This window comes from Microbulbifer maximicatervae (SeqCode) (assembly GCF_052467505.1).
In genome coordinates this window covers 2912920-3028262 of the sequence record NZ_CP174313.1, presented here as the reverse complement: position 1 = coordinate 3028262, position 115343 = coordinate 2912920, and the positions used below count along the sequence as shown (strand labels likewise).

Sequence of the window (115343 nt, the reverse complement as noted above, 5' to 3'; positions counted from 1 at the left end):
CTGCTGTCTCAGTGATAAATTATTGAGCGGTCGACCGCTTTTTCATGCTCTTTTAGGTTTCGCTCATTCAGAAATTTGTTTAATACTAGTGTTTGTATACTGGTGGTCGATTAGTTCCTTTGTGGTGAAGTCAAGCTTAGTGCTCTTAAGAGTCCCGCGCGGTTTCTGTAAGGAAGAGCGATGAATGCTCGTAGCAGAGTAGGGGGGGTGATTAGGCATATTCCTGACATTTTTTTTAAGCGATAGGGTGGTTGGGTGATAAGTTGAATTGCATTGTTTTACTAATTGATGAATTCGATCTGGTAATATTCTTTAGGAGGTGGCTAGATAGTATGGGGGCTTCTAGAGTTTCAGACTTGCTTTGTGGAGGCCAACCAGCCTATAGCTAGTTGGCCTCGCTTGAAATTGTTATGTGGATTGGCTTCAAAATTTAAGTTTTTATATGTGGCTTTGGAGCCCATCAACTGCTTCGGGAATGAAGGGTTTTGATTTCTTAACGTGTTCCTCGATCATTTTGGAATCTAATGTTCTATAAAACCTAAATAGACATGAAATTATATCATTCTGGTGGATGCGGTCGTGATTTTGGGATCTGTAATGATGGAAGTCCTCAGAAAATTCAAGTTTTAAATTGTTGTAGGTGCTTTGATATATTGGGGTAATAATTCCGTCGAGAGTCGTTGCCCCAGTTTCAGGAATAAAGGTATCTTGTATCTTAATTTTCTTTAAAATATTCTCGGCGATATATCTGAACACAGGTCTTCGAGGGTGATTGAATTGATTGAATAGCTTTTGCTTTCTATAGTTTTTCTCTATATATCTTGAGATTCTTATGTCGAGGTCCTCGGATGTTTCTCGAGCAGTGAGGTTGTTAAGGGAATTTGAAACTGGTTGTTTGGAGGTATTTGGCGTGTACAAATTGCTATCATTGATTACTTCAAAAGTATGTTTTTCACTATAGCCCTTCGCAAATAGATAGGCTATAAAATAATCATGAACTAAATTCAATTCAGCTATCATGCCTTTAAAGGTCTGAAGGTGTGGGAAATATCCATCAAAGTAAATCGAGGGAAAGGAAACTCTCAATGCGTTTGGCTTTAATTTTTTAAGCAAGTGATCGCTAGACAGCTCTTTGGGTCTATTATTGGTAGTTGCGACAGGTTGATGTATAAACAGGTCAATACTTTCTATTTTTGACAGTATAGATTTATAGTCATCCTTGCCGAGAGTCTGTGCTGGCTTTATAGGGATATACCTATAAATCTCAGAAAATGATTTATTTTCTTGTAATATGTTTGCTAGGGGTTGGGTTTGGCAGTTTCCGTATACAGTAAAGCTTTTCAAGCTTGCATCCTGTAAAATGAATTAAATTGGTACTTTTATTCTGCTAAAGGCAGGTGGTCCGCAAGGTGACTATAGAGTATAGGCTTAGTTTTTTCATTCAAGCTTTATCAGTGATTTGTGGCGCAGGTGTAACTAGTTGTGCATCATAATATTTTCTCAAGTTGTATAGAGAGGGTGATGTCGATATACAGAATGTTAATTTGGGAAGCGAGAATGGTAGCTTACTGATCTTCAATAAGTGAAGTAAGAACCTTTACCATTTGTTCGGTTTTTGTAAAGGTTAAAGGTTCTATTGTGTTAACTGCTATCTAAATTTACTTAGTTGGATTTACATCTAGGCCCTTTCCGTGCAGCATTAAAGCGATCGCGCAAGCGCTCAATCATCGCTGAGCGCGCAGCATCGTGGTTAATACCCATAACTACATTTACTGCCAAGCCCTCACCGGTCTCAGCAAAAGTAGTCTTTCCTACTGTTGGGTCAAAGGTAATCGGATCATAAGGTGTTGTGCTGTCGGTTAGGCCCGCATCTAGTTGATCGACGGTGATATAGCCGGGCACTAATTCCATTTCCAAGGTTTCAGGCTCCAGTAGTACCAAGGCAGCAATAATGTCCCACAGGCGAATAACGGCATCCAAGGCGAAGTCACCATTACCCTGGAAATCCCCACCCTCAAATTCACGAATGGAACTGAGGAGTTGGGAGGTGTAGCAGGCTTCCGGAGTTGCGCGGCGCTCTGCGAGGGCTTCGATGGTGCTGCCTTGTACTTTGGCCATATCGGTTGAGTTGGTCGGAACCAGATAGGTTTCAATACGATTTTTACTCAGGGCGTCGAAGGCCCATTGTGCGCTCAGTGGGTCGAGCAGAATATTGAATTCCTGATGGGTACTGAAGTCGCTGTCACAGCCAAAGCTGGGGTGGGAGAAAATATTACCGCCCAGATTTCTAGATTTATCGCCAAAGCAGGCTGCTTCGTGATTCTGGGTAAACGGCTCATAATTCTCAAAGCCACCACCCATCATAATAACGCGGTCAATTTTAGCCAGCTGCTCTTCGTTGGCTTTGCCAAGTGCCCGGGCCAGGGTGGTGAGTTTACCGGTGTTGAAAACTACTGGGCGTTGCTCCAGGTTATCCATCGTTTCCAGGATAATGTCTTCGGCCAGCTCAAAATTGAAGGAGACACCATTGTTACCTTGGTAGCGGTAGTGCTCCTGTTTTGCGCGCGGGATTAGGTGGTCAGTTCCATACAAGGTGGAGCCGTTGTCACGCCAGGGGCCGGGTACATACTGGCCGTAGAGATTAATACCCATGGCGTTGCGGCGCTCCAGGTTCCAGGTACCGGTGGAGAAATCGGAGGAGTTGGGTAGTTGATAGTCTTCTCTGCCGAGAACGGCCTTATCGTCATTTACCGGAGATACTGAAGCTTTGCCGTTTGCGCCGTAGGCGACTTCCTCTGTGGCAAAATAGGCTCCGCGAATAACCTGGGTATCATTATTTCCCAGCCATTCGAGGATGTTGTAAACAGTGTTGGCCCCGTGCGCTACAGTATTGAAAGAGTCCTCAACGACAGCCAGTTCCAGGGTATAGCGTGGGTCTTTGGCGATTAGCATCAGTGCTACGGCATCGTCAAAGTTATTGAAGTCGCCAATCCAGATAATGGGTTGGGCGTTTTCGGTCTTGATGGCCTGGTGTGGTTTCTTGCTGTGAGGTCCGCTATCCGCATTGCAAGAAGCCAATGTGGTTAGGCTGCCCAGTACCAGAGCTCCTGCAGAGAACCAGTGTTTTAATTTCATTTATCCTTCCCTAAATATTCGAGTGGTTTTACTCGGCAATCCAATAGCTCCTCCCTGATCTACTCGATTGCCACCTCGTAGCACCGTTTGTTGTATGAGTTAACGGTATTACACAGGTGTGAGCCGGAACATGGCCGGCAGCGATACTTCCCTGTAGCGCTTTGTCTGAAAGCTATTTAAATCAGCCTTCAATAAATGGCTTTAAATTTCGTAATAGCTGTTGCTCCAGGGGCTCGCTACTGTTAATCCCCATATCTGTCAGTTTTGATTTATCCAACTGGCAATTGTAAGGGCGTGGCACTGTGAAATTGGGTTCACTATCAGCGCTCAGGTGTGCAGTATTCAGGTTACAAGCCTTGGCGATAATGTGTGCGAGCTCGTAGCGTGTGCAGGCCGTATCGCCACTCCACTGGTAAATGCCTTCAAAATTGATGCCATTACGGATTTTTAGTAGGCATTGCTCCAATACTTCGGCCACTTCCTCAACACTGGTGGGAAAACGAATAGCCCAGTGATCCAGCGTGACTGGCTTTTGCTTGCGCAAAGTATCCAGTAGGGCGGTGATACCGGATTCCTCCAGATAGGCAACAGGCCCGAATAACCAGGGCAACCTCAATACCCAGTGATTGCCGTTATTCAGTACCGCCTCTTCCCCTGCCAATTTACTGCGGCCATAGAAGTTAACCGGGTTGGGATTGTCATCAGCTTTGTAGGGCGGGGTGCTGCCATCAAAAACATAGTCGGTGCTGATATACACTAATTGTGTATCGTTTTCGTTACAGTATTTCGCCAGGAATTCCGTGCTGCTGACATTGAGCTGCCAGGCGGTGTTGGGGCTGTCGGCGCAGCGATCAGGCCAGCGCTCGGCGGCGCAGTGAATCACAATATCGGGATTAACCTGTTGCAGGCAGGCCTTCACCGCTTCGCTATCGGACAAGTCCAGGCGAATTAAATTTTCTCCCGCGCGGGAAAAGGCGGTACCGGTAACAGAAAAAACCGGATTGCTGGAAAGCTGTTTAAATACACTGCGCCCCAATAGGCCGGAGGCGCCGGTAATCAGTATTTTCACGGGTGATTTCCTTTTGTCAGGCTGGCGGGAAACGTGTGGCCTGAGTGGGATAAAAGATGGCGCAGGATGGTTGGGTAGGCCACAACTGAAGGCCGCCTACCCGGGTGCTGCCCGGTTTGCCTATCTGAAAAGTTACAGAAGGTGATACCGGGCTGGAGCAATTTACATCTGCTCCATCACTTCAATGCCAAGCAGGTCGAGGCCAGTAGCGATAGTGCTGGCCACTAGATTACATAATTGCAGGCGGCTGTGCTTCTGCTGTTCACTTACGCCTTCTTTCAATACTGGGCAGGCTTCGTAGAAGCTCATATAGGCGCTGGCCAGTTCGTACAAGTAGGTGCAGAGTACGTGCGGGAAGGTATCTTTGGCTACCTGGTCCAGTACTTCGCCAAATTGGCTTAGTTTAATTGCCAGGGCGCGTTCCTGCGGGCTTTCCAGTTGGATATCGCCCTTGAGTTCGCTCGGCTCAATACCGGCTTTACGGAAAATACTGCGTACGCGGGTGTAAGCATACTGTAGGTAGGGGGCGGTATTGCCCTCAAAGCTCAGCATGGATTCCCAGCTGAAGATGTAATCGTTAGTGCGGGTCTTGCTTAGGTCCGCATATTTCACCGCGCCGATGCCCACCTTGCGCGCGATTTCTGCACAGGTTTTTTCATCCAGCTCCGGGTTTTTCTCAGCCACCAGTTTCTCTGCACGCTCTACTGCTTCATCCAGGAGGGCTGCCAGTTTTACGGTGCCGCCGGTGCGGGTTTTAAATGGTTTGCCATCGTCGCCCATCATGGTGCCAAAAGCGCAATGCTCTAGAGAAACCGACTCCGGCAGGAAGCTCGCTTTGCGCGAGGCGACAAAGGCCTGTTGTAGGTGCAGGGATTGGCGAGCATCAACAACATATAGGATACGGTCGGCACTGAGTTGGTTGGCACGGTAGCGGATAGCGGCCAGGTCGGTGGTGGCATACAGGTAGCCGCCGCCTTTCTTCTGGATAATCATCGGGCTGGGGTTGCCTTCCTTATCGGCCATCTCTTCCAGGAAAACAACGATCGCGCCCTGGTCTTCAACAGCGATTCCATTATCCAACAGCTCTTTTACCAGCACCGGCAGATCATCGTTGTACTGGCTTTCAGCGTAAACGTCTTCCTGTTTGAGGGTGACATTCAGCTTGGAGTAGATTTCTTCGCAGTGGCTGATAGAGATATCAATAAACTGCTTCCACAGTTTCAGGCACTGCTCATCTCCGCCTTGCAGTTTTACAACGTATTCACGGGCGCGATCGGCAAAGCCTTCTTCGTCATCAAAGCGAACCTTGGCTTCGCGGTAGAAGACTTCCAGATCGGCCAGTGCCACTTCTGCATCACTGTCTGCCAGCTTGTCGGAAAGGTGTGCCAGCAACATGCCGAATTGGGTGCCCCAGTCGCCCATATGATTTTGGCGAACTACTTTGTGACCTTGGAACTCCAACAGGCGTGCCAGGGCATCACCGATAATGGTGGTGCGCAGGTGGCCTACGTGCATTTCTTTGGCCAGGTTGGGATGGGAATAGTCGATGACTACGGTCTTGGGCTCTTCAACCGAGGCGATATTCAGGCGCTTGTCGCCTTGGGCGGCCAATAGCTGCTGGCTCAGCCACTGTTCGCTCAAGTGAATATTCAAGAAACCGGGGCCTGCGATCTCGACCTTTTCGATCATATCGCCCTTATCCAGCTGCTCAAGGATCTTGCCAGCCAGCTCACGCGGGTTGGTGCCCATACGCTTGGCAGCGCCCATAGCGCCATTGGCCTGGTAGTCGCCAAATCCGGCTTTCTTCGCAGGTGCCACAATCGGGCCGCATTCTTCGGGGATACCGGCGGCGAGCATGGCGGCCTGGAATTTGTCGGTGAGGAGCTGGCGAATATTCATAGAGTGAAGTGCTGTCTTAAATTCGTGGAAACGCCGAATTTTAATGGGCGGTGGCGGCTTTGCAACCAGCGTTGGCAAAGGAGTTGGTCCGGAGTGCTCGAAATCTCGACTTGGGTGTCCAGACGAGGAGGTTCTCGGTGGTATGATGCCGCCAAATTATGGAGGTACCGTGAGTTCTACCACACTTTATTGGCACGATTATGAAACCTGGGGTACAGACCCGGGTGCCGACAAGCCGGCGCAGTTTGCCGGTATCAGGACCGACGAAGAACTGAATATCGTCGGCGAGCCATTGATGATTTACTGTCGCCCTTCAGTGGATTGCCTGCCACAGCCGATGGCGAGCCTGGTGACTGGCATTAGCCCGCAGAAAGCCCTGGCCAATGGAGTGCCGGAAATAGAGTTTATCCAGCGCATCCTCGCCGAACTGGGTGCGCCGGGCACCTGTGGGGTGGGCTACAACAGTTTGCGTTTTGATGACGAGGTAACTCGCTACACCCTTTATCGCAATCTGCTCGATCCCTATGAGCGGGAATGGCGCTCCGGCAACGGCCGTTGGGACATTATTGACATGGTGCGCCTCACCTACGCCCTGCGCCCAGAGGGAATCCAGTGGCCCACCCGTGAGGACGGTGCGCCGTCCTTCCGCCTGGAAGAATTGACCGCTGCCAATGGGATCTCCCACGAGGGCGCCCACGATGCGCTGTCGGATGTGCACGCCACCATTGATATGGCGAGGCTGATCCGCAAACAGCAACCAAAGCTGTACGATTATGTGTTCCGCCTGCGTCGCAAGCAGGAAGCCGCCAAGATGATCGATATGCGCGAGCGCCGTCCGCTATTGCATATTTCCGGCAAGGTCTCTGCTAATCATGGTCACTTGACCTATGTGATGCCCTTGGCCAGTCACCCGGTCAACCGCAATGCGGTTATTGTTGCCAACCTGGCGATGGACCCCGAGCCATTACTCAGCCTGGATGCAGACACTCTGCGAGAGCGCCTATACACCTCTCGCGACAAGCTGGGTGAGGGCGAGTTGCCGGTAGGGCTGAAACTGGTGCATTTGAACAAGTGCCCGGTATTGGCGCCGGCAAATATGCTGGATGACAAGCGCGCCGCAGAGCTGGGTATCGATCGCACAACCTGTGAGGCGAACTGGCAGAAGCTCAAAGATATCGATTTGACGGAAAAGCTGCACAACGTATTCCTGGATCGGGAATTCCCTGAGAGAGATGTGGAAGCGGACCTTTACGGTGGATTCCTCAGCGACTCTGACCGCGATATCTGCCGTGAACTGCACCGTGGACTGGCGGCCCGAGGTCCGGAAGCTTTGGCGGGTGAAGTGCCTTTCACCGATAAGCGCCTACCCGAGCTGCTATTCCGTATGCGGGCGCGCAATTTCCCCGAGACCCTGTCTGAGGAAGAGCACCAGCGCTGGCAGATCTGGTGTTTCCAGCGCTTAACTGACGCTACTGCCGGGGCCTCAATCACCCTGGAAGATTACTTCCGCCAGCTGTCTGAGCTGCGGGTGCAGCACCCGGAGCGCATTTCCCTGATTACAGAGCTGGAGAACTGGGGCGATAGCTTACTCGCCTAATGTGTCGAATCACGTCAGCGGCTGTTCTTCCACTGGGCTCTTTCCTGGTGCCCGAGTAGAATGCCGCTCGCGAATACCCGGCGCCCACAAGGCGCAACCACTGGAGTAACCATGGACTTTATCGGAGCCAATATTCTGTCGGTCAGCCAATTTGAGCGCGCCGACATAGAGCGCGTATTTGATGTAGCTGACGCCATGACCCCCTATGCACAGCGTGAAAAGGTAACGCGTGTATTGGAAGGGGCGATTCTCGGCAATATGTTTATGGAGCCGAGCACTCGTACTCGCCTGAGTTTTGGAGCCGCCTTTAATCTGTTGGGCGGTACTGTACGTGAAACGGTAGGAATTACTGCCAGCGCTATGGCAAAGGGCGAATCCCTTTACGACACCGCCCGAGTGCTATCGGGCTATAGCGACGTGATTTGTATGCGCCACCCAAAAGAAGGGTCGGTGGCTGAGTTTGCTGAAGCGAGTCGTGTGCCGGTGGTCAATGGCGGCGACGGCGCCAATGAACACCCCACCCAGGCACTGTTGGACCTCTACACCATTCGCAAGGAACTGGCTGCGCACGGTCGCACCCTGGATGATTTTCGTATCGCCATGATCGGCGACCTCAAGCACGGCCGCACGGTGCATTCCCTGTGCAAACTGCTGTGTTTGTTTGGCAAGGTGCAGATTACCCTGGTTTCTCCACCGGAACTGGCCATGCCGGAAATGATTGTGGAGATGCTGCGCGGGGCGGGGCACGAGGTGACAGTTACCGATCAGTTGGAATCCTCCATCTCCCATGTGGATATTGTTTACTCCACCCGTATCCAGGAAGAGCGTTTCGCCTCTCAGGAAGAGGCCAACCGCTACCGTGGGCGCTTCCGCCTGAATAAGGCTATTTTTACCCGCCACGCAGAGCCTAACACGGTAATTATGCACCCCCTGCCACGGGATTCACGGGCAGAGGCGAATGAACTGGATACCGACCTGAATGAACATCCGAGCCTGGCGATTTTCCGCCAGACCGACAATGGCTTACTGGTGCGTATGGCTCTGTTTGCCATGTTGCTGGGTGTTGAGAATCAGGTAGATAAATATTCCCGCGATGTGAACTGGTATAGCCGACGCAATCGGGTATAAAACTACTCAACTGGGCGTAAATCCCGGTGGAAATAAACAAGGCCCCGGCTAATTCTGTTAATCTGATGGAATTAGCCGGGGTTTTTGTTTCCGGTTTAGGGTGTCGTGAATGCTAAAGTGATTTTGCTTGTTCGCTGTGGCACTCAATATCCAAATATTGGCGTTGAGCCAGATGTCGCATCAGGGATGGATGCATGTCGAAGCAGAATTCGCCCGTTTTGTTCTTTCGCAGCCTGGTTTTCCTGGCGCTGCTGCTCAGCTTTTTTGTGTGCAAAAGTGCCGCCCAGGAAGAGCCCTTTCCCCATGTAGCCATACTCAAAATTGATGGCGCCATAGGTCCCGCGACGACTGATTATTTCAAGCGGGCTACGCAGGAGGCTGCGGACCAGGGCGCAGAGTTGGTGATTCTGCACCTGGATACTCCTGGGGGGTTGGATGCGGCCTCGCGGGATATCATCCAGCATATCCTTGCGTCTCCAATTCCTATTGCCACCTACGTTTACCCCTCCGGCGCACGCGCTGCCAGTGCGGGAACTTATATTCTCTATGCCAGCCAGATCGCCGCTATGGCTCCTGCTACCACCTTGGGAGCGGCTACGCCAGTGCAGATTGGCGGACCTCAGGGCACACCTATGCCGGGGGGAAAGCAGGAGGAAGAGAAAAAAGAAAAGGCGGAAGACAGTGAGGATGGAGAAAAAGAAAAACCGCTTGCTGGAACAGCCATGGAGCGCAAAGTCGTTAATGACTCTGTCGCGTTTATCCGAGGGTTGGCACAGCGCCATGGGCGCAATGCAGACTGGGCGGAAAAAGCTGTACGCGAAGCAGCGACCCTGACGGCTCCAGAAGCATTAAAAATGAATGTTATCGATATTGTTGCGGATAATGATGATGATTTATTACGCCAGGTTGCCGGTCGAAAAGTATTACTCGATACCGGCGATTATACGATTCCGGAGAATATTGCCGAGCTGCAAAGTGAAAGTTACGAGCCGGATTGGCGCAATGAATTGCTGGCACTGATTACCAATCCTCAAGTGGCCTATATTTTGTTATTGGTGGGTATTTACGGGCTTATTTTTGAGGGCTATAGCCCCGGTGCTTTTGTTCCCGGGATTGTTGGTGTTATCTGCCTGTTGCTGGCATTTTATGCCTTGCAAGTTTTACCGATTAATTACGCTGGTCTTGCATTAATTATTGTTGGCGCATTGCTGATTGTGGCAGAGGTTTTTATGCCGAGTTTCGGCGCCTTGGGGATCGGCGGAATTATTGCATTGGTGATTGGCTCTGTAATGCTTATTGATAGTGATGTGCCGGGAATGCAGGTTTCCAAACAGCTGATTGGGGCTATTGCCGGTGTAAGTGGTGTCTTTTTATTGATGCTACTGACCGCTGTTGGACGTAGTTTACGCCAGCCGAAAGTCTCGGCAGACCAGGCTTTTGTGGGACGCTCTGCAGTGGTAAGCGAAGTTAAAGGCGCAGAGATCTTGGTGCATCTCGATGGAGAGATTTGGCAGGCGACCTGTAACCAGCCTCTGAAGGTGGGGCAGAAAGTTAGAGTAGTGGCCCAACATGGTATGGTTTTACGGGTAGAGGTGGAGTAGGTAGGGTAATTAATTGAGCTAATGACAGCGCTCAACAGTTAAGGTGGGATTAAGGAGAGTCCAATGATGCTCAGTTATTTTTTTGGGATACTGGTAGTCGCACTCATACTGCTACTGATGTATGCCATTCGTATTTTGCGGGAGTATGAGCGCGCGGTGGTATTTTTCCTGGGACGTTTTCAAACAGTGAAAGGGCCAGGACTGATTATAATCATTCCCATTGTTCAAACTATGGAGCGTGTGGATCTGCGCACTGTAGTGATGGACGTACCCACCCAGGATGTTATCAGCAGGGATAATGTCTCAGTTAAAGTCAACGCAGTGGTTTATTACCGGGTAATTAATCCACAGTCTGCAATTATTAATGTGGAATTCTATCACGAGGCTGTAAGCCAGTTAGCGCAAACTACATTGCGTTCGGTACTGGGTAAGCACGAGCTGGATGAGATGTTATGTGAGCGAGATAAGCTAAATGTAGATATCCAAAAAATACTCGATGAGCAAACAGATGCCTGGGGTGTAAAAGTTACTAATGTAGAGATTAAGCATATCGATCTTGATGAAAGTATGGTGCGGGCTATCGCACAGCAGGCAGAGGCGGAGCGCGCGCGGCGGGCTAAAGTTATACACGCAGAGGGGGAGGCGCAGGCGGCTTTAAAGCTGACTGAGGCAGCGAATCAATTATCGAAAAATGCCAACGCGATTACTTTGCGCTATATGCAAACCATGATTGATATTGCCGGCGCAAATAACAGCTCTACAATTGTATTTCCGTTGCCACTGGATCTAATTGAGCCAATGCTGAAGCGGGGCTCTGCATCCAGTTAACGATGTCCTTAAACAAAGATCAAAAAAGGCCGCACTAATTAGTGCGGCCTTTTTTGTAGAGTTTAGAGCAGCTTTTTCATCAGGCTGCGGGTTGAACTATCCCAGTCATCCTGAGGAATTTCACCCTTGGCAGCCTTATGGATTTTTGAACTCAACTGCTTACCAAGTTCGACGCCCCACTGATCAAAAGGGTTGGTTCCCAGCAGGCAGCCGCCAACGTAGACCTTGTGCTCGTACAGTGCCAGGAGCGAGCCCAGGTGGAAAGGATCTAGCTTTTCCAGAATCAGGGTGTTGCTGGAGCGATTACCAGGGATCACTTTATGTGGGGCCAGGGCGTGGGCCTCACGATGAGTGTGACCAGCTTCTTCCAGCTCCTGGCGGGCCTCATGCAGGCTTTTGCCTCGCAGTAGCGCCTGGCTCTGGCTAATACAGCAGGCCTGCAGCCAGCGGTGCTGTTCAAGGAGTTCAGACGTCGGCTCCTTGACCGCGATAAAGTCTGCTGGAATAAGGTCGGTTCCCTGATGCAATAATTGGTGGAAAGAGTGTTGGCCGTTTGTACCTTCACTGCCCCAGATAACGCTGCCGCTGGAGTAGCCCAGCGCCTGCCCGTCCTTGTCGACACTTTTACCCAGGCTCTCCATATCCAGCTGCTGTAACCAGGCGGGGAATCGGGCCAGGCGCTGCGCGTAGGGCAGCACGACGTGGCTGGTCGTATGCCAGCACTGGCGGTACCAGAATTGGGTCAACGCCATCAGTACGGGTAGATTGGATTCCAATGGAGTAGTGGCGAAGTGCTGGTCCATTGCATTGGCGCCTTGCAGAAGCTCTTCAAAAATTTCATAGCCACAAGCGAGAACAATAGGCAGACCGATAGCAGACCAGAGTGAGTAGCGACCACCCACCCAATCCCACATTGGGAAAATATTTTCAGGAGCAATTCCGAAATCCTGAGCAGCAGTAATATTACTGCTCACCGCAACAAAGTGTTTGGCCAACTGCGACTTATTGCAACCGGCAGACAACATCCAGCGGCGCGCGGATAGCGCGTTTTCACGGGTTTCCAGGGTGGAAAAGGATTTGGAAGCAATCACAAAAAGGGTTTCTTCCGCATCGATACCTGCCAGGGTATCACTAAGGTCTGCGCCATCGATATTTGCTACAAAGTGCACATCGATAGAGTCTTTGTGCCAAGGACTGAGGGCCTCTACCGCCATGCGCGGACCCAGGTCGGAACCACCGATACCGATATTCACGATATGGCGGATCGGTTTATCTGAGAAGCTGCGCCAGCTATGGTTGTGCACCGACTCGGCAAACTGTTTCATTTGCTCGCGGCAATCTTTTACCGCCCGCTCTTGTTCAGTTATCGGTTGCCCCTGAAATCGCAGCGCGGTGTGCAAGGCAGGGCGGTGTTCGGTATTGTTGACAATGGCCCCATTTACTAGCGCAGTAATTTGGTTGTTCAGACCCTGCTCTTCGGCATATTCCAACAGCAACTTAAGGGTGTCTTCATGCAAGTGGTTTTTACTGTAATCCAGATAGATTCCGGCTGCGTCTGAGCTGAATTTTTCTGTCCTTTGGGAATCCGTTGCAAACAGTTCTCTTAGGGACCACTTGTGTTGGTCGAAATGGGACTTTAACCGTGATATTGCCGCTACACGGCTTAAAGCTAGGGTTTCGCTAGTCATGGTATTCGGGTTGTTCTCTTCTGAGCCTTTTAATGCCAATTGGCTAAAACGTACACAAATCAAATTTTATTCGTTATAACTGGGCGGCAATGCTAACGGTATTTCCTTTACCGGACTAGCACCGCAGACATCACAGTCTATTACAGGGAGTGTTTCGAGATAAGGAACTGTGTGGGGAAAGACAAATGCCGCTCGTTAGAGCGGCATTTTGTGGTGATCCATACTAAATAAGGCTTTGTAAATCGGGTGTCTGTCAGCGGTGATTTGGTCAAAACTTCATTTAGTATGAATCACCACGCTGTCGGGCAAGAAAAAGATTTTACTTGACCACCTTCATGCAGCGCACTCTGTCGGAAGCCATCCAGCAGTCGGCATCTGCAGGACAAGCCATGGATAGAGGAATTTGTTCAGCGCCGGGTGGGCAGTAAGCTGGAGGTGCCGGAGGGCTACAGCAACCTGCAAGAACCAGTGCACTGATAATTCCAATTAAGTACTTGGCTGGAGTGAAATTCATCCCCTAACTCCTTTCCGTTGATGTTAGCCATTAGCATAGCCAATAAAACGTCACCTGTTGGTCAGCTTTGTAAAATCTGTTCTACAAAGGTACCGCCTATTTGAGTGTAATAGGCGTTGGGTTTAAATGTCTGTCAATGATCAAGTTATGAAAAGAGGTGCGCCAATTTATTTTAAAAAACTACTTAAATAATGGGTTTTTTAAAAAATGTGGTTTGTGCTGACCGTTTTTTATGGTGAATTTCGGCTGTTTAATCTACGCGCTGAAACTGATCGCGCCAGTTTTGAGGCAGACTCTAAGAATTATTATTGTGGCTGACAATGCCGCTTGATGGATTGGGGAGTTTTTTTTGCGATGCAAAGAAAATGGTTTCACGAGTAAGAGTTTTTTCTGTTAAAAATTCTCACTCGTGAAAGTAGCTTTATTGGGGGAGGGAGCACCAGCTGAGGCGTTATCTTTAGGCCTTCAGTGTGTCGGTTTGGGTCCGTGCAAAAAATTGCCAAAGGCTACTGCGAGACTTTCTTTTCTTGCCGGGTCACGGAGAGCACTCAATAGGGCGATTCGCACTTTCGGAATGAACATTAAATCGGAAAGCAGTAAGTTAAAAGTCTGCTGGTCAGCGGCATCGGCCAGCTTGCCAACCCACTGTGCGGCCAATTCTTGTCCTTCCAAATCTTGGACGCAGCGACTGCCTATTGCGGCCAGGACTTCTTTATTCCGGTTGCTGGCATCTTCAGCCAAAAGTGACTGTATAAATGCCTGTCGCAATCCTGTGGCTGGTGAGTGAGAGATACTCCTGATAGCAGCAGCGGCCACCGAGATATCCGGCGTGTTTGCGGTCAGTTCTTGCTCTGCTCGCTCAATAATGGCTGCTGCAAGACGGTGGTCGACCGGCTGGTTTTCCAGGCAATGGCAAATGTTAATAAAAACCGGAGCCGCGACTTTTCCAATCTGGCGCATTAGCAAAGTGCTTTCTTTTTCCCAGCGCGCGGCCAAGTCGGCAATCCCTTGCAGCGCAAGGTTGTCCCAGCGGTGATTTTCCGGGTCGCCAAAATAGCGCAGGACAGGCTCGTAATGTTCGCTGGGCTGGCGGCCCAGCAGAAGCGCTGTTTGGGAGTGAAATGCTGCCTGCCGCTCAGTTGACGGGGTAAACAGCAAGCCACTTTGCTGCAGCAGCTGGTCCAGCTGCGCAGCAGATTCAGAAGCGGGTCCCTGCTTGAGTTCCTGTGCCAGAGCGCGAAGTAATCCATCTCGGGCTTGAAGTTGCAGTTTGCCCTGCTCGTCCAGCGGAAAGCGCAGGAACCAAACGATGGGTTCACCGCCTTCGGCTGGTTGCAGCAGCAGGCCCGTCCAGGCCTGGCGCAAGTATGGGTGTGGCCAGGGAGCCAGACCTGCTTCGAAGGATGCCGCAGTGGATTTCGAAACCGACTGCAAGCGCCGGCCCAGATCGAACCAGCGCAATTTGAAGTCAGCCTGCTCGATCAGGGCGCTTAGGGTACCGCTTTTACTCATAGGGGTTTTGTCTATTTCCTTAAGATGCCGTAGCCGCTACAGAAATGGGCTTCTGTTTAAAGTGCAGCCAGCCATAGGCGATCGCCAACAGTGGACAGATAATATTGAACAGGGCAAAGGGTAAATACTCCCAGGTAGCAATACCCAGCGTTGCCGCCATAAAGGCACCACAAGTATTCCAGGGAATCAGCACAGAGGTGATGGTGCCGGAATCCTCTAGGGTGCGGGACAAGTTAAGCCCGTGAAGGCCCTTTTCCTTGAAGGCTTCGCGGAACATACGGCCCGGAATAATAATCGCCATATATTGATCGCCAGCGGCCAGGTTCATACCGAAGCAGGTGAATACGGTGGCAGTTACCAGGCCGCCCACTGTTTTAACCAGTGACAAAACCCCCTGGACGATGACCTGTAGGAATCCGGCCCGCTCCATAGCGCCGCCGAAGGCCATGGCGGAGGTGATCAGCCATACGGTGTTAAGCATGCTGCTCATGCCGCCTTTGGACAGCAATGCAGCCACGTTCTCGTTGGTGGAAGTGGACTTATAGCCATCGAATAGGCTGTACCAGGCGCCCTTCAGGGGGGCGAGTGCACCTTCACCGCCACCGAGGCGACGGGCGGCTTCCGGTTCGAAAATCAGTGCGATGGCACAGCCAACCAGGGAGCCGATGATCAATGTTGGGAAAGCGGGGACTTTGCGCCAGGCCATTGCCAGCAACAAGATCAAAGGCAGCAGGCTAACCAGGGAAATTTTGAACTCACTGCTAAGGGCGGTGAGCAATGATTCGATATCAGTTGCGGAGGCAGAACTGGCTTCAGAGGTAAAACCCAGGAACGCGAAAACCGCCAGGGCGATCGCGAAGGCCGGGATCGCTGTGGACATCATATGGCGAATATGCTGGAACAGATCATTGGATGTTACCGCTGCGGCCACGTTGGTGGTGTCAGATAGCGGGGACATCTTATCGCCGAAGTAGGCGCCAGAGATTACCGCTCCGGCAGTGACCTCAAGGGATAGGCCCAGGGCGCCGGCGATACCCATCAGTGCCACACCCAAGGTGCCCGCTGTGGTCCAGCTGGAGCCAATACTCAGTCCTACTACGGCACAAATAACACAGCTGGCGGCGTAGAACCACTGTGGCGACAGAATCTGCACGCCGTAATAGATCATGGAAGGCACTGTGCCGGCCAGAATCCAGCTACCGATAAGTGCACCTACAGACAGCAGGATCAGGATAGCGCCAAATACCAGGCCAATGCCGTGGAGCATCCCGCCTTCCATGTCGTTCCAGCTGTGTCCGTTCTTCATCCCCATTAGGGCCACAACGCAGGCACAGAGCAGTAACGCTATTTGATTGGGACCGTAGGAGGAGTCTGCACCGTAGAAATATACGGATAGTGACAACAGGGCGACGAGAATCCCGAGAGGGATCAGGGCGTCCGTTAAGCTGGGAGCGCGCGGCTCTGAGCTGGGGTTGGATTGAGACAAGGTGAACTCCTGCTTGACTGCGTGGCTAGCGCCGTATTCGTTATCGTTGTTTTGCCGTCGGCGGCGGTTAATAGCCTTATTCTCATAGCTTGGGGCGGTGAAGTCCACTTTGTATCATCGCACCATCGCTGTATTTTGGCGTTGACTTGGTCGTCGAAACCGGATTTATCACTGCGGTCAACTATCTGGTCGGGTCCAGTGCTGGCAGTTCGTCGACGCTTCCGGTATGTTCTGCGCCCAGTAGTCCCGGCTGATCCAGCCGCAAAATAAATAAGTGCGGGCCGTCTGAGGCAGGTCCGACAGGTAGTATTTCATGAGAGCAAGTGAGTTAGACCCCTCTCAATTCGAGGATATGCGCCCCTATCGCGATGATGAAGTGCGCGAGGTTATCAAAAGGCTAATTGCCGACCCGGAAATGTCCCATGCAGCGGCGCATTTCCTTGTCCCTAAACTGGCTCAGCTGGAGGGCGCCGTCGCCTGGTTGGTACGTCAGTTTCTGCGCTTTGAACTGCGCAATGTTCGCAATGTGCGGGATCTTCAAGAGATTGTCGGCAAATATATGGAGAAGGTGATCAAGCGCACCACCTCCGGCCTGAGCATTTCTGGTCTGGACACCCTGCCCAGGGATCGCGCCTGCCTGTTTGTCAGCAATCACCGCGACATCGCTATGGACCCGGCGCTGATGATTCAGGCGATGTTCCGCGAAGGGCATGAGACCTCCCGCATTGCGATTGGAGACAACCTGCTAAGCAAGCAGTTTGCCAGCGACCTGATGAAGTTGAACAAGTGCTTCACCGTGGTGCGCAGTTCTGGCAGTCGTCGGGAAAAGCTGCAGGCAGCAACCCAGTTGTCCAATTACATCTATCACTCCATCGTCAACGATAACGAGCATGTGTGGATCGCACAGCGTTCCGGGCGCGCCAAAGATGGCCTGGATCGCACCAATCCAGCACTCTGCGCCATGTTCGCCATGACTAAGGACCGGGAAACGCCCTTTGCCGATTTTTGGCGCAAGTTGCACATTGTTCCGGTGTCTATTTCCTACGAATGGGACCCCTGTGATGCACAGAAGGCCAAGGAAATTTACGTTACCGAGCACAAGGACGAGTACAAGAAGGGTAAAAACGAGGACTTGGCCTCGATTGGTAAGGGCATTGTCGGTCACAAAGGCCGTGTACATGCCGCCTTCGGCACGCCGATTGAAGGTGATTTTAACGATGTAAACAGCCTGGCTGAAGAAATAGATCGCCAAGTTATCGGCAACTACACATTGCACCCATCCAATATGATTGCCTACGAGATGGTTTACGGTGAGGTTCCTCAATTACCGGTGGGATATCCGGCTAAAGCCTGGGACCCCGCTGCACATAAAGAAGAGCGGGAGAAGTTTGAAGCGCGCATGGCTCGGGTCGATGAGCGCTGGCGCGACAAGGCTATTCAGGCCTACGCCAATCCTGTGGTATCTCGCCTCGCCTATGAGTAAGGCCCGCTGAGTTCAGAAGCTGGTGGGGAGAGGGCGCTTAGTGGATAATAGTGCCCCCTGCGCCAGCCACTTAGCGAATAGACCTCACCCCCGTGCTCAACGAAAAACACAAAAGCGCCATTCAGGGCGCCTATAGCCAATTCCTGTCCGGTCGAGGGCTGAAAGCCCGCTATGGGCAGAAGCTGATGGTAGCTGCCATTGCCCGCTCACTGGGTTCCATCACCCAGAATGCCAGTGGTGAGCGCGATAGCGACAAGACTGATGGCGAGCATATCTGTGTAGTTGAAGCGGGTACGGGTACCGGTAAAACCGTTGCTTACCTTCTCGCCTCTATTCCCCTGGCCCAGGCCCAGGACAAGACCCTGGTGATATCCACCGCCACGGTGGCCCTGCAGGAACAGATTATCCACAAAGACCTGCCAGAAGTTGCTCGTCACAGTGGGCTCAAATTTGAGTTTGCCCTGGCGAAGGGCCGTGGCCGCTATCTCTGCCTATCCAAGTTGGATCAACTCTTGTCCAGCTTTTCTGCCTCCGGCACCGGCCTTTCCCTTGGTCTCTATGAAGATGAACTCCCGCAGGTGGAAGCGGAGAGTGTCGCTCTCTACCAGAAGATGACGGATAGCCTGACATCGGGTACCTGGGATGGCGATCGGGATAACTGGCCGGATACGATTGAGACGGATGATTGGAGTCGGGTTACCACTGACCATCGCCAGTGCAGTGGCCGCCGCTGCCCCCATGTCACCAATTGCAGCTTCTTCCGAGCGCGAGAAAGCCTGGGCAAGACCCAGGTGATAGTTGCCAACCACGACCTGTTGCTGGCGGACCTGGCCCTGGGTGGTGGCGCGATTCTTCCGCCCCCGGAAGAGACTATCTATGTACTTGATGAAGCTCACCATCTACCGGAAAAGGCCCTCAATCATTTCTCTCACCACAGCCGCGTAGGGGCTTCCACCGGTTGGTTGGATCAAACCAATAAGGCCCTGGGGCAGATGCTGGGTGAGATTGGTGACGGCGCCCAGATCGACCGCTGCGGCGAGCAGCTGCCGGCGGTTCTCACCTCTGCCAAGCAGGGGTTGGAGCAGATGTGGCCGCTGATTGAAGAGCTGTGTGAATTTGAAGATGAGCGGGGCAATACCATCCGCCATCGCTTTGAAGGTGGGGTAATCCCCGATTCCATGTCGCAGCTGGCGGAAAAGCTGCGGGAAGACTTTGATGAGTTGGAAAGCCTGCTCAGCAAGATGTTGCAGACCGCCCAACGCATGATGGAGGACGGCCACTCGCCGGTACCCCTGGCAGATCTGGAGCGCTGGTACCCCCAGTTGGGCAGTTGGCATGGGCGCGCTGAGGCCAATCTTCTGTTGTGGGCGAATTACGCCCGTGCCGATGCTGATGGCGCATTGCCCCAGGCGCGCTGGGTCACCCTGGTGGACTGGGGCGGCTCCACAGATTTTGAGGTTTGCAGCTCACCGATACTTGCAGGCAAAACCCTGGAGTACAGCTTGTGGCGCCGCTGTTACGGCGCGGTACTGACTTCGGCCACACTCACAGCTTTGGGGAAATTTGATCGTTTGCAAATGCGTGCCGGCACTCCGGACAATGCCAGCTATCAAGTAGTGCCGAGTCCTTTCGATTTTTCCCGTGCAACACTGCAAGTGCCCCCGGAAGCTGTAGATGCGGGCAATGCAGAGCAACACACAGACGCCATTATCGATGCGTTGCCAGACCTGCTGAAAGGGGAGGGTGGCGCTCTGGTACTGTTTTCCTCCCGGCGCCAGATGGAGACGGTTTACGAGGCGCTCCCTGGTACCTGGCGCAACCGAATCCTGATGCAGGGGCAGCAATCCCGCCAGCAGTTGCTGGATAGCCACCGTGAGATTATCGATGGCGGCGGCAGCAGTATCCTGTTCGGGCTTGCGAGTTTTGCCGAGGGGTTGGACCTGCCAGGGGATTACTGCCGCCACGTGGTTATTGCGAAACTGCCTTTCGCGGTGCCCGATGACCCGATTGAGGCAGCGCTGGCGGAGTGGATTGAAGCTAAGGGCGGCAATCCATTTATGCAAATCACAGTGCCGGATGCAGCCCTAAAATTGGTGCAGGCCTGCGGGCGCTTACTGCGGGCAGAAGGGGACAGCGGCACAGTCACTTTGCTGGATCGCCGGGTGGTTACCCGTCGCTATGGTCAGGCAATACTCAATTCACTTCCGCCCTTTAATCGAAAAATTTAGAAAATCTTTGGTCGTATTTGCGCTGTTACTCAGATTGGGCAGGTGGCTATTGCGTATTATCACGGCTGTAAATGTGAAGGTTCTATGAGTTATGCAACCTATTTATTCTGAAATCGCTGATCAGCTCCTGTTCCTTGAATCTGAACTGCGCAGCCTACAGGTTTGGCAGGATAATGCGCCACCCGCAGAAGCCCTGGCCAGCACCGAGCCATTTTGTGTGGATACTTTGACCTTGCCCCAGTGGCTTCAATTTATTTTTTTGCCGCGTATGCAGGTCCTGATTGAAGGGGAGATGCCCCTACCGGGCCAGTGTGGTATTGCTCCGGTTGCCGAAGAGTTCTTCAAGGGGCGGGATGATGCTGCGGCACTGCTGGCTATTTTGGAAACTATCGACCAGCGCCTGCAGCAGGGCTAACCAGCTTCTGATTCCCTGAGCCCAGTGATCTTAATCACACTGGGTGGCATGTCACATTGTTAGCGTTGAGTCCTGCGACTCGGCGGACAGCGCTGTGCAGTGGCGGCGCTCATGAGCTAATATCGACCTTTTGCCTGAGGCGGGGAGCAATTTCTCCGTCAGATAAGCGAACACCGCGCGTTTGTCGCGGTCCGAATGGCATTGCTAATGGGGCTTGAGGTAATTGGTCGGTATGCAGAGATTTTCCCTTCTGTGGTTAATGTTGACGCTTTCGGTGCTCGCCGGTTGTGAGTCACTGATGTATCCGGGGCGGGACAGGGCCGCTCAACCAGCGGAAGTTGCACCACCGGTAGAATCACCTGATTCTGCAATGCAGTGCCCAGAGCCTGCGGAAGTGATTTGTGCGGAACCGGAAGTGAAGGTTGTTGAGCGGGTAATCGAACGAACTGTAGAAAAAGTAGTCGAAGTGCCCGTTGCCAAAGATAAGCTGGTTTTGGGGTCGGTAGAAGAAGTGGCCATAGAGCCTCCCGGCCTGATCCTGGAATCCGTTGTCGATACAGGTTCACCAACCTCCACACTGCGGGTCAGGAAGCTGACTCCGTTCGAGCGGGATGGCAGGGACTGGATCAGGTTCCAGATTGTTCAGTCGAGCAAAATGGACCCGGTTTCGGTAGAGCTGCCGATAAAACGCCATGTTCGAGTGGAGCGCCTGGGCTTTGATAATCAGCGCAGGCCGGTAGTGGAGCTTAACCTGACCGTTGGGCGTATAACCCACCAAGTCGAAGTTAACCTGACCGATGAGGGCGGCTCTGATCTATTGATGCTGCTGGGACGCAACTTCCTCAAAGATGCCGCTGTTGTCGATGTGAGCCGGCGCAATGTCCAGGGCCAACCCCAAATAGACGGGGTTAAATAGGCCAGTTATCCAATTGGGTTCCTAATTGGGACCTCAGAGTTACGGGGAATGGCGAATGTCGCCGCGTGTCCAAGTTTATGTAATTGCGGCGTTACTCGCATTGGTAGGAGCAGGCCTGACCGCCTATAAAAACCTCGAGTTGGGTTTTCCGCTGTTGCCGGGTGAGTACCGCACCGTGTGGACCATCGAAGCAAAAGTGGGCTTCGATGCCGATGGCGGTCCGGTGAAGGCCGCACTGACCCTCCCGCGCGAGCAGCGCAATATGGAAATACTGGGGGAGACCTTCAGCTCCTCCGGTTTTGGTTTCTATATCGCGAGAGAAGATGATGCCTATCGGGCCATTTGGTCTCGCCGGGCCGCAAGAGGCCCCCAATCTCTCTTCTATCAGCTGGATGTCTACCAGCGTCCCGGTGCCGCGCTGGCGCAGCCTCTGGATCTGAGCACTGAGATACAAAAACCCTTCCTGGGGGCCCGTGAGCAAGAAGCGGTGCGCTTGGCGATTTACTCCCTGGTTGAGCAGGCCCGCGAGCGCTCTTCTGATGTGGAATCTCTCACTACCCAGTTACTATTCGAATTGAATGACGATGAAAATCAGGATCGCAACCTGATCTTCCGTCATTACGCCGACCGCTCTTTTGTGGATGTTGCCTTGCTTGTACTGGCCACAGCCGATATCCCCGCCCACCGTATTCGCGGCCTCTACCTGGAGGATGATCGACGTCGACTATCTCCAGAAGATCTGCTTGAGGTCTATGATGGCAAGCGTTGGATCGTGTTTGAACCCAGCAGTGGCCAGCCTGGTGTGCCGGAAAATTTCTTTATTTGGCAGCGCGGCGGCAAGAGTCTTTTAGATCTTGAGGGCGGTCGTAACTCCCAAGTGACTTTCTCTGTGATTGCCAATGATGTCCCCGCTCGCGATGTCTCTATGCGCAGCACCAAAGATGAGAAAGATGCGCTGGTGGATTTCTCGATCTACAGTTTGCCCATTGAGCAGCAGAGTATTTTCAAGCTGATTCTGCTGGTGCCTGTGGGGGCCCTGGTGGTGGTGCTGCTGCGTGTGTTTGTAGGTCTGCGCACCTCCGGTACCTTTATGCCGGTACTGCTGGCAATTGCCTTTATCGAAACCCAGCTGATTACCGGTTTAGCGATTTTTACTTTGATCCTGATCCTCGGCCTTTGGGTGAGGTTCTATCTCAGTAGGCTCAATTTGCTATTGGTATCGAGGATCGCCGCCGTCGTGGTGACGGTGGTGATAATAATGGGGGCAATCAGTGTGGTCAGCTATAAGCTGGGCATTGAGCAGGCTCTCACAGTGACATTCTTCCCGATGATTATCCTTGCCTGGACTATCGAGCGTATGTCGATTGTGTGGGAGGAGGATGGTCCCTACGAGGTGGTGGTGCAGTCCGGGGGCAGTTTGTTAGTGGCGATACTGGCTTGGTGGGTAATGACCAACCGCTATATTGAGCATTGGACGTTCAACTTCCCCGAGTTACTGTTGGTATTGCTGGCCTTTATTCTGGTGGTGGGCAACTACACCGGATATCGACTCAGTGAGTTGATGCGTTTCCGTCCGCTGGTTCGCTAGGGGGCGTTATGCTGCAATTTTCAGTTAAGCATATCTTCAATAAAGTTCGCGGCGGAGTGGTATCTCCGCTGACCCTGCGCCGCATGGGGGTGTTGGGGATGAATGCGCGTAATATTGACTATATTGCGCGCTATAACGATCGCAAAAAATATCCCATCGTCGACGACAAGCTAAACACTAAGCGCGCGGCTAAAAAAGCGGGAATTCCTGTGCCTGAGTTGATCGAGGCATTTGAAAGCCCTGCCAGCCGCAAGCGAGTTATGGAGGTGATTGACCCTCTATGGCAGTTTGTAATCAAGCCGGCACGGGGCTCGGGTGGTAAAGGTATTCTCGTCATTGCCGGTCGCAATGGTGACAAATATAAAAAGATATCCGGTGCTGAAATTGATGCATTGGATATTTTGCGGCACGTGAGCAATATTCATAGCGGCCTCTACAGCCTGGGTGGTAAACCCGACAGGGTGATGGTGGAGGCCCTGGTGGACTTTGACCCGGTCTTCGATCGCTACTCCGTTGAAGGTGTGCCTGATGTGAGAGTTATCGTTTTTCGCGGTTATCCGGTGATGGCCATGCTGCGCTGCTCAACCCACGCCTCAGATGGTAAAGCCAATTTGCACCAGGGCGCTGTAGGTGTAGGTATCGACCTGGCCACGGGCAAAAGTTGTCATGCGGTAATGCGCGGGTTGCGAATTGACCAGCACCCGGACACTGAAGTGCCTTTCGATGCATTGCAGGTGCCAGATTGGTACGAGTTGGTCCGCTTGGCGGCAAGCTGTTACGAAATGACCGGGCTGGGTTATTTAGGCTGTGACATTGTCCTGGATCGTGAACGTGGCCCGCTCTTATTGGAGGCTAATGCGCGCCCGGGATTGGCAATCCAAATCGCCAATGGTGTTGGCTTGCGCGAGCGCTTGGGCTTTATCGAAAAATTTGATGAAGAAATGTTCAGGAAAAATGTGGATGAACGGGTGGCATTTTCCATGCGCAAATTTGCCAGCGACTAGGAAAGTCCGCTAATAGTTTATCGATTTTATTATCTTGCAAAGCAATACTTATTGCCTGGTTAGGGGGTGGTCGCCCCTTCGATTGATCGAATTTTTTCAATTAGAGTTTTTAGCCGCTTTCCTTGCATTTTGAGTCCATATTCAAGTTCTTGGATTTTCGTTTGGATCGAAGTGAGTTCCCACTCGCTGGGTGGCTGACCATGTTTTTCTCCATGGCGTAAAAATTGAAGGGATTTCCAGTTCTTCAATAACTTGGCGAATCCACGAGCCTCACTTTCCAGAATCTCTTGCCAGCTCTCTTTATCTTTAGTCTTTTCAATTTTCTCCCTGGCTTGTTTGAAAAGCTGCTCTACCTTTACTTTTTGGATCTGAATAGGTGGAGCAACCCTTAAATTATAGGTGAGTCCAACAAGGCTCAATGATTTGATCAACCATTTGGTAGGGTCATACTGGAACCAGCGAATACCACTTCGATAATCTATCTGAAAGGTGTGGTGATAATTGTGATAACCCTCGCCAAATACAAATAGGTTGAGGAAAGCGTTATCTCTTGCGCTGATTGATCCCTTATAGGGGCGTCGGCCCCATAAATGTCCAAATGAGTTAATCATAAAAGTAGTGTGATGATTAACCACAAGGCGCAATACTCCGGCCAGTAAAACCATACCGAGAACGTCTCCAGTAATGATCCCCAAGATTATAGGTAGGCCAAGGTTCATGGCGATAATGATGGGAACATAGTTATTGTGTTGCCACATTACCAACTTGTCCCTTTGAAGATCCTTAACATTTTTGTAATCGAGATAACTGCTGGGATATTCGTGCATCATCCAGTCCATATGGGAGAACCAGAAGCCGCGCCCTGCTGAATAGGGGTCTCGATTGTTATCGTCGATAAATTGATGATGGTATCTATGGCTTGCACACCAATTTAAAGTGGTGTTTTGCATGGCTGCCGCACTGAATAAAATAAATAAAAATCGAATTGACCAGTGGGCTTCGTAGCTTTTGTGTGACCACAACCTGTGATTTCCTGCTGCTATAGAAAAGCTGCAAAGTGCACCAAAAATGGCAAATGCAAGCCATTGATACCAGTGATACCCGTAGACAAATCCATAAATCGGTACTGCGGTAAGTGCTAACAAACCTGTGCTGGCAAATAAAATTGTGGGAATCCAAAAACGTTTTCGCTGATTGCTGGAACTTAGAGGAGTTGCGTTCATAGCAGGCCCCCTTTATTGAGGATTGCCCATGACTATTTTGAGATAGGGGTGGAAGTATTTCCTTTGGCCAGATTTTACTTTTTCTTCGTAGCTTTTCACTTGAATGCATTGTTTTGGTGCATTTTGGCCATCTGAAGGATCGCATTGGTTCGCTATTCCACAGAAGCGCTGGAGTATGAAAGCTAAGGCCTTAAAAAACGCTGTTTTAAAAGTTGGCATAAGGGTTGCATTGGTAAATGTGCGGGGCAAAGGACCCGCATTTCGGGAGAGTTTCTTAGGGTTATGGCAAACCATTAACACTGGGTGACTTCCCGTTTTCTCTCATCATCGCTGATTACGGCCCCGCATTGCGGGGCCTTTTTTTTGCCCGCACTTTGCGCAAAGCTCATAATGCTTTAGTTTAGGGTCTCCCAAGGCGTTCCCAAATTTGACGGCCCCGGGAGAGAGGCTCTCTTTTATGGCAAGGATGCATGAGCCAGGTAATTAATGAGCTAATTTCGATAGTCGAGCCCTGTGTGTCAGAGTCACTAACCCCAAATCCGTCCAGCGCAGTGTTCCAGTTGGCAACCAGCGATGAGCTTTCCTCTTTGGATGCATCGCGCCTGCCTCGTCATAACGCCTGTTTGCAAGATTTGTTTTTGGATTCAGATTGCGGGTTGTGGGAGTGGCATCCGGATTCCGGTGCCCAGCGTGCTCAGGGTGAAATTTGGCTCCTGTTTGCAGAAACTGCAGAACTCTCTTTGACTTCCCTGTGGACGGGTGATGAATTGCGTTCGGTTCACTCTGATGAGCGGGATCGAATTATCACTGTGCGGCGTCGTCTTACCAACAAAGGTGGACACTTCGATACTACTTTTCGGGCCTACGATAGTCTTGGTCAATTGCGCTGGCTGCGATTGCGAGGACGCGCAATAAACCTCGAGGATGACAGTGGGTTTGTTGTGATTGGAAGTTGCGCTGACTTCACTGAAACCTTGGCCCAGCGCTACCTATCTAACCTGCCTGGCGAGCGCCCCTTACAGACACTGTCTGGAGTTGGCGATGGTTTATGGGAGTGGGATCTACGCGCAGATGAAATGGTGCTTGATGATGCCTGCTGGGGGATTCTGGGTTATGAAGTGAGCCCGATACGCAGTATCGGTATTTCAGCCGCGGAGCAGTGGAAGGCTCGAATTTTAGCGGAGGACTTCCCTCGGGTTGAGCAGTCCATGCGGGATCATGTGCGCGAGGGGTTACCGCTCGATGTGGAATTTCGTATCTGGCGTTCGGATAGCAGTATGGTTTGGGTTCGCTGCCGCGGCAAGGCCCAATTAAATAGTCGCGGTCAGCCCGTGCGGGTGTTGGGAGTTTTACAAGACGTCAGCCGCAGCCGGGAAAGACTTTCGCAAATGGAGCGGGAGCTGGAGTTGCAGCGGGAGGAAAATGCGCATCGGGCAGATTTATTATTTAGCCTGAGCCATGAATTACGCACGCCACTTAATGCAATTTTAGGTTACAGCCAAATTGTCGAATTAGATCAGAGTCTCAACGCAGACCAGCGTCAGCGCTTATCAGAAATTCGTCGCGCGGGGCAGCATTTATTGCATTTGGTCGGTGATGTATTGGAGCTGGCCAGAATCGACAGTAGGCGTTTGGGCCCCTCGATGGAATTGATTCGGCCGGCCGATTTGGTTGCAGAATGTAAACGTTTGCTCGAGCCCCTGGCTGAAACCCGTCGTGTCAGTTTGATGTTTGAGCCTCTCGGCTGGGAGTCCGCTTATATTTGTGCGGACCCTGTGCGCTATAAGCAAGTTGTATTGAACCTGGCGGGCAACGCGGTGAAATACAATCGTGAAAATGGCCGTGTCATCATTAATTTTACGCCGCAGGCCGATGGCTGGTTGAGGCTGAATATTTTGGATACCGGCAAGGGGATTGCAGCAGAGAGACGCAAAGAAGTTTTTGAACCCTTTAACCGTTTGGGGGAGGAAAAGGGGCATATCGAGGGTACCGGTGTCGGTCTTGCAATTGCCAAGCGTCTGGCGGAGGCGATGGGGGGGCGGATCGATTTTGACAGTCAGGAAGGGCAGGGCTCAGTATTTTGGGTTGAATTCCCAATGGTTGATGCTGCGGAGTCTTTCCTGTCATTTGCAAATTCTGTTGATGCCCCGTCAACATTACCCGATTGTAGATTGCTGCTAGTGGATAACCGTCCTGAAAGTGTGGCTCGGGTGGAAAAACTTTTGCAGGGGGCGCCGCAAGTACAGCTTTCTGTGGCCGCAGATGTTGTTGAGGCCATATTTATGGCGCGTACCCAAGCACCGGATGTGGTGTTATTTCACAATACCTTGCCGGGAATGTCGGTTGGGGATTTGGTAAGTATCCTCAAGCAGGATCAAGTCACTCAAAAAACCTGTTTGGTGGTTATGGGAGGAGAGTGTTCCTCGGGGGTGACAACCGCTTTGCCGGATAACTTTGATCGACCGCAGCTTGCGCGAGTTTTGATGGAGTGTTTGACGGGGAAGAGGTGAGCTGGGCTCTTGGAATCAGCACCCCGGCATCTTATTTGCCGGAGTGCCGTTCAGGCTTTTAGCGTATGTGTCCCATATGTTTGCCCACGATTTTCACCAGGGGCTTAAATACTTTCGGAGTGGCGCAGACCAGGTGTCCGGAGTCCAGGTAATCCTCACCACCGCGGAAGTCGCTGATCAGGCCGCCGGCTTCTTTGACTAGCAGGGAGCCCGCTGCGATATCCCAGGTGTTCAGGTACATCTCCCAGAAGCCATCGAAGCGCCCGGCAGCAACATAGGCAAGATCCAGCGCTGCAGCGCCGGGGCGGCGGATTCCCGCAGTTTGCCCAGCGATATCTTTTAGGGCGGCCAGGTAGGCGTCGATGTTATCCAACGGCAGGCCGTTGAAGGGAATGCCGGTGCCAATCAGAGAGCCGCGCATGCCCTGGCGTGAAGAGACGCGGATACGGCGGCCATTCAGGGCAGCACCGCGACCGCGACTTGCGGTAAATTCTTCGCGTTTGATGGGGTCCAGTACGACTGCGTGCTCAATGCGGCCGCGATAGCGACAGGCGATAGAAACAGCGAACTGTGGGACGCCGTGGATAAAATTGGTGGTGCCATCGAGGGGATCGATAATCCACTCGTAATCGGGCTCTGCGCCCTCTTGCAGGCCGCTTTCTTCAGCGCGGATGCTGTGCTTGGGGTAGGCCTTGCGCAGGTGATAGATAATCTCCTGTTCGCTGGCCTTATCCACTTCAGTAACGAAATCGTTGCGCGTCTTTTCTTCGAATTTCATCAGGTCGCCGCGCTCCCAGGCCCGTTCGATCAGTTCTCCTGCCTTACGCGCCGCGCGCAGGGCAATATTTAGCATGGGTTCCATAACTATTCCGCACAAAGTGGTTAAAGGGGTTAAAAAGCAGGCCGCAGGTTAACTGCGACGGACGCGATTGTAGGGATTCCGATTGGTTTTTGCTACACTCGCGCGCCCCCATGACACCGATTTATTACTTTCAGTATGGCCAAGTCACCTTTAGACACGACTCCACTTGCCGCGCTCGACAATGTGCGCGTGGTTCTGGTTAACAGCGCACACCCCGGAAATATTGGTGGTGCGGCGCGCGCGCTCAAGAATATGGGCCTGAGTCAGCTGTACTTAGTAGCGCCTCGGGAATTTCCTGCAGCCAATGCTGTTTGGCGTGCAGCCGGGGCAGCTGAGCTGCTCGATAGCGCCGTTGTGGTGGATACCCTGGAAGAAGCCGTGGCTGATTGTGGTCTTGTTGTGGCCACCAGCGCTCGCGAGCGCCGAATCCCTTGGCCGCTGCTGACCCCGCGCCAGTGTGGAGAGCGTACCGTCGCCGAGGCCGCGTCTCATCCGGTTGCTTTGGTGTTTGGCCGTGAGGATCGAGGACTTACCAACGAAGAGTTACAGGCCTGTAACTACCATGTGCATATTCCTGCTAACCCGGAATACAGCTCCCTGAACCTGGCGACTGCTGTACAGGTACTTGCCTACGAAGTGCGTATGGCGGCCCTGGAAGCTGAAAAGGGTGAGCCTGTGAATTACACCGATTGGGATCGTCCACCGGCCAAGGCCAGCGATATGGAGCTGTACTTCGATCATCTGCAGCAGGCGCTGGGCGAGCTGGGCTTTATTGACCCGGATAACCCTCGCCAAACAGTGACTCGCCTGCGCCGACTGTATAGTCGGGTGCGCCCCGATGATATGGAGTTGGGTATCCTGCGCGGTATGTTGACCTCAATCCAGAATTACATTCATCGCTCTGGTGGTAAGGGGCGACCCGACTAGTTGAGTACCCGAGTGTCCCGCTGGGTTATATACTTGACTACAGTAGTGGGTTATTCCATACTCGCGCCCCGATCGGAAAAGGGCTGTACATCAGTTGGGAGCTGATATGCGTTTGACAACCAAAGGCCGCTACGCGGTGACTGCCATGCTGGACCTGGCGTTGCACGCTGATCGCGGACCGATCAGTCTGGCAGACATATCCAAGCGCCAGGGTATATCACTGTCCTACCTGGAGCAGTTGTTCTCCCGGTTGCGGCATTCTGGGCTGGTGTCCAGTGTGCGCGGACCCGGTGGTGGTTATCGCCTGGCGCGGGATGGTGAAGAGATTTTTGTGGCGCAGATCATTGATGCAGTCAATGAGTCTGTAGATGCCACCAGCTGCGGCGGCAATGCGGATTGCGCCAATGGCGAACAGTGCCTGACCCACTACCTCTGGTCAGACTTGAGTGATCAGATTCATAGCTTCCTCAGCAGTATCAGCTTGGCCAACCTGGTTTCCCGAGCTGAGGTGCAGGAAGTTGCGCGTCGGCAAGATATGCGCGAGGCGCCGGAAGAGAGGGTCGCTGTACTCGGCGGCCTGTGATTGGGGCCCAAACGGGCCAGCAGACAGATATTAGAGATTTACTAAGCGGAAACGGTATGACTATGAAGCTTCCCATCTATCTGGACTATTCGGCTACCTGTCCGGTTGACCCACGCGTCGCCAAGAAAATGGCAGAGCAGCTGACGATGGAAGGCAATTTCGGCAATCCGGCCTCCCGCTCCCACCTGTTTGGTTGGAAAGCGGAAGAGGCTGTGGAGAATGCCCGACGCCAGGTGGCGGAGCTGATCAATGCCGATCCGCGCGAAATTGTCTGGACCAGCGGTGCCACCGAGTCCGACAACCTGGGTATCAAGGGTGCGGCCCACTTCTACCAGAGTCGCGGCAAGCACATTATTACCTCCAAAATTGAGCACAAAGCAGTCCTGGATACCTGTCGCCAGCTGGAGCGGGAAGGTTTTGAAGTGACCTACCTGAATCCCCGCGAAGACGGCATCGTCTATCCGGAGCAGGTTGAGGAAGCCATGCGTGAGGACACCACTGTGGTGAGCCTGATGCACGTTAACAACGAGATTGGGGTGATCAACGATATCGCTGCGATCGGCGAACTGTGTCGCTCCCGTAAAGTTATTTTTCATGTGGACGCGGCCCAGAGCGCCGGCAAGTTGCCGATCGACCTTCAGGAAATGAAAGTTGACCTGATGTCCTTCTCCGGCCACAAAATTTACGGCCCCAAAGGTATCGGTGCCCTTTACGTACGCCGCAAGCCCCGCGTCCGTCTGGAAGCCCAGATGCACGGTGGCGGCCACGAGCGCGGTATGCGCTCCGGTACCCTGCCGACTCACCAGATTGTCGGTATGGGCGAAGCCTTTGGTATTGCCAAAGAAGAAATGGCTCAGGAAGCCGAGCGTCTGCGCTCTCTGCGCGACCGTTTCTGGGGTCAGATCAAAGATATGGAAGAGGTCCATATCAATGGTTCCGCCGAGAAGAGAATTCCGGGCAACCTGAACGTGAGCTTTGCGTTTGTAGAAGGTGAGAGCCTGATCATGTCGCTGCGCGACCTGGCGATCTCCTCCGGTTCCGCTTGTACCTCTGCGAGCCTGGAGCCCAGCTACGTATTGCGAGCCCTGGGTGTTAACGACGAGTTGGCGCACAGCTCATTGCGCTTCAGCTTTGGTCGTTTTACCAGCGAGAGTGATGTCGACACCGCTGCCGCAGAAGTGCGCAAGGCAGTGGAGAAACTACGTGAATTGTCACCGCTTTGGGATATGTACAAAGACGGCGTAGACCTGAACAAGATTGAATGGGCCGCTCACTAAGCGCGCGCAAGAGTTAGGAGAAAAGTCATGGCCTATAGCGATAAAGTAATTGACCACTACGAGCACCCCCGCAATGTTGGACGTATGGACGACAAGGCGGACAATGTAGGCACCGGTATGGTGGGCGCGCCCGCCTGTGGTGACGTGATGCGCCTACAGATTCAGGTAAGCGACGAGGGCGTTATCGAAGACGCGAAGTTCAAGACCTACGGCTGTGGTTCCGCCATTGCCTCCAGCTCCCTCCTGACCGAGTGGGTGAAAGGCAAGACGATCGACGAAGCGGAGCAGATCAAGAACACTGCCATTGCAGAGGAGCTGGCGCTGCCGCCGGTGAAAATCCACTGCTCGGTTCTCGCTGAAGATGCGATCAAGGCTGCGGTTCGCGATATCCGTGAAAAGCGCGGTGAGTCTGATGACGCTGTAGAAGCCAAGGAATCTGCGGCGGGTTAACTTTTCGTCCAAATGTAGCGTCTAAACATAGCGAAGGTGTTGTTTTGGCTATTAGTATGACCGAGGCCGCTGAGGCCCACATTCAAAGTCAATTGGCCAAGCGAGGCAAGGGAATCGGCATTCGTGTCGGTGTCAAGACGGCCGGCTGTTCCGGTCTCGCCTATGTGCTGGAATTTGTCGATTCGTTCGAAGCCGAAGATACGGTATTTGAGCAAAACGGCGTTAAGTTGGTGGTGGACCCCAAGAGTCTGGTTTACCTCGACGGCACCCAGCTGGATTTCGTCAAGGAAGGCCTGAACGAAGGCTTCACCTTCTCGAATCCCAATGTAAAAAATGAGTGTGGCTGCGGCGAGAGTTTCCACGTCTGATTCGCTCTCGCCCCACAAGGCCGGGTGCGCTGCGCATACCGGCCTTTTTATTGGCTCCTCGGACAGTTGGGGGCCGTGCAGCAGTAAGCGGCAACTTCAGCCGCGTTCCAGGCTGTGCCCCAGTAGGTATATTCAGATGGCAACCAACCTGAACCATTTCGAAGTTTTTGGTCTGCAACCCGCGTTCGCGGTCGATCGCAGTGCCCTGGCGACCCGCTACCGGGAATTACAGCGGGAATTCCACCCGGACAAATACGCTTCCCATTCCGAGGGCGAACAATTGTTGGCCATCAAAATGGCGGCTCAGATCAATGAGGCGCACACCGTTTTGCGCGACCCGGTACAGCGCGCCGCCTACCTACTCAAGTTGGCCGGGGTAGATGTGCCACCTGAGCAGACCACCAAAGATACTGAATTTCTGATGCAGCAGATGATGTTGCGCGAGCGCCTGGAAGAAGTGCGCGAGCAGCCCGATCCTGCAGCTGCGCTGGATGAGCTCAGTGCTGAGGCGCGGGGGCTGATCTCCAGTGAGGAACAGCGCTTTGCCGAAACTTATGACGGGGGCGATCTGGGCGCAGCAGAGGACTCGCTGCGCAAGCTTCAGTTCCTGGCCAAGCTTGAGAAACAAATTGACGAGCTGGAAGAAGACCTTTTCAACGACTAGTTGCGAGAGCACTGACTGAGAGGGCCAGACGGTACCGCGCCCCGCTTAAAGAAGAGATAACTAATGGCATTACTGCAGATTTCTGAACCGGGCCAGAGCCCAGCTCCCCACCAGCGCAAGCACGCAGTGGGTATCGATTTGGGGACCACTAACTCACTGGTAGCGACAGTGCGCAGTGGATCGGCAGAGGCCATTGCCGATGAGCAGGGTGAAGTGATCCTGCCATCAGCGGTGCACTACGGAGCCGAGGCGATTACCGTGGGTGCTGAAGCCCGCGCGTGCGCTGCAGAAGACCCCTACAACACCATGATTTCTATCAAGCGCTTGATGGGGCGAGGTGTTGCGGATATCAAAAGTTTTGGTGAGCAGCTGCCCTATCGCCTGGCTGAGAGCAGTGGCGGTATGCCTTCGATTGAAACTGCAGCCGGACCGGTAAACCCGGTGCAGGTATCGGCAGAAATCCTGAAAAAACTAGCCGCGCGCGGCCGCGAAGCGCTCTATGGCAAAGCGGGCGGTGAGCTGGATGGTGCGGTGATCACCGTGCCGGCCTACTTCGATGATGCCCAGCGCCAAGCGACCAAAGACGCCGCCCAGCTGGCGGGCCTGAAAGTCCTGCGCCTGCTCAACGAGCCTACAGCAGCGGCTGTTGCCTACGGCCTGGATAAAGGTGAAGAGGGTGTGATCGCGGTCTATGACCTCGGAGGCGGCACCTTCGATATCTCTATTCTGCGCCTGTCCCGGGGTGTGTTTGAAGTGATGTCTACCGGCGGCGATACGGCCCTTGGTGGCGACGATTTCGATCGCACTATCGCTTCCTGGATCGCCGAGCAAGTGGGATTGGGTACCGATCTCGACGCCGCGACCCAGCGAGTCCTGTTAGACAGCGCCTGTGCTGCGAAAGAATCCCTGTCCAGTGTCGAGCAAGTGGAAGTGCAATACGGCGACTGGTCCGGTGTACTCGATCGCGACACCATGGCTTCACTGCTGGACCCCCTGATCGACAAAACCCTACGCGCCTGTAAGCGCGCCCTGCGCGATGCCGGTATCAGTGCTGATGAGGTGCAGGAAGTGGTTCTGGTGGGTGGCTCCACCCGTACTTTGCGCGTGCGCGAGCGGGTTGAGGGTTATTTTGGTCGTCCCCCTCATGCGGAAATTGATCCCGACCAAGTGGTAGCAATCGGCGCCGCGATTCAGGCTGATGTACTGGTGGGCAATAAGTCCAGCGAAGAACTGCTGCTGTTGGATGTTATTCCCCTTTCCCTCGGGATTGAAACCATGGGTGGCCTCGCGGAAAAACTGATTGATCGCAACACGACCATCCCCGTCTCCAAAGCCCAGGAGTTCACCACTTTTAAAGATGGCCAGACTGCCATGGCGATCCATGTCGTGCAGGGCGAGCGGGAGCTGGTGAGTGACTGTCGCTCACTGGCGCGCTTTGAATTGCGTGGTATACCGCCGATGGTGGCCGGTGCTGCCCATATCCGTGTGACTTTCCAGGTGGATGCTGACGGTCTTTTGTCGGTGACAGCGATGGAAAAAAGCAGTGGCGTCAGTGCCGATATTACGGTTAAACCTTCCTACGGCCTGGAAGACAAGGATATTGCGCGCATGTTGCAGGAGTCCTACACCCACGCCGCTGAGGATATCGCCCTGCGCGCCCTGCGCGAAGCTCAGGTGGAAGCGGAGAGAACCCTGGAAAGCATGTTGGTGGCCCTGCGTGAGAACGGTGCCCAGCTGCTGGATGAAGGTGAGTTAAATGAGCTTGAGCACGCGATGGAAGCTTTGCGCCTGGCCCATAACGGCGGCGACGCAGAGGAAATTCGTCGACGTATCGAAGCCTTGAATAAGTTGTCTGAGCCTTTTGCTGCCAAGCGTATGGATGCCTCCATTAAGCGCGCTATGCAGGGCCATAGCTTGGATGAATTTGATAAATAACCATGATCAGGCGCAGACTCTGCGCTGCCGGCGGCCGGGGAGTCGTTACTTTCTCCCCGTCGGATTGAGACCACAGAGGTTCAGTACCCCATGCCGAAGATAGTATTTTTACCCCATCCGGAAATGTGCCCCGAGGGCAAAGTGGTGGAAGCGGAGAGCGGTGTCAGCGTGATCGACGCGGCCCTGGCCAACGATATCGAAATTGAGCACGCCTGTGAAAAAGCCTGTGCTTGTACCACCTGCCACGTCATTGTGCGCGAGGGCTTCGATTCCCTGGAAGAGCCGGACGAGCTTGAAGAGGACCTGCTGGATAAAGCCTGGGGCTTGGAACCGGAGTCTCGCCTGTCTTGCCAGGCGATTGTTGAGGATGAAGACCTGGTGGTCGAGATTCCCAAGTACACCATCAACCAGGTATCGGAAAAGCACTGACCTGCACGCTGAGGAAGCCGAATCATGAAGTGGACTGATATTCACGATATTGCCATAGAGCTGAGCGAAGCTCACGAGGATGTGAACCCACTGACGGTCAACTTTGTCGACCTGCGCAATTGGGTGATGGCACTGCCCGGATTTGATGACGACCCCGATCGCTGCGGAGAGAAAATCCTCGAAGCGATCCAGGCGGCCTGGATCGAAGAGCAGGAGTAACCGGCCTTGGGGGCAGTATTGGCAAGAGAGTACAAAAGTCGATCAATACCCCGTATAATCCGCCGGCCGCGAAATGCGGTGATCAAAAATTGAGTACCCCCGGTGGGTATGAAAGGAATATCAGGGAAGAGCAACTGAGTAGGTTGCTCTTTCTTTATGTAGGGAGCCTCTGAACAACTCCGCAACAATCCCGCAACACCTCTGCGAGCCTTGAAGGCCCGCTCTGCGGGGCTTACTGAGTTGTTCAGAGATTCCTAAGTTAAGTTACAAAAAATCAATTTGGAGATAACCATGGCCCTGGAGCGTACCCTTTCCATCATCAAGCCGGACGCAGTAGCCAAGAATGTAATCGGTGAAATCGAGAGCCGTTTTGAGAAAGCTGGCCTGAGCATTGTTGCCATGAAGATGGTTCAACTGTCCCGCGAAAAAGCTGAAGGTTTCTACGCTGAGCACAAAGAGCGTCCTTTCTTCAAAGACCTGGTTGACTTCATGACTTCCGGTCCAGTTGTTGTACAGGTTCTGGAAGGCGAGAACGCTATCCTGGCAAACCGCGACCTTATGGGTGCTACCAACCCTAAAGAAGCCGCTGCTGGTACCATCCGCGCTGACTTCGCTGACAGCATCGACGCCAACGCTGTACACGGTTCCGACTCCGCAGAGTCCGCTGCTCGCGAAGTAAGCTACTTCTTCGCCGACGACGAAATCTGCGTGCGCGCTTAATCCGCGCCACAAATCGCACCGGTCTGTCCGGACCGGTGCAATTCTTCCCCCGAGGTGAAATGAATGACCACAGAGAAAACCAACCTGCTCGGCCTTTCGGTAGAAAAGCTGGCCGCCTTTTTTGAATCATTGGGCGAGAAGCGCTTCCGCGCTGTTCAGGTTTTAAAGTGGATTCACCAGAACGGGGTTGATGATTTTGCTGAGATGACCAATGTCAGCAAGGCCCTGCGCCAAAAACTGGCGGAAGTGGCCGAAATCCGTGCCCCGGAAGTATTGAATCAGTGGGATTCCGCCGATGGCACAAGGAAATGGTTAATTAAAGTCTCCGGTGGCAATGCTATCGAGACTGTCTATATCCCCGATGGTGATCGCGGCACCCTGTGTGTCTCCTCCCAGGTAGGCTGTTCTCTGGATTGCAGTTTTTGTGCAACTGGCAAGCAGGGCTTTAACCGAGATTTAACTGCGGCAGAAATTATCGGGCAGGTGTGGATTGCCTGTAAATCTTTCGGTCAATTGGATCCGAAAGGACCGCGCAAGGTCACCAACGTGGTGATGATGGGCATGGGTGAGCCATTGCTCAATTTCGACAATGTGGTCGATTCCATGAACCTGATGATGGAAGACAACGCCTACGGTATTTCCAAGCGCCGCGTCACCCTGTCGACTTCCGGTGTAGTACCTGCACTGGACCGCCTCGCCGATGTGACCGATGTCAGCCTGGCAATTTCCCTGCATGCGCCCAACGATGAATTGCGTAACGAGTTGGTGCCGATCAATAAAAAATACCCTATTGCGGTGCTACTGGATTCCGCTAAGCGCTACATCGATCGCATGCCGGATACGCACCGTAAAATGACGATTGAATACACGCTGATGCGCGAGGTTAACGACCGCCCGGAGCACGCTGAGCAATTGGCAGAGCTGCTTAAAGAGATTCCGGTGAAAATTAACCTGATTCCCTTTAACCCGTTTGAGTTGTCCGACTACCAGCGAGTGAGTAATAACGCACTGCGTCGCTTCCAGCAGGTTTTGCTCGACAAAGGTTATACCGTGACTGTGCGCACTACACGCGGCGATGATATTGATGCGGCCTGTGGTCAGTTGGCAGGCAGTGTTAATGACCGTACCCGCCGCTCCGAGCGCTACCGCAATGCAGAGCGCCCCGTTCGTATTGTTAACTAGTCGCTGGTAATTTTTTGTATAGGTTGCCAAATTGTTGGCAGCCTATTGGCTTCGATTTTCCCCTTCTCAAAAAAACTCTGTTCAGCCTGAAAGTTCCTTTCTATTCTATTTTTCGTGTCAACGAAATTGCTTTATCTAACGTTTAACGCTCGAGGAAAATTTATCCGGGAAGGGAGCGTTGGATATATGCATGAGATTAGGTCAAAACGATCATATTTTTTTAATTTGCATTTTGCCTGCAACATTTTGACTTTGAATGAAGCAGTTGGCCATTGGAGAGAGGTCTTCACTAGACCGTCTGGCACTGGATCTTTGCAGTAGCTACACCCGTATCTCCAACATCCATCAAAACATTATGACGCTATAGCGTGCTATCCAGTCATTTTCATTTGGCCTGGAGCTGTTTCAGCGTGCTTAGGTTCAGGAAAAACAATGTGTAGAAGTGCTTGCACCACTGTGTTGAGAGTTGAAGTGCATGGAGTTCTCAGAGTTGCCTGGCTTAGGAAAAGAAAAGTTATCGACGGGACTGTTCGAACATTATGAACGCGGAAAAAAACCAATTAACCCAATTGCTTGTAGCGCTGAATAAGCTGCTGTTCATTTCTTTATTTCTATTTATGGTGGGCTGTGGGGGCGGTGGTTCCTCTAGCGGTGAGGATGATTCATCGACAGAAACTACTGAAAATGATAGCGGCTCTGGGGATAGCTCTGGCTCAGACGATGGTGACGATTCGGATGGTGATACTGGGTCAGATGATGATACCGATTCAGAGCAGGGGATCTTGGTTACTGAACTGATTGCAAATCCCTTCTCCGGCACCAGCATAGGACTCTCCTGGGAGGATTCTGAAGAGACCTACAGCATCTATCGCGATGGTGAATTGGTTGCAGAAACTACAGATAACCATTACGTGGATGAAGGTCTCTCAGTTAATACTGAATATAGTTATTGGGTCGGTGTGGGGAGTATTGATAGTGATACTAATAGTGTTACTGCAAAAACACTGGTTAATAACACGAATGATGGCTTGGGCAATGGTACTGAAGCAGAGGCCATTGAAAAGCGCATTGTTGATTTTGATGAATGTCAAAATGAGCGCTCAGCCGTAGATGTTGACGATAGTAGTCTCGACAGTTGCTTGCAGGCTGTGCTGGATGAAGTGGGAATGGCAGATCAATTGGAGGATATGCGCGCTTTCGCTGCTCGAGTTAGAAGTGAGCAAGACCCGGAGATGGTTGAGTTGGGTATGCGGTTATTCCACAGTAAAAGTCTTAGTGCTAACGGTGATACCGCCTGCTCTTCTTGCCACCACCCGACAATAGGCTGCGCTGGTGATGACCTTTCCATGTCTGTTGGGGTTAATGCCGTTGATCCCGATTTGCTTGGCCCAGGGCGTTCCGATGGTGAAAACGAAGTGCCGTTGGTTGCACGCAATGCCCAGCCTATTTGTAATGTGGCGCTCTGGGATAATGGATTATTCTGGGACAACCGCGTTCTTTTCACGAGCGACGGTGGCCTTAAAACAGACTCCAGGGATGTAACCAATAATACTGAAGCGGCGGTAGGTACCGGTACTTTGGCACTTATGATGGCCCAAGCCCATTTTCCGGTGACTGATGCTGCTGAGATGGGGGATATTTCTGAATTTGGCTACGACGAAAGTAGCGACGATGACCTTACTGATTACCGTGAGGAATATCTTATACCAAAGCTCAATGAAGAGTCCTGGGGCCCCTTATTTGCTGCCGCTTATGGAGACAACAGTATTGACTACAGTAGGGTCGCACAGGCGATTGCCGCCTATGAAGCGGTATATATTTTTATTGATAATCCCTTCTTTGACTATATCGACGGTGACCTGACAGCGCTGGATGACGATGCGAAGCGGGGAGCAATTACTTATTTTACGCCAGGCTCTGGTTGTACTGCTTGCCATACGGGCGCCTTCTTTACTAACCAGGGTTTGAGGGTCGTTAACTATCCTCAAATTGGTGTCGGAAAAGAGGATGATGGCGCTGATTGGGGAGGGGCAGTACTGGGTGGCTTTCGTGTTCCAACACTGCTCAATGCAGGCATTACTGGTCCCTGGGGGCACGCCGGGCAGTTTGGCTCCTTAGAAAGAAATATTGAGCACTATGCCGGGCAAGCGGATTCGGTGTCCCGGTATTTCGAAGATAGTGAAATGTGCGACCTGGATCAGTTTGCCGAGCTAGAAGACTGCGCAGCGAAAGTTGCGCCCAATGGTCTGGAGTTGACCGAGGCAATTCTGGAGATAGATGGTGATGCAGCACTTCCGATAGACGACGATGAAGTGAAGCTGTTAGCGGCATTTCTTGAGGCGCTCACTGACCCGGATGCAGAGAATGTAAATTCAAATGCAACCCAATCCCTGATTCCTCCCCGTGACGGCGGACCCGATGGAATGCAGCTGGATGCCTGGGATCAGGACGGCAACGCACTATAATATTCCTGCATTTTATTTGAGCATCTCACTAATATTGACTTACTGGTGAGATGCCAACTCTTCATTAGCGACCTTTATTCGCATTCATCATTCAGGCAACCACCTTCTGCCTTAAAATTCACCACAGTTTCATTCTTACTTTGCTTCCAGAGCCAGGCCGAAGTTGATCCGAGAGTGAATTCCTGCGATCAGGGCTAGGTATAAGTCATCGTCTGGATTGCGAAGTTTTTAGTCAGTTGTTTCTGGAAAAAAACTCTATCCCCTGAAATTTTGGTGAGTTGGTCGTTCCCTTCGGGATTCACTCCGGGCTTTTGTTCACATTTCTTCCTTAATTGGTCAACCAAATCTATTGGTGTCGCGTTATCACCTATGAACTATTAAAAATATATGGAAGGGACCACTAGGATTCTTATGAGTGCTCAGAAGTTCGATCAAAAAGTCTTTCCCAGAGTCCTACTTAGACTCTTTTTCCTCACGCTGTTTTCGCTGTTAGTCGGTTGCGGCGCCGGGTCATCTGGTAGTGAGGATAATTCGCCTGCAGATACCGTTCAGGGTGATGATGGTTCCGGTTCCGGTTCCGGTTCCGGTTCCGGCTCAGGGACGGGTACCGATCCTGACCCTGAGCCTGAAGAAGCCGGTGAACCCACTGAGCTAATTGGCTATGCCCACTCGGGAACCAGTATCGGTCTTAACTGGGAAAGAGATGGTGAGACTTACTTTATCTATCGAAACGGTGAAAAGGTCGCGGAAACCAGCAATAACTATTATGTCGAACAGGGCCTCTCAGTTAATACCGAATATGTTTACTCTGTCAGTACGGTTGATGCTGCAAACGAATCGGAAACTTCGCAGGTTACGGTCAAGACATTAGTTAATGACACCAATGCTGGCCTGAATAACGGTACAGAAGATGATGTTTTAAATGAGCGTATCTCCACGTTTGCAGAGTGTAAAAATACTGCGACGGCACTAGATCTACTCGAAGAGGACTTGGACAATTGTTTGGCAGCCATGCTCGAGTACAATCGCATGGTCTCTCTTGTCGAAGATATTCGGGCTTTTGCCGCACGGGTCCGCAGTGAGCAGGACCCTGCCAAGGTGGAGCTGGGTATGCGTCTGTTCCACAACAAGTCTCTCAGTGCTAATCAAGATGCTTCTTGTTCATCCTGTCACCACCCTGCGATTGGTTGTGGTGGAGATGACCTCTCGATGCCGGTTGGAGTGAATGCTGTAGATACTGCTTTGCTCGGGCCAGGTCGATCTGATGGAACTAATGAAGTGCCTTTAGTGCCGAGAAATTCACAAGCTATTTGTAATGCGTCACTATGGTCTCGTGGACTGTTCTGGGATAACCGGGTCTCACTGAGTCCGAATGGCGTTCTCCGTACAGATTCAAGAGATGTTACCGATAATACGAATGATGCTGTGGGATCTGGTTCGTTAGCCCTACTTATGGCGCAGGCGCATTTCCCGGTAACGGCCCCGCCAGAAATGGGTGACATCGCGGACTTTGGATACGATGATTCTGTCGATGAAAATTTCACTGCATACCGCGAAGATATATTAGCGGCTAATTTGGATGTCGAAGCTTGGGCTCCCCTGTTTACGTCTGCCTTTGGGGATTCTGAAATTAATTTCAGTCGTATTGCTGAAGCAATTGCAGCTTATGAAGCCGTGCAAATATTTATCGATAACCCCTTCTTTGACTATGTGGGCGGTAACCTGGAAGCGCTCGATGTAGAGGAAAAGCGTGGTGCTATTACTTTTATGTCGAAGGATGCTGGGTGCACGTTCTGTCACAAGGGAGCTTTCTTCACGTCTGAAGCCTTGATGGCCGCAAATTATCCGCAGATAGGTATAGGAACCGATGAGAGTGGCAGTGGGGAAGATTTGGGTGGAGAGGGTTCCTTAGGGTTCGGAGCATTCAGGGCGCCGACCTTACTGAATGTGGCGATCACTGGTCCCTGGGGGCACAACGGGCAGTTTGGCACGCTGAAGAGAAATGTTGAACACTACAGTGATCATGGAGCCTCCATTTCCAGGTACTTTGAAAATAGTGAGATGTGTGATCTCGCTCAATTCAAGGATCTTGAAAATTGCGCCAGTAAACTGGCTCCCAATGGTTTGGCACACTCTCAGGCGATCTTAGATGGAAATGAGGGTGGGGGTATAAATCGCCTGAGCGAAGAGGAGATGGACCTTATAGTGGTATTTCTGGGGACTCTTACTGACCCCAAGGCCGCGAATACCAACTCTAATGAGATTCAGTTTCTGATTCCTCCTCGGGATGGTGGACCAGATGGAAAGCAGTTAGATGCAAAAGATAGTGATGGTAAAAGTTTATAGCCTTCATTCCATTGACTCTTTGGGAAATGGTTGCGTCAAGAGCGCTTTGCGTTTCCCCTAAGTTGGATTAGCCGGCTATTTGTCGGTAGTCACCGCTAAAAAGCTGTTGGTTATTGCCGGCAGCTTTTTTTAATCTATCTGAAATAATCCTGACACAGTTTGTTTTTACAAACTCTCCTTGCTTGTCCCACCTCTGTTTCAATGGCGCAAAAATATTTTCATTGGGGTTTGGGCGTTAACGCCCAAACTTCAGAGATTGAATTTACATATTTTCTTAAGCAAACACCGAAACTACTAATTTTTATTAAATTCCTGACTATGAGAACGGATGTAGTAGCTTACTGCGACCTTATTAGCAGTTATTCCTGTTTTAAGTCATTACAGTAGGCCCTGGGAGTAATTGGGTATTTTCGCAATGCCGCTGATTTTCAGGACGGTCCACAATCAATGCGAGGCTCCCTAGATCTTTCATTAGGTTGCAACGCAGAATTTATTCTTAGATATAGTAAGTGTTTCCTTACCCTTTGATGCCAGCACTGGCACTTAGGTCTGTATTTGCTGTCCAGAACTCGGAATAAGAAAAGGTCATTGACGGGCAGGTCAAGAACTATGAATGTTGATAAAAATCAAATCACACTATCGCTAACGGCTCTGGTAAAGCTGCTGGTCCTACCTCTATTTCTTGTGATGGTGGGCTGCGGAGGAGGAGGTTCCTCAAGTAATGGCAATGACACGCCTACTGAAACTTCTGATACTGGCAGTGATGACGATTCTGGTTCAGGTGATGATGATTCTGGTTCAGGTGATGATGATAATGGCGATGGCGATACAGGCTCAGGTCAGGGAATTATTCCTGCAGAACTGATCGGCAACGCATTTTCCGGTACCAGCATTGGTCTTTCCTGGGAAAGCACCGGTGCGACCTATGTTATCTATCGTGGCAGCGAACGAGTTGCTGAGACGACTAGCGGATACTATGTCGATGAAGGTCTCTCATCAGACACTGAATATACCTACTCAGTAACCACCGGCGATGTCGACAGCGAAGATGAGACCGCCAGCGTCACTGCCAGAACATTGGTAAATAATACTAATGATGGCCTCAGTAACGGTTCTGATGCAGACGGTTCTGATAGCCGAATTTCCGATTTTGATGAATGTCAAAATGCGCGTTCAGCGGTCAATATTGCTGATGGCAGTCTCGATAGCTGCCTACAGGCAGTGCTGGATGACGTTGGCATGGCCGAGCAGTTGGAAGATATGCGCGCCTTTGCTGCCCGGGTCAGAAGTGAACAGGACCCTGCCATGGTAGAGCTGGGTATGCGCTTGTTTCACAATAAAAATCTGAGCGCTGATGGCGATGCATCTTGCTCTTCCTGCCACCACCCGGCAATAGGTTGTGGTGGTGATGATCTGTCTATGCCAGTTGGTGTTGATCCCGTTGATGCTGAATTAGTCGGTCCCGGTCGCTCCGACGGCCAGAATGAAGTTCCGCTGGTACCGCGAAATGCCCAGCCTATCTGCAATGTAGCCCTTTGGGATAACGGTTTGTTTTGGGATAACCGAGTGGCGATCAATGGTAATGGAGGGCTCAGGACAGACTCCCGGGATGTTACTCGCAACACAGAGGCGGCCGTGGGTATTGGTACCCTCGCACTGATGATGGCCCAAGCCCACTTCCCGGTCACAGAAGCTGCAGAAATGGGGGATATCACCCAGTTCGGTTACGACGATACCAGCGATGATGGTTTTACTGATTATCGTGAGGATATTCTCGCTGAAAAATTAACCCAGGACTCGTGGGGTGCAATGTTTACCGCAGCATTTGGCGATTCGGCAATTAACTTCAGCAGAATTGCAGAGGCAATTGCCTCTTATGAAGCGGTGCAAATTTTTATCGATAACCCCTTCTTTGATTATGTTGATGGAGACCTTGCGGCCCTCAATAACGATGAAAAGCGAGGGGCAATTACCTTTATGACACGAAATTCAGGGTGTACAAATTGCCACTCAGGAGCCTTTTTCTCTAATCAAGGGTTGAGAGCTGTCAGTTATCCACAGATTGGTGTTGGTAAAGATGAGAGTGGCAGTGGTGCTGACCTGGGTGGTAATGGAAGCGGCAGCTTCCGCACGCCAACGCTGCTTAACGTGGCGCTCACTGGCCCCTGGGGGCACGCAGGTCAGTTCGGTACATTGAAAAGAAATGTCGAACACTACACTGGTCGAGCCGACTCTGTTTCCCAGTATTTCACCAACAGTGAGATGTGCGATTTGGATCAGTTTGCAGAGGTGGATGAGTGTGCCGCGAAAGTTGCGCCCAATGGCCAGGCACTGACTGAAGCACTGTTGGCTGAAAATGGCGACGGCGCTGTGAATTTGGACGACGGGGAAGTTGATTTACTGGTAGCGTTCCTCGAAACCCTAACTGATCCAGATGCGGCAAATACTGACTCCAATGCAGTCCAGTCATTGATTCCGCCGCGGGACACTGGTCCAGATGGCATGCAGCTGGATGCGGTTGACCAGGAAGGTAATCAACTCTAACTCTTCTAAGCCCTTTTTACTTATTCCGCCGGTACACCGGTACTGGCGGATTGACAATACTCGACAAAGTCATCACTAAATGGAATTGATTGGGTTTTAGGGCTGCAACTGGCAAGGCTTTCCGGCAGTATAGGGATTTGGAAAGTGCCAGCTGAGGCGGAATCAGATTTCTCACACAAAATACCGATATGTATTTTTATCACTGCCAATGGATGCCGGTGGTCGATATTGGTTTTTGCTGTGTTTTGCGGGCTTGCTTTGTCCAGGGATTGGCGTTAGCACATCATTGATGTATTAGTGACACCCGCACAATCTCGCTGGGCCGATAAGTGAAAAATAAAGATACAGGTGATGTAGTGTCCGCGAAATTTAAGAGCCTGTCGCTCCTGGTACTGCTCGGTACTCTGCTGGGGGGGTGTGTAACCTCTGGGGGACCCGAGCGCAAGGAAGTTGATCTGGATAAGGCATTGGAGACCCATGTTCAGTTGGGGATTCGCTATTTGCGGGACCCGAACAACCGGGAGCAGTCCCGTCGCCATTTTAACCGCGCCTTGGAATTGGGTAAAAAAAACCCACTGGCGCACCACGGTCTGGCACTTCTTTATCAAGCGGATGGTGAGCTGGATATTGCGGAGTCTCACTTCAAGAAAGCCTTGCGCTATAGCGACGGGTTTTCTATGGCCCACACTAACTACGGCGTTTTTCTCTATAAACAAGAACGCTACAAAGAGGCCCTCAAACAGTTCGAACTCGCCTCTACAGACCTCACTTATAATCGTCGATCTTTTGCCTTGGTTAACTACGGCCGTACGGCCGCGCGTCTGGGCTTCACTGACAAGGCGGAAGGGGCCTATGCCAGGGCGTTAGCGCTGAACTCCGATTTGCCGCTGGCGTTGATCGAAATGGCTGAGCTGAAATTTAATGCCGGTGATTATGCAAAATCCAAGGCGTACCTGGATCAATTTAGTGAAAAGAATCGCCAGACACCCCAGTCACTGTGGCTTGGGATTCGTATCGAGAAGGTGTTTGGCAATCGTGACAAGGAGCGGAGTTACGCCCTTGCTTTGAAGAATTTGTACCCGTACTCTGCGGAGACACTGAAATATCAGGAGTTGAGTGGTAATGACGGATAGTAGTCCCGAACACTGCGAAGGTGGTGAGGTCGTATCCAATACGCAAACTTCTAAGGGGTCCGCTGGCAATCTTTTGCTGGCGGCTCGGGAAGCGGCCGGGCTGTCCCGAGAGGAGTTATCGCAGAGCCTGTGTATTATTGATAACACAGTTGAGTGGATTGAAAGCGATAATTACGAAAAGCAGCCAGAAGCTGTCTACACGCGAGGCTATATCCGCAATATTTGTCGCGAGTTGAATATTCCTGCTGAGCCGGCTTTGGAAGCCTATGATAGGGATCGGCCGCAGCCAGCACAGCGCAGTGAATCCCGGCGAACCACTAAAGCCGAGGCATTTCGCCCTGAGCGCAAGCGCGGACATGGTGCCCTAGCCCTGATTCCCCTGTTGCTCGCGGGTGGTGTCTTCTGGTGGAAGTACGGTACTCCAGTCAATATTCCCGGTATGCCCATGGGTGAGGATACTGCGGACCTGGTTGCCGAAGCCCCCGTTGCCAGTGAAGTTGTAACTGATCCGGTTACTGAAGTAGAGCGGCAGGAAGTTGCAGTTGAAGAGTTGAGCTCAGAGCCATTTGCACCAGCATCAAGTGGAGTTGCTGATGTTCAGCTTGAGGTTGGTAGTGCTGAAACGGTGGAGAATAAACCCGCTGCTTCTGTGGAAAAAGTGGTTGAGCCTGTTCCCGTCCAAGTAGCCCAGTTGGACCAGGCCCTGAAAGGCGCATTGCGGCTTCGCTTTGATGAAGATGCCTGGGTTGAGGTGAAAGACGCACAAGGTGTGATTTTACTGGCCGGGGTCCAAGCTGCTGGCAGTGCCAAATCTTTAGATGGAGATGCTCCATTTGAGCTGATGTTGGGAAATGCCCGTGCAACCCATGTGGTTTACCGCGATGAAACTATCGACAGCCAGCCTATTGGCGACCGCCGCACTCGTCGTCTGATTGTCGGCGATTAAGATGATCTTCCCCGTTTGGGCGCGAACCCTGTAGGTTTGCGCCCAATCTCTCTATAATCTCCCCTCGATTTTTATCAGTAATACCACCAGGTCAGCCTATGCAATTTGAATCTCCCATTGTCCGCCGCAAGTCGCGCCAGATCATGGTGGGTGATGTACCGGTCGGAGGGGATGCCCCAATCTCGGTGCAAAGTATGACCAACACCGAAACCTGCGATGTAGCAGCTACTGTTGGCCAGATCCAGCGCCTGGAACAGGCTGGAGCCGATATAGTGCGGGTTTCTGTGCCCAGCATGGATGCCGCAGAGGCGTTTGGAGAAATTAATAAACAGGTGAATGTCCCGTTGGTCGCAGACATTCACTTCGATTACCGTATCGCCCTGCGGGTCGCAGACCTGGGGGTGGATTGCCTGCGTATTAACCCCGGCAATATTGGCCGAGAGAAGCGTATTCGGGCCGTAGTGGATAAAGCTCGCGATCTGAATATCCCGATTCGTATCGGTGTCAATGCGGGCTCCCTGGAAAAAGACCTGCAGAAAAAGTATGGCGAGCCCACACCGGATGCTCTGGTAGAGTCGGCGCTGCGCCATGTATCGATCCTCGACAGCCTGGACTTCCAGGACTTCAAAGTCAGTGTAAAAGCATCCGATATCTTTATGGCCACGGCTGCCTATCGCAAGCTGGCCCAGCAGATTGAGCAACCGCTGCACTTGGGTATTACCGAAGCTGGTGGCTTGCGTGCCGGCACAGTGAAGTCGGCGATTGGTCTCGGTGCCCTTCTGCTCGACGGTATCGGTGACACCCTGCGGGTTTCCCTGGCTGCAGACCCGGTGGAAGAGGTCAAAGTGGGCTGGGATTTGCTCAAAAGCCTGCGTCTTCGCAGTAAAGGTATTAACTTTATTGCCTGCCCCAGCTGCTCGCGCCAGAACTTCGATGTGGTGAAAACCATGAATGAGCTGGAGACGCGCCTGGAAGATGTGACCACGCCGCTGGATGTGGCAGTAATTGGCTGTATCGTCAACGGCCCCGGCGAAGCGAAAGAAGCCGATGTAGGCCTGACTGGTGGTACCCCAAGCCATGCCATCTATGTGGATGGGCAGCCGGACCGCAAGTTTAAGAATGAAAACCTGGTGGATGATTTAGAGCGTTTGATTCGCGAGAAGGCGGCCGCCAAGGCCGAGCGCGAAGCGGATATCATCGCCAAGGCGTAGAGGGCAACAGCTCCCTGCGCAAGACCCAATTAATTGAGTGAAAAATTAAGGAACAGCGTTGAAACAGCTTCGCGCAATTCGCGGCATGAACGATCTGCTACCGGAACAGTCCCCGGTATGGCAGTACGTGGAAGCCACACTGAGTGAACTTACTAGTCGCTACGGCTACACCGAAATTCGCACTCCCTACCTGGAGTCGACCCAGTTATTTTGCCGTGCGGTGGGCGAGGCTACCGATATTGTCGAGAAGGAAATGTACACCTTTGATGACAAGAGCGGTGACAGCGTTACCCTGCGCCCTGAGGGCACAGCGGGCACTGTGCGTGCGGCGATCCAGAGCAACCTGCTGAACCAGCCACAGCGCCTGTGGTATTTCGGCCCTATGTTCCGCTATGAGCGCCCACAGAAGGGGCGCCTGCGTCAGTTCCACCAGTTTGGTGTCGAGGTGTTTGGCATTCAAGGGCCGGATATCGATGCAGAAATCCTGATCATGACTGCACGACTGTGGCGTCAGCTGGGTATCAGCGAACATGTGACCCTGCAGCTCAATTCCCTGGGTAACGCCGAGAGCCGCGCTGCTTATCGGGATGCGCTGGTCACTTATTTAAGTGAGCGTCGTGACCAGCTGGATGAGGACAGCCAGCGCCGTCTGGAGCGCAATCCGCTGCGAATTCTCGACAGTAAAAATGCGCAAACTCAGGAACTGCTGGCGGATGCGCCCTGTCTACTGGACTTCCTCGATGAGGAATCCGCCGCCCACTTTAGTCAGTTAAAGGCACTTTTGGACGGGGCAGGCGTTAAGTATGAGATCAATCCCAAGTTGGTGCGCGGTCTCGACTACTACGGAAAAACTGTATTTGAGTGGGTGACCGACAGCCTCGGTGCCCAGGGCACTGTATGTGCCGGTGGCCGCTATGACGGCCTGGTAGAACAGATGGGTGGCAAAGCCACCCCGGGAGTGGGTTTTGGCCTGGGTGTTGAGCGTCTTGTATTGATGCTAGAAACCCTAGAAGTGTTGCCTGAGTCCCTTTCGCAACAGGTAGATGCCTACCTGGTTGCCGTTGGTGATGTACAATCAGCTGCCATGACAGCCGCCGAGCAATTGCGCGACGAGCTGCCCTGGTTGCGACTGCAGTTGCACTGTGGTGGAGGAAGCTTTAAAAGCCAGATGAAGAAAGCTGATAAGAGCGGCGCCGATTATGCGCTGATTATCGGCGAAGATGAGGCTGCAAGTGGTCAGATAACTGTGAAGTACCTTCGCGCTGACCAACCGCAGCAAACGCTGGCACCGAAAGAGCTGGCAGCACTGCTGCAAGGCTGAAAGAAACACTGAGGGAGGCGGAGGCCCCCGCCGGGAAAGTTAGTAATCTACAGGAAAGGCAAATTACCCAATGGCTGAGCATCTTACCGAACAAGAACAAATAGAAACGCTGAAGCGCTGGTGGGCGGAAAATGGCAAGGGAATTGTGACTGGCGTTGTGCTGGCCCTGGCCGGTTACTTCGGTTATCAGTGGTGGCAGGGAGATCAGCGCACTAAGGCTGAAGCGGCCTCTGACCTGTACCAGACTTTCGTTGAAGCGGTCTCCGCCAACAACAATCAACCGGACAACAAGCAGCTTACCACTGCCAAGAATGTGGCCGAGCAGCTGAAAGACGATTTTGCCAAACGTATCTACGCCAGCCAGGCTGCACTGCGTCTCGCGGCTATTTCAGCGGAGAGCAATGACCTGGAAGCTGCCGAGCAGCAGCTGCAGTGGGTACTCGACAACACCAGTGAAGCAAGCCTGGAGTTGCTCGCTAAACGCCGCCTGGCCGCTGTTTTGGCGGCCCGTGGTGAGTCCGATGAAGGCCTGAAATTGCTCGAGGGCACTATACCCCCGGCATTCGCGGCCCTTTATTCTGAGACTCGTGGTGATATCCTGAAGCAAAAGGGTGACATCGCCGGTGCGCGTGCCGCGTACGAGCAAGCACTGACAGAGCTTCTGCCAGAGCAAGCGGGCAACACCCAACTTCTGCGCCTGAAGGCTGAAAGCCTGGCGGTAACCGAGAGCAGTGACGCTCAGAACCAAACCGAGCCTGTATCTGAGGGAGACGAGTAATGGGATTTCTGAATCGCGCTGCGGGTCGCACTGCAGCGGTGGCGCTAGCGGTGGCCCTGGCTGCCTGTGCCTCTAATGACGAGAAGGAAGATGTCGACCCCGTCGAACTGGTGGATATTAACTCCACTGTTGCCCTGCAAGAGGTGTGGTCTGCCGATATTGGCGGTATTGACCAAAAGCGTTACGCGATGCTGCAGCCGAGCCTTATCGATGGTCGCCTGATAGCTGCCAGCAGCGATGGTGAAATCAGTGCTTTTGATCGCAGCTCCGGGCGCAAGCTCTGGGAGACAGATCTGGATGTAGATCTGAGCGGTGGTGTGGGTACTGGCCTGGGCATGGCGGTAGTCTCCGACTACCGCGGCCGCGCTGTGGCTCTGGATCTCGAAAACGGCGCTGAGCTATGGAATTACCAGGTCTCCGGCGAAGTAGTTGCCGCTCCAGCGATCGGTGCTGGCGTGGTTGTCCTGCAGACCGTAGATGGCAAGCTGGTTGGCCTCGACGCTACCAGCGGTGAAGAGTTGTGGAGCCACAATACCAATTTGCCAGTACTGACCCTGCGCGGTACTGCAGCACCTGTTATTAGCGGTGGTATGGTGATTGCCGGCCTGGATAACGGCAAACTGCTGGCCCTGGACGCCCGCGATGGCATTCAGCGCTGGGAACAGCGAGTCGCTATTCCCCAGGGCTCTGCGGAGCTGGAGCGGGTAGTTGATATCGACGGTGCTCCAGTAGTGCGCGGTGATTTGGTGTTTGCCGCCAGCTACCAGGGCCGTGTTGTCGCCCTGTCCAAAGATAATGGCCGCGGCCTCTGGGCTCGCGATGCCTCTACCCACCACGAAGTGGCAGTAGGTGGTGGCCATGTCTACCTCAGTGATGCCTCCGGTAGCGTCTATGCCTACAATGTGGGCAGCGGCCAGATCGAGTGGAGTAATAACGAACTATTGCGCCGCGAATTGAGCGGACCGGCTTTCTTCCAGGACGTGGTCGTTGTGGGTGATCTGGAAGGCTACCTGCATGTGCTGGACCCCAATTCCGGACAATTTATTGGCCGCGAGCAGGTGGACGGTGATGCGATTCGCATCCCCATTCTGGTTGATGGCGACCTGATATTTGTGCTGTCGGATGACGGCAAGTTATCAGCTCTACGCCTCGCTGATTCCTGATAATCGCAGCCAACTGACGAGAGGCGGACAGGCTGTCCGCCTTAGGGCTTAGAGCCCGCAAATGGAGCCTGCTGCGCAGGCAAGTTGAAATCGCCCGCCTCGCGCGGGCTTTTGTATTTTTTTATACGGCTAAAACCAGAATTTGTATGCTGCCAGTAATTGCCCTGGTCGGGCGCCCCAATGTGGGCAAATCCACACTTTTTAACCGGTTGACCAAGTCTCGCGACGCTTTGGTGGCCAACTACGCCGGGCTTACCCGCGATCGCAAGTACGGTGAGGCGGAGATCGACGGGCGCAAGCTGTTACTGGTAGATACCGGTGGTATTTCCGGTGGCGAAGAAGGCATCGATGCGGCTATGGCCGAACAATCCATGCAGGCCATCGAAGAAGCAGACTTCGTACTCTTTTTGGTGGACAGCCGCGCCGGCCTGACCCCAGCCGACGAGATGATTGCCGAGCGCTTGCGCACCCGCTCCAAGCCCACTTTCCTGGTGGCCAACAAAGTTGATGGGGTAAACCCGGATATTGCCCTGGCACCTTTCTATGAGTTGGGTATTGGTGAGCTTTTCCCGACGACTGCTACCCACGGGCGCGGTGTTCGCTCCCTGATGCAGCGGGTCATCGAGGACCTGCCCGAGCAGGAGATTGAAGAGGAAGCCGAGGAAGCGACCGGAATCAAGATTGCCATTGTGGGCCGCCCCAATGTGGGTAAATCCACCCTGGTTAACCGCCTCTTGGGTGAGGACCGGGTTGTTGTCTACGATCAGCCCGGCACAACCCGCGATAGCGTCTATATCAATTATGAACGCGACGAAAAGCCTTACACCCTGATCGATACTGCGGGCATTCGCCGCCGGAAAAATATCAAGGAATCGGTGGAGAAGTTCTCTATCGTCAAAACCTTGCAGGCGGTGGAAGATGCCAACGTGGTGGTGCTGGTGATCGATGCCCGCGAAGGCCTGGTGGACCAGGATATGCACCTGATGGGCAGCGTGGTACAGGCGGGACGCGCGCTGGTAGTTGCCCTGAACAAATGGGATGGGCTGGAAGCGGATCATCGCGACTATGTGAAAGCCGAGTTGGAGCGCCGCCTGCGCTTTGTGGACTTTGCTGATGTGCACTTTATTTCTGCACTGCATGGCACCGGTGTTGGGCATCTGTACGAGTCCATTGAGGGTGCTTACCAGAGCGCTACAGACAAACTGTCCACTAATCACCTCACTCGTATTCTGGAGTGGGCGGTAAGTGAGCACCAACCACCTTTGGTGCACGGACATCGTATCAAATTGCGCTACGCTCACGCCGGTGGACAAAATCCGCCGGTTATTGTGATCCACGGTAACCAGACTGAGCAGGTACCGGCACATTATGTGCGCTATCTGGAGAAGACTTTCCGCAAGGCTCTGGATTTGCACGGTACTCCGGTAAAAATTGAGTTCCGCACCAGCGCTAACCCCTACGCGGACAAAAAGAACAAGCTGAGTGACCGCCAGAAGGCCAAGAAACGCCGCCTGATGAAGTTTGTTAAAAAGAAGAAAAAATAAGAGGCGGTAACTTAGGTTACCTGTAAGCCGGCAAGGGATACTGCCGGTTTGCGCACCACTCCAGCTTCTACAGCCTTAACCCACAGTGGAATGGCATTGTGGGATTTCTATCGTACCAGTGATCCCGTTTTTGATGGGGCCAGGGAAGAAACCACAAGGAGAATACGATGTTGAAGCTGAAGAATCCTGCATTGCTGCGCAACCAGTCCTATATCAATGGCCAGTGGATTGACGCTGATTCTGGCGATACCTTCGATGTGTTGGACCCGGCAACTGGCAAGGCGGTTGCCAGTATCGCCAACTTGGGGGCAGATGAGACTCGTCGTGCTATAGAAGCTGCTGATAAAGCCTGGCCTGCCTGGCGCGATACTCCGGTAAAAGAAAGAGCGAAAATACTCAGGCGCTGGTATGAGCTGATAATTGCTAACGCCGATGATCTAGCCATTATTTTGACCGCAGAGCAAGGCAAGCCACTGACAGAGTCCCGTACTGAAATTGTGTATGGTGCTAATTATGTCGAATGGTTTGCGGAAGAAGCCAAGCGCGTCTACGGGGATGTTATTAGCCCGCCTTCCAGTGATAAACGGCTCTTGGTTATCAAGCAGTCGATTGGTGTGACCTGTTCTGTAACGCCATGGAATTTCCCCAGCGCTATGATCGCACGCAAAATGGCTCCCGCTATTGCCGCAGGTTGTCCATTTATTGCCAAGCCCGCCTCCGAAACACCTCTATCCGCACTGGCACTCGCAGTTCTCGCTGAGGAAGCGGGAATTCCCCCAGGTGTTTTTAATATTGTCGCAGGGGATAAGGCACCGGAGATTGGCGCAGAAATGACGGCCAATCCCTTAGTGCGGAAATTTACTTTTACCGGCTCTACCGCTGTCGGAAAATTGCTGCAAGCCCAGTGTGCAGCAACCATGAAAAAAACCTCTATGGAATTGGGGGGTAATGCCCCATTTATTGTTTTTGATGATGCCGACATTGGCGAAGCTGTAAAGGGCGCAATTGTTTGTAAATATCGCAATGCCGGTCAAACCTGTGTATGCGCCAATCGCATTTTCGTGCAGGAAGGTGTTTACGATGAATTTGCACAGAAATTTTCCGCTGCGGTAAACCAGCTTTCCATGGGCAGTGGTTTTGATAGCGGTGTCGACATGGGCCCTATGATTACCACCAAAGCAGTGAAGAAAACGGAATCTCTGGTGGAAGATGCGCTGCAAAAAGGCGCGCAAACCTTAGTTGCTGGTGGTCCCAGTACTATGGGGGAATGCTTTTATTCTCCCGTAGTATTGGGTGGGGCCACCGATCAAATGCACTTGTTCAAAGAAGAGATCTTCGGTCCGGTAGCTCCGCTATATAAATTCTCCTCTGAAGAAGAAGTCATTAAAATGGCCAACGATACGGAATTTGGTCTGGCTTCTTATTTTTACTCCAGGGATATCGGTCGTATTTGGCGTGTTGCAGAAGGACTTGAATACGGTATGGTCGGTATCAATGAGGGTATTATTTCCAACGAAATGGCACCCTTTGGCGGTGTAAAAGAATCCGGGCAGGGGCGCGAGGGCTCAAAATACGGTATTGAGGATTACCTGGAAATAAAATATCTGTGTGTCGGCGGTATTGATAAGTAGTTTATAAAAGTGTTTGGATTTTAAATGGTTGTAGAGCCTATTGCGCGGGTGCATTCCTGCTTTGGAGAAAAGTTTGGAGTGCCCCGCCAGCCACTATTGGCGGATGCCAGTCGCGCCAGTATTGCGTTGCTACCCCCCCTGGATACGCCAGATGCAGTTGCCGGTCTGGAGCAAAATAGCCATATCTGGGTAGTGTTCCAATTTCACCAAGCCGCTGGGCAGTGGTCAGCTAAAGTGCGCCCGCCCCGTTTGGGCGGCAATAAGAAACTGGGTGTACTAGCCACTCGCTCGCCTTTTCGTCCCAATAATATCGGGCTGTCAGTAGTTCGTCTTCTGGAGGTACGCACCTCTCCTAAAGTGGAGTTGATAGTTGCCGGGGCAGATTTGGTCGATGGTACGCCAGTATTGGATATTAAACCCTATGTTCCCTATGCGGATGCGTTAACGCATGCGCAAAGTGAATTTGCTGACGCAGCTCCAGTGCAAATTCCCGTTACTATCCCCGAGTCAGTTCTGAATAAAGCCAAAGCCTACCGCGATGACTGGGGTACAGATCTCCCCCGTTTAATTGAACAGGTGTTATCCCAGGATCCAAGACCGGCATACCAAAAGACCGATCCACAGCGCACTTATGGCATGCAATTGTGTGAATTCAATTTGCGTTGGCGTTATACCGATGCCGGAATAGAAGTGGTGGCACTAGAATAACCCTCGACCAGCTAGTTTCAGTATTCTGCAGCAAGCCAGGATGCAGTTCCTTCTTAACTGCCTCCACATCGGAACGGATATGTCATCCATTTTCATGGGAAATACAATTCCCCAAGGTAAGATAATCGCCTAAAAATAGCGCCTATCTATCCAGGGGCACAACTATGCCAGTACGTGAAACCTTTAATTATCAAGGCTTAGATGCTATTCGCGTCGGCCGAATAAATATGGGCGTTAATACAACCTTTGTTGTTTATCGACTTAATGGAACTGTAATTGATACAGGTCCCAGCAATCAGTGGAAGTATGTAAAACCGTTTATCCAAAGTACACCGCTAAAACAGTTATTGCTGACTCATCACCACGAAGACCATAGCGGTAATGCCGGCGCTATCCAGAAACTTACCGGTGTACAGGCGGTTGCTCCCAATTTGACCATTGGTATATTAAAAAAAGGCTTCCGAATTCCCCCCATGCAAAAGTTGTTCTGGGGAACTGCCGGCAAAGCTGAGGTGGCACCTCTTCCAGAGGAGGTCTACATTGGTGAAGAAAAAGTGGTGCAGGTATTTAGCCCCGGGCATGCAAAGGATATGACCTGCTATTTATTGCCTGAGCGTGGTTGGCTGTTTAGTGCGGATTTATTTATTGCCAACTACTTGAAGTTCCTGCGTATTGATGAAGATGTCCCTACATTGATGAAAAGTATAAAGGGAGTCCTGGATCATTCATTTGACGTTATCCTCTGTCCTCATAGAGGTGTGGTAGAGGATGGTTGGCAGCAGTTGAATAAAAAATATGAGTATCTGCTTAATCTATCTGGAGAGGCGCAGAAGTTGAAACAACAAGGGCTGCCCTTAGAAGAGACTACTTTGCGTTTATTAGGCAAAGAAGGGTTGTTCAGCGCTTTGACTGGTTATAACTTCTGCAAGAGAAATTTAATTGCTTCATGCTTACAGGTTAACTTGGATGAGATGCCTAGATTCTAGGTTTTCATTACTTTCTAGGCAGTAGCCAATTTCGATGCAAAGTTATTTGTTAAGATGATCATTGCTTCTGGATTAAGAGTTGCAGAAGAAGGGTGTTTTGTGATCAGGGAATCGCTAAGGGTATTTATTTTTGGATTGCTTGCCTGGCCATTACTAAGCAATATATTGAGTTTTTTAAAACCTTTCCTGATTGCACTAAATTATGATGAATTTTCTGGGGGGCTTGCGCCTAGTTTGGTAGATATTATCTATCCCTATTTTACATTGGTGTCTATTGCTTTTGCCTATGCTTTCTTTATATTGACTCGGATGATAACGGGGCGGCTAAAGCGTTGGTTGTGTGTTAGTCTGGTGCTGGCTTATCTAGGTGTATCAATCTATCCAGTATTCGCTGAAGAATCTATTGTGTATTTAACTTTAAGTGGCACTCACTACTTGATTGAGTTAATTATATTAATAATTGGTGCAACTATTATTTATAAAAGCATATCAGAATCCTCTGTGGCAGCAGGTGAGAGTGTTAGTGCTGCGAGGAAAGCCTGAATAGAGTCTATTTCTCTGCTTCAATAATAAATCGTTTGATTCTAACCCCAGCATCCTTTCGCATTTCCGAGTGGATTTTCTTATAGTATTTGTTCATTACCTGGTCGGCAAACTGCTCTCTTTCTGGGTGGCCTAGATGGCGGAACTGGGGAACCCATGATAGAAAGAAGGTAGTGAGCTTTTCCCAGGTTTGAAAATTTTCCACATGATAGATTTCATCGAATCTTGGTAAGTAGAAGCCTGCTTCTTCGGCATAGTTCTGCATTTCCTCTAGCGTATAGTGATTATAAGGATCGTGAAAACTTTCAAAATAGGGTTTCCATGTAGCTGTTTCTTGTTCCTCGTATACAGTCTCCCAGAAATTTTCATGATCAACCTGAAAACCACAAACTACTTTACCGTTATCTTTTAAATATTTGTAAAAACTATTCCAGACTTGAGCTTGGTCCGCTACCCAGTGTAAACAACTAAAAGAAAAAATAATGTCGAATTTGTAGTCGAACTGGATTTCGTCTGCGCTCATTTGCTCGAAGGATAGGTTGGGTATATTGGCGTAATTTTTATTGGCATAACAAATCATATCCTCGGTTAGATCAATACCGATAATCCTGCCATTCGTCATACGCTCAGCTAAATAGCGGGTCACCTTGCCATCGCCACAACCCACATCAAGAATAGTGGCTGCCTGGCGATAATCGCAGCGATGTATGGCTTCCATCGCGTGGCGCCACTGCATGTCAGAGGCGTTTACGTACTCTTGAGCCTGCCACTTATCATGCCTGATAGGTTCATTCATTGGTGTGACGCCCTGAGTCTCATTGGGGATGGGTGAATCAGTTTAGCCCGGATACACTTATGATCTGTGTAGCAATTTCAGTCATCGATAAATTTGGCACAAGAAACTGTGCAGTTCGTAAAACCGTCATTCTGACCACCTGCGGAACGAAAGGTAAAAGTCTGGAAAAGTACTGTGAAACTCAAAGGATCTTGCCACTGCCAATCGGTTAAGTTCAGTCTGAACTCCCGGCAACCTTATCCCTTCAACCGTTGTTACTGCTCAATATGCAGAAAAACTGCTGGAGGAGGGGGCTTTGCTATTAACCTGGGGGCAGATTTCCAAACCCTGAAAGTGGAGGGCGAGGAGTTTTTGAGTGTCTATCAGGCTGAAACTGGGATTCGGAGTCGGGAAAGTAGCGGGAAGAGTCCGGCACAGCGACATTTTTGTTCAAAGTGTGGCAGTGCGTTATGGCTTTGGGACCCGCGCTGGCCAGAACTGGTACACCCCTTCGCTTCTGCGATTGATTCTGAGTTGCCGGTACCGCCAGTGCGTAGCCACATGATGCTGGATTATGCTCCGAGTTGGGTGCAGCCAGATATACGGGAAGGGGACGAAATGTTTGGAAGCTACCCTGAAGAGTCCCTGGCTGAATGGCACCAGCGAAATGTTCCCGATTAGGGAGGGATAAAGAGAGGCGGGGCGAGCCTGTGGCCGCCCCGCTTCAGGTTTATAGAGTTAACCTTGCGTTTATTCTTCCGCGAGATAGAGCACCAGGTTATCCAGGAAGTTGACCAGGTCTGCCTTTTCAGTGTCACTCAGCGCATCAAACTGTTCCTTGCTGGATTCAGCTTCACCACCGTGATAGACAATCGCCTCAGTCATAGTGGTGGCGCGGCCATCGTGTAAGTAAGGTGGTGTTGAGCCAACGCCCCAGAGGTTTTCTGTAAGGAATACTGAGGCTCCTACATTGCCTTCATCAATTTCCTCGGCCATGGCTGTTCCCATATCGTGACGCTTAAGGTCACCATATAGGCGGACTATAGCCCCGCCATTTTCCGATTCCTCAAATTGCCCCAGCGTTTGTCCAGAAGGAAGCTCCTGAGGGTTATCCATGATCTCTGTGAGCAAGTTAAATTGCAGGGACCTGCTAGGTAGGCCGGCTATATCGCCTGCGGGATAAGTCTCATCGCGGTAGTTGGCGTGCTGAGAGGGTTCATAGAATACCGGCGATGCAACTTCCATCTCGGGGGAGTGGCAAGAGGCACAGCCAATGGAGCTAAATAGCTCTTCGCCATTTTCGATACTGGCAATTTCCTCATTGCTTAAGGGTAGGCCGTATGTCTCCTGCTCCTCTTCCGTTAGGGAGTCGATTACGCTGTTAAGCTCGATCTTTGTTACCGGGCGGGGTTGCGCTGCGTTGTAGATAGTTAACGCGGTGATGTCACCAACACTGAGCTCGTTAGTGATCGAATCAAAGTCGCTGTCTGCATCACCGACCAATTCAGTGGCCTGCATGCCCAGCTCCTGGTGTGCCGCGCCACGAACGAATGCGCGTACAAATCCGGTTAGGCCTTTCCATTCAAAGGGCCTGACTACAAGGTCAGCATTGAGGCCTTCGACGTTATCGTAGTTGACCTCATCACAGGAGACGGAGATCTCACCAAAGCTAACGCCTTTTGCGGTTAGTGCGACAGTCGTATCTGTGCCGGATGAGCAGCTCTCACTGATAGCCTCATCCCGCAAAGTGTGCAGCTCGGTAGTCATTTCTTCCGCTACCAACTGTACAGCCCCCATACCGAACAGGTGGGGCGACTGGCGCTCGATAAAGCCTTTTTGCTTGCGTTCAGGGTCCATACGAATCACATTATCGTTCACGCCACCACCGCCATCGGCTACCGGTACGTTGTGACAGCTGATGCAGGAATCACCGTTGGGGCCTGTCGCACGATGGGGCAGGACATTCGCCCATGCATTAGGTCCTTTCAGGTCGGGCCTTGGGAAGCTGGTAAATCTTTTGCCGTTGCCCACATTGACCCCGACCCCGTCGAGAGCGTTGTAATTCATCTCGAATAACTCATCGCCCTCCTCAAAAGCGTGAACATAGGCTTCCAAGGTATCCATGGATTCGAGATCAGATTGCTCTAAATGTCCACCCAGGTGAATTTCAATTGCCCCAGCATGCAATATCTGTACGGTATCGAAGACTTCACTAAAATCGAAAGGAGTGGTCCTTTGCTGTCTTTGGTTTTTTCTTGCGTGCTTGGGAACTCGGTTTTTATCGTGCTTGGAACCAAAGTCGGCAAGCGCTGGAGTGGCATTAAATGTTAAAGCCGATATTGCCATAGCGACAGGCAACAGGTGTTTTTTAAGTATCATCAGCTATATCTCCGGGTACTGATATTGAGCGGACGTAAGGTGAGTTTTTCTACGAAAATGCACTCGATGCGGAGACACTCGAACACTTTTCTTTTAAGCACGATTCCCCAAAAAACTGATTATCAGTTGTGCTACAAGGAAAAATTGATAGAGATTTTGGTAATAACATTTTTATCTCGCAAAGTGCATCCAGTGAAGGTTTAACAGCATCCTTGCAAGCTTCTTATAGGTAGAACTGTGCCTGTTCTGCCACTTATGGCAGGCGTCAAGACCACGGGAGATACAGTATTGCGATAGCAGATTTTAAAGCTCAGATTAACTGACCTAAAGATCTAAAATGCGATCCCGATTGTGTCGATTTTGCCCATAACCTACCGCGCTAGTACGCGGCTATGTTTTTGTTTTTCGGCTTTTTTAGTTGCCGTTTGTGATAAATAAGTTCCTTTGAAAGGGTAGGTATTTGCATATTTGCCTTTCGGTGACAGGCTTTCCTACTTCACGGAAAGTCCCTATTCCTGGTGGTTGTGACATTAGATTTAGGAAAAAGTGCTGGTTATTAACGTTATTGAAGGCAATGGATATTTTGAAAAACTTATAATTATTTTCGATTGAGAGTGAATTCCCCAATTGTGAATTCGTATTGTCTTTAGGTGACACATGGTTTGGAGGCTAATAACTTATCTGTTTGTGGAATTTAATATCACCTTTGTAGATAGGGTTTATGGAAACACTTCTTACCTTCGGTGCGTGCCAGTTCGTTATACCAGATCAAATTTCAGCATGCGCTTGTGAGCGTAGATACAGAGATGAAGGGTATTTGATCGCTCTCTTACTTACAGAAAGGTGCTTTGGGGGGGCGACTAATGTGAACCGTATAACTGTCAAAAAAGTTTAGCTTTATTGAAAACATTATTGGCGTATTTTCCTTTCTAGTAGAGGGATAGAGTGATCGGTCTAAAACAATGGTGTTTCCGTTCGAGTGCTCAATGTATTTAGGCTTAAAGTAAAATTGGCGCGCTATTCATTTGAATGGCGCGATAAAGATCTTTGTCGCCATATATTTCAATATAGAAACAATGAGATAGTTCTATCATTGCGCCTGTAGGCGAGGAAGCCCCCAACTTACTATCAACTACAAAGCTGCTGAGAGATATTTTTAACGAGTGGTTCGTTTTTTCTCATTGTGGCGTACAAGGAACATGGATAGTGATATGGATTGTCACGACAATGTCACAAAAAATCGAATAAATTTGCCCGTATGGCTTCGTTTAACTGTGGCTGGTACTTTTGAATGAGGTAGGTTAATTCGAAGCTGATAAAAATATTAGTGTATTCGAATTGTATAAATTCCTAAGAGTTTTTAGGGGGTAGGGTGAGAAAAGTATTGATTTTGGGAGGTGATGGATTTTGTGGTTGGCCTACATCTCTCCACCTTTCAGAGGCGGGTTATGAAGTTATTATTGTTGATAACTTATCACGGCGAAAAATTGATATTGAGCTTGAAGTTGATTCATTGACACCAATCAGGCACCTGTCTGAGCGGCTTCGTGTATGGCGTGAAGTTTCCGGTATGTCCATCAGGCATATTTATATTAACCTCGGACAGGATTTTGAGCGATTGGTCACTCTCTTAAAAGAGGAAAAACCAGACGCGATTGTACATTTTGCTGAACAGCGTGCCGCACCCTATTCGATGAAATCTGTCCGGCATAGACGTTATACACTTGATAATAACTTGAATGCTACCAATGATGTCCTGGCGGCTATAGTAGAAAGCGGATTGGATATACATTTGATTCACTTGGGTACTATGGGTGTATACGGGTATGGAACAGCTGGTCTCACTATTCCCGAAGGATATTTAAAAATCCAGGTAGAGACTGAAGGGTATTTGAGTGAACAGGAGATTCTTTACCCTAGTAATCCAGGTTCTATCTATCATATGACAAAGGCTCAGGATCAATTGTTATTTGCCTTCTATAACAAGAACGATCAGGTACGTGTCACTGATTTACACCAAGGGATCGTTTGGGGTACCCAGACCCGACAAACACAAAGGGATGAATCTCTGATTAATCGATTTGATTATGATGGTGATTATGGAACAGTCCTCAATCGATTCCTGATGCAAGCGGCGATTAATTACCCACTTACCGTTCATGGCACTGGCGGCCAGAAGCGGGCATTTATTCATATTCAGGATACCTGTCAATGTATTCAGTTAGCTATTGAAAATCCTCCAGAGATAGGCGATAGAGTCAAAATTCTGAATCAAATGACAGAGACGCATCGTATCAGGGATCTAGCAAATTTAATCTCCAACAAGACAGGGGTGGGAATTGCCTACTTGGACAACCCCAGAAAAGAGTCAGCAGAAAATGATTTGTTGGTAAATAATGACCAGCTTATCGAGATGGGGCTCAAGCCTATAACTCTGAATGATAATCTTCTCACTGAAGTTGAGGGTATTGCCAAAAAATATTCACATCGATGTGACCAAGCTAAAATCCCTTGTGTGTCGAAGTGGTGATTTTTTTATACTTCAATGGTCCTGGTTTTATATGAAATCAAGGCTGCCTGTGGAAGGTGAGGTTTAATGTCTATAGCTGAAGAGTGCAAAATATGAAGATTTTGATTGCTACGGATACTTATCCGGAGCAACTAAATGGTGTTTCCAGAGTACTGGAAAAAACTGAGAAAGAACTCATGGCAAGGGGGCACCAAGTAAAAATTGTTTCTGCTACTGATTTTACTAATTTCCCCTGGCCGGGCTATAAAGAAGTGAAAATTGCAGTATTTCCTGGTGGGAAAGCTGCCCGAATTATTGAGGATTTTTCACCGGACGCTATTCACATTATGAGTGAAGGTCCTGTGGGGTGGGCTGTTCGTGGCTACTGCAAGCGGAATAATTTGCGTTTTACGACATCTTGGCTGTCCCGTCTCTCTGAATATGTATCGATTCGCTATAAAGTTCCACTGAAGTGGTTACACGGTCTCCTTCGTCGCTTTCATAATTCCGCAGCACAAACAATGGTGACTACAGATGGTATGGCAGCGGAAGCTCGAGCCTTGGGAATTGCCCGTGTCACCCGCTGGCGTAGAGGCGTAGAGTTAGAAAAATTCCATCCGGTTGAGACAAAACTTTTTGAGGGCCTAACTCGACCTATCATGCTCAATGTAGGGCGTGTTGCAGTGGAAAAATCACTGGATAAGTTTTTATCGCTTGAGCTACCGGGAACAAAAGTTATCGTAGGGGATGGTCCTCAGCTCAATGAATTAAAAAGGAAGTTTCCAAAGGCGGTATATCTGGGAATTAAAGAAGGGAAGGACTTAACTGAATGCTACAGCGCTGCAGATGTTTTTGTATTTCCTTCGGTAACTGACACTTTTGGTCTGGTTAATCTTGAGTCTTTAGCCTGTGGTTTGCCCGTTGCCGCCTACCCTGTGACAGGTCCGAAAGATATCATTGGTGATGCCCCCGTTGGAGCGTTGGATAGCAATCTGCAAGTGGCCATAGAAAAGGCACTATTATTGGACCGATCGGACTGTGTTACTCATGCCAGGACCTATTCCTGGGATGTGGCCACTGAGGATTTTATTTCAAGTCTGGTCCCGGTCAGTGCAGTAGAGGCTTTGCCTGTTGATGGCTAGATAAAAGCGTTGCTCGTAAAGTTCGCAAGGCTTACTTGCGAGCTGACTTGAGCAACTCAACCCAACAGTACTTGTTAACAAATGCATAGTGTCCCAGCTGGTGCCAGCTTTGAGTTGAGCTATTTGGCATTATACTTGAGAGATATTCTGGCATTTTAATATCAATTATATCGTCGGCATCACCATAAAATATTTTGGTGGAAGTAGTGATTTCACGAGGATCAAACCCCCAATCCCAAAGCGCCATTATCATTTCAAAAAAACCCTCCCCATGCTGCGTTGCTCCAGCAGAGAATGATTCTTCAAACATTTTCTTAAGAGCCGGGTCTCGAATAAACAGTGCGGCATCAGAGGCGTCTTTCTTTGCAAAGAGCTGAATATAATCTTGTATATTGCTATTGGCTTGGTATGCACTTAATCGGCACAGACAACGAGTAAGAAATTGCCAACGATGAATCTTTGCGATAAGTCTGATATCCGGGTTTTTTAGCAGGTCAGTCATTCCTGGGTAGTCCAGTGGCGCAACAGGGGCTGCAAGGGCAATTTTAGAGACTCTGTGGGGAAGTTTGTTAGCGATAGAAAGTGCATGAGGGGCACCACCTGAATGGCCGACTACCGAAAATGTCTCAATATTTAGACGATTAACCAGTTCTTCGATATCGGCCCCCCAATCAACCATTCGCCGGCCTCTATGGGGAGATGATCCCCCCACACCAGGTTGATCTACAGAGATGACTCTTACGCCAAGAGATGCGGTAAGGTCCTTATCAGGATTGCGAATTAGTCGCGAATCTGAGAAGCCATGATTGAAAAGCACAGGCCAGCCATTTGGATCACCATAGTCATCATAAGTAAGGATACGGCCGTCACTTATCTGCAAGGCAGGCATTCTGGGCGCTTCTTTAGGTTAGGTATGATCGGAGTATAGTGAGACTTCGTTTTGTGATGGGTGAGGCCAATGTTGTAACTTGTATCTGACCCAAAGGGGGAGTACCAGTTGATTAGGCGAGAAGGAGAATCACATTGAAAATAAAGACCACGCTGATCAACATCTGCTGTTTGACGTTACTGTTGGTTGCGGGTCTCCCTGTAGCACAGGAGACGGCATCTGGTGATCACGTCAAGGTGCGTTGGCTGGCACCTGATACATTTCGCCAAGGAATGAGAGAGACGGTTGGATTCTACTTTGAGGTAGATCCTGGATGGCATGTGTATTGGCGTAATGCTGGAGATTCAGGGGCGGCTCCACGGTTTGATATGGAGGCTCAGGGCGCTTTATTAGGGCCGATCGAATGGCCATTCCCAACGCGCCTCCGGGTAGAGCATCTTACTAACCTGGGGTACTCCGGGAATGTTGCCTACCTGTTCCAGCTCCTCCCAGATAAGCGCACGCAAGAGGTTACCCTGCATGCGGACCTGGAGTGGTTGGTTTGTAAAGTGGATTGCATACCGGGCTTTGCCACTATGAGTCTTGTACGGTCGGTTGCAGAGCAGGCGGCTTGGCCAGCTACAGATCTGGCGTTAAGGAATTACTTTGCCAACAGGCTTCCAGGGGGGGGAAGTGAGAGCCCGTGGCAACCAGTATCCATTTCAGCGCGAGGTAGTGAGCATATTACTTTGCAGCTCAGAGGGAATCGTAGCGATGAAATACCTAGCATTTTCCCCGTAAATGGTGACTTGTACTCTGCGTCTGAGCCAGAAGTTCAGCGCGAAGATGAAACTCTCCTCTACAAGTTCAAGCGCCTGCCGGGCTCTGAGATTAGTGAAAGCAGTGATTTTGTGATTGCACACTCGAGCCGGGCCTGGAAAGTCTCTGCCCCCCTCTTATCCCAAGAGGGAATTGAGACGAGTGCAACCTCTATATGGCTTTTACTTCTGTCAGCATTTATTGCCGGTATCCTATTGAATCTGATGCCCTGTGTTTTCCCCGTACTGTCCATAAAGCTATTTGGACTGATTAACGGTGGTAATCGTCCAGCCGAACGTTTGCGTGAATCTTTCCTATATAGCGCCGGCATTATGGTGACTTTTCTTGCCCTGGGGCTTGCTTTATTGGCGCTACGCTGGGGGGGATTGGCCGTTGGCTGGGGTTTTCAACTTCAGTCACCGGTTGTGGTAATTGGGTTAATTATGCTCTTCTGGCTGATGGCCCTATCCTTTAGCGGCTTTTTTGAGTTTGGGCACCGATTAATGGGGCTTGCTAGCTCCAATAGCCGTGGCTCCTTTACCACCGGTGTTTTAGCTGTCTTTGTTGCCGCCCCCTGTACCGGTCCATTTATGGGAGCAGCTCTGGGAGCAGCGGCGGTGATTCCTCCACTTCAGGCTCTACTCATCTTCTTATGCCTCGGTTTAGGGCTCGCTGCGCCATTTATTTTGATGTGTGCAAGTCCTGTAATACTGAGGCATCTGCCAGCTCCAGGTCCATGGATGGAGAAGTTGCGTCAGTTTCTTGCATTTCCGCTTTACGTAACGGTGATATGGCTACTATGGATTTTAGGGCGCCTAGCTGGGGACTCTGGTTGGTTGGCCGGTTTAAGCCTGTTGCTCGTTGTTACTTTTGCAATCTGGCTAGTAAAAAATTTTTCCAAAAAGGGGGGAGCAGCGGGTCTGATTTGTGTCGCTGCTACTTTGCTAATATCTCTACCGGCAATCCGTATGGAGGGTGGTGAGCAACCTGCAGAAATGGCGTATGACTGGCATCGTTATGACAAGGCACTTTTGGCGGAAGCCTTGGATAATGGGCGCCCTGTATTTATTGACTATACCGCAGCCTGGTGTATTACCTGCCAGGTAAATAAAAAGCTGGTGCTTGATACCCCGAGTGTACAAGCATTATTTAAAAAGAATAACGTGCTTCTAATTCGGGCCGACTGGACGCGTTATAACCCTGAAATTACTCAAGCTTTGCAGGATTTGGGGAGGAACTCTGTACCTGTATATGCATGGTATCCTGCAGGAGAGAAAAAACCAGAGTTACTTCCACCACTGCTGCAAGAGTCTTTAATTGCAGCACTGTTTAGTAAGCACTTAACTGTTAATAGTGAGGATGGTTAATTATGAAATTATTTTTCAACGTGAATAATTCGATACTTAGAGGAGTTTTGCTTTTATTCCTGATGTTGCCGAGTGTTGTGTTGGCAGCAGCCGTTCCTGGACAAAAAGCGCCAGAATTCTCAGTAGTGGATGCTGCTGGAAAAACTCACAATCTCTCCGATTACAAAGGCCAATGGTTGGTTATTGAATGGTTTAATAAAGATTGCCCCTATGTCAGGAAACACTATGGCAGTGGTAATATGCAGTCCCTTCAAAAAAGGTATACAGCACAGAAAGTAAATTGGCTCACGGTTATTTCTTCAGCTAAAGGAAAGCAGGGCTATTTGGAGCCAGAGCAGGCTATGGCAGTTGCACAGAGTCATAACCTCGGCGCAAGCGTACCCTTCTTGCTGGATACCTCTGGAGTTATGGGGCGTGCTTATGGGGCTAAAACTACTCCGCATATGTTTATCATTAATCCTCAGGGGGAAGTCGTATATGCTGGAGCCATTGATGATAATGACTCAGCCAATCCTGCGGTTCTAGGCAGTTCACACAATTATGTTTCTGCTGCACTGGATGCTTCACTGAAGGGACTGGCTGTGCCCAAGTCTTCATCGCGGGCTTATGGGTGTAGTGTGAAGTACTAAAGGAGTTTATTTGGGGTGGAAAAAGCTCGTTATAGCTACCTGGTTCAGGCCTTGATATTTATCACCTTGGCGGTACTAATGGTTACTGCCGTGGGTTATTTCCACCAAAGAGATATCCCTGAGAACCAGGCCCCTCAGTTAGAGGGGCAATCGCTGCAGGGAAATATTATTGACCTAAAGCAAATGTACTCTAAAGGTCCAGTATTAATTTATTTTTGGGCAACCTGGTGCCCCTATTGCCGGATAGTTTCCCCCGCTGTGACTGACCTGTCTCGGGATTACCAGGTTGTTGGTGTTGCGATGCAGTCTGGAACAGAAGAGGTGGTTACCGAATATATGCGGAATCACGAACTTGCTTTTCCTACTCTAAATGATCCATATGGTGTTTTAAGTGCCCAATGGGGCGTTAAAGTGACGCCAACCTTGCTGATTGTCGACACTGACGGGCGCGTTGCCTGGGTCACTACTGGAGCCACATCCAAGTTGGGTTTGCAGTTGCGCTTAAAGATGACAAAGTAGCTTGTCACCATTAATGTCACTTTGTCGTATTTAAGCTTATATCAAACTCTCTTTCCCTGAGCCTGCGATGGTTGGCGTTAAAATTGCCTAATTGCCGGGGAGGACTGCCCTTATAGATATGCTTCTATAATTCCTTAAAGGTCTGTCTCTTGCGCTGGAGAGTGGCGTGTCGGTTATTGATTCTTTTGACTATCAAGATCTGGATGCGCAAAGGGTCGGCCGTTTCGATTTTGGTATCAATACAACCTTTATTGTATATCGGTTGGGTGACACTATTATCGATGCCGGCCCCAGTAACCAGTGGAAATACGTCAAGTGGTTTGTAAAAAATAAACCTTTTCGGCAATTAGTCCTCACCCATCACCACGAAGATCATAGTGGTAACGCCGGTGCAATTTATAAGCTTACCGGTATACAGCCAAGAGCCCCTAAGGCGACAGTAGAGATATTAAAGAGAGGTTTTCGGATACCGCCAATACAGATGCTGATTTGGGGGAGGGCCGGGCGTGCGGAAGCTGCGCCACTACCGGAAGATTTAAGGTTCTCCGGCGAAAAGGTAGTTGTTATCCCCGCACCAGGGCATGCCAAAGACATGACCTGTTATCTGGTTCAGGATCGAGGGTGGATATTCACTGCTGATTTGTATGTAGCTAGTAAGTTAAAGCTGTTGCGTAAAGATGAAAGTATTCCAATTTTAATGCACAGTATCAAAAAAGTGCTCACCTATGATTTTGATATTATATTTTGTCCTCATAGAGGGATTGTAGAAAAAGGAAAAGTTCGCTTACAAGCCAAGTATGATTATTTGTTAAATCTTGCAACTGAAGCACGGGAATTGGACCGGCAAGGATTGCCTCTTGGTGAGATTACCCACCGGCTATTGGGAAGGGAAAACTTGATGAGTGTCGTGTCCGGTTACAACTTCAGTAAGAGAAACTTAATAGCTTCCTGTATGCGGGTTGATCCTACAGAAGTGTCTGATTATTGATCTTTCACTAAGAATAAGAAAAGTATTAAATCACGTCCGTATGTAATTTATAAGTGAGTACCGATTTTATATAAATTGGTACTTTTAATTAAGTTGTCGCTATTCCTGAATGCCCTCAATTTACAATCAGTCTTTCGACTCTCTCATGTTAGTATTCGCAACATGTATTAAGGGATATTAGATGAGCTCAAAGATGAAGAAGATTGGCCTTTTGGGTGGAATGAGTTGGGAGAGTACAGCAATTTATTATCGCCTGATTAATGAAGGAATTGCTCAAAGGTTAGGAGGGCTGCACTCGGCCGAAATTCTACTTTATAGCGTCGATTTTGAAAAAATTGCACAGTTACAAATGGAGGGTGATTGGACTCAGGCAAGTAATCTATTGGTTGAGGCGGCAATATGCCTGGAAAAAGCTGGTGCTGAGGGCATTTTATTGTGCACTAATACTATGCATAAAGTAGCTGGAGATATTATCGAGACTATTGATGTACCTTTTTTACATATTGGTGATGCTACAGCTGAAGCACTTAAGAACAGAGGGATAAAGACCGTCGGCTTGTTGGCGACAGCTTTTACTATGGAGCAAGATTTCTATCGTGGCTATATGCAGGAAAAGTATGGGATTGAGGTTTTGATTCCGGGGCCCAGCGATAGAGAGATAGTCCATAGGGTTATTTACGAAGAGCTCTGTAAGGGGAGAGTCCTTAACAGTTCAAAAATGGAATTTATTCGTATTGTGGATTTGCTATCCAATCGAGGTGCCGAAGGTGTGATCCTAGGGTGTACAGAGATTTGCATGTTGCTTTCGCAAGAGGATACCTCTACTCACCTGATGAACTCCACAGAGATTCACGCTCAAGCCGCAATAAAGTTCGCACTTGATTGTTGAATAGTGTTGCTAGGTTTACTTAGAGATATCTTTGTCAACCAAAAGTTAGACTGATAGTTCACTGTGACGTTTATTAAAGCCACTCTACTAGCTTCGAAGCGTATCAGTGGGTGGTTTTTTTATAACACAAATCTACTCTTGTTAGGTTTGCTTGTCCCATATTCGTTAGTTTTTTAGTATTAACCTCTTTTGTTAAGTGGGTTTTCTGTGGATGTTTGTCTGTGAGTTAGAGCTGACAAGATAAAATATCTTCACGGTATTTGTTTGTGAAATGATATTTATCATGTTTATTACGGTAGGCTAAGGTTATTTTTTTACCTCAAATCATCAAATAAGTTTCATTTGTCCTCTGTAGAAGTTATTATTTGGGATATACCCTGCTTGTGTATGTGCGCTCTATTTTGCTTCCTCTTGTAATTAAATTTAATTTAATCATCTAATTAGATTTATTTTATTTTTGGCAGTTTTGTCAGTATCTACATTTTTAGTCGTTCTTAATTTTTAAAATTGCCTTTTTTGCTCTTGCAAATTGTAGTTTTTCTGGCATTTTCTCTGGTTGTCACACTTCTTGCAGTGAATGTATTGGTGGTAACCTCCCTCTGCATAAGCGAGCTTTCAAGTGCGTAAAAAATTTTTATTGATCTCCTGGAGCACTACCTTAATTAGCCAATTTATTTTTGCTGTAACGCACAAATTGGTTTAAGTGAAAGCTGGTTGATTTGGCTCGGAAGAAAATAAGAGATAACTAAAACAGGGTATTTCTCCTATGAATGAAAAAAAGAAGCGCTGGCTTACGGCCTGTGGCGCTCCCTCTCTGCTGGCAGCTTCGATTGCTGCACTAAGCAGTCCCACTTTTGCTGAAGATGCACTCCTTGAGGAAGTGATAACAATCGGTACCCGTGTTGAAGGGCGTTCCGCTACAGATTCCTCCGCTCCCATCGATATCGTGACCGGAGAAGAATTTGTAAACCAGGGTGATGGAGATCTCAGTAACCTGCTTAGAAACGTTGTTCCATCCTACAACGTTAATGCAAAGCCAATTTCTGATGCTGCCTCAATTGTTCGCCCTGCAAACCTGCGTGGACTGCCACCCGATAGCACACTGGTTCTGGTGAATGGTAAGCGTCGCCATCGCGCTGCCGTCATTTCCTTCCTCGGAAGTGGTGTTTCAGATGGTGCCCAGGGGCCAGATATCTCTGCAATTCCGGCGATTGCTCTGAAACAGGTTGAGGTCCTGCGTGATGGTGCCGCAGCCCAATATGGCTCCGATGCGATTGCCGGCGTTATCAACTTTCAGTTAAAGGATGCAGCTGAGGGCGGAAGTGTTGAAGTCAAGCATGCAACCACTGCTGAGGGTGATGGTGATCAAAGCACCGTTGCAGCTAACTTTGGCTTGCCATTGACAGACGCCGGCTTTGTGAATGTTAGCCTTGAGTACCGTGAGCAGGATTCTACCAGTCGAAGTGTCCAGAGAGATGATGCTGCTCAGTTGATCGCCGATGGCAATACCTATGTAGCTAATCCTGCACAGATCTGGGGCCAGCCAGAAGTTAATGACGACACTAAGTTCTTTGTTAACAGCGCCATAGAGCTAAATGATACCGCTGAGCTGTATGCCTTTGGTAACTACGCGAGTCGTTCTACTGATGGAGGGTTCTATTTCCGAAATCCCGAGAACCGATCTGGGGTTTTTACATATGAGGAAAAGACAGACGTAAACGGGAATGGCGTTATAGATGACGACGAAGTATTCATCCACCCTCTAATTGGTGACTTAGATCCCAGTAACGGTATTGATGATTGCCAGAACGTGAGTGTGTCGGAAGCTCATGATCTCGATGAGTGTTTTTCTTATACAGAAATGTTCCCTGGAGGATTTACGCCAAGATTTGGTGGAGATCTAGAGGATTATTCTGTGGTCTTCGGCATACGGGGAGAATTTGCCAATGGGATTGGCTACGATGTTAGTGCCAGTAGAGGCCATAACGAAGTAGATTTCAATATTTATAATACGGTAAACGCTACTTTGGGCCCAGATACTCCGACTGAGTTCAGCCCTGGTGGTTATGCTCAAACTGAAACTAATTTTAATATTGATTTAACAAAGAGCACAGAAGTTGCTGGCTTGCCGCTATTTATGGCGACGGGCTTTGAATGGCGAGAAGAAGAATTTGAAGTAAAACAGGGTGATACCGCATCCTGGCAAATTGGCGATTTGGCAGAACAGGGTTTCTTGATTGGGTCTAATGGGTTTTCTGGTTTTGGCCCAGAAACTGTAGGCACTTTCGACCGCGACAATATAGCGATTTACTCTGACTTTGAGCTCGAAGTAAATGATGATCTTCGATTAGGCGCAGCTTTGCGTTGGGAAGATTTTTCTGATTTTGGCGATACTTTTAACTATAAACTGTCAGGTCATTACACAATCAATGATGCTATTGCCTTGCGCTCTACATGGAGTACGGGCTTCCGTGCACCAACTCCAGCACAATCTAATATCAGCAATGTAACAACAGCTTTTACTAATGGCCAGTTAGAGAACAAGGGCACTATCCCACCAACAAACCCAATTGCTCAGTTAAGAGGCGGAACGCAGTTACAGCCAGAAGAATCTGATAGCTTTACATTGGGGGCGATATTCTCAGCAGGTGATTGGGAAATTACAGTTGACTATTTCCAGATTTCTGTGGATGACAGGATTACTCAGTCGGCGGATCAATTGCTGACCGATGATGAACGCGCTCAGTTAGTGGCTGATGGTATCAGCGGCGCTGACTCTTTAACCTTCTTCCGTTTCTATACTAATGATTTTGACACTAAAACCCGTGGTGTTGACGTAGTAGCAACCTATCCAGTAGGCGATGCTACGGACCTTAGTTTCGCTTGGAATTGGACTGATACTGAAGTAACTGATTTCAGGGAAGAGACTATAAGTGATATGCGTCTTAGGCAGCTGGAAGACGGATTGCCAAATGTTCGTGGTAATGCCACTTTTAATCACACAGGAGATAATTGGCGAGGCCTAGTGCGACTCAACTACTACGGTAGCTACTGGGAAGCACATTTGGATGACTATAGTCTGCCCATCGACGCTGGTGATGAATTTACAGTAGATATTGAGGCTGCGTATGACTTCAATGATTCCATGACCTTGATCGCAGGTGCGGAAAACGTATTCAACAACTATCCAGATAAAAACCCCTGGTCCGGTGTTGCTGGAGCGGAATATCCGGAAACGGCACCTATGGGATTCAATGGAGCTCTGTACTACGTAAGAGCGCAGTATGAGTTCTAAGTAATCCCAGCTGTAGCTGGCATTTTGTAGCTGGCTAACCTGGGTATTCTTAATACCGGGTTAGCCAACTGCAGAATTATGTGACGATTAGATCCCGCTGTAAGTAGCGGGATTTTTACATATCCCACAGTGAATTTGTGGCCATAGATAAGGTAATTCTTTCCTTATCTTGTATTTGTTTCAGGTCTTCAAACACCTCTTTCACCTCCATCGACTCAATTGCACCATACACCGCCTGATAGAGTTCTGAGAAATAGCGATCTACCTCTCGTCCCATATTATTAATTTCACGAATTGTCGGTGGATCACTCAGATTGAGGCGGCGAATAAAGTCATTGGCACTTTCTTCATGGGTGTATTGCAACCATGTCTTCATCACCTTATTTTGCGCTACATCATTGTAGTTCTGCAGGTTTTTTGCCATTCTCTGCTCATGCTCAAGCATGTGTTTTAATAGCAATTGGGTTCGGTAGTCCTCTGATTTGTCCAGTAAGGTCTCGTAAACAGCTGCCATTTCCAGGTGAAATCTCTCAGCATCCTTGATGACTTCAAATGCTTGTTTGAAAGTCTTCATAGTAAGTACCCTCTGATGACCAGGCTATTACCTGGGCTTTAAAATATTTTTACATCAGCACTCGCTCTCTACTTTATATAGCATTTATCCAGTTAATAAGGACCTGTGGGAATATTCCGAAAAAAACCAGGGCAGCGGCGAGAGTTGCGATTAAAAACTGCCCTGAAGTGGTAATTTGTAACGTTTCGCTGTTACTGCTAGTGTCAATGGCATCTCTTTGTACCATCGTAAGTAGAAGACGAAGGTAATAGAAGAGGCCCAATGCACTACCAATAACCACACCAGCGAGAAGAGCCCACATTTTTCCTTCAACACCTGCGGTAAAGACGTAAAACTTCCCAATAAATCCAATAGTTAAGGGAATTCCAGCCAGAGATAGCAGCATTAGAGCAAGACAGCTCGCCAGCCATGGACTACGCCAGAGTAATCCCCGGTAAAAGTCCCTGTGATAAGGATCATCTGCACTGTTGGTCACGTCGCTGACATTTGTTCCATTGGTTAGTTGTGTGGCCTCGACTGAATCGGCTATCAGGCCAACAATTGCAAAGGCTCCTAGTGTAGTAATGACATAGGCGACCATGTAATAAATAACCGCCTCTGTACCAAACGCGCTATTGCCGATGATAAACGCCACAATTAAATAGCCTATATGGCCGATTGAGGAGTAGGCCAGCAGCCTTTTGATATTGTTTTGCATCAGGGCCAGTAAATTTCCTATCAGCATGCTAGCTATGGCGGCGATTGTCAGTAAGTCAATAAGAATAGGGCTCTGGTAGAGATTTAAGGTATTAAAGAATCGCAACAGAAAGGCAATTACGGCTGTTTTTCCCACTGTGGCGATCAACGCCGTCGTAGGCGTAGGTGCGCCCTGGAATACATCGGGTGTCCAGATATGAAATGGAACCAGTGATAACTTGAAAGCAACAGAAATGACCAGCAGAGTGGCGCCGGTTGCAAAAAGAGCAGAAGTCTGTGAAAGATCCTGTATCCGTGTAGCGATACTGCCAAAGTCCAGTGCCCCAGACGCCGCATAAATTAATGCGATACCGAATAGCCCGAGAGCGGTAGAAAGTGCTGAAAGGATTAAGTATTTAAAGGCAGATTCCAGGGAATTTACTTGATCTTTGCTTGAGGATAAATTGCCAGTAACCGCAAATCCCAACAGTGGATAAAGTGCGAGGCTAATTAATTCTATACCGAGGAAAAAGGTGGCAAAGTGGCTGGCAAATACCAGGGTGCTTGCTCCCAAAATGGCAAGTAAAAGTAGTATATAAAACTCTTCTGGATAGCTATCCGGGTTTCTATTCAGGTCACACCGAAGTTTTAAGTAGTTGTATCCCATAACGCTGACGGCTATGGCGGTAACTAATATCAGCAGACAGAAGAACAATGAGTTGTAGTCAATCGAGAGTAGGGCAGTCACTTGAATGGACCCGTTATTGCCCGATAGGGTGGCTCCAACCCAGAAACAGGCAATGATAGCGGCTACCAAAGTGATAAGAGTTGTAACCAGAGCGCCCGCATGATTTCTCCAGAAGGATACTTGGAGCAGCAAAATTACAATACCGGCACTAATCAGTAAAAGCGGTAGGATAGAAAATAGTTCTTGGGCACTCATAGAGATGTACCTGTATTAGCGCTTTTAGCAGTAGGAGAGGATAAGCTTGCTGAAGTTTCCGGCCCTGTCTTTTCTATGACGACTTCTTCATTTTCAGGGGCCTGAAATTTTTGCATTGATTTAGCAATCGTAGGCTCGGCGATATCAAAGATAGGCTGGGGGCGGAGCCCGAAGATCACGAGAAGCACCGCCAGTGAAAGAAGCGCAGAGATCTCCCTGAGGCTTAGATCACTGACAGTTTTCCCCTCTGTAGCTGGTTTCAATTTGTCATTAAACTTGCCAAAGAAGACACGCTGCATCATCAATAGTGCATAGAGTGCTGCTCCAATAAGCCCAATTGCTGCAATAACCGTTAACCAGTGATTAGCTTTAAAGCTACCAACAAGCACCAGGAATTCGGCAACAAAATTACCCAGCCCAGGCAGTCCCAGCGAGGCAATGGCAAAGAAGAGTGCAACGGCGGATAGCTTTGGCAGAAGAGGCCAGACACCGCCGAGCTGGCTCATATCCCGGGTATGGAGACGATGCTGTAGTGCGCCTACTAATGCGAAGAGTGCAGCGGTACTCAAGCCGTGGGCGATCATTTGCATCACTGCGCCCTGCAGGGCGATAGTATTCAGCGCGTAGAGCCCCAATAGAACAAATCCCATATGGCTCACACTGGAATAGGCCACAAGTCTTTTCATATCCTTCTGAGCGAATGCCAGCGATGCGCCGTAGACCACACTGATGGCTCCAATGGTCATTGCAACCGGTGCAAAAGCTTGTGAACTCTCCGGGAATAAGGGCAGTGTAAAACGCAATAAACCATAGGCTCCTGTTTTCAACAGAATCGCCGCCAGCAGAATACTGCCGGCAGTAGGGGCCTGGGTATGGGCGTCAGGTAACCAGGTATGGAAGGGCAGCGCTGGCAACTTGACGATAAAGGCAATAAAAAATCCGAGCATTAACCAATAAGCTGCTGTTGCAGACAGTTGAGCACTCAACAAATCCATATAGTTAAAGGTCAGTTGCCCGCTATTCCGATAGTGGATAAATGCCAAGGCAACGATGGCAATCAGCATTAACAAGCTGCTTGCCTGGGTGAAAATAAAGAACTTTATCGCAGCGTAGACTCTGCCCTCATAGCCCCAAACTGCAATCAACAGCAGCATGGGAATCAGCATGACTTCCCAGAAGAAAAAGAATAAAAACAGGTCGATAGCGGTAAACACACCGACAATACCGGCCAGTGTCCACAGGTAGTTAAAATAAAAGAAGCCGCGCCGGAAGGTGACATCATTCCAGGTCATTACTAACCCAAAGATCCCCATCCCCATTGTCAGTAGCAGCATAAGAAAGCTGAGTCCATCAATCGCCAGATGGAAGCTGATCCCAAACCTGGGTATCCAGGATACCAAAAGGCTATCCCACCACTGACTGTCACCTGTAACAGCTGTGGACTCTGCCTGGGGGAAATAGCTGATCAAAAGTAGGGATGCGATTATCAGGGAAACCAGGCTGATTAAGCGTCCACCCTCATAGAGATATCTCTCTGCCAGCCAGGCTAATATTCCCCCAACAAATAAAATTATAATTATTGCCAGTAATGTCATAGAGCCACCAACAGGGCTAGGAATAAAATTGATCCGGCTACAAAGGTGGCCAGGTACCAACGTATTTGGCCGTTTTGTGAAGAGCTGAGGGCGTTATTTAAATGTGCACTCAGCGAAGCGGTACCCTTGTAGATGCTGTCGATAATATCTTTGTGGTTAAGGGCGGTGATAAATTTAAAAGGTCTTACAAAGACCCGGTCATAGACCCAGTCAAACCCCCATCCCTTAAACCAAAACTGCATTAGTGGAGAGCGCTGCTCTCCAACTTTCTTCTCGAACAGGAACATTTTCCAAGCGATAAACAGGCCGATCAGCGGCATGGCAATGGCAATGGCTTCAATGACCCAGGAGTGGTGTTCATCGGTTGGGGTGCCAAAGACTCCCTGGAGAGGTGGAGCGAGAATTCCACCAAATAGGGCAAGTACAGCGAGGAGGCCCAAGGGAAGCATCATCACCGTGTTATTGGCGTCTTTACAGTGTGAGGAGGCGCTACCCTCACTGCCCAGAAATGCAAGAAACAGAACCCGGAAGCTATAAATCCCTGTGACCAGTGCTCCCAATAGACCGGCAAGCCAAAGCAGGTTTACTCCTTGATGATATTCATAAGCACTGAGCAAAATATGATCTTTGCTGTAGAAACCGGATGTAAATGGGAGTGCTGCCAGGCAGGCGCAACCGATGGTAAAGCAGATAAAGGTAAAGGGGATTTTGCGATAGAGGCCGCCCATGGCAAAGATATTCTGCTCGTGATGTACGCTCAGGATTACTGACCCTGCGGAGAGGAAGAGCAGAGCCTTGAAGAAGGCGTGGGTCATCAAATGGAAGATGGCTCCTGACCAGGCACCCACACCCAGGGCCAGGAACATATATCCAATCTGGGAGATGGTTGAATAGGCCAGGACCCGTTTGATATCACTTTGTGCGATAGCACTGAATCCGGAGATTAATAGAGTCAGAGCGCCGACAATGGCTACAGCTGTCATGGCGGTTCCAGACAGCTGATAAAGCGGGTGCATGCGGGCGATCAAGTAGACCCCGGCCGTCACCATGGTGGCAGCGTGGATAAGGGCGCTGACGGGAGTGGGGCCTGCCATCGCATCGGGAAGCCAGGTCTGGAGTGGAATCTGTGCTGACTTACCCACAGCGCCACCCAGTAACAGCAGCATAGCGATAGTGACAATTTGAGTATTGACCCCGGGATTCCCTGCCGCTGTGATGAGCTCCGGTATATTTAGTGTTGAGAACTCAAAGAACAACAGGAACAAGCCGATCGCCATGGCGGTATCGCCGACGCGGGTGACGATAAATGCCTTCTGTGCCGCCGCGCCGTTTGCAGGGTCCTTATACCAAAAGCCAATGAGCAAGTAGGAACAAAGACCAACACCTTCCCATCCCAGGTAGAGAAGTACCAGGTTGTCCGCCATTACAAGAATTAACATGGCAGAGACAAAGAGATTCAGGTAGGAAAAGTAGCGGCGGAAATCCGGATCTTCACGCATATATCCGGCTGAGTATAAGTGGATAAGGAAGCCCACTCCGGTAATGATCATCAGCATTACCAGGGTTAGCCAGTCCACATGAAAGGTGAAGCCGAGTTGGAGGTCTGATACCCGCATCCACTGCCAAACTGACAGTGTAACGACCGATTCCGGGTTGCCCAGAAAGGTGGAGAGTGCGAGATTAAAAACCAGAATCGCTGCGATTCCCACACTGCCCACACCAATCAGGCTTACTAACTTTTGTGAGGGTTCCTTTTGTGTAAACAGTGGAATACTGATGAGGGTCAGGAAACCAAGAAAGGGAAGTAATGGTATCCAGGCTAGTGATCCATTCATATTAACCCCTCAATCCATTGAGCTGGTCAATATCGACCGTGTGTTTGCGATAATAGAATTGCAAGACCAGTGCCAGTGCAATGGCTACTTCGGCAGCGGCCAGGGTGACAACAAAAACAAACATCACCTGTCCATCAGCATTGCCCCAGTGTGCACCGGCGACAACAAACATTAATGCTGCGGCATTGGTGCAGATTTCAATACACATCAGCATAAAAATTATATTTCTTCGGATTAGTAACCCGGCTAACCCCAAGCAAAACAGAATGGAGGCCAACAGCACGCCAGCCTCCAAACCAGGTGCAGATTCGATAGGCATAGCTTCACTCCGGTTTAACTGTTCTTCTGTGTCGGGCGAGGTGAAAAGCTCCAACAAGCCCTGCCAAAAGCAGCATTGAAGCCAGTTCGACAGCGAGAACGTAATGGCTAAAAAGTGCAATACCGACCTGTTTGGGCCCGATATAGTGATAGGTTTGCTCTGAAGGAATTTGCCCGCTACTAACCAGCAGAAGTAACTGGATTAACAAAATGGCTGATAGAAGGGCTGGGCCAATCCAGGTGTGGGGTTGTAACCAGGCTTGCTCCTGTGCAACGGAAGCGTCTCCCTGATTGAGCATCATGATGACAAAAATAATCAATACCATGATGGCGCCGGCATAAATAATAACTTCCAAAGCTGCTGCCAGGGGAGCGCCATATTGATAGAAAATAACGGCAACCGATAAAAGTGAAGTGACAAGATAAAGTAGCGCGTGGACCGCGTTCTTGTGAAAGATAACCATGGCGGTTGAGACAATGGCAACCGCAGCGGTTAAGTAGAAAATGTAATTCACTGGGAAAACCTCTTTTTAGTTATTAGCCTTATTGAAATCAGAGATTTAGGCTTTTTACATTAATGGGCTCGGCCTCATTTTGAGCTTCGCCCTTGTCCTTACCTGAGATGGCCTTTCCCGCAATTTGATAAAAGCTGTAGTCGTGATACTTACCGGGGCCACTGATTAGAAGATCTTCCTTTTCGTATACCATGTTTTGCCGATCGTACTCGCACATCTCAAAGTCAGGTGTTAGCTGAATGGCATAGGTTGGGCAGGCATCTTCACAAAGCCCACACATAATGCAGCGGGAAAAATTGATACGAAAATATTCGGGACGCCAGCGGCCGTCAGGATCTTCTGTTTTTTGCAGTGAAATACAATCAGGAGGGCAGGCAACGGCGCAGAGATTACAGGCAACGCAGCGCTCGTCACCGTTGGGATCTCGGGTGAGCACGATCCTGCCGCGATATCTGGGTGCCAGGTAGGGCTTTTGGTCGGGGTATTGTACGGTAACGTTCTTCCGGAACAGGTGTTTAAATACCAACCACATGCTGCGAATTTGGCTTGAAATCATTTCTTTGGCCTCGCACGCTTATTTTAATTTTCTAGGCTGTCCACAAAAGTACCGCTGCGGTAGCCAGTAGATTGATCAGGGCCAGAGGTAGCATGACCTTCCAGCCGAATTTCATTAATTGGTCGTAGCGGGGGCGTGGAATCGCCGCCCTTAAAAGAATAAAAACACCAACCAGAATGGCAGTCTTCAGGCAAAACCAAATAAATGGGGGTAGTAGGGGGCCGTGCCACCCACCGAGAAACAGGGTGGTGATTAGCGCTGAAATTAGGATTACTGCCAGATATTCACCCACAAAGAACATGCCGAACTTCATACCGGAGTATTCGGTATGGAATCCCGCAGTCAGTTCGTGCTCAGCTTCCGGAAGATCAAATGGAGTTCTGCGGCTCTCGGCAATACCGGCAATAAAGAAAACAATAAAACCCAGAAATTGAGGGATGATAAACCAACCATCTGCCTGGGCATTAACAATCTCGCGCAGATTGAAACTGCCTGAGAGCATAACAACGCCCATCAGGCTCAAACCCATAAATACTTCATAGGACACGGTTTGAGCGGCAGCCCTTAGCCCACCGAGCAGAGCATATTTATTATTTGATGCATATCCCCCAAGAATTACGCTATAGACCGCAATAGAACTCATAGCCAGCACAAACAGTAATCCGATATTCAGGTCGGTGACCCCAATATTGGGCGATATGGGCACTACGGCAAAGGCAATCAACATGGTTGCCATAACTACGGTGGGTGCCAGTACAAATACGGGAATATCTGCAAATTTCGGGGTGAAATCTTCCTTAAAGAACAGCTTGATCATATCTGCCATAACTTGCAGGGTGCCAAATTTTCCCACCCGGTTAGGGCCTGGGCGATCTTGCCAAAAGCCCAATAGGCGGCGCTCGCCCCAAGTTAAAATGGCTGCTAGCAGCACGGTAACTATCAATACACCGAAAATATTGAGCAATATGATCCAGATATTGGTGCTCATAATTAGTCCTCTTGCCCGATTGTGGAGCTTTCTTCCACTGGCAACAGATTGGCGCCTCCCGGTAATACAGGGGCAAGAATTTCAAGCCCTGGAAGACCATAAGGCACACCCAGGCTGCCCGAAGGTTGGCTATCAGAGATAACCACACTGCCCCGGAAAATACCGCTATTGGTGTCTAACGCCACTGTGTCTCCCTGGTTGAGGTTGGCACTTTCGGCATCACCGCGATTTAAAGTAAAGAATGGCTTATCGATCACTGTAGCGATGGCCATTGCGCGGTTACTGAGCTCTTCCGAACCAAACATTCGGTAAATCGGCAGTGTCGCTAGACTGTGGTTATCGCTATCTCTATCGCCATCGGAGGCTGTGGGCAAGGACCAATCCGAAAGTACTTGCTCTTGTCTCTGGATGTATTTGCCCGAGGCACCACCACGGCGTTCGCCACCCACTTCCTGCTGAAACTTGAAAATTGATTGGTTGGAGTTCCATCCGGGAGACCAGATATTGGCTTGCAGCGGTGACCGGTTTGGGTTGTGCACACCTTCCATGCTAAAGCTCATAGGAGCATCGGGGTCTTGGTGTGGGGGCTCCTCTGAGACATGTTCCTCTGCGTGAATAGCCGTGCGCCCACTGTAGCGAGCGGTCTGTCGAGCAACCTTCAGCCCTTCAATCCGGAAATTTTCATCCGGCCCTAAATCTTTGATGATCTTGAGTGTAGTAACACTTTCTGCCAGGGAATCGGTGATATCCGGGCAGTGATTCCAATTGATAATAGTGTCGATACTCTCGGAGTGTTCTGTGCAAAAACCAGCGGCATCTACCAGCCAGCGCCAGCTCTCCTGGATATAGCCAGTGCCTTCATAGACCGCATAAAATCGCTGAGCCAAACCGATATTGTTAACAAATGTCCCTTGGGATTCGGCCGTTGCAGATACAGGAAAGATTAAGTCGGCATGTTTGGCGGTTTCATTGAGCAGGGTGTCCAGCAGAATAATATGGTCGACGCTGGCAAACAGACTGTTTAACTCTTCACTCGCGATTCTTAAGGAGAGGTCATTCTCCAGAATCACTAGGGTTTTATCGATATTGGTTTTGTCATTCTTGAGTTCAGTGATCAGATGCTCAAGGGAACCGGTTTCGGGCTCAAACAGCTGAATAACTCCCAAGCTATTAGCCTCTTCACAACACAAGTATAGAGAAGTGGGTTTGCCATTTTTTTCCGCCAGTGCACTGGCGATTTTGGCTGCGCTGTGGGTAAGGTGGATATTTTTGCTGCTGGTTCCAGAGATGATCACTGGGTTCTTGGCCGCAGTTAATATTGCAGAGATTCTTTCAGCTTCCTCCAGATTCTCTGCATTCAGTGAAGTTTTGTTGCTTTTAACCTCCAGAATATTATTGGCAATTGCCTGGCCGATTTGGGCAGCCTGTTCCGGCAGGGTATAGATCGCTTTACAGGTAATATCTGAGATCTGATTGAGTTCGGTGCCGATAAAAATAATCGGGCTGGGTTCACCCTCTAATTGTCGAACAGAAGCATCCTGCCACAAGGGTATTCTTAATGATTCAGCTTGTTCTTTTTGGCGGCTCCGTGCTGCTTGGCGAACTGCCAGGGCAACCCTGGGGGCTGTGTTGTAGATATCTTCTCCGAGTATCAATACAACATCTGAATTTTCTATCTCAGGGATGGTCGGGCTGTGGATATTGGCATCGCTCTGAATTCTATCGACAAGGTGTAGTAGCTGCATATCCCGCTGGTTGAGGCCAGAGAAGAAGTTATCCCGCCCTACAAACTTTAATAGGGCGAAGTTATTTTCCAATGATGCCCTGGGTGAACCTATGCCTATTAAGTGATGCTCACCTCTTTGCGCAGATGCGAGTTTTTCTGCAAGTGAGAACACCGCGTCCTTGGGAGAAACCTCTTTGTGCAAACGTTCATCAGTTTCTGCTGTAGAGCTAATCACATCATCTTTGCGCGCAGAAAGTACTTGGGTTATCCGGCTCTTACTGTTGACATATTCGTATCCAAAGCGCCCCCGATCGCAGAGAAAATAGCCGTTGATATCGTGGTGATATAAGTTGACCACACGGCGCAACATCGGGTCTTGGTTGTTGCCGGATTCCCTCGCTCCAGGCGCGGTGTTGCAACCCACGGCACAGTGTTCACAGACTGAGGCAGCTGTTTGCAAATCCCATTTTCGGACAAAGTGCTGGCTGAAGGTCTTATCGGTAAATACTCCGGTGGGGCACACTTCGACAAGGTTCCCACTAAAACCATTTTCCAGCATGCCCTCGGTATTGCGGCCAAAAAAGACCTGGTGATTGCGACCCAGTGCTTGCAAATCCTCGCCGCCGGCATAGTCGTGATAGAACCTGACACATCGATAGCAGGTAATACAGCGATTCATTTCGTGATTGATAAAGGGGCCGAGATACTGGTTTCGGTGGGTGCGCTTGGTACCCTGATAGCGGCGCATGGTATGACCGGACATTTCAGTCATATCCTGTAAGTGGCACTCGCCGCCCTCCTCACAAACCGGGCAATCGTGAGGGTGGTTGGTCATCAAGTCTTCTATCACAGAACCGCGAAAATCTTTCGCGGCTTCCAAACTGACACTGTAAATACCGCCGTCTTTTATCGGCGTCATACAGCTCATAATCAACCGGCCCCGTTGATCTTCGCTGTCCTTATGCTCGATAACCGCACATTGGCGGCAGGCGCCAACAGAACCCATGGCGGGGTGCCAGCAAAAATAGGGGACATTCAAACCCAGGGACAGGCAGGCAGTGAGCAGGTTTTGATCTCCATCAACCTGGTATTTATTACCGTCTATTGTGATGGTTGGCATTTGAAATCCATTTTCTTTTTATTAATGCTTTCAGGGGCAGAGTTGTCGCGCTAATTTATTGGTAGGGGCAACAACCGCCTTCAATATGGTCGATAAAATCCTGTTCAAAGAGTTTTAACGCACTTTGTATAGGCTCTGCAGCGCCGGGAGCCAGGGCGCAAAAAGTATTGCCGGGGCCGATACGCTCGCACTGTTCCCTGAGGAGTTCCAAGTCTTCTTTAGTCCCCTGGCCAGACTCTATTCTCTCCAGAATTTTGACGGCCCAGGGCAAGCCGTCCCGACAGGGGGTACACCAGCCACAAGATTCCCGCGCGAAGAACTGGGTCAGGTTCAGTACCAGGCCTACAGGGCAGGTTTTATCGTCGAGCACGGTGATCGTGCCGGTCCCCATACGGCTGCCGGCCTTGCCGATAACGTCGTAATCCATGGGAAGATCGAGGTGGTCCGGGCCGAGGAAGTCGGTCGATCCTCCACCGGGAAGAATGCCCTTCAGTTGCAGGCCATCTTTCATGCCACCGGCATGTTGTTCAATAATTTCGCGAATGGGCGTCCCCATTGGGAGTTCCCAAGCCCCTGGATTATTAACCTTGCCGCTAACACCAAATATTTTGCTTCCCGCATCGTCACCCCGGCTAAGGTTTTTGTACCACTCCACGCCGTGGCTAATTAAATGGGGGAGGTTGCACAAGGTCTCTACATTGTTAACGACGGTGGGTTTGCCCCAAAGCCCGCTGACCTGTGGAAAGGGGGGCTTGGCACGGGGAATGGCCCGCTTGCCTTCAAGGGCGTTTAGCAGTGCGGTTTCTTCACCACAGATATAGTTACCGGCGCTGCGGTGCAGACAGATCTCCAGATTAAAGCCACTGTCGAAAATATTTTCGCCAATCATGCCCTGCTGCTTGGCTTCATCGATTGCCTGTTCGAGCCGGTTTGCAGCCAGGTGGTATTCACCACGAATAAAAATATAGGCGTGAGAGGCGCCAATGGCATAGGCGGCTATAGCCATTCCCTCTAGAAGGAGGTGGGGGTCTCGCTCCATTAGCAATCGGTCTTTGAAGGCGCCGGGTTCCATTTCATCGGCGTTACAGACAACGTACTTTTGTTTGGGCGAATCTTCACCCCTAGGTACAAAACTCCACTTCAGCCCAGTGTTAAACCCCGCACCACCGCGTCCACGCAGGCCTGCATCTTTTACTTCGTTGATAATATCGTCCGGTACCATGGTGATGGCTTTGCGCCAGCCCTGGTAGCCGTCGTTTTCCACATATTGCTCAATAGTGGCGGCAATATTGTCACTGGAAATATTCTTAGTCAGTGGATTTGTCAGCATGGTATTTTTTCTTCTTATCGATTAATTCATCAATACCTTTCTCATCCAAATGGCGATGCATCTCCTCGCCGAGCATAAGGACTGGAGCTTTATCACAATCTCCCAGGCAAGGCGTTTCCAGCAGGGTGAAAATCCCATCTTCGGAGGTCTCTCCAGGCTGGATATTTAAGCGCTCAGATATTTTTTTCTGCAAATTATCGCAACCCATAATCCAGCAGCTGGAGCTTTTACACAGGTAGATCACTTCCTTGCCTACTGGTTGACGGAAAATCAACTGGAAGTAGGTGGCGACACTCTCAAGTTCTGCAACGGGAATATCCAGATAATTGGAAATTGCCTGGAGGCTCTCATCGGAAATCCAGTCGCGATGTTTCTGTACAATCCGCAACGCCTCGAGCCCCACTGAAGTTTTTTCGTGGTAGTGGGTGGCTTCCTGATCAATTTCCTCTTTTTCTTGTACTGTTAAGGTCGCCTGGTTGTCTGCTGAGTTGCTATTGCCTTGCTCCATTACTTCAATCAATTCCGGTTCTAGTAAGCTGGACATAGTCGCCCCCGAGATAGAACTTGCGGAGGTTTCGTTGAGGCGCTGCTGCCATCTGTGTGTGCGATGGCTGAAACGCTGGGTATATTTCCGTACACTTTTCTACTCCGCTGCTATACGGCCCTGTGCGTGCCGTAGTTTTTTATTGTTATCTGTCCACATCCGCCATGACGAAGTCGATGCTGGCAATAATGGCAATAAGGTCAGCAATCAATAGTCCGTTGGACATTAACGGAATCATTTGCAGGTGTGGGAATGAAGGGGTGCGAATTCGGGTCCTGTATGAGGTGGTCCCCCCATCACTAACGATTTGGTAGCTGTTGATTCCTTTAGTGGCCTCAATGGGATAACACACTTCGCCGGCTGGCATTACCGGTCCCCAGCTGTTATTCACAAAGTGCTGAATTAAAGTCTCGATATCCTCCATGGTGCGCCCCTTTCGCGGAGGGGTAGTCAAAGGGTGGTCCGACTTATAAGGGCCTGCCGGCATATTTTCCAGGCACTGGCGGATAATCCGCAGGCTCTGCCATATCTCGTCCACCCGGACCCGGCAGCGGTCGAAACAGTCCCCACCATCGTAGCTGGGAATCTCGAACTCGAACTGATCATAGCCGCTGTAAGGGCGTTTCTTGCGCAGATCCCAATCCAGGCCCGTGGCGCGAAGCCCTGGCCCGGTAACCCCCCACTCAAACGCCTCCGCCGTATCGTAGACACCAATACCACGGGTGCGGCGTTGCAGGAGTTTGTTTTTAATGACCATGCCGTCGTAATCGGCTAAGCGTGCGGGCATATAGTCGAGAAAGTCCCGCACCATCTTGTCCCAACCTTGGGGTAAGTCCTGCGCTACACCGCCGATACGGAACCATGCCGGGTGCATCCTGCCGCCGGTAATGGCCTCAACTATTCCAAACAGTTTTTCCCTATCGATAAACATATAGAACACGGGAGACATCTGCCCCACGTCCTGGGCAAAGGTGCCAAAAAATACCAGGTGGCTGGATATGCGGAAGAACTCGCACATCATCACCCGTATCATCTGTGCGCGTTCAGGGACCTTAATGCCGGCGAGTTGTTCCAGTGCCATCAGATAGGGCAGGTTGTTCATGACACCGCCGAGGTAATCGATACGGTCGGTGTAGGGCACATAGGTATGCCAGGCTTGGCGCTCGGCCATCTTCTCCGCACCGCGATGGTGGTAACCGATATCTGGCACTGCATCGATAATCTGTTCACCATCCAGCTGAAGGGCTACACGGAATACCCCGTGCACACTGGGGTGATTCGGGCCCAGGTTGAGGAACATAAACTCCGAATCCTCATTACTCCTGGCCATGCCCCAGTCTTCCGGCCGGAACAGCAGGGCGTCTTGTTCCTTGCGCTCTTTCTCTTCTGACAGACTAAATGGGTCGACTTCGGTAGCCCGGGCGTGGTGATCCTTACGCAGTGGATGCCCCTTCCAGGTCAGCGGCATCATGATTCTCTGTAAATGGGGATGACCGGGAAAGTCGATACCGAATAGATCCCACACTTCCCGCTCATACCAGTTGGCATTCTCCCAAACGGTAGTAATAGTCGGTGCACTCAGATCACTCTCGGGAAGAGCCACCTTAATACGGATAAATAAATTGCGGGTAAATGAAAGTAGTTGATATACCAGGGTGAAATCGCTGGAAGGCTGTTTTTCGGTTCCCTCCCCACGGTTGATCCGCAGCCGTTCGTCGATAGCACTCAGGTCATACAGCATTTCAAATGGTTGGGTGATATCCCGCTTGAGAAAGAGTAAAAGAGGGATCAAGGCATGTTTCTCGATCCACAGTGTGGGCATATCATCACAGTGTGGCTGCCACCAGAACGAGTGAAGCTTATATCCGGTGTCGAGGTCCCGAATAAATGCCTCTGCTGCTTTCCTGTAGGGAGTTGCTGTGTGGACAGTTTTCGCAATTACGCCAGTCATTGGCTATTCCGTTGTTTTTTTCTTATTCCATGAAGCCTAAACACTGTCGGGCGCACGTAGCATGTCAGCTTTCATACGTTCCTCCCTATGGAGGTCACGCTGACTGGGCTTTGGAACCTTGTGAGTTCCTTGATCATCCACAACCCAGCTGAAGGCTCGTCTCTCCGCAGCCACCGACTTTTGCAGCAAGGTCAATCCCTGCAGTAGAGCCTCTGGGCGAGGTGGACAGCCGGGCACATAAACATCGACCGGGAGAAACTTATCGACCCCCTGAACCACACTGTAGATATCGTACATACCGCCGGAATTTGCGCAGGAACCCATGGAGATGACCCAACGGGGTTCGATCATTTGCTCGTAGAGTCGCTGTACCACTGGTGCCATTTTCAGGAAAACTGTCCCTGAAATAACAATTAAATCCGCTTGTCGTGGGGTTGCACGGATGACCTCAGCGCCAAAGCGGGAGATGTCGTGGCGGCTGGTGAAGGCGGTGGCCATTTCTACATAGCAACAGGACAACCCGAAGTTAAATGGCCACAGGGAATTTGAACGGCCCCAGGAAACCAGCTCTTCGAGTTTGGTAAGGAGAATATTTTTTTCTAAATCTTGAGTGCTTATTTCTTCAGAAGGATTGCCGTGTTCGGTAGCAATCAGGTCGTCGGCTTTGCTCAGCTTCCAGCGCATTATGAATTCTCATTGTTGTTATCGGGGTTTTTGGCGTTTCTCCAAACTCTTCTGGTATCCGCCCCAGTCAAGTGCACCCAGGCGCCACAGATAAATAAGCCCCACCAGCAGTATCACGATAAATACGGTGGCCTCGATAAACCCGAGCAGGCCAGTTTCATAAAATGCGATGGACCAGCTAAACAGGTAAATCGCCTCCAGGTCGAAGACGATAAACAGGATGGCAACAAGGTAATAGGCGACAGAGAGGCGCAGACGCGCATTGCCCTGGGAAACAATACCCGACTCATAGGGCTCATCGGTAGCCGGGTCTCTGCGTTTCTGACCGAGAAAATAGGAAAGGCTGAGCATTAAGGTAATTAGGGCAAATACGGCCAGACAATAAACAATCAATGGCCAAATCTGAGGAGTGAACTGATCCGGGTAATTCAACTTCGCTCTCCCATGTTTCTGCGGGCGAAGCCCGTATCAATCACTGGTCTTGCAGTAAAAGGGCAAATCAAGAATGCTGATTTTGAGGGTGCTCTCACGCAAGAAGAGATAATTTGAAAAACGATTATTGCTTTTCTGCGAAATTTTTTAGTTGTCGGTAATCCTATTCGCTTGTCTGATTTATAAATCGTTGCGGGAGATAGCGCCAGTGGTGCGAAGGAACGTTTAATTCTTATGTATATACTTTTTATTCGGTAGGGTTATGTAATGTCTTGCGACAGCTCAATAAATGAAAATGTGCGCCAGTTTTCAGAAGGTGAAGGAGGGTCCTATTGTTCTTAAACTACTCCTCTGATCAAAAGCAGATTGAAGTTTTTAGGGTTACGCAGTACTGGACTTAGAGTGTGGTGTCATTGGCTTGTCTGGCACCTAATAATGCCATCATAGCGTACTCCACTTGCCGTTCTGTATGGGACTTTCCATTTCTCATGAGAGAGATAGTTTGGCCAAGCAAGTACATTTATCCAATTCTTTTTGGTATTTCTAACAAGGTACACATCGCTTGCGTTACATTGAAGTTTGTACCTACGGAATCCTTCTCCTATTACGGAATAATCTCGCCCCTTGAGCTGAACTTCAGAGTCTCCCCAGCGGCCATCTGAGCTTTCAAAGCTTACATCGGGGTTGTGGATTTTTATAAAGCCAAAGAGGAGTGTGATTCCTAAAACCAAAATTAATAAGCAAATTACTCTTATTGTGGTGGTAGTCATCGCTTGCTTCTGAGTACCTTTTATTCTCTTTTTAAGCATGCTTTCGGCGTGGGTCTTTAGTGCTTAACTTCTATAAGAATTGTAATATATAAGCAGTTTGTTGATTGGCGACAATGATTTGCTGTGTGTAGATTGCTTGCGAATTACAAGGTCACCACCACTAAACTGAATTTTCTGTCCTTCGAAGATAACTTCCTCCCAGCTATCAGGGTTCGACGATTCGTTTTCATGTACCACTAAATAGCAAAAATTTGGATTTTCAGTTTTGAGTAAACTACTTACTAGTGAAGCTGCACTGATACCATACTTTTCGCATAGTTCAAGCTGTCCTATCGCCGACTTTACCTGAATTAAAATGCCAATATGCTCAGATTTAAGTTCTATCGACTCAAAGTCATTCACCGATTCTAGCTCGGTTAAATATCTTTTTAATTCTTCTATGGCTGGGTTCATAGTGATTTACTCATGATGCCTGGCTGAGCCGAGGACATACAGAATTTATTTTGTGATTAGCTCAGCGAATTATGTGTCAATGTTGCGCACGTTCTAGTTATGATTTATCCCAATCTTTAAATGGAAAATCTAGTAAGTTGGAATTATAATATTTTGGATCTCCAGTAACCTCTTTATCAATCCACTCCGGCAACACCACACTCTCAGATTCACTTTGCATCTCGACCTCAGCAACAATCAAGCCGTCATTATCTCCATGAAAGATATCTATTTCCCAAGTGTGTTTTTCGTGCTCTACTATGAACCTCGTTTTATCTATGAGGGGACCATCACATAGCTCCGCAATCATTTCATTTGCGTCTTCAAAGGGTATTGGATACTCAAACTCAGTCCGTGTAATTCCTTTACTTTCACCTTTCAATGTTAGGTATGCACGATCTCCAATTACACGAACTCTAACTACAGCTTTGGACTCCGTACTCACATAGGCTTGTTTGATTCTCTTTCCTCCTGTAAAAGAAGCAATAGACTTTTCATCTACTAAGAACTTCCGCTCAATTTCCTTTGCCATACTTTCTCAACCCTAAAATCTTAACACTTGCTTAATAGGAATATACGAGGTGGTCAAAATCTGACACGCAGCGTAGTAGTCAGCCAGTATATGCCCTTGTTGGAGCACTTATAAACCGTTTTTGCCGACTTCTTTCAATGCAATCAACGCTTTCCTTGCTTTTTCTGATTGTACAAAAATATGGTCATGGAAGTATGCTGCAATTACATTTGCGCTAATACCCTTCGAAGCTAGTTTGTTAGAAACAGCGGCTGTTAATCCAACAGCCTCTAAACTAGAATGTACGGTTAAAGTTATTTGCTTGTAAGTATTTTTAAACTGCAAGCCCTCTCGGCTTGCGATATCTTTTGTTAAGACAAGTGTTAATCCTTCTTTTTCATTGAAGCTCGCAAGTGGGTTCCATTCAATATATTGAGCTAATGAGCCTGAAACAGTGCAAAATACAAATTCATCTTCAATAAGTTCGGGATTCATTTCGCTCAAAAGACGCTCTAATTCTATAATTCCTGACATTGCTTGAAAATTCCAAATTTTTACTTGTACAGCAAGCGCCAATCAATATGGAGCATGGCTGCAAAATGGTGGTGGTCCAACAAATACTTGTTCTTGCGATCGTGCTTGGCTTTGTATGGTTGTTCTTGCCTGATTCTGATACTGAACTCCTTTTTGTTAGCGGGAAATTAAAGCCAATATTCAATGGTAACCTAAGCCTTTGATTTGTAACATTTTGTTTGATAGCCAGCCTATCAAGGCCCGCATAAACGGGGACTTATCAGAAACCTATTAACTGTAAATTGCATAGTCAGGTTTGGACTTTAGGCAGAAAAATAAGATGACAAGAAAATGAAGAAGAGATAGAGGAACCTTTGGTGTTGTAACATTTCGTAATACATAGAATTTTAGCTCCCCCTGATAGTTCCATGCATAGGAACATGCAAATCATTGAACTTTATAATTTTCCATTTTAGTAATTAAGAAGTCCCAAAAAGCCTTGATACGTGCTGTGTTTCTCAGATCCTTATTAGCAAGAATCCACAAAGATGAGTTGTACTTAGCGTCCAGTTGATAGAGTTCAACTAGATCGTATGAATCATCAGTTGGTAACAATGCTATCCCTTGATCATTAAGCGCAGCGTTCAATGCTGTAGTGATAGAATTACAATATATGGATTTAGCATTGTGTTTAATTCGTTTCTGATACCAATGCACTGCTGGGTTATCTAAGTGCACGTAGTCAATAGCTGTTAGGCGTTCAATTTCGGACAACTTGAAAGGAGCGTTATACCCACTAGCCTTCAAAAAGTCTTCAGAGGCATAGATGCTTAAATTTACATCTCTCATTTTACGCGCAATAAGGTTTTCCGGTGCTGTATGACTTGCCCTAATGGCAATGTCCGCATCGCGATGCTCGATATCCAGAGCCTGCTCACTTTCAAGGATCTCAAACTCAACGTCGGGGAATGACCTCCGGAATTCACTAACCCACTCGGGCAAAGTGGTCGTTGCCATTGTTGAGGGTGCGGTAACACGAATTAAACCTTGAACTTTGTCATGTTGCAGAGAACTTTGAATGAGGATGCCATCGGCCAATGACTCCATTCGCTTGGCACTATCCAAAACAGTTCGCCCCGCCTCAGTCAGTTGGTAGCCGCGACGACTAACAATAAATAGCTGCGTTGAAAGCTCACTTTCAAGCTGCTGGATCCGCCTCCACACAGTGGTCGAATTAACATTCAACTGCCTAGAAGCCGCCTTTAAGGTTCCTTTCTCTGCAAGCGCGATAATGACCTTCAAATCGTTCCAATCCATATCACAAACCTGACGTTGCATTCATGCAATACCAGTTTGCCTTTTTGTCTATATAACTGCAATAAGGGAACACCTAATCTGTGCATGTTATTCAATGAAACAGGATTCCCTTCATGAGAAAACAAGCAGTCATTTTTTATGTGGCCTCTTCTTTGTTCGCAGTGCTTATGGCGGCATCGGGCATGTCCAAACTATCTGGGCAAGAGGACCTCGTTCAGGCAGCGAATGAACTAGGCTACCCCCTATATTTGTTGAAAATCTTAGGTACCGCCTATTTGATCGGCGCGATTGTAATCCTTCAACCAAAGTTTGAAACACTTAAACAGTGGGGATATGCAGGTTTCTCCATCGCTTTGATCGGAGCTGCGGGATCGCACCTGTTGGCTGGGCAAGCGCTCAGCACTGCTTTACCAGCTACTGTCCTATTGGTCGTTTTAGCGGTTGTGGTAACTCTGAATGCAAAACTGACTCGCCTTAACCTTTCTATAGGAGAAGACCTCAACAATGTCTCTCAATCTCAAAGAGAAATTTCAGAAGCTAATTAGATGTAACTTTTCTGGTGTTTGAGATAGAAAGACTGTGATGCGGTGCACTGATTGATCTGGCCCAATTAACAATCAAGAGGAATGCTTTTCCATGAATGATGGTAGTGTCGTGTCACTGTGGAAAACGATCTCATTTGACTTGATTAAGGATAACGCTAAAGAAGGCGCAAGTTATTCAGGTTGAGCAAATTGAATTGCTTGACCTACACCACTCATTGAAAACCAAGGTTGGTAAACCCTCTATTACGCGCTATGGTTATTTACCCGGGCGAACAAAGTTGGGTTAGGCGGTATTAGTGTTAATATCCTGAAAGTTCAAGATCACTTCGGTTGAGGCGATATTTTGGCGGCCTCTGTGATCAACAGGACCTATTGCTGTATCTTATTATGCCTTTAAAGCCCACTGAGGGAGCCCCACAACTTGCCCCAGCGTTCTAGTTTTTCTTCGGCACTTAATAGTCTTGGCTTCACTTGAACAGGTTTGCCAATTTCATTCATGTCGTTCAATATGTTGAGATTTACCGCTCCGCGAAGCTGACTATTTATATCGCAGCCTACGGCTAACAGTTGATTACAACTTTTACAATGATAGAAATTAGCGAGCTGATCCCAATTTTGTCTAGTTGAAATTCCATCTCCAATGAAAATTACTAACATATTTGGATCACTAATAATGCGTGATGGGTTAGCTTGACAATAATTACAATCGCATACGTGTGGATTTAAACCTTCGAGTGGCCCAGTAAACTGAACCTCAAATCGTCAACGGTTACATTTACACGATCCTTTAAAGAGCATAAGAATTTGTGCCAATTACAGTTGAGCAAGGCGTTCGCATTGTCGGTGAGGGAAACCTCCCCCTTTGCCATCACGGGCGCCAGTCAAGATAGTTAATGTGGTGGGTTTCATAGAGTCCGCTTCACATATTGTTGTTGTGGGACGCCCGTTTTGTAGTTTAGAGTGAAAAGGATAAATATTTTACATATTCACTTACAGCTAACTGTAAGTATGAGATAATAATAGCAAATAATAGACTTATTTCCCATCATCATATTTGTAGTTTGGATTTATCTTAATGAAAAAAGTATTAAGTGTATTGCTTCCGGCAGCAGTGCTTACCGGTATTGTTGGGCCTAAAATAGTAGGTGCTCAGCTCGAGTCATCCATTGATGAAATACTCGCTACTGCGAATAAAAATTCGGCATACACGGTTGAAGTAAAAAACATGGATTCATCCTGGTTTTCAACCCAGGCCACCTTTTTGGTCAGCATGGATGTCAATGCTTTCGCGGATATACCAGTTACCTCTGAACTTGAATCTTTTTCTGTAGAAGTGGATTTCAGTGCTTCCCACGGCCCCTTTCGCTTCGGTGAACATGCCGGTTTCGGATGGCTTGGCTGGACGCTAGAAGTCGCCGGTGATCAATTGCGTGAACATTTGGTTTGGGCTGAGGAGGCTCCTTTTTACCAGGTCCATGGCAATATGAAGGCCTTAGGTAGTTATTACTATAACGATAGCATTACACCATTTACTACTGATGTTGAGGATCAAAAAACTCAGTTAACTTTTAGTGGTTTTCAGGGTCGTGGGCAATATCAGGATGAGCAACTAACTTACCAGGGGAGTGCCGATAGCCTTACCGTTACTTCCGAGCTAAGGGATTTTAAGGTTGAAAGGTTGACTATGGATATGACCATGCCTTCCTCCCTTGAAGCAATGTTTGAAAGTACGTTTTATGATTCTGATACAACAATTAACTTTGGTGCCGTAAAGTTAAATGATAGAGAGCAAAACGAAAATATTGACATTGCTGATTTATATATAAAGGCCAGTACTGAACTCAACCCAGAAAATCAGCTGGGGAATATGCAAGTTGCCTATGGAACTAAAAAGGTCGATATAGCTGAATTCCACGGTGAAGATCTGGCCCTTGAGCTTGAGGTCACCAATATCAGTCAGGAATTTTTGAAGTCTTATCAGGACTTTGCCGTTTCACTCAATAAACTACCTACGGAAGAAGCAACTACTAAGACAATGGAGTTTATGAGCGAAAACTTGCTATCTTTAGTGGCTGGCGAGCCTCAACTGAACATTACCAGCTTACGCGGTACTTTCCCACAAGGCAGCTTTAATAGTAACCTTCATACTAGCTTAGTTGGCATCAGTGCGTTACCGGAGCAACCACTAGATCCGGCTTTTTGGCTGTCACACACCTTAGTTGACGGAGAGCTAAGTGGCGATAAAGCTGTGATTGAATTTATTGCCGTACAAGTGATGAAAGCTCAATTGAAAAATAACCCTCAAACTCAAGGTATGAGTGAAGAGCAACTGGAGCAAATCGCTGCTCAACAGGTGCCGACCATATTAGCGTCCCTTGAACAGCAAGGTTTGTTAGTGTCTACCAATGACGGCTACATCTCAAATGTCAGCCTGAAAGATAGTGAGCTTAAGGTGAATGAAAAACCTATGCCGTTACCGCTTTAGTAGATATTAGCCTTTTGTAATAGAAGTGGCTTATCTTAAGCCACTTCATACTTCCCCTTCTCTTGTTACCCTTCCAAGGCTGATGATTTATTTGTTTTCCTGTTTTCCTGTTTTCCTGTTTTAACGGTGTTGTCCTGGGTTGCCAATAAAGTTGGACATAGGTTAGTGTTGTAGACGGTATAATCGCAATAATATCTCATCTAAACATTGCTGCCCCGTGGTTATCATGAGCCATATGTGACTCTCTAAATACTGATGATGTAGTTATTAAATCAAAGCTAAGTAATAACAAGTGTTAAAGCTTGGGGTGCTCTATTTTGAATTTTATTATTTTTTTTGGTAAGTGATTATCAATATATTTAGATTGCGAAAGATCGCTTTGTTGATATCTTTAGGGTGGGGTATTGTTAGAGCTCTATTTCCAGTCTTTTGATTTCTGATTTGCTAAATTTTCTACCTTCAATATCACCTGTATCTCTTACTTTATTCATGTGTTCTCCGTTCGGCATTTTACACTTGTGTATATAATGTATGTATTTAGCATTGTTAGCACCTAGCAAAACATGTAGTGCTGACTCTGGTGCCTAATCAAGCTACGTGACCGTAACTTTTTACTTTTGCGGATTTTAAACATTATTATTTTCGGAACTCCTTGTATCAATTAGCTACGAGACCGCTGGATCAATATTTCCTGAAAATATTTTACTTGTAGATGGATTATTTTCATAAGACTATTAACGCTTAGGGTTATCGGCGAGGCTTTGCCGTGTCCAGCTAATTGATTGTTGTTGAGCGATACCTTATCCCTCTCCGGGCTTGCGTTGAACAGCTTGATTTACCTCGCTGAGTATAAAATTACGAAAAGCCTGTACTCCAGGGCTATCAAGTTTTTCGTATGGGCAGACAAGATAATAAGAAAAGTTGGAATCAATACTCACGTCGAATGGTTTTACGATTCTTCCAGATTTTAAGTCATCCTCGATTAGAGATATTCGGCCCAATGCAACGCCCTGGCAGTTTTCGACGGCAATTGCGAGAGAGTTACCATCATTCATGACGCTACCTGATCGCGGATCGACATCGTCGACCCCGGCTGCTTTGAGCCACGATGCCCAATCGTCAAAATTATCTTCATGCAGTAAGGTTTGATGCTTGAGGTCGGAAGGCTCTTTCAAAGGATTTTTGCCGTTAAGCAGTGCAGGGTGGCAAATCGGGCTTAAATCGAGCGGCAACGAAAGCCTGGTCACTGAACCTTGCCAGTTTCCGTCACCAGCTCGAATGGAAATATCGACACCATCGTTAGTGAAATTGGCGAGAGCCAGGGTATGGTGAACATTCAACTGTATATCAGGGTAGGTTCTCCAGAAGTTACCTAACCGCTGTATTAACCATTTGCTGGCAAAACTGGGGGTTACGCTCACGGTTACCACCGGAGATTGACTCTCGGCTTTGATGAGGTGGAGTGTATTTTCGAGTCGATCAAAACATTCACTGGCTTCGGATAACAGCTTTTTCCCAGCATCGGTCAATGAAATCGACTTTCCCGCACGATGGAACAGTTTTACACCCAGTCTCGACTCCAAATTTCTCACCTGGTGACTGATCGCCGTTTGCGTAACGCTCAACTCCTTCGCAGCATCGGTAAAACTCATATGCCTTGCCGCAGCCTCAAACCCACGCAAGCCGGTCAAAGATGGTAAAGATCGTGTTTTGGTATGAATTAAACTCATAAGTACATGTAATTATATCCTTTTGCTGCCACTTTTAAAGATCGTATATTGATCTCCACCCATGAATTATTTGCACTAGAGGATAGCGTAATGTCCGAAACAAGAGTTGCTATTATGACTGGAACTGGTCAGGGAATTGGTGCCGGCTGCGCCCGCGAAATGGCTAAGGCGGGTTACAAAGTCTCGTTGATGTCCCCTTCCAACCGCAGTGTTGAACTGGCCAAGGAATTAGGTGGTATAGGGCGGCAGGGTTCGGTTCTCGAAACCGCAGATCTGCAAGCAATGGTCGACGACACGATGCAAACCTATGGCCGTATCGACGCCGTCGTTAGCAATATGGGCCATGGTGGCGGGGTGCCGGAAGAAATTAAAACAGTAGGGTTCGATCCTGATTTCAACGGCCCCCTGCTCGAGCTAAGTGATGATCTCTGGCATGAGAGCCTCGATATGTACGTGCTCAATGTCGTCAAGCTTGCCCGTATCGTCACGCCGATTTATATCGAGCAGGGGGGAGGGGCATTCGTCAATATTTCTTCAATGAATACGGTTGAGCCGAGAGCGCCTTATCCGATGAGCATGCTGCGTGGCGCTTTACACAGTTTTGCCAAGCTCTATGGTGATCGTTATGCAAGATACAATATTCGCATGAATAATTTAATGCCGGGCTTCTGTGAAAACGTAAACCTGTCGGAGTTTGCCCGCAGATCCATACCCGCACAGCGCACTGCCACGTTCGAAGAAATCGGGCAGACCTGTGTCTTTCTTGCTTCACATGAAGCCCGATACATCAATGGGCAAAGTATCTTGTCTGATGGCGGTATGAATCGGGCGGTTCGCTAGACACTAGCGACTACTTGATTTAGTTGAAAATCCTATTAGAGCGCTCAGTACTTTGAAGCCCAAATTGCCAACCTATGCATGATTGCCTTCTGTGATATCTTGTCTTCTGGAAGCGGTTGAATTACTTTATCGTGAACTAAAAGACGGTAAATATATTCGAGTTTCTCGTGAGCTGAATCGGTAGCTTCGAACTCGACAACTCCTCGCTTGGTGCCATATGCAGTACCGAGTGCTATAGCCTTTTTCACTAACTCTTTTTCGTTTTTGAGTTTCTTCATTATTATGTCTCAACGAGGTTGTCGATATTACGCACCTACCGTTTTTAGCAGAGGGAAACTGCGGAACCGCAGGTCTAGTAATTTTTCAGCTTACCTAAATTTGTTAAGGACTGAACCTCGGCACTAACTCTCCAAGTATGCCCCAACAACCGATTCTAATTCTTGAACTAACTCTGAGTCCATGTACTTGTATTCATCTGGGATATCTAAGACATGAACTGGCTTATGATCCAGGATTCTAGAGAATTCTGCTATTAGCCTATTTTTATGCTTTTGTTCCATGACGAATATCACGTCAGCCCAGCGAACATCCGCTGAGCTGACTGTTTTTTTAGCTCGCGGGCTGGTACCCGCAGATTTAGCGTTGAAATCAGGGTGTTTTCTCCAAATGGCTTCAGCTGTAGGACTACGCCACTGATTCCGGCTACATATGAATAAGAGATTTCGCATATCTTAATCTTTCTCAGGAAGCTCAGTATTTAGGATTTGAAGCATAGTTCGCTTGGGGTACTCGATCCCTAATTGCTTAGCTCTACGAAGCTTTTCAGAGCATGTATACATCAACTTCCAGTTTTTCTCCGAAATCCTCGGCTTTTCAATTCTAGCACTATTCTTATGGGGCTTAGCTTTGGTCTTGGATCTTCTCGCAGCCCTGCCTCTTAAATCATCCATTATTCTTTCCTCTATCAATTATCGGGTTCAGCAGCCGCGATAAAACGGAGAGGACTCCTAATCTTGCGTGTGTTTAACACTTGGCGCGACGAGGAAGCACACAATGCTGAGTCCAGCAACACCTAGCATGGGCATGGACTAATGGAGTTATAGCCCACTGTAGGAAGATTACCGTTCAATGGATTCCATTAAATGCTAACTACTAGCGAATGGCAACTGCAGCACTGTGAGATCTTATGGAGAGGAAGCCGCTAGTAAAACGGAGATTCATTACGGATAGGGAACCGCCAATTGCGGAGCCGCACGATGGGTGGCATGGGGGGGCTAGAAACTACCGGCTACCCGATTTAGGTTTTTTTTCGCTACGATGGAGAATATATGCCAATGATGCGGTGTACCATCTGTAGTTTCTCCTGAAAGGTCATGTTCAGTCCACTTTAATAGCTCAAAGTTACTGAGGTATTTTCTTATCTTCGATTCATTCATAACTAGAGTATCACTCCAAAATGCTTCCTTATCATACTCAGGCCCAGCCATTGTGTCTTTCGGCCCTAGGAATGAACCACAAAAGATTCCACCCTCTGTCAAAGAGTCAGTTATTTTCAACCAAACTGACTCAAAATCTTTTTCAGGACAAAAGAAAAGACTGGCATCAGCAACTACCAGCGAGGACTCAGGATAGTTAAAAGTATTAAAACTATCCTTTGATAGAATAACCTGCTCATCATCTTTGAATCGTTTACGACATCTAGATATAGATTCATTTTCGATATCAAAGGCATGAACTGTGAAATCTTTACCGCGCAAATAAGCGATATCTGATCCTGCTCCACAGCCACAATCAATAGCAACCTTTCTTCCTTTTACTTCGCTAAGAGCAAAAATTAAATCTTCTCGAGTATCACTGTGTTCTGTTGAGTCATAATATTTGGAGATTTCTCTCGTTGACATTCCCTATCTCCGATAAGCAGAAAATCTAACGCCGCCAACAGCGGCCGAGCGTAGCGAGGTCCAGCTCCCGAAGGGGGGATGCTACTTGGCCTTGGTATTCCCAGTATGGGCGTGGACCAATCCCCTGTAGGAATATCACTGCTGAATGGGATCCATTAAATGCTAACTACTAGCGAATGGCAACTACAATACCGCGAGGTCTTGTGGAGATGAAGCTGCTAGCAAAACTACGAGTTGATGAATAGAAACATCCTGTATGGCTTAGCCTGGAGGCGAAGTGAGGCATGTGATCTAACCGGTAGAGTTGATGATGCAGCTGTGTAGTGAAGGCTTCGACTCGTATCTGGGGAGGTTTGTTTAGCTCGCTGCTGTGAAGCTGTCAGCGTGGCCGCTGAATCGGAAGTAGCGCAATGCCATGAAACCCAACCCAAATGAAGAGATGCTTGACACTATAGCAGGGTAGAGATTCATTATGGATAGGGAACTATTCATTACGGACTCGGCTGATCGGTGGTGTGGGGGCCGGTAGCTAGAAACTACTGGCTATCTGGTTTGGTATATTTATTCTTCATCTGAAATGTCGTAACACGATATAGCAAAATCTATATCAAGTTTCGCTATTGCGGACAACTCTTCCCTGTTAAAACAAAAGTTGCATTGATCTTTATAGAAGTAACCTGCATAAATTCTTGTCTCTTCAGCACCACATCCATATAGCTTTTTAAGGTTTACTTCGAGGGTCCGAATTATCCACATTAACCTGTTGTCATATGGTATTTCAGCGGGAACTTCGAGCTGAGCAGTACCATAGGGAACAGGCTTACCTCGATAGGGACCCCTTGGGGAAATCTCTCCAAGCTCTAATTTATCTTGAAGTCTAAGTCCTGTGACATTCTCTGCCTCTTTTGGAGAAAATTTTTCTCCTCGAAGTAGAACACTCAATCTAAGTTCAGCAATCATTAATTCAAGTTCCTATAAAAAAAGTTCCGCACATGGATAGACAGATAACTATAGTCCGCTGCCATGACACTATCGTAGGGTAGAGCTTCACTACGGATAGGGAACTACCCATTGCGGACCAGCAAGATGGGTGGTGTGAGGAACGGTAGCTAGAAAATACCGGCTACCCGATTTAGGGCTTTCACAACTCAACCTCTGTTAGTTTGGCTATAAAGTCATTAAAGGAACTTGCCACTGGAATAAATTCATTTCTCGACAGTTCGAACTCGCAATCTTTAGGCAAACCTTCTAAATTATTTATGATTTGAAATGGTTCAAATTGAGCCAATTCATTTGTTTTCTTTACTTGGGCTCGATCAAAGCCATATCTTTCTAAAGTATTTAATAGTTTCTGGTCGTAGTAGCAGTAGCCAAACTTCTCTAGCATAAATTTACGTCCAACTATCGAATACATGTAATTGTCATAATAGTAATAGACCTGACCAAAATCTCTTTGGTCAGTGGATATTGCAAAGAGACTACCGCATGATTCGTCCTCGTATGCAAAAGACATCATATTGTCAGGAAGAACATCAAAATTTTCTTTAGAGTTTTCATTAGAGGCAAACAGTTCTGGCCAGTATAAATTTGAAGGTTTATTACCATCAAAGCGGTCATACCAAACGCCAAAAATACCCGCCACATTTGCCTTTTGTATGAATGGCAAATCAGTTTTAAGCTGGATTCCAATTTCCAAGTCTTCATCATTAGACGAAAATAAACAGCCGTTTGTTTCTTGTAGAAAATCGCCATATTCACTTGGAAATTTTTTGTATCCAAATCTATCTTTAAGGCGATTACTAATGTCCAAAATATCATCTGGAGTTAACGAAGGAAATTGAGGTATAACGTCTATATTCTTGAACATATTTAGATTTCTTTGAAGTGCCCTAGAACTTTTAGTATGTAGCTTCAGCTGTGCCCCGTACCTAAACTTGGTACGCCCAACATGGGCATGGACTAATGATGTGAAAGTTCCCTGTAGATGGATTACCGTTTAATGGGTTCCATTAAATGCTAACTACTAGCGAATGGCAACTGGAACACAGGGAGATCTTGTGGAGAGGAAGCGACTAGTAAAGCTACGAGCTGACGAACAGAGACTTCCTATGAAATGGCCTGGAGGCGAGGTGGCCAAGAACACCGAAGTCGGGTGATCAAGCGGGTAGGGTTAATGATGCAGTTGTGTAGTGCAAGTTCACGCTCTTATCTGCGAGATCAGATTAGTTCGCTTCTGTGAAGTTGTCAGCGTGGCCGCTGACTCGGAAGTAGCGCACCGCAGTGATACTCTACTCAAATAAAGAGCTGCTCGACACTATCACTGGGTAGAGATTCACTGTGGATCGGGAACCGCCCATTGTGGGCTCGCACGATGGGTGGTGTGGGGGCCGGTAGCTAGAAACTACCGGTTACCCGATTTAAACGTCACCCCTGAATCTCCGACTATTGGCCATTTGGCCTGCAATATTACGTACTCGCTTATTGGCGCCATTTTCCGCCAACCACCTGACATGCTCTAATTTAATATCAGGAAGATCCAGTACATACTCATGCACTGCAGTATCTGTTGACGATTTTACTTCATCAAACGCTAGCTCAATACCAATTGAACGAATTTTTCGACGCAATGCAAACCGTTGATATATCTTCTGTATCGGTTTTTCTAAAATCTCATTATGGTTCGCAATGTTTACAAACTGTTCATCGGTTAGCAGGCCTGATTGAATCAGTTCAATTACTCTATTAATATGTAGATCGATATCGTCAGGACCACGATCTTCAAGAGCAAATATATTTTCTACCTCATTATCTGATAGTGTGCTTTTTCCACGAATATAGTTGAGAAATCCACCCCACCTATAATGCTCTGCATTTTGGTCCTCACTATTATTTATCTCGTGGTACTGCAAGGCTAGAAATTCCTCAGAGATGACACCTCTATCGATCCATTCCTGCGTATACCCTAGCCTTTCCATTGCCTCTTTTGTACTCATATCTTTTTCGCTTAACGCCTCAATAGCGGTAGCAATGTGGCGAAGCCACGTTTTTAGCTGTCTGGCCACGTAGGCGCGAAGTTGATCGGTTTGTTAAGTATTTACACATTGCTTGCTATCCATTCCTTAAAAGACGGACAAATCTCTTTGAAATGGCCTTTAGGGCCCACCTCTGGATCATAGCCTGTCGGATCGAATTCAATGACTTTATTATTTTGGCAAGTAGAATCCATACAGTAGTGGATTGCACACCCGACATGAACAAATGAAACTAGTTCTGTTGGCCAAATCCAGTTGGGGTGATCAGGGTCTCCAGAACAAAAACTCTGATATAAGCTCAAAATCGAATCATCTAAGTCGTTTTTGTGGCCAGTAATAATTCCGAGCATGCCATATTCTGGGCCAAAACCTCCATTCCCTTTTTTTGTAGAGTTCAATTAAAGATACAGGGAGTTCTATCCCTGTTTTTACTTTGAAATCTTTAGCTTCCTTTTCGATACTCATAACTTGATCTGGTGCTTAACGCCCAAAGCAGACGCACAGGCTCTTTAGCGTTCTGCCTTTTCTTAGCCATGCCCAGCATGGGTGTGGATTAGTGGGGTGAAAGTCCCTTGTAGGAAGATCACCATTTAGTGGGTTCCATTAAATGCTAACTACTAGGAATTGGCAACTGTAACACTACAAGGTTTTGTGGGGAGGAGGCCGATAGCAAAACATCGACCAGACGAATAGAAACATCCTATTAGGCTCAGCTTGGGATTGAGGTGGCCAAGGACACCTAGCCGAGTGATCTATTGATAGAGTCAATGATGTAGTTGTGTAGTGAAAGTTCACGCTCCTATCAGGGGAGATCTGTTTAACCTACTGTAGTTAACCCTCAGTGTGCTTGGTTGATATCGTTACGTGATCGCTGGATAGGTATTCACTACGGATACGGAACCACCCATTGTGGACCCGCACGATAGGTGGAGTGGGGGCCGGTAGTTAGAAACTACCAGCTACCGGATTTATGTATTGTATTAGCAGTATTGTAGAGGCGACTTCAATTTTTATTGAAATCAATGTTTACCCTTAATCTTGGTAACTATCTCATTAATTAACTCAGCTGGTAATAACGATTTAGACAAGTACTGCTGCCCCCCAGATTTAGCCACCAAAATAAGACCTAAATCGGTTTCAATAATACGCTCGATATCTGCCCACAACAGAGCTGTTATCGTATAAGGATTCTGGGTCTGGATTCCATCCTTATCTATGGTTAATTTCACTTCACTACCGGCACTTTTCCCAAGCATCTGCCGTGCTAACCACCAAGCTCGTCGATATCGAATGTGAATCAGTTCCAGCACACCTAATGCAATTAACGTGCAACTTGCGATCTTAGGTTGCTCAGTAAATAACAGTAATCCCGCACCAGAAGATAATAGTAATGTAGGAAGAAGATAATTGGGCTTGACATTATTTCCATAGGGTAGAGATTGATCATAGCATTCGGCAAGGTAATCTCTGGATAAGGTAAATTGAGTACTAAAAGGCTTCATAAAAACAACCTATTGTGTCTGGTAAATTTGTCGTGGCACTACAGTGAGTGTCAGGATGATCCTTTAAGCTAATGTCAAATACGCCACATTTCTCAATAAGGCCTGGACTTAGCCTCACATAACGCCTTTAGCAACGGCAAATTACGGAGTCGAAGGCGTAGTAATTTGTCCGCTTGCCTAAATTAGGCACGCCCAGCGTGGGCGTGGACTAATGGGGTGAAAGTCCCGTGCAGGAAGATCACAGTTTAATGGGCGCCATTAAATGCTAACTACTAGCGAATGGCAACTGCAACGTCGTAAGGTATCGTGGGAAGGAAACCACTGGTAAGACTACGAGCTGACGGACCGAAATATCCTAGAAGGCTTAGCTTGGAGGCGAGTTGGCCAAGGACACTGAAGCCGGGTGATCTATCGGGTAGAGTCAACGATGCAGTTATGTAGTGAAGGTTCACGTTCTTATCTGGGGAGATCTGTTTAGCTTGCTGCTGTGAAGCTGTCAGCGTGACTGCAGACTCATTAGTAGGCTCAATCCGCTAGCCACCATTGCGGGGGTGGGAGAAAGTGGTGAAACACAGCAGCGCTTCGGTCAGTAATGATCAAGGTGATTAAACAGAAGTTAGTCGACGGCATAGTAGCCTAATGCCAATATTAATACCTTGTGTAGGGTGAAAGCGTCAACCTAAATCCATGAGTTAAAAGACAGGGTTAGCCTATCGATATATTTCCAGTTGGAGATAAGGTTGAGGTGCGCACTGCCATGACACTCAACTCAAATGAAGATCTGCTCAGCACTATCGTTGGGTAGGGATTCGTTACGGATAGGGAACCGCCCATTGCGGACCCACATGATGGGTGGGCCGGTAGCTAGAAACTACCGGCTACCCTATTTATAATGAGCAGACATCTTTTATTTTTGTGCTAAAAGCAGCGGTTACAATCTTCATTGTTGGCGCCTGCATTAAGTAATTGTTAAATATATTTCTAGCCTTATAAAAGGTTTCAAACTTTGCCTTTTCCTCAACGTCAGAGGAAAAGCCGCCCATCATATAAAAATCATTAAAATGTTCAAGCGCTTTTCTTTCACTGGTGTAGTGATAGTCGTCCTTAAGAATTTCATCCCAAGCTGGTGCTGTGGTGCCATCGGCAAGAACTATACTGTTGTTTATTACGTACTTCCCGATAATACTATCTGTATTCAACTGATCAGGCGCTATTTGTTCAAACTTCTTTGCTATGTAAACTTGTAAGTTATTACTTTTAATGTGCAGTGATACGAATTCCTTTACTTTATTGTAGTTTTCTGAATCTACCTTGGACATCTCTGATGCTGCGTACATGAAAGCCTTATTTTGAGCTTTTAGGTATTTAGAATACTCATCGCCTGCACATGAAGAATAAGTATTTACAGACATTAAAGCAAAGGCGAGTCCAATCACTTTTTTCATTTTGTCCTCCTTACTGAGTTATTGTGTCTGGGTCAACGGTGAAACTCATAGTGCTGAGCCCAGCAGCCAAAGGCTACGTGTTGCTGCTACGTTGTACGCCCAGCATTGGCGTGGCCTAATGGGGTGAAAGCCCCCTGCAGGAAGATCACCATTTAATGGGTTCCATTAAATGCTAACTGCTATCGAATGGCAACTGCAACACAGGGATGTCTTGTGGGGAGGAAGCCGCTGGCAAAACTACGAGCTGAAGAACAGAAACGTCCTGTAAGGCTTAGCCTGGAGGCGAGGTGGCCAAGGGCACCGACGTCGGGTGATTTAACGGGTAGAGTCAATGGTGCAGTTGTGTAGTAAAAGTTCACGCTCCTATTTGGAGAGATCTGTTTAACCTACTGTAGTTAACCTTCAGTGTACTTAGTTGATATCGTTATGTGATCGCTGGGTAGATATTCGTTACGGATTGGGATCTGCCCATTGCAGACTCGCATGGTGAGTGGTGTGGGGCCAGAAGCTACTGGCTACCCGATTCATGTGGCCGCTATGGGTTTACACACTGTATACTCCACAATCTACCTGAATTCACTTTAGGTTGCCTGCCACTAGAAACCATAACCATCTCTACAACTTCGCTGGGTATATATGTATATCCAGATTTACAGAGCTCTTGGGATCGCCTATGCAGATAATAGACATACAACTCTTCTTTAGTATTTTCGTATCCCCACACTTCAATATCGTAGCGACCACTCCCTAAGTCTTTCTCTTTGTAGCCCGGAGTATCATCCCCGTAGTTATCCTTCGTGATGTGGGTATATGGGATGTTATTCGTACAAGATATATACAGAATAGAACTCAATAGTACCCATAATTTCTTCAACATATATACTTCCACATAACGATTTTATCAGTGGTTGCTGGAGCGTAGCGTGATTGTTCAGCCCCAAAGGGACGATGCTGCCTAAACTTAGTATTCCCAGCACCGGCGTGAACTAATGGGGCGAAAGTCCCCTGTAGGAGGATCACCATTTAATGCTAACTACCAGCGAATGGCAACTGAAATACCGTGAGGTCTTTTAGAGAGGAAACCCGCTGGTAAGACCACGAGCTGATAAACAGAAACACCCTATAAGGCTGAGCTCGGAGGCGAGGTGGCCAAGGGCACCGAAGCTGTGTGATCTAGTGGGTAGAGTCAATGGTGCAGCTGTGTGGTGAAAGTTCACGTTCTTATCTGGGGAGATCTGTTTAGCTTGCTGCTGTGAAGTTGTCGGCGTGGCCGCTGACTCAGAGGTAGCGCACTGCCATGACACTCAACTCAAGTGAAGCGTTGCTCGACACTATCGTTGGGCAGAGATTACGGATAGGAACGGCCCATTGCGGACCCGCACGATGGCGGGTGTGGGGGCCGGTGGTTAGAAACTACTGGCTACCCGATTTATATGACTGTAAGCGTCATTTGGTAAAATTTATCATCTTCGTTTTCTATGACAAACCCTAGGCGACCATAAAGTCTATATGCTGGACTACGTTTAAATACTCGTAGATCAATGAACCCTAGTTTTTTTTGCCTTGCAAGCTCGGTTACTTTAGAGATAACTAAAGCGCCTAACCCTTTGTTTTGTTGATTAGATACAACTTGAATATCTCGCAGTTGACAGCGATTGCTTTCAAATGAGAGTCTAACAACCCCAAAAACTCCATCATCATTCACTACATCATAGTTCTCAAGATCTTCAATTGCATTGCGTACATCTGATAAAGTCCAGTCAACGCCATACATGTCATAGTACTCCTGCATGTTGGCAAGAGTAAGTTTTGCAGATTTATCCAAGTCTTGGGTTTTAATGAATTTTGTCATTGGTCTAGTCAAAACATCTCAATAATTGAGCGAGGCTAAATGTGGTATTGTGAGTAAAACGAACCACGCTTAGCAGAGTCCGGTTGACTGTTTAGTTAGTGCTGAGGCCATACGGAATTCTATAATTTTTAAAGCCGCTTTATTACCAATTTTTTTCTTCAATTTGGGCAGGCGTCTAGTTCCAATGCGTTTATCTGCAGCTCGAAGTATATTGATAAGCCCCCAGCAGTCATTTTCAAAAATCTTATTCATAATTTCGTCTTTAGGGGTATCTATGTATTCACGAATTAGATTTGATATGTCTGGAATGTCAGTTCCATACGGATACCACTTCGACGGTTTTCTCTCTGGATGTGACTTACCCACAAAATCTTTTGGATAATCCCAGATGATATCTTTTCCGAGAGTTATCCAGTAGCGCGGACAATTCGTACTTCCCATTTGTGAGTTCATTCGATAGGAACGACATTGTAGCTGCAATTTCAGCCCTTCTGCACGAAGAAGATATAACTCTTTTTGTAACTTACTCCACGGTTTAGACATTCTTCACTCTTGGTAGCACTAATGCCCGCCGCACGGGCGAGGAACTTGTTGCGAGTCCAGCGCACAAAGTGCGCTATTATGCCTGCGCATGGTACGCCCAACATGGGCGTGGAATAGTGGGGTGAAAGTCCCCTGTAGGAAGATCACCATTTAGCTTATTTGCCACAATTTAGAACAAAAAGTCGATGTACTTTCACTCGGCATGATCCATTTTCCGATTCTAATGAAAGATGACAAAAGTGCGATTTATATGTCTGACAGTCTTTTTTCTCCAAATAACAACTAGAAACCAATTCTGTTTCTGCTTGGAGAATTTCGTCTTTATCTGCAATCCAAATATTTGTATCTCTAAGTACTGGCGATAAATTTTTACTAAATATGGGAGACCCTGATTCTATACTATCCGGAAAAAATCCGTGTTTTTCTTTATAAGTTAGAACCTGAGCCTTCAATTGAACCAGAGCTTCCATTTTCTGCTCTGATTCGACATTAGAGCACCGTATATCCTCAGTAGCACTCGTTTCAACTCCCAGCGCTAGAAGAATGGGTAATAACAATACTTTGTTCATAGAGAAGCTAACGCCAAGTTTTACAGTCCAGCGGAGGCGTAGCCACAGCGAGTAACAACGCCTTGGTACGCCCAGCATGGGCGTGGACTAGTGGGGTGAAAGTCCCCTGTAGAAAAATCACCGTTTAATGGGCGCCATTAAATGCTAACTACTAGCGAATGGCAACTGCAATACCGTGAGGTTTTGTGGGGAGGAAGCTGCTAGCAAGACTACGAGCTGGCGAACAGAAACACCCTATAAGGCTTAGCCCGGAGGTGAGGTGGACAAGGACGCCGATGCCGGGTGATCTAATAGGGAGAGTCGATGATGTAGTTGTGTAGTGAAGGCTCACTTCTTATTTGGGGAGATCTGTTTAGCTTGCTGCTGTGAAACTGTCAACGTTGCCGCTGACTCATAAGTAGGCCCAACCCGCGAGCCGCCATCGCGGGGATAGGAAAAAGTGTTTGGACACAGCAGCGCCTCGGTCAGTAATGGCCAAGGTGATTAGACAGAAGTCAGCCGAAGGCATAGTAGCCTAATGCCAAGTTTAATACCTTGGACATGGTGGAGGCCTGAAGCCAAAATCCACGCGTTAAAAGACAGGGCTAACCTACCAATATGTTGCCAGTCGAATAAAATTGAGGTAGCGCAGTGCCATGACACTCAGCTCAAATGAAGAGCTGTTCGAGACTATCGTTGGGTAGAAATTCATTACAGATAGGAAACCGCCTATTACTGACCCGTACGATGGGAGGTATGGGAGCCAGTGGCTGGGAACTACCGGCTACCCGATTTAGCTTATTCTTCCTCGTCGTCCCGTTCTACCAGATTATCTGGAGAACCGAATGTATCTTTTTTACTCAACTCATCTTCGATGTCTTTAGGGCGAGGCTTAAAGAGATCTTCGGAGGATTTCTTTAATTCTTCTTCTATTTTCTTTAATTCATCACTACTTTTCATAGATCTTTTACCAAATAATGAGGTACGCCTTGCTTTCCAGGACATAACGAAAATCCACCGTGTGATGAATAATATTTCACCAACTTATCATTGAGTGGATCCATTACCCTAATTTGAGTCGCGCCGATTAGACGCGCATACGCTTCATAGGCCAATAATGAAACAGGAAACATATCGTTTGCGAACAAAACATGCTTGTTGAAACGCTCAATAAAATCCAAACGTATAGCTGTGCCTCTGTAGGTCGGCCGACCGAGAGTTAATGAGCACAAAGTACTTCCGTACCACACAGAAAGGTCAAACGCCTTTGGATAGAAAATTTTGTACCGGCTAGAAAAATTCCAATTCCAGCTCACAGAGCGTTCTTGATTCAAATCTATTGATTTGAACGCAGCAAGAGCTTTGTGATCTATTGCCTCTAACGTGATTTTTCCGAGGAGGTGCCTTGGTAAGTTTCTGGATGCTATGTCTCTAGCTTGAGAGCCCAACTTCTCATATTTATTGATTGTTTCTAGATGCGAAATTTGCATTCCAACTCCTTTTGTCAATTTAACTTCCGTACAAGTTAACGCCCCACACAGGGACAGACAAATAAGCGCAGCATTTTGGTTGTTCAAGTGACCAACGGGAGCGATTGCTGCTGCTTGCTACGCCCAGCATGGGCGTGGACTAATGGGGTGAAAGTCCTCTCTAGTAGGATTAGCATTTAATGCTAACTACTAGCGAATGGCAACTGCAGCGCCGGGAGGTCTTGTGGGGAGGAAGTTGCCAGAAAAACTAAGGGCTGACGAACAGAGATATCCTATAAGGGTTTGTCTGGAGGCGAGGTGGCCAAGGACATTAAAGCCGGGTGGTCTGGCGGCTAGAGTCAATGATGCAGTTGTGCAGTGAGAGTTCACGTTCTTATCTGGGGTGACCTGTTTAGCTTGCTGCTGTGAAGCTGCCTGCATGGCCGCTGACTCAGAAGTAGCTCACTGCCATGATAGTCAACTCAAATGAAGACCTGCTCGAGATTTTCGTTGGGTAGGGATTCATTACGGATAGGGAGCCGCCAATTGCGGACCCGCACTATGGGTGGTGTGGGGGCCGGTAGCTAAAAGCTACCAGCTACCCGATTTAGCTTCTAAAATTAGCCACATTGTAAAACTAGCCATGCATTGGAAAAGTTAGCATTTCTAGCTTCACTTTCCTTGACCCAAAAATACAGCATACCTAAATCACCCCACATGATTTCAATATCATCATCCGAATCAAACTGAAATAGGAGCCGCCAATCATTCTCTTGCTCTCTTAATAGTTTTGCTTCTTTGGAGTTGTAGCCTTCGGGGCCGCCGCAGTTTACTCCTCCACTTACAAGCTGACATTCTTCTTCCATGCTGTCATTTTGAATTGGGGACGGAAAGCCGCTAACTTGATGCCTAGGCTCATCACCATAAAGCTCATTAAGAAATTCATAGTACTCTTCATCTTCAGACAAACCCAATTTCTCAAAGCTAATTCTTTGAGAATCAGGAAAGCTAGTGAATCTCTCAGAAATAACATATTTTATTTCTGGCGCCACATGATCTTCATTCAAGTCATCAGGTAGTTCTGTTGATTGAAAATCACCGTCACCACTTTCATATATAACAGCCCAGCCACCTCTATCTTTTGGATCAAAACCCCAAGGCCATTCTTCTAAATCATAAAAAAATAAAAGTCGTCCATGACTTGGTAGCCAATCTATGACCTTTTCAGGGTTTATTTCTTCTAAGTCAAATTGAGCAATGAAACCTAGGGGCTTATCATTTTTTCTGGGCCAATCAATAGATGTTCGAGTTAATGGTAGACCACCTAGAAAGCTTGCTGTTTCTTTGTCTGAAGACAAAATTCTTAAGCAATCTATTCCAAGCTTTTGTATTTTTTCATTCATTTAACTCTAACTCTAAGAAGAAGCTAACGCCCGTATTTGCGGCTGAATTGGAGCGCAGCGGAAAACCAGTCCGACAACATGCGTTTGGTACGCCCAGCGTGGGCGTGAACTAATGGGGTGAAATTCCCCTGTAGGAAGATCACCGTTTAATGGGTCCCATTAAATGCTAACTACTAGCGGATGGCAACTGTAACGCCGGGTGATCTAACGGGTAGAGTCAATGATGCAGTTGTGTAGTGAAAGTTCACGGTCTTATCTGGGGAGGTCTGTTTAGCTTGCTGCTGTGAAGTTGTCAGGGTGGCTGCTGACTCATAAGTAGGCCCAACTCGCTAGCCCCCAAGATGGGGGTAGGAAAAAGTGGTGGGACATAGTAGCGCCTCGGTCAGTAATGGCCAAGGTGTTAATCCTGCGGTGTTAATCCTGGACACCCACCAAATAGAAAGTACAAACCACCATCCCTATTGACAAAAGATTGAAATTCCACAAAATACTGTATTTTTATACATGCAAATGCGCGTGCAGCCGATGACTCTACCGCGAAGCACCCAGATATCTCTTGATGCAACACCGTACTATCACTGTGTCTCCCGCTGTGTACGGCGTGCATTTCTATGTGGCAGAGATACTGAATCCGGAAAAGATTACGAGCATCGGCGCGAATGGATTGAAAGCCGTATGCATAAGTTAGCCGAGGTGTTTGCGCTAGATATTGCCGCCTATGCAGTAATGAGTAATCACTACCATATAGTGCTCTATATCGACACAAAATCAGCTAACAAGTGGTCTCTTACAGAGGTAATTACTCGCTGGAAAAAACTCTTCAAAGCCTCTAGCTTGGCCCAGCGCTATCTTCAGGGCGATACTCTCGATCACGCTGAGGAAGACAGGCTAAAAGAGGTCGTTTCCCTATGGCGGGAGCGTCTAATGGATATCAGCTGGTTTATGCGCTGTTTAAATGAATCCATCGCCCGCCAGGCCAATGCTGAAGACAACTGTACAGGCCGCTTTTGGGAGGGCCGGTTCAAGTCTCAGGCTTTACTGGATGAAAGAGCACTCGCCGCCTGTATGGCCTATGTAGACCTTAACCCCATCCGTGCCAATATTGCCCAGACACCTGAAGAGTCTGATTACACTTCGATTCAACAGCGTATTCGTGCGGCAGTCTCAGGTAAGCAGCCCAAAAATCTACTTCCGTTTGTCGGCGGTGAGCGTTTGAATATGCCGAAAGGGCTTCCTTTCCAGCTGGATCACTATTTGGAGTTAGTGGACTGGAGCGGCCGGCATTTAGACCCAAGAAAACGGGGTTGTATTGCCGAAAACATACCTCCTATTCTGGAGCGACTCGGCATTTCACCCAAGCACTGGCTTTATTTCAGCCGGAACTTTGAAAGTCGCTTTAAAGGCTTGGTGGGATCGGTAGAGGTTGTACAAAAAGTTTGTGCTCAACTCGATAAACGCTGGGTACACGGTATAAGCGACTGTCGGCGCCTCCTCTCATCTACGCCCTGCTAATCTACCCCGGCCTCAAGTACTCAACAGCACGATTACCGCCCTTTAATCGAAAAACAGCGATCCCAATAGCCTGAAGACCAATTCCAAGTACTTAATCTCCTTTACCTGTAAACCAAAGAGAAAGAGCCGCCAGAGAGGGAGCTAGCTCTATTGCCGGCACCACTCTCTAGTCATTGGCTGTCCTAGATTGCTTTTTTAGCATATAGCTCATCATATGACAAATCTATATATATTCGAGACTTGTAGTAAGTGGGGAGGTGTGCGCTACCATCGGCATCTTTTTCAGCAATTACTGCTACAAACTTATCCTGATCGACACTTGAATATATTTCAGATGAAATTATTTGGGTTTCAGTCCCAACACCACCGCTTCGCTTATCGGCCTTATTCGCATAGGACTCGTCACAAACAATTATCACCTTCTTTACTGAAGAATCTGTAACCATTCTCTCCATGAATGCATTAGAGTCATGCCCTTCCTTTAAGTCCCATTTATCTAAAATTATATCTACTCCAGATTCCCTAAGCTCAGTTGATAGATTTAAAACCCATTCTTCGTGCTCGGGGGTGGACCAACTATAAGAAACAAATACTTTTGGTGATTCCATTTAAATTTTCCATCTAGTACTTAGGGCATAACATTGCCAACACGGACCTCCAAAAGCCGCAGGCTTTTGGAGGTCCGGCCCCAGCTTCACAGAGGCATAGTGCTTGGCTTTGTATGGTTGTTCTTGCCCGATTCTGATGTTGAAAATCCTTTTCGTTAACGGGTAAATTGAGACCCACCTTCGGCGGCCACCGAAGGCCTTGTTTATCACAGTTCGCTGCTTGGCTGGTTCGTAAAAGACCGATAACAAGTATGAACGTGATAAGCACTCACTAGGCATAACTCGGATAGTCATGTGGGCCTCGAGCCCGAATAGCAAGGCGGAGATAGCTTATCTTATGGAACCTCAAGAGATCAATGTCGGTATCGATACCAGCAGTAAACAACTCGATATTTATGTGAGACCTACTGGCCAGTTCTTTAGTGTTGCCAATGATAAAAATGGCATTAAAGATGCCATTAAACAACTACAACCTCTTAAACCTCAAAGAGTATTAATAGAGTCTACGGGAAGGCTCGAGTTAGAGTTTGTTTGCGCCGCCGACAAAGCCGGATTACCTATTGTTGTTTGCAATCCTTCGCAGATAAGGAGCTTCGCTAAATCTGCAGGGCGCCTCGCCAAAACTGACAAGCTAGATGCAATGGATATTGCACATTTTGGTGAGGCCATGAAGCCAGGGCTGTCGGTGCTAAAACCAGAAAAGCTTAGGGCGATCAGTGACTTACTGGCTGTAAGAAGTCAGTGTTTAGAGATGAGTACAATGCAAAAGAATCGGCTTCAGAGGATGCCGAAATCAGTACACAAACCTATCCAGACCATTCTAAACACCATCAAGAAAGAGTTACAAGGTATCGACAAGCAACTGGAAAAACTGGTTAACAGTGTGTCCGAGTGGCGGCAAAGGCGTGACCTATTGTTGAGTGCCAAAGGGGTCGGAAATGTATTGGCCTATACGTTAATGAGTGAACTTCCTGAGCTAGGACAATTGAACCGTAAAGAAATCGCTGCACTTGTCGGTATCGCCCCGATGAACCGTGATAGCGGCAACTTCCAGGGCAAACGATATATTCGAGGTGGAAGGCATCGCGTACGCACGGTTCTTTTTGTTTCCATCATGTCGGCCATACAACATCATCCCAAACTAAAGCCCATGTATAAGCGATTAGTCGACGCTGGCAAACCTAAAAAGGTTGCTCTGGTTGCCTGCATGAGAAAGCAGATTACGATCCTGAATACAATGGTGAAAAACAACACCTACTGGGATGAAAGTATGGCTTAAAAACTTGACGAGTAACCATAGTCACTTGTTATGAGTTTCGGTACTCACCTATTACCTCGATTTTCCCAACAATGTTTTTATTAAGATCTTTCAGATCTTCAGCGGGTACCCACCATTCAGTATGTGATTTAGCACCGACGCATTTTATGAGGTATTTGTCCATGAAGGACTTAACCACCTCAAATTTTGTTACGTAGCCCGCACCGAGATCGGTGATATTCCACTGTGTTAAGGCAATGGCATACTCTTCGTTTGTAACCGGATAAAAAATAGGTTGTTCTGGCAAACGAGGTGGCCATTTCTTATAGCCTGAGTCCTTAAC

Annotated in this window: 99 protein-coding genes (1 of these 99 running past the window's edge); 50 read left to right on the top strand and 49 right to left on the bottom strand. The window is 48.7% G+C overall.

The genetic code is table 11. The features are described 5' to 3' along the window. Positions 1 to 438: 438 nt before the first annotated feature. The 4 genes from ACJJIN_RS13490 to argS all read right to left on the bottom strand — a co-directional run bounded on the left by ACJJIN_RS13490 (position 439) and on the right by argS (position 6103). Positions 439 to 1344: a WcbI family polysaccharide biosynthesis putative acetyltransferase gene (locus ACJJIN_RS13490; RefSeq protein WP_444895061.1), complete on the bottom strand. Its 906-nt coding sequence runs from the start codon at positions 1342 to 1344 to the stop codon at positions 439 to 441. A gap of 318 nt (positions 1345 to 1662) precedes the next feature. Further along, complete coding sequence (locus ACJJIN_RS13485; RefSeq protein WP_444895060.1) at positions 1663 to 3135, bottom strand: nucleoside hydrolase; 1473 nt, start codon at positions 3133 to 3135, stop codon at positions 1663 to 1665. Positions 3136 to 3316: 181 nt separating this feature from the next. After that, entirely contained in the window at positions 3317 to 4204 is an 888-nt protein-coding gene (locus tag ACJJIN_RS13480) for a dTDP-4-dehydrorhamnose reductase family protein (RefSeq protein WP_444895059.1), read from the bottom strand. Between the two features lie 162 nt (positions 4205 to 4366). Beyond that, a complete protein-coding gene (argS, locus tag ACJJIN_RS13475) occupies positions 4367 to 6103 on the bottom strand; it encodes an arginine--tRNA ligase (protein ID WP_444895058.1) in 1737 nt (578 codons plus the stop codon). Positions 6104 to 6245: 142 nt separating this feature from the next. On the opposite strand from argS, the gene sbcB reads away from it, so the two are divergent. The 4 genes from sbcB to ACJJIN_RS13455 all read left to right on the top strand — a co-directional run bounded on the left by sbcB (position 6246) and on the right by ACJJIN_RS13455 (position 11257). Further along, positions 6246 to 7700, top strand: a complete 1455-nt coding sequence (gene sbcB, locus ACJJIN_RS13470) for an exodeoxyribonuclease I (protein ID WP_444895057.1) — start codon at positions 6246 to 6248, stop codon at positions 7698 to 7700. Between the two features lie 111 nt (positions 7701 to 7811). After that, on the top strand, positions 7812 to 8828 hold the full coding sequence (locus ACJJIN_RS13465) for an aspartate carbamoyltransferase (RefSeq protein WP_413664546.1): 1017 nt from the start codon (positions 7812 to 7814) through the stop codon (positions 8826 to 8828). 194 nt (positions 8829 to 9022) lie between these two features. Further along, positions 9023 to 10429 (top strand): NfeD family protein, encoded by a 1407-nt coding sequence (locus ACJJIN_RS13460; RefSeq protein ID WP_444895056.1) that lies wholly within the window; start codon positions 9023 to 9025, stop codon positions 10427 to 10429. A 63-nt stretch (positions 10430 to 10492) separates the two neighbouring features. Continuing rightward, positions 10493 to 11257, top strand: a complete 765-nt coding sequence (locus ACJJIN_RS13455) for a slipin family protein (protein ID WP_413664548.1) — start codon at positions 10493 to 10495, stop codon at positions 11255 to 11257. Positions 11258 to 11319: 62 nt separating this feature from the next. On the opposite strand, the gene pgi is transcribed toward ACJJIN_RS13455, so the two are convergent. The 4 genes from pgi to nhaC form a co-directional block, all read right to left on the bottom strand. Then, complete coding sequence (gene pgi, locus ACJJIN_RS13450; protein WP_444895055.1) at positions 11320 to 13008, bottom strand: glucose-6-phosphate isomerase; 1689 nt, start codon at positions 13006 to 13008, stop codon at positions 11320 to 11322. A gap of 256 nt (positions 13009 to 13264) precedes the next feature. Beyond that, positions 13265 to 13459: a hypothetical protein gene (locus ACJJIN_RS13445; protein WP_157533369.1), complete on the bottom strand. Its 195-nt coding sequence runs from the start codon at positions 13457 to 13459 to the stop codon at positions 13265 to 13267. Positions 13460 to 13924: 465 nt separating this feature from the next. Further along, a complete protein-coding gene (locus tag ACJJIN_RS13440) occupies positions 13925 to 14971 on the bottom strand; it encodes a DUF3549 family protein (protein ID WP_444895054.1) in 1047 nt (348 codons plus the stop codon). A 19-nt stretch (positions 14972 to 14990) separates the two neighbouring features. Next, complete coding sequence (gene nhaC, locus ACJJIN_RS13435; protein ID WP_444898254.1) at positions 14991 to 16457, bottom strand: Na+/H+ antiporter NhaC; 1467 nt, start codon at positions 16455 to 16457, stop codon at positions 14991 to 14993. 313 nt (positions 16458 to 16770) lie between these two features. On the opposite strand from nhaC, the gene ACJJIN_RS13430 reads away from it, so the two are divergent. The 6 genes from ACJJIN_RS13430 (at position 16771) to ACJJIN_RS13405 (ending at position 24091) form a co-directional block, all read left to right on the top strand. Then, entirely contained in the window at positions 16771 to 17940 is a 1170-nt protein-coding gene (locus ACJJIN_RS13430) for a 1-acyl-sn-glycerol-3-phosphate acyltransferase (protein WP_413664551.1), read from the top strand. 92 nt (positions 17941 to 18032) lie between these two features. Next, a complete protein-coding gene (gene dinG, locus ACJJIN_RS13425) occupies positions 18033 to 20168 on the top strand; it encodes an ATP-dependent DNA helicase DinG (protein ID WP_282934089.1) in 2136 nt (711 codons plus the stop codon). Positions 20169 to 20259: 91 nt separating this feature from the next. After that, on the top strand, positions 20260 to 20583 hold the full coding sequence (locus ACJJIN_RS13420) for a YqcC family protein (RefSeq protein WP_282934088.1): 324 nt from the start codon (positions 20260 to 20262) through the stop codon (positions 20581 to 20583). A gap of 232 nt (positions 20584 to 20815) precedes the next feature. Further along, the gene (locus tag ACJJIN_RS13415) at positions 20816 to 21499 is read left to right on the top strand and encodes an ATP-dependent zinc protease family protein (RefSeq protein ID WP_413664553.1); all 684 of its coding nucleotides are present in this window, start codon (positions 20816 to 20818) and stop codon (positions 21497 to 21499) included. A gap of 55 nt (positions 21500 to 21554) precedes the next feature. After that, on the top strand, positions 21555 to 23087 hold the full coding sequence (locus ACJJIN_RS13410; protein WP_108731979.1) for an inactive transglutaminase family protein: 1533 nt from the start codon (positions 21555 to 21557) through the stop codon (positions 23085 to 23087). An 8-nt stretch (positions 23088 to 23095) separates the two neighbouring features. After that, positions 23096 to 24091 (top strand): alpha-L-glutamate ligase-like protein, encoded by a 996-nt coding sequence (locus ACJJIN_RS13405; protein ID WP_444895053.1) that lies wholly within the window; start codon positions 23096 to 23098, stop codon positions 24089 to 24091. A gap of 59 nt (positions 24092 to 24150) precedes the next feature. Here ACJJIN_RS13405 and ACJJIN_RS13400 read toward each other — a convergent pair whose 3' ends face one another. After that, positions 24151 to 25314, bottom strand: a complete 1164-nt coding sequence (locus tag ACJJIN_RS13400) for an acyl-CoA desaturase (protein WP_444895052.1) — start codon at positions 25312 to 25314, stop codon at positions 24151 to 24153. 470 nt (positions 25315 to 25784) lie between these two features. On the opposite strand from ACJJIN_RS13400, the gene ACJJIN_RS13395 reads away from it, so the two are divergent. Then, entirely contained in the window at positions 25785 to 27824 is a 2040-nt protein-coding gene (locus tag ACJJIN_RS13395) for an ATP-binding protein (protein WP_444895051.1), read from the top strand. 58 nt (positions 27825 to 27882) lie between these two features. Here ACJJIN_RS13395 and ACJJIN_RS13390 read toward each other — a convergent pair whose 3' ends face one another. Beyond that, on the bottom strand, positions 27883 to 28686 hold the full coding sequence (locus ACJJIN_RS13390) for an inositol monophosphatase family protein (protein WP_282934081.1): 804 nt from the start codon (positions 28684 to 28686) through the stop codon (positions 27883 to 27885). A 135-nt stretch (positions 28687 to 28821) separates the two neighbouring features. Between ACJJIN_RS13390 and trmJ the strand changes: the two genes are divergently transcribed. The 25 genes from trmJ (at position 28822) to ACJJIN_RS13265 (ending at position 56759) form a co-directional block, all read left to right on the top strand. After that, positions 28822 to 29613 carry a tRNA (cytosine(32)/uridine(32)-2'-O)-methyltransferase TrmJ gene (gene trmJ / locus ACJJIN_RS13385; RefSeq protein ID WP_444895050.1) on the top strand — a complete coding sequence of 264 codons (792 nt, stop codon included), beginning with the start codon at positions 28822 to 28824 and terminating at the stop codon, positions 29611 to 29613. A 106-nt stretch (positions 29614 to 29719) separates the two neighbouring features. After that, on the top strand, positions 29720 to 30196 hold the full coding sequence (gene iscR / locus ACJJIN_RS13380) for a Fe-S cluster assembly transcriptional regulator IscR (protein ID WP_282934079.1): 477 nt from the start codon (positions 29720 to 29722) through the stop codon (positions 30194 to 30196). 62 nt (positions 30197 to 30258) lie between these two features. Beyond that, positions 30259 to 31473 (top strand): IscS subfamily cysteine desulfurase, encoded by a 1215-nt coding sequence (locus tag ACJJIN_RS13375; protein ID WP_444898253.1) that lies wholly within the window; start codon positions 30259 to 30261, stop codon positions 31471 to 31473. Between the two features lie 27 nt (positions 31474 to 31500). After that, complete coding sequence (gene iscU / locus ACJJIN_RS13370; protein WP_108731985.1) at positions 31501 to 31923, top strand: Fe-S cluster assembly scaffold IscU; 423 nt, start codon at positions 31501 to 31503, stop codon at positions 31921 to 31923. Between the two features lie 56 nt (positions 31924 to 31979). Continuing rightward, positions 31980 to 32291, top strand: coding sequence for an iron-sulfur cluster assembly protein IscA (gene iscA / locus ACJJIN_RS13365; RefSeq protein WP_444895049.1), 312 nt, complete (start codon positions 31980 to 31982; stop codon positions 32289 to 32291). A 136-nt stretch (positions 32292 to 32427) separates the two neighbouring features. Beyond that, positions 32428 to 32955 carry a co-chaperone HscB gene (gene hscB, locus ACJJIN_RS13360; protein ID WP_282934078.1) on the top strand — a complete coding sequence of 176 codons (528 nt, stop codon included), beginning with the start codon at positions 32428 to 32430 and terminating at the stop codon, positions 32953 to 32955. Between the two features lie 63 nt (positions 32956 to 33018). Further along, positions 33019 to 34890, top strand: coding sequence for a Fe-S protein assembly chaperone HscA (hscA, locus tag ACJJIN_RS13355; protein ID WP_444895048.1), 1872 nt, complete (start codon positions 33019 to 33021; stop codon positions 34888 to 34890). A gap of 90 nt (positions 34891 to 34980) precedes the next feature. Further along, a complete protein-coding gene (gene fdx, locus ACJJIN_RS13350; protein WP_108731989.1) occupies positions 34981 to 35319 on the top strand; it encodes an ISC system 2Fe-2S type ferredoxin in 339 nt (112 codons plus the stop codon). A 24-nt stretch (positions 35320 to 35343) separates the two neighbouring features. Beyond that, positions 35344 to 35538 (top strand): Fe-S cluster assembly protein IscX, encoded by a 195-nt coding sequence (iscX, locus tag ACJJIN_RS13345; protein WP_444895047.1) that lies wholly within the window; start codon positions 35344 to 35346, stop codon positions 35536 to 35538. 291 nt (positions 35539 to 35829) lie between these two features. Further along, a complete protein-coding gene (gene ndk / locus ACJJIN_RS13340; protein ID WP_444895046.1) occupies positions 35830 to 36258 on the top strand; it encodes a nucleoside-diphosphate kinase in 429 nt (142 codons plus the stop codon). A gap of 63 nt (positions 36259 to 36321) precedes the next feature. Then, entirely contained in the window at positions 36322 to 37440 is a 1119-nt protein-coding gene (rlmN, locus tag ACJJIN_RS13335) for a dual-specificity RNA methyltransferase RlmN (RefSeq protein WP_444895045.1), read from the top strand. Positions 37441 to 37979: 539 nt separating this feature from the next. Then, entirely contained in the window at positions 37980 to 39905 is a 1926-nt protein-coding gene (locus ACJJIN_RS13330) for a cytochrome-c peroxidase (RefSeq protein WP_444895044.1), read from the top strand. Positions 39906 to 40316: 411 nt separating this feature from the next. After that, positions 40317 to 42251: a cytochrome-c peroxidase gene (locus ACJJIN_RS13325; protein WP_444895043.1), complete on the top strand. Its 1935-nt coding sequence runs from the start codon at positions 40317 to 40319 to the stop codon at positions 42249 to 42251. 609 nt (positions 42252 to 42860) lie between these two features. Next, positions 42861 to 44795, top strand: a complete 1935-nt coding sequence (locus tag ACJJIN_RS13320) for a cytochrome-c peroxidase (protein WP_444895042.1) — start codon at positions 42861 to 42863, stop codon at positions 44793 to 44795. Positions 44796 to 45151: 356 nt separating this feature from the next. Beyond that, on the top strand, positions 45152 to 45928 hold the full coding sequence (pilW, locus tag ACJJIN_RS13315) for a type IV pilus biogenesis/stability protein PilW (protein ID WP_444895041.1): 777 nt from the start codon (positions 45152 to 45154) through the stop codon (positions 45926 to 45928). Continuing rightward, positions 45918 to 46874 carry a RodZ domain-containing protein gene (locus ACJJIN_RS13310; RefSeq protein ID WP_444895040.1) on the top strand — a complete coding sequence of 319 codons (957 nt, stop codon included), beginning with the start codon at positions 45918 to 45920 and terminating at the stop codon, positions 46872 to 46874. The genes pilW and ACJJIN_RS13310 overlap by 11 nt, the downstream gene beginning before the upstream one ends. 98 nt (positions 46875 to 46972) lie before the next feature. Beyond that, positions 46973 to 48085 (top strand): flavodoxin-dependent (E)-4-hydroxy-3-methylbut-2-enyl-diphosphate synthase, encoded by a 1113-nt coding sequence (gene ispG / locus ACJJIN_RS13305; RefSeq protein WP_444895039.1) that lies wholly within the window; start codon positions 46973 to 46975, stop codon positions 48083 to 48085. 58 nt (positions 48086 to 48143) lie between these two features. Next, positions 48144 to 49406, top strand: coding sequence for a histidine--tRNA ligase (gene hisS / locus ACJJIN_RS13300; RefSeq protein WP_282934069.1), 1263 nt, complete (start codon positions 48144 to 48146; stop codon positions 49404 to 49406). A 70-nt stretch (positions 49407 to 49476) separates the two neighbouring features. After that, positions 49477 to 50184, top strand: coding sequence for a YfgM family protein (locus ACJJIN_RS13295; protein WP_444895038.1), 708 nt, complete (start codon positions 49477 to 49479; stop codon positions 50182 to 50184). Next, complete coding sequence (bamB, locus tag ACJJIN_RS13290) at positions 50184 to 51347, top strand: outer membrane protein assembly factor BamB (protein ID WP_282934067.1); 1164 nt, start codon at positions 50184 to 50186, stop codon at positions 51345 to 51347. The genes ACJJIN_RS13295 and bamB overlap by 1 nt, the downstream gene beginning before the upstream one ends. 146 nt (positions 51348 to 51493) lie before the next feature. Next, positions 51494 to 52891: a ribosome biogenesis GTPase Der gene (gene der, locus ACJJIN_RS13285; RefSeq protein ID WP_413664566.1), complete on the top strand. Its 1398-nt coding sequence runs from the start codon at positions 51494 to 51496 to the stop codon at positions 52889 to 52891. 167 nt (positions 52892 to 53058) lie between these two features. Then, positions 53059 to 54522 (top strand): NAD-dependent succinate-semialdehyde dehydrogenase, encoded by a 1464-nt coding sequence (locus ACJJIN_RS13280; RefSeq protein ID WP_444895037.1) that lies wholly within the window; start codon positions 53059 to 53061, stop codon positions 54520 to 54522. Between the two features lie 24 nt (positions 54523 to 54546). Further along, complete coding sequence (tsaA, locus tag ACJJIN_RS13275) at positions 54547 to 55230, top strand: tRNA (N6-threonylcarbamoyladenosine(37)-N6)-methyltransferase TrmO (RefSeq protein ID WP_413664568.1); 684 nt, start codon at positions 54547 to 54549, stop codon at positions 55228 to 55230. 164 nt (positions 55231 to 55394) lie between these two features. Next, on the top strand, positions 55395 to 56216 hold the full coding sequence (locus tag ACJJIN_RS13270; protein ID WP_444895036.1) for an MBL fold metallo-hydrolase: 822 nt from the start codon (positions 55395 to 55397) through the stop codon (positions 56214 to 56216). Positions 56217 to 56270: 54 nt separating this feature from the next. Further along, the gene (locus ACJJIN_RS13265) at positions 56271 to 56759 is read left to right on the top strand and encodes a hypothetical protein (protein ID WP_444895035.1); all 489 of its coding nucleotides are present in this window, start codon (positions 56271 to 56273) and stop codon (positions 56757 to 56759) included. A 7-nt stretch (positions 56760 to 56766) separates the two neighbouring features. On the opposite strand, the gene ACJJIN_RS13260 is transcribed toward ACJJIN_RS13265, so the two are convergent. Next, entirely contained in the window at positions 56767 to 57555 is a 789-nt protein-coding gene (locus tag ACJJIN_RS13260) for a class I SAM-dependent methyltransferase (protein ID WP_444895034.1), read from the bottom strand. 174 nt (positions 57556 to 57729) lie between these two features. Between ACJJIN_RS13260 and ACJJIN_RS13255 the strand changes: the two genes are divergently transcribed. Next, the gene (locus ACJJIN_RS13255; RefSeq protein ID WP_413664572.1) at positions 57730 to 58215 is read left to right on the top strand and encodes a GFA family protein; all 486 of its coding nucleotides are present in this window, start codon (positions 57730 to 57732) and stop codon (positions 58213 to 58215) included. A gap of 69 nt (positions 58216 to 58284) precedes the next feature. On the opposite strand, the gene ACJJIN_RS13250 is transcribed toward ACJJIN_RS13255, so the two are convergent. Beyond that, positions 58285 to 59913: a di-heme oxidoredictase family protein gene (locus ACJJIN_RS13250; protein ID WP_444895033.1), complete on the bottom strand. Its 1629-nt coding sequence runs from the start codon at positions 59911 to 59913 to the stop codon at positions 58285 to 58287. Positions 59914 to 61285: 1372 nt separating this feature from the next. On the opposite strand from ACJJIN_RS13250, the gene ACJJIN_RS13245 reads away from it, so the two are divergent. Together ACJJIN_RS13245 and ACJJIN_RS13240 are read left to right on the top strand one after the other, a co-directional pair. Continuing rightward, positions 61286 to 62443 (top strand): NAD-dependent epimerase/dehydratase family protein, encoded by a 1158-nt coding sequence (locus ACJJIN_RS13245; RefSeq protein ID WP_444895032.1) that lies wholly within the window; start codon positions 61286 to 61288, stop codon positions 62441 to 62443. A 92-nt stretch (positions 62444 to 62535) separates the two neighbouring features. Then, the gene (locus tag ACJJIN_RS13240; RefSeq protein WP_444895031.1) at positions 62536 to 63564 is read left to right on the top strand and encodes a glycosyltransferase family 4 protein; all 1029 of its coding nucleotides are present in this window, start codon (positions 62536 to 62538) and stop codon (positions 63562 to 63564) included. 31 nt (positions 63565 to 63595) lie between these two features. Here ACJJIN_RS13240 and ACJJIN_RS13235 read toward each other — a convergent pair whose 3' ends face one another. Further along, positions 63596 to 64453, bottom strand: a complete 858-nt coding sequence (locus ACJJIN_RS13235; protein ID WP_282934044.1) for an alpha/beta hydrolase — start codon at positions 64451 to 64453, stop codon at positions 63596 to 63598. 134 nt (positions 64454 to 64587) lie between these two features. On the opposite strand from ACJJIN_RS13235, the gene ACJJIN_RS13230 reads away from it, so the two are divergent. From ACJJIN_RS13230 to ACJJIN_RS13205, 6 genes are all read left to right on the top strand, one after another. After that, positions 64588 to 66618, top strand: coding sequence for a protein-disulfide reductase DsbD family protein (locus tag ACJJIN_RS13230; protein ID WP_444895030.1), 2031 nt, complete (start codon positions 64588 to 64590; stop codon positions 66616 to 66618). 2 nt (positions 66619 to 66620) lie between these two features. After that, complete coding sequence (locus ACJJIN_RS13225; protein ID WP_444895029.1) at positions 66621 to 67247, top strand: thioredoxin family protein; 627 nt, start codon at positions 66621 to 66623, stop codon at positions 67245 to 67247. A 15-nt stretch (positions 67248 to 67262) separates the two neighbouring features. Further along, a complete protein-coding gene (locus tag ACJJIN_RS13220) occupies positions 67263 to 67766 on the top strand; it encodes a protein disulfide oxidoreductase (RefSeq protein ID WP_444895028.1) in 504 nt (167 codons plus the stop codon). Positions 67767 to 67932: 166 nt separating this feature from the next. Then, the gene (locus tag ACJJIN_RS13215; RefSeq protein WP_444895027.1) at positions 67933 to 68754 is read left to right on the top strand and encodes an MBL fold metallo-hydrolase; all 822 of its coding nucleotides are present in this window, start codon (positions 67933 to 67935) and stop codon (positions 68752 to 68754) included. Positions 68755 to 68935: 181 nt separating this feature from the next. Continuing rightward, the gene (locus ACJJIN_RS13210) at positions 68936 to 69643 is read left to right on the top strand and encodes an aspartate/glutamate racemase family protein (RefSeq protein WP_444895026.1); all 708 of its coding nucleotides are present in this window, start codon (positions 68936 to 68938) and stop codon (positions 69641 to 69643) included. A 766-nt stretch (positions 69644 to 70409) separates the two neighbouring features. Next, entirely contained in the window at positions 70410 to 72938 is a 2529-nt protein-coding gene (locus ACJJIN_RS13205; protein ID WP_444895025.1) for a TonB-dependent receptor plug domain-containing protein, read from the top strand. Positions 72939 to 73053: 115 nt separating this feature from the next. Here the strand turns inward: ACJJIN_RS13205 and ACJJIN_RS13200 are convergent, their stop codons facing one another. The 18 genes from ACJJIN_RS13200 to ACJJIN_RS13115 all read right to left on the bottom strand — a co-directional run bounded on the left by ACJJIN_RS13200 (position 73054) and on the right by ACJJIN_RS13115 (position 92327). After that, entirely contained in the window at positions 73054 to 73512 is a 459-nt protein-coding gene (locus ACJJIN_RS13200; RefSeq protein ID WP_282934036.1) for a hypothetical protein, read from the bottom strand. A 73-nt stretch (positions 73513 to 73585) separates the two neighbouring features. Continuing rightward, complete coding sequence (locus ACJJIN_RS13195) at positions 73586 to 75130, bottom strand: NADH-quinone oxidoreductase subunit N (RefSeq protein WP_444895024.1); 1545 nt, start codon at positions 75128 to 75130, stop codon at positions 73586 to 73588. After that, positions 75127 to 76725, bottom strand: a complete 1599-nt coding sequence (gene nuoM / locus ACJJIN_RS13190) for an NADH-quinone oxidoreductase subunit M (RefSeq protein WP_444895023.1) — start codon at positions 76723 to 76725, stop codon at positions 75127 to 75129. The genes ACJJIN_RS13195 and nuoM overlap by 4 nt, the downstream gene beginning before the upstream one ends. Then, positions 76722 to 78560, bottom strand: coding sequence for an NADH-quinone oxidoreductase subunit L (nuoL, locus tag ACJJIN_RS13185; protein ID WP_413664584.1), 1839 nt, complete (start codon positions 78558 to 78560; stop codon positions 76722 to 76724). The genes nuoM and nuoL overlap by 4 nt, the downstream gene beginning before the upstream one ends. Position 78561: 1 nt before the next feature. After that, positions 78562 to 78879: an NADH-quinone oxidoreductase subunit NuoK gene (gene nuoK, locus ACJJIN_RS13180; RefSeq protein WP_444892930.1), complete on the bottom strand. Its 318-nt coding sequence runs from the start codon at positions 78877 to 78879 to the stop codon at positions 78562 to 78564. Positions 78880 to 78883: 4 nt separating this feature from the next. After that, positions 78884 to 79393 (bottom strand): NADH-quinone oxidoreductase subunit J, encoded by a 510-nt coding sequence (nuoJ, locus tag ACJJIN_RS13175; protein ID WP_444895022.1) that lies wholly within the window; start codon positions 79391 to 79393, stop codon positions 78884 to 78886. Between the two features lie 37 nt (positions 79394 to 79430). Beyond that, positions 79431 to 79949 carry an NADH-quinone oxidoreductase subunit NuoI gene (gene nuoI, locus ACJJIN_RS13170; protein WP_282934031.1) on the bottom strand — a complete coding sequence of 173 codons (519 nt, stop codon included), beginning with the start codon at positions 79947 to 79949 and terminating at the stop codon, positions 79431 to 79433. A 31-nt stretch (positions 79950 to 79980) separates the two neighbouring features. After that, positions 79981 to 80937: an NADH-quinone oxidoreductase subunit NuoH gene (gene nuoH, locus ACJJIN_RS13165; protein ID WP_444895021.1), complete on the bottom strand. Its 957-nt coding sequence runs from the start codon at positions 80935 to 80937 to the stop codon at positions 79981 to 79983. 2 nt (positions 80938 to 80939) lie between these two features. Continuing rightward, entirely contained in the window at positions 80940 to 83783 is a 2844-nt protein-coding gene (nuoG, locus tag ACJJIN_RS13160) for an NADH-quinone oxidoreductase subunit NuoG (protein ID WP_444895020.1), read from the bottom strand. A 55-nt stretch (positions 83784 to 83838) separates the two neighbouring features. Continuing rightward, a complete protein-coding gene (gene nuoF, locus ACJJIN_RS13155; RefSeq protein ID WP_444895019.1) occupies positions 83839 to 85113 on the bottom strand; it encodes an NADH-quinone oxidoreductase subunit NuoF in 1275 nt (424 codons plus the stop codon). Next, the gene (gene nuoE / locus ACJJIN_RS13150) at positions 85091 to 85657 is read right to left on the bottom strand and encodes an NADH-quinone oxidoreductase subunit NuoE (protein ID WP_444895018.1); all 567 of its coding nucleotides are present in this window, start codon (positions 85655 to 85657) and stop codon (positions 85091 to 85093) included. Before nuoE ends, nuoF begins: the two co-directional genes overlap by 23 nt. Before the next feature lie 145 nt (positions 85658 to 85802). After that, positions 85803 to 87608 carry an NADH-quinone oxidoreductase subunit C/D gene (nuoC, locus tag ACJJIN_RS13145; RefSeq protein WP_444895017.1) on the bottom strand — a complete coding sequence of 602 codons (1806 nt, stop codon included), beginning with the start codon at positions 87606 to 87608 and terminating at the stop codon, positions 85803 to 85805. 36 nt (positions 87609 to 87644) lie between these two features. Then, complete coding sequence (locus ACJJIN_RS13140) at positions 87645 to 88292, bottom strand: NADH-quinone oxidoreductase subunit B (RefSeq protein WP_282934025.1); 648 nt, start codon at positions 88290 to 88292, stop codon at positions 87645 to 87647. Positions 88293 to 88310: 18 nt separating this feature from the next. Further along, a complete protein-coding gene (gene ndhC, locus ACJJIN_RS13135) occupies positions 88311 to 88724 on the bottom strand; it encodes an NADH-quinone oxidoreductase subunit A (protein WP_282934024.1) in 414 nt (137 codons plus the stop codon). 833 nt (positions 88725 to 89557) lie between these two features. Further along, complete coding sequence (locus ACJJIN_RS13130; RefSeq protein WP_444895016.1) at positions 89558 to 89947, bottom strand: hypothetical protein; 390 nt, start codon at positions 89945 to 89947, stop codon at positions 89558 to 89560. 97 nt (positions 89948 to 90044) lie between these two features. Continuing rightward, the gene (locus ACJJIN_RS13125; RefSeq protein ID WP_444895015.1) at positions 90045 to 90518 is read right to left on the bottom strand and encodes a CYTH domain-containing protein; all 474 of its coding nucleotides are present in this window, start codon (positions 90516 to 90518) and stop codon (positions 90045 to 90047) included. A 108-nt stretch (positions 90519 to 90626) separates the two neighbouring features. Then, positions 90627 to 91031, bottom strand: a complete 405-nt coding sequence (locus ACJJIN_RS13120; RefSeq protein WP_444895014.1) for an ACT domain-containing protein — start codon at positions 91029 to 91031, stop codon at positions 90627 to 90629. 426 nt (positions 91032 to 91457) lie between these two features. Continuing rightward, on the bottom strand, positions 91458 to 92327 hold the full coding sequence (locus tag ACJJIN_RS13115; RefSeq protein ID WP_444895013.1) for a LysR family transcriptional regulator: 870 nt from the start codon (positions 92325 to 92327) through the stop codon (positions 91458 to 91460). A gap of 113 nt (positions 92328 to 92440) precedes the next feature. Here ACJJIN_RS13115 and ACJJIN_RS13110 point away from each other — a divergent pair, with 113 nt between their 5' ends. Then, positions 92441 to 92872 (top strand): DoxX family protein, encoded by a 432-nt coding sequence (locus tag ACJJIN_RS13110; protein ID WP_444895012.1) that lies wholly within the window; start codon positions 92441 to 92443, stop codon positions 92870 to 92872. A 393-nt stretch (positions 92873 to 93265) separates the two neighbouring features. On the opposite strand, the gene ACJJIN_RS13105 is transcribed toward ACJJIN_RS13110, so the two are convergent. Beyond that, positions 93266 to 93529: a hypothetical protein gene (locus ACJJIN_RS13105; protein ID WP_444895011.1), complete on the bottom strand. Its 264-nt coding sequence runs from the start codon at positions 93527 to 93529 to the stop codon at positions 93266 to 93268. Between the two features lie 418 nt (positions 93530 to 93947). Here ACJJIN_RS13105 and ACJJIN_RS13100 point away from each other — a divergent pair, with 418 nt between their 5' ends. Then, positions 93948 to 95357, top strand: a complete 1410-nt coding sequence (locus ACJJIN_RS13100; RefSeq protein ID WP_444895010.1) for a YdgA family protein — start codon at positions 93948 to 93950, stop codon at positions 95355 to 95357. 800 nt (positions 95358 to 96157) lie between these two features. Here ACJJIN_RS13100 and gcvA read toward each other — a convergent pair. After that, positions 96158 to 97087: a transcriptional regulator GcvA gene (gene gcvA / locus ACJJIN_RS13095; RefSeq protein ID WP_444895009.1), complete on the bottom strand. Its 930-nt coding sequence runs from the start codon at positions 97085 to 97087 to the stop codon at positions 96158 to 96160. A gap of 90 nt (positions 97088 to 97177) precedes the next feature. Here gcvA and ACJJIN_RS13090 point away from each other — a divergent pair, with 90 nt between their 5' ends. Continuing rightward, entirely contained in the window at positions 97178 to 97927 is a 750-nt protein-coding gene (locus ACJJIN_RS13090; protein WP_444895008.1) for an SDR family oxidoreductase, read from the top strand. A gap of 44 nt (positions 97928 to 97971) precedes the next feature. On the opposite strand, the gene ACJJIN_RS13085 is transcribed toward ACJJIN_RS13090, so the two are convergent. From ACJJIN_RS13085 to ACJJIN_RS13015, 14 genes are all read right to left on the bottom strand, one after another. Next, the gene (locus ACJJIN_RS13085) at positions 97972 to 98205 is read right to left on the bottom strand and encodes a DUF5062 family protein (RefSeq protein ID WP_413664607.1); all 234 of its coding nucleotides are present in this window, start codon (positions 98203 to 98205) and stop codon (positions 97972 to 97974) included. A 996-nt stretch (positions 98206 to 99201) separates the two neighbouring features. After that, positions 99202 to 99828 (bottom strand): class I SAM-dependent methyltransferase, encoded by a 627-nt coding sequence (locus ACJJIN_RS13075; RefSeq protein WP_444895006.1) that lies wholly within the window; start codon positions 99826 to 99828, stop codon positions 99202 to 99204. A 561-nt stretch (positions 99829 to 100389) separates the two neighbouring features. Then, complete coding sequence (locus tag ACJJIN_RS13070; RefSeq protein ID WP_444895005.1) at positions 100390 to 100788, bottom strand: hypothetical protein; 399 nt, start codon at positions 100786 to 100788, stop codon at positions 100390 to 100392. 181 nt (positions 100789 to 100969) lie between these two features. Then, positions 100970 to 101695, bottom strand: coding sequence for an SMI1/KNR4 family protein (locus ACJJIN_RS13065; protein ID WP_444895004.1), 726 nt, complete (start codon positions 101693 to 101695; stop codon positions 100970 to 100972). Positions 101696 to 102245: 550 nt separating this feature from the next. After that, complete coding sequence (locus ACJJIN_RS13060; RefSeq protein ID WP_444895003.1) at positions 102246 to 102821, bottom strand: hypothetical protein; 576 nt, start codon at positions 102819 to 102821, stop codon at positions 102246 to 102248. 101 nt (positions 102822 to 102922) lie between these two features. After that, entirely contained in the window at positions 102923 to 103258 is a 336-nt protein-coding gene (locus ACJJIN_RS13055; RefSeq protein ID WP_444895002.1) for a hypothetical protein, read from the bottom strand. Between the two features lie 621 nt (positions 103259 to 103879). Further along, positions 103880 to 104362, bottom strand: a complete 483-nt coding sequence (locus tag ACJJIN_RS13050; RefSeq protein WP_444895001.1) for a YcxB family protein — start codon at positions 104360 to 104362, stop codon at positions 103880 to 103882. Between the two features lie 887 nt (positions 104363 to 105249). After that, positions 105250 to 105807, bottom strand: a complete 558-nt coding sequence (locus tag ACJJIN_RS13045; RefSeq protein ID WP_444895000.1) for a hypothetical protein — start codon at positions 105805 to 105807, stop codon at positions 105250 to 105252. A 1429-nt stretch (positions 105808 to 107236) separates the two neighbouring features. Next, the gene (locus tag ACJJIN_RS13040) at positions 107237 to 107659 is read right to left on the bottom strand and encodes a GNAT family N-acetyltransferase (protein WP_444894999.1); all 423 of its coding nucleotides are present in this window, start codon (positions 107657 to 107659) and stop codon (positions 107237 to 107239) included. A gap of 69 nt (positions 107660 to 107728) precedes the next feature. Then, on the bottom strand, positions 107729 to 108202 hold the full coding sequence (locus ACJJIN_RS13035; RefSeq protein ID WP_444894998.1) for an SF0329 family protein: 474 nt from the start codon (positions 108200 to 108202) through the stop codon (positions 107729 to 107731). Positions 108203 to 108357: 155 nt separating this feature from the next. Next, a complete protein-coding gene (locus ACJJIN_RS13030; protein ID WP_444894997.1) occupies positions 108358 to 108771 on the bottom strand; it encodes a hypothetical protein in 414 nt (137 codons plus the stop codon). Between the two features lie 777 nt (positions 108772 to 109548). Continuing rightward, positions 109549 to 109710, bottom strand: a complete 162-nt coding sequence (locus ACJJIN_RS13025; RefSeq protein WP_444894996.1) for a hypothetical protein — start codon at positions 109708 to 109710, stop codon at positions 109549 to 109551. After that, positions 109707 to 110240, bottom strand: a complete 534-nt coding sequence (locus tag ACJJIN_RS13020; protein WP_444894995.1) for a hypothetical protein — start codon at positions 110238 to 110240, stop codon at positions 109707 to 109709. Before ACJJIN_RS13020 ends, ACJJIN_RS13025 begins: the two co-directional genes overlap by 4 nt. Positions 110241 to 110839: 599 nt before the next feature. Next, positions 110840 to 111622 (bottom strand): YwqG family protein, encoded by a 783-nt coding sequence (locus ACJJIN_RS13015; RefSeq protein ID WP_444894994.1) that lies wholly within the window; start codon positions 111620 to 111622, stop codon positions 110840 to 110842. A 525-nt stretch (positions 111623 to 112147) separates the two neighbouring features. Here ACJJIN_RS13015 and ACJJIN_RS13010 point away from each other — a divergent pair. Then, entirely contained in the window at positions 112148 to 113134 is a 987-nt protein-coding gene (locus ACJJIN_RS13010; RefSeq protein WP_444894993.1) for a transposase, read from the top strand. A gap of 182 nt (positions 113135 to 113316) precedes the next feature. Here ACJJIN_RS13010 and ACJJIN_RS13005 read toward each other — a convergent pair whose 3' ends face one another. Then, positions 113317 to 113742 carry an SEFIR domain-containing protein gene (locus ACJJIN_RS13005; protein ID WP_444894992.1) on the bottom strand — a complete coding sequence of 142 codons (426 nt, stop codon included), beginning with the start codon at positions 113740 to 113742 and terminating at the stop codon, positions 113317 to 113319. A 337-nt stretch (positions 113743 to 114079) separates the two neighbouring features. Here ACJJIN_RS13005 and ACJJIN_RS13000 point away from each other — a divergent pair, with 337 nt between their 5' ends. Further along, positions 114080 to 115021: an IS110 family RNA-guided transposase gene (locus ACJJIN_RS13000; RefSeq protein ID WP_444894991.1), complete on the top strand. Its 942-nt coding sequence runs from the start codon at positions 114080 to 114082 to the stop codon at positions 115019 to 115021. Between the two features lie 28 nt (positions 115022 to 115049). Here the strand turns inward: ACJJIN_RS13000 and ACJJIN_RS12995 are convergent, their stop codons facing one another. Further along, positions 115050 to 115343, bottom strand: partial view of a hypothetical protein gene (locus ACJJIN_RS12995; protein ID WP_444894990.1) — the 3' portion only. 51 nt of this gene lie beyond the right edge of the window; only the last 294 of its 345 coding nucleotides appear in the window; its start codon lies off the right edge, out of view — the gene reads right to left on this strand; the stop codon is at positions 115050 to 115052.

Bases quoted from the DNA above. Each gene is read 5' to 3' on its own strand.
- nuoL (WP_413664584.1), bottom strand. From the start codon at position 78,560: ATGAATGGATCACTAGCCTGGATACCATTACTTCCCTTTCTTGGTTTC.
- ACJJIN_RS13295 (WP_444895038.1), top strand. From the start codon at position 49,477: ATGGCTGAGCATCTTACCGAACAAGAACAAATAGAAACGCTGAAGCGC.
- ACJJIN_RS13440 (WP_444895054.1), bottom strand. From the start codon at position 14,971: ATGAGTAAAAGCGGTACCCTAAGCGCCCTGATCGAGCAGGCTGACTTC.
- ACJJIN_RS13250 (WP_444895033.1), bottom strand. From the start codon at position 59,913: ATGATACTTAAAAAACACCTGTTGCCTGTCGCTATGGCAATATCGGCT.
- ACJJIN_RS13205 (WP_444895025.1), top strand. From the start codon at position 70,410: ATGAATGAAAAAAAGAAGCGCTGGCTTACGGCCTGTGGCGCTCCCTCT.
- ACJJIN_RS13420 (WP_282934088.1), top strand. From the start codon at position 20,260: ATGCAACCTATTTATTCTGAAATCGCTGATCAGCTCCTGTTCCTTGAA.
- iscR (WP_282934079.1), top strand. From the start codon at position 29,720: ATGCGTTTGACAACCAAAGGCCGCTACGCGGTGACTGCCATGCTGGAC.
- nuoM (WP_444895023.1), bottom strand. From the start codon at position 76,725: ATGACATTACTGGCAATAATTATAATTTTATTTGTTGGGGGAATATTA.
- ACJJIN_RS13455 (WP_413664548.1), top strand. From the start codon at position 10,493: ATGATGCTCAGTTATTTTTTTGGGATACTGGTAGTCGCACTCATACTG.
- ACJJIN_RS13045 (WP_444895000.1), bottom strand. From the start codon at position 105,807: ATGAAAAAAGTGATTGGACTCGCCTTTGCTTTAATGTCTGTAAATACT.
- ACJJIN_RS13375 (WP_444898253.1), top strand. From the start codon at position 30,259: ATGAAGCTTCCCATCTATCTGGACTATTCGGCTACCTGTCCGGTTGAC.
- ACJJIN_RS13090 (WP_444895008.1), top strand. From the start codon at position 97,178: ATGTCCGAAACAAGAGTTGCTATTATGACTGGAACTGGTCAGGGAATT.
- ACJJIN_RS13025 (WP_444894996.1), bottom strand. From the start codon at position 109,710: ATGAAAAGTAGTGATGAATTAAAGAAAATAGAAGAAGAATTAAAGAAA.
- ACJJIN_RS13200 (WP_282934036.1), bottom strand. From the start codon at position 73,512: ATGAAGACTTTCAAACAAGCATTTGAAGTCATCAAGGATGCTGAGAGA.
- ACJJIN_RS13235 (WP_282934044.1), bottom strand. From the start codon at position 64,453: ATGCCTGCCTTGCAGATAAGTGACGGCCGTATCCTTACTTATGATGAC.
- iscA (WP_444895049.1), top strand. From the start codon at position 31,980: ATGACCGAGGCCGCTGAGGCCCACATTCAAAGTCAATTGGCCAAGCGA.
- ACJJIN_RS13325 (WP_444895043.1), top strand. From the start codon at position 40,317: ATGAGTGCTCAGAAGTTCGATCAAAAAGTCTTTCCCAGAGTCCTACTT.
- ACJJIN_RS13415 (WP_413664553.1), top strand. From the start codon at position 20,816: ATGCAGAGATTTTCCCTTCTGTGGTTAATGTTGACGCTTTCGGTGCTC.
- ACJJIN_RS13100 (WP_444895010.1), top strand. From the start codon at position 93,948: ATGAAAAAAGTATTAAGTGTATTGCTTCCGGCAGCAGTGCTTACCGGT.
- ACJJIN_RS13320 (WP_444895042.1), top strand. From the start codon at position 42,861: ATGAATGTTGATAAAAATCAAATCACACTATCGCTAACGGCTCTGGTA.
- ACJJIN_RS13005 (WP_444894992.1), bottom strand. From the start codon at position 113,742: ATGGAATCACCAAAAGTATTTGTTTCTTATAGTTGGTCCACCCCCGAG.
- rlmN (WP_444895045.1), top strand. From the start codon at position 36,322: ATGACCACAGAGAAAACCAACCTGCTCGGCCTTTCGGTAGAAAAGCTG.
- hscB (WP_282934078.1), top strand. From the start codon at position 32,428: ATGGCAACCAACCTGAACCATTTCGAAGTTTTTGGTCTGCAACCCGCG.
- nuoH (WP_444895021.1), bottom strand. From the start codon at position 80,937: ATGAGCACCAATATCTGGATCATATTGCTCAATATTTTCGGTGTATTG.
- ACJJIN_RS13225 (WP_444895029.1), top strand. From the start codon at position 66,621: ATGAAATTATTTTTCAACGTGAATAATTCGATACTTAGAGGAGTTTTG.
- ACJJIN_RS13405 (WP_444895053.1), top strand. From the start codon at position 23,096: ATGCTGCAATTTTCAGTTAAGCATATCTTCAATAAAGTTCGCGGCGGA.
- ACJJIN_RS13065 (WP_444895004.1), bottom strand. From the start codon at position 101,695: ATGTTCAAGAATATAGACGTTATACCTCAATTTCCTTCGTTAACTCCA.
- ACJJIN_RS13280 (WP_444895037.1), top strand. From the start codon at position 53,059: ATGTTGAAGCTGAAGAATCCTGCATTGCTGCGCAACCAGTCCTATATC.
- trmJ (WP_444895050.1), top strand. From the start codon at position 28,822: ATGGCCAAGTCACCTTTAGACACGACTCCACTTGCCGCGCTCGACAAT.
- ACJJIN_RS13040 (WP_444894999.1), bottom strand. From the start codon at position 107,659: ATGACAAAATTCATTAAAACCCAAGACTTGGATAAATCTGCAAAACTT.
- tsaA (WP_413664568.1), top strand. From the start codon at position 54,547: ATGGTTGTAGAGCCTATTGCGCGGGTGCATTCCTGCTTTGGAGAAAAG.
- ndk (WP_444895046.1), top strand. From the start codon at position 35,830: ATGGCCCTGGAGCGTACCCTTTCCATCATCAAGCCGGACGCAGTAGCC.
- ACJJIN_RS13070 (WP_444895005.1), bottom strand. From the start codon at position 100,788: ATGATTGCTGAACTTAGATTGAGTGTTCTACTTCGAGGAGAAAAATTT.
- hscA (WP_444895048.1), top strand. From the start codon at position 33,019: ATGGCATTACTGCAGATTTCTGAACCGGGCCAGAGCCCAGCTCCCCAC.
- nuoC (WP_444895017.1), bottom strand. From the start codon at position 87,608: ATGACTGGCGTAATTGCGAAAACTGTCCACACAGCAACTCCCTACAGG.
- ACJJIN_RS13015 (WP_444894994.1), bottom strand. From the start codon at position 111,622: ATGAATGAAAAAATACAAAAGCTTGGAATAGATTGCTTAAGAATTTTG.
- ACJJIN_RS13115 (WP_444895013.1), bottom strand. From the start codon at position 92,327: ATGGATTGGAACGATTTGAAGGTCATTATCGCGCTTGCAGAGAAAGGA.
- ACJJIN_RS13105 (WP_444895011.1), bottom strand. From the start codon at position 93,529: ATGTTAGTAATTTTCATTGGAGATGGAATTTCAACTAGACAAAATTGG.
- ACJJIN_RS13410 (WP_108731979.1), top strand. From the start codon at position 21,555: ATGTCGCCGCGTGTCCAAGTTTATGTAATTGCGGCGTTACTCGCATTG.
- bamB (WP_282934067.1), top strand. From the start codon at position 50,184: ATGGGATTTCTGAATCGCGCTGCGGGTCGCACTGCAGCGGTGGCGCTA.
- nuoG (WP_444895020.1), bottom strand. From the start codon at position 83,783: ATGCCAACCATCACAATAGACGGTAATAAATACCAGGTTGATGGAGAT.
- ACJJIN_RS13130 (WP_444895016.1), bottom strand. From the start codon at position 89,947: ATGAACCCAGCCATAGAAGAATTAAAAAGATATTTAACCGAGCTAGAA.
- ACJJIN_RS13050 (WP_444895001.1), bottom strand. From the start codon at position 104,362: ATGAAGCCTTTTAGTACTCAATTTACCTTATCCAGAGATTACCTTGCC.
- ACJJIN_RS13210 (WP_444895026.1), top strand. From the start codon at position 68,936: ATGAGCTCAAAGATGAAGAAGATTGGCCTTTTGGGTGGAATGAGTTGG.
- ACJJIN_RS13020 (WP_444894995.1), bottom strand. From the start codon at position 110,240: ATGCAAATTTCGCATCTAGAAACAATCAATAAATATGAGAAGTTGGGC.
- nuoK (WP_444892930.1), bottom strand. From the start codon at position 78,879: ATGCCTATCGAATCTGCACCTGGTTTGGAGGCTGGCGTGCTGTTGGCC.
- ACJJIN_RS13140 (WP_282934025.1), bottom strand. From the start codon at position 88,292: ATGCGCTGGAAGCTGAGCAAAGCCGACGACCTGATTGCTACCGAACAC.
- ACJJIN_RS13060 (WP_444895003.1), bottom strand. From the start codon at position 102,821: ATGAGTACAAAAGAGGCAATGGAAAGGCTAGGGTATACGCAGGAATGG.
- ACJJIN_RS13445 (WP_157533369.1), bottom strand. From the start codon at position 13,459: ATGAATTTCACTCCAGCCAAGTACTTAATTGGAATTATCAGTGCACTG.
- ACJJIN_RS13270 (WP_444895036.1), top strand. From the start codon at position 55,395: ATGCCAGTACGTGAAACCTTTAATTATCAAGGCTTAGATGCTATTCGC.
- iscX (WP_444895047.1), top strand. From the start codon at position 35,344: ATGAAGTGGACTGATATTCACGATATTGCCATAGAGCTGAGCGAAGCT.
- ACJJIN_RS13075 (WP_444895006.1), bottom strand. From the start codon at position 99,828: ATGTCAACGAGAGAAATCTCCAAATATTATGACTCAACAGAACACAGT.
- sbcB (WP_444895057.1), top strand. From the start codon at position 6,246: ATGATGCCGCCAAATTATGGAGGTACCGTGAGTTCTACCACACTTTAT.
- ACJJIN_RS13485 (WP_444895060.1), bottom strand. From the start codon at position 3,135: ATGAAATTAAAACACTGGTTCTCTGCAGGAGCTCTGGTACTGGGCAGC.
- ACJJIN_RS13240 (WP_444895031.1), top strand. From the start codon at position 62,536: ATGAAGATTTTGATTGCTACGGATACTTATCCGGAGCAACTAAATGGT.
- ACJJIN_RS13395 (WP_444895051.1), top strand. From the start codon at position 25,785: ATGAGCCAGGTAATTAATGAGCTAATTTCGATAGTCGAGCCCTGTGTG.
- iscU (WP_108731985.1), top strand. From the start codon at position 31,501: ATGGCCTATAGCGATAAAGTAATTGACCACTACGAGCACCCCCGCAAT.
- ACJJIN_RS13310 (WP_444895040.1), top strand. From the start codon at position 45,918: ATGACGGATAGTAGTCCCGAACACTGCGAAGGTGGTGAGGTCGTATCC.
- der (WP_413664566.1), top strand. From the start codon at position 51,494: ATGCTGCCAGTAATTGCCCTGGTCGGGCGCCCCAATGTGGGCAAATCC.
- nuoE (WP_444895018.1), bottom strand. From the start codon at position 85,657: ATGTCCAGCTTACTAGAACCGGAATTGATTGAAGTAATGGAGCAAGGC.
- ACJJIN_RS13195 (WP_444895024.1), bottom strand. From the start codon at position 75,130: ATGAGTGCCCAAGAACTATTTTCTATCCTACCGCTTTTACTGATTAGT.
- ACJJIN_RS13120 (WP_444895014.1), bottom strand. From the start codon at position 91,031: ATGTCAGGAATTATAGAATTAGAGCGTCTTTTGAGCGAAATGAATCCC.
- argS (WP_444895058.1), bottom strand. From the start codon at position 6,103: ATGAATATTCGCCAGCTCCTCACCGACAAATTCCAGGCCGCCATGCTC.
- fdx (WP_108731989.1), top strand. From the start codon at position 34,981: ATGCCGAAGATAGTATTTTTACCCCATCCGGAAATGTGCCCCGAGGGC.
- nuoI (WP_282934031.1), bottom strand. From the start codon at position 79,949: ATGATTTCAAGCCAAATTCGCAGCATGTGGTTGGTATTTAAACACCTG.
- ACJJIN_RS13110 (WP_444895012.1), top strand. From the start codon at position 92,441: ATGAGAAAACAAGCAGTCATTTTTTATGTGGCCTCTTCTTTGTTCGCA.
- ACJJIN_RS13265 (WP_444895035.1), top strand. From the start codon at position 56,271: ATGATCATTGCTTCTGGATTAAGAGTTGCAGAAGAAGGGTGTTTTGTG.
- ACJJIN_RS13400 (WP_444895052.1), bottom strand. From the start codon at position 25,314: ATGAACGCAACTCCTCTAAGTTCCAGCAATCAGCGAAAACGTTTTTGG.
- ACJJIN_RS13035 (WP_444894998.1), bottom strand. From the start codon at position 108,202: ATGTCTAAACCGTGGAGTAAGTTACAAAAAGAGTTATATCTTCTTCGT.
- ACJJIN_RS13000 (WP_444894991.1), top strand. From the start codon at position 114,080: ATGGAACCTCAAGAGATCAATGTCGGTATCGATACCAGCAGTAAACAA.
- ACJJIN_RS13430 (WP_413664551.1), top strand. From the start codon at position 16,771: ATGAGAGCAAGTGAGTTAGACCCCTCTCAATTCGAGGATATGCGCCCC.
- ACJJIN_RS13330 (WP_444895044.1), top strand. From the start codon at position 37,980: ATGAACGCGGAAAAAAACCAATTAACCCAATTGCTTGTAGCGCTGAAT.
- ACJJIN_RS13465 (WP_413664546.1), top strand. From the start codon at position 7,812: ATGGACTTTATCGGAGCCAATATTCTGTCGGTCAGCCAATTTGAGCGC.
- ispG (WP_444895039.1), top strand. From the start codon at position 46,973: ATGCAATTTGAATCTCCCATTGTCCGCCGCAAGTCGCGCCAGATCATG.
- ACJJIN_RS13010 (WP_444894993.1), top strand. From the start codon at position 112,148: ATGACTCTACCGCGAAGCACCCAGATATCTCTTGATGCAACACCGTAC.
- ACJJIN_RS13260 (WP_444895034.1), bottom strand. From the start codon at position 57,555: ATGAATGAACCTATCAGGCATGATAAGTGGCAGGCTCAAGAGTACGTA.
- ACJJIN_RS13125 (WP_444895015.1), bottom strand. From the start codon at position 90,518: ATGGCAAAGGAAATTGAGCGGAAGTTCTTAGTAGATGAAAAGTCTATT.
- ACJJIN_RS13390 (WP_282934081.1), bottom strand. From the start codon at position 28,686: ATGGAACCCATGCTAAATATTGCCCTGCGCGCGGCGCGTAAGGCAGGA.
- ACJJIN_RS13085 (WP_413664607.1), bottom strand. From the start codon at position 98,205: ATGAAGAAACTCAAAAACGAAAAAGAGTTAGTGAAAAAGGCTATAGCA.
- ACJJIN_RS13030 (WP_444894997.1), bottom strand. From the start codon at position 108,771: ATGAACAAAGTATTGTTATTACCCATTCTTCTAGCGCTGGGAGTTGAA.
- ACJJIN_RS13460 (WP_444895056.1), top strand. From the start codon at position 9,023: ATGTCGAAGCAGAATTCGCCCGTTTTGTTCTTTCGCAGCCTGGTTTTC.
- gcvA (WP_444895009.1), bottom strand. From the start codon at position 97,087: ATGAGTTTAATTCATACCAAAACACGATCTTTACCATCTTTGACCGGC.
- nuoF (WP_444895019.1), bottom strand. From the start codon at position 85,113: ATGCTGACAAATCCACTGACTAAGAATATTTCCAGTGACAATATTGCC.